Annotated in this window: 92 protein-coding genes, 1 tRNA gene and 1 pseudogene; 64 read left to right on the forward strand and 30 right to left on the reverse strand. The window is 68.4% G+C overall.

All coding sequences use genetic code 11. The features are described from left to right. On the reverse strand, nucleotides 1-496 hold a 496-nt coding region (locus Y710_RS14050), incomplete at its 3' end, for a DUF222 domain-containing protein (protein WP_156479454.1). A gap of 426 nt (nucleotides 497-922) precedes the next feature. On the opposite strand from Y710_RS14050, the gene Y710_RS14055 reads away from it, so the two are divergent. From Y710_RS14055 to Y710_RS14150, 20 genes are all read left to right on the forward strand, one after another. Further along, entirely contained in the window at nucleotides 923-1,423 is a 501-nt protein-coding gene (locus Y710_RS14055; protein WP_045538837.1) for a GNAT family N-acetyltransferase, read from the forward strand. A gap of 115 nt (nucleotides 1,424-1,538) precedes the next feature. Then, the gene (gene hisD / locus Y710_RS14060) at nucleotides 1,539-2,861 is read left to right on the forward strand and encodes a histidinol dehydrogenase (protein WP_006895374.1); all 1,323 of its coding nucleotides are present in this window, start codon (nucleotides 1,539-1,541) and stop codon (nucleotides 2,859-2,861) included. After that, a complete protein-coding gene (locus Y710_RS14065) occupies nucleotides 2,858-3,982 on the forward strand; it encodes a histidinol-phosphate transaminase (protein ID WP_062367731.1) in 1,125 nt (374 codons plus the stop codon). Before hisD ends, Y710_RS14065 begins: the two co-directional genes overlap by 4 nt. Before the next feature lie 5 nt (nucleotides 3,983-3,987). Further along, entirely contained in the window at nucleotides 3,988-4,632 is a 645-nt protein-coding gene (gene hisB / locus Y710_RS14070) for an imidazoleglycerol-phosphate dehydratase HisB (RefSeq protein WP_006895376.1), read from the forward strand. Continuing rightward, a complete protein-coding gene (gene hisH / locus Y710_RS14075; protein WP_006895377.1) occupies nucleotides 4,629-5,270 on the forward strand; it encodes an imidazole glycerol phosphate synthase subunit HisH in 642 nt (213 codons plus the stop codon). Before hisB ends, hisH begins: the two co-directional genes overlap by 4 nt. Further along, nucleotides 5,271-5,546: a hypothetical protein gene (locus Y710_RS14080; protein WP_006895378.1), complete on the forward strand. Its 276-nt coding sequence runs from the start codon at nucleotides 5,271-5,273 to the stop codon at nucleotides 5,544-5,546. 144 nt (nucleotides 5,547-5,690) lie between these two features. Next, nucleotides 5,691-6,440 carry a bifunctional 1-(5-phosphoribosyl)-5-((5-phosphoribosylamino)methylideneamino)imidazole-4-carboxamide isomerase/phosphoribosylanthranilate isomerase PriA gene (priA, locus tag Y710_RS14085; protein ID WP_006895379.1) on the forward strand — a complete coding sequence of 250 codons (750 nt, stop codon included), beginning with the start codon at nucleotides 5,691-5,693 and terminating at the stop codon, nucleotides 6,438-6,440. A 7-nt stretch (nucleotides 6,441-6,447) separates the two neighbouring features. Beyond that, nucleotides 6,448-7,320, forward strand: coding sequence for an inositol monophosphatase family protein (locus tag Y710_RS14090; protein ID WP_062367732.1), 873 nt, complete (start codon nucleotides 6,448-6,450; stop codon nucleotides 7,318-7,320). Further along, a complete protein-coding gene (hisF, locus tag Y710_RS14095) occupies nucleotides 7,317-8,090 on the forward strand; it encodes an imidazole glycerol phosphate synthase subunit HisF (protein WP_006895381.1) in 774 nt (257 codons plus the stop codon). Before Y710_RS14090 ends, hisF begins: the two co-directional genes overlap by 4 nt. Nucleotides 8,091-8,130: 40 nt before the next feature. Next, nucleotides 8,131-8,511: a phosphoribosyl-AMP cyclohydrolase gene (hisI, locus tag Y710_RS14100; protein ID WP_006895382.1), complete on the forward strand. Its 381-nt coding sequence runs from the start codon at nucleotides 8,131-8,133 to the stop codon at nucleotides 8,509-8,511. 4 nt (nucleotides 8,512-8,515) lie between these two features. Next, nucleotides 8,516-8,695 (forward strand): tautomerase family protein, encoded by a 180-nt coding sequence (locus Y710_RS14105; RefSeq protein ID WP_006895384.1) that lies wholly within the window; start codon nucleotides 8,516-8,518, stop codon nucleotides 8,693-8,695. 8 nt (nucleotides 8,696-8,703) lie between these two features. Beyond that, nucleotides 8,704-10,266, forward strand: a complete 1,563-nt coding sequence (locus Y710_RS14110; RefSeq protein WP_156479452.1) for an anthranilate synthase component I — start codon at nucleotides 8,704-8,706, stop codon at nucleotides 10,264-10,266. Beyond that, nucleotides 10,263-10,994 (forward strand): TIGR02234 family membrane protein, encoded by a 732-nt coding sequence (locus Y710_RS14115; protein ID WP_062367734.1) that lies wholly within the window; start codon nucleotides 10,263-10,265, stop codon nucleotides 10,992-10,994. Before Y710_RS14110 ends, Y710_RS14115 begins: the two co-directional genes overlap by 4 nt. 116 nt (nucleotides 10,995-11,110) lie before the next feature. Further along, the gene (gene trpC / locus Y710_RS14120; RefSeq protein WP_006895389.1) at nucleotides 11,111-11,929 is read left to right on the forward strand and encodes an indole-3-glycerol phosphate synthase TrpC; all 819 of its coding nucleotides are present in this window, start codon (nucleotides 11,111-11,113) and stop codon (nucleotides 11,927-11,929) included. Between the two features lie 108 nt (nucleotides 11,930-12,037). Continuing rightward, nucleotides 12,038-13,375 (forward strand): tryptophan synthase subunit beta, encoded by a 1,338-nt coding sequence (trpB, locus tag Y710_RS14125; protein WP_006895390.1) that lies wholly within the window; start codon nucleotides 12,038-12,040, stop codon nucleotides 13,373-13,375. Further along, nucleotides 13,372-14,175, forward strand: coding sequence for a tryptophan synthase subunit alpha (trpA, locus tag Y710_RS14130; RefSeq protein WP_006895391.1), 804 nt, complete (start codon nucleotides 13,372-13,374; stop codon nucleotides 14,173-14,175). Before trpB ends, trpA begins: the two co-directional genes overlap by 4 nt. Nucleotides 14,176-14,253: 78 nt before the next feature. Beyond that, nucleotides 14,254-15,879: a prolipoprotein diacylglyceryl transferase gene (lgt, locus tag Y710_RS14135; RefSeq protein ID WP_062367735.1), complete on the forward strand. Its 1,626-nt coding sequence runs from the start codon at nucleotides 14,254-14,256 to the stop codon at nucleotides 15,877-15,879. 68 nt (nucleotides 15,880-15,947) lie between these two features. Next, nucleotides 15,948-17,381, forward strand: a complete 1,434-nt coding sequence (pyk, locus tag Y710_RS14140; protein WP_045538806.1) for a pyruvate kinase — start codon at nucleotides 15,948-15,950, stop codon at nucleotides 17,379-17,381. Nucleotides 17,382-17,460: 79 nt separating this feature from the next. Then, nucleotides 17,461-18,360 (forward strand): acyl-CoA thioesterase, encoded by a 900-nt coding sequence (locus Y710_RS14145; protein ID WP_045538805.1) that lies wholly within the window; start codon nucleotides 17,461-17,463, stop codon nucleotides 18,358-18,360. 9 nt (nucleotides 18,361-18,369) lie between these two features. Further along, complete coding sequence (locus Y710_RS14150) at nucleotides 18,370-18,873, forward strand: hypothetical protein (RefSeq protein ID WP_045538804.1); 504 nt, start codon at nucleotides 18,370-18,372, stop codon at nucleotides 18,871-18,873. Here the strand turns inward: Y710_RS14150 and Y710_RS14155 are convergent. Together Y710_RS14155 and Y710_RS14160 are read right to left on the reverse strand one after the other, a co-directional pair. After that, on the reverse strand, nucleotides 18,848-19,588 hold the full coding sequence (locus tag Y710_RS14155) for a copper homeostasis protein CutC (RefSeq protein WP_062367736.1): 741 nt from the start codon (nucleotides 19,586-19,588) through the stop codon (nucleotides 18,848-18,850). The genes Y710_RS14150 and Y710_RS14155 overlap by 26 nt on opposite strands. A 7-nt stretch (nucleotides 19,589-19,595) precedes the next feature. Then, nucleotides 19,596-21,644: a CocE/NonD family hydrolase gene (locus Y710_RS14160; protein WP_045536777.1), complete on the reverse strand. Its 2,049-nt coding sequence runs from the start codon at nucleotides 21,642-21,644 to the stop codon at nucleotides 19,596-19,598. A 203-nt stretch (nucleotides 21,645-21,847) separates the two neighbouring features. Here Y710_RS14160 and Y710_RS14165 point away from each other — a divergent pair. The 7 genes from Y710_RS14165 (at nucleotide 21,848) to Y710_RS14195 (ending at nucleotide 29,369) form a co-directional block, all read left to right on the forward strand. Then, nucleotides 21,848-21,929 (forward strand) — tRNA-Leu (locus Y710_RS14165). 59 nt (nucleotides 21,930-21,988) lie between these two features. Beyond that, the gene (locus Y710_RS14170; protein ID WP_006895403.1) at nucleotides 21,989-22,600 is read left to right on the forward strand and encodes an ANTAR domain-containing response regulator; all 612 of its coding nucleotides are present in this window, start codon (nucleotides 21,989-21,991) and stop codon (nucleotides 22,598-22,600) included. A gap of 121 nt (nucleotides 22,601-22,721) precedes the next feature. Continuing rightward, entirely contained in the window at nucleotides 22,722-25,415 is a 2,694-nt protein-coding gene (gene polA, locus Y710_RS14175) for a DNA polymerase I (RefSeq protein WP_231875750.1), read from the forward strand. A gap of 154 nt (nucleotides 25,416-25,569) precedes the next feature. Then, on the forward strand, nucleotides 25,570-26,634 hold the full coding sequence (locus tag Y710_RS14180; protein ID WP_062367738.1) for an isocitrate/isopropylmalate dehydrogenase family protein: 1,065 nt from the start codon (nucleotides 25,570-25,572) through the stop codon (nucleotides 26,632-26,634). A 95-nt stretch (nucleotides 26,635-26,729) separates the two neighbouring features. Then, complete coding sequence (locus tag Y710_RS14185; protein ID WP_045536784.1) at nucleotides 26,730-27,632, forward strand: ABC transporter substrate-binding protein; 903 nt, start codon at nucleotides 26,730-26,732, stop codon at nucleotides 27,630-27,632. Nucleotides 27,633-27,636: 4 nt separating this feature from the next. Next, nucleotides 27,637-28,581: an amino acid ABC transporter permease gene (locus Y710_RS14190; protein WP_062367739.1), complete on the forward strand. Its 945-nt coding sequence runs from the start codon at nucleotides 27,637-27,639 to the stop codon at nucleotides 28,579-28,581. 35 nt (nucleotides 28,582-28,616) lie between these two features. Beyond that, entirely contained in the window at nucleotides 28,617-29,369 is a 753-nt protein-coding gene (locus tag Y710_RS14195; RefSeq protein WP_006895409.1) for an amino acid ABC transporter ATP-binding protein, read from the forward strand. A gap of 9 nt (nucleotides 29,370-29,378) precedes the next feature. On the opposite strand, the gene Y710_RS14200 is transcribed toward Y710_RS14195, so the two are convergent. After that, nucleotides 29,379-30,287, reverse strand: coding sequence for a VOC family protein (locus Y710_RS14200; protein WP_082781329.1), 909 nt, complete (start codon nucleotides 30,285-30,287; stop codon nucleotides 29,379-29,381). 128 nt (nucleotides 30,288-30,415) lie between these two features. Here Y710_RS14200 and Y710_RS14205 point away from each other — a divergent pair, with 128 nt between their 5' ends. Beyond that, entirely contained in the window at nucleotides 30,416-30,868 is a 453-nt protein-coding gene (locus Y710_RS14205) for a MarR family winged helix-turn-helix transcriptional regulator (protein ID WP_062367740.1), read from the forward strand. Here Y710_RS14205 and Y710_RS14210 read toward each other — a convergent pair. The 4 genes from Y710_RS14210 to Y710_RS14225 form a co-directional block, all read right to left on the reverse strand. After that, nucleotides 30,856-31,149: a DUF2277 domain-containing protein gene (locus Y710_RS14210; protein ID WP_006895412.1), complete on the reverse strand. Its 294-nt coding sequence runs from the start codon at nucleotides 31,147-31,149 to the stop codon at nucleotides 30,856-30,858. The genes Y710_RS14205 and Y710_RS14210 overlap by 13 nt on opposite strands. A gap of 9 nt (nucleotides 31,150-31,158) precedes the next feature. Beyond that, complete coding sequence (locus Y710_RS14215) at nucleotides 31,159-31,620, reverse strand: DnaJ family domain-containing protein (protein ID WP_062367741.1); 462 nt, start codon at nucleotides 31,618-31,620, stop codon at nucleotides 31,159-31,161. 165 nt (nucleotides 31,621-31,785) lie between these two features. After that, nucleotides 31,786-32,601: a class I SAM-dependent methyltransferase gene (locus tag Y710_RS14220; RefSeq protein ID WP_006895414.1), complete on the reverse strand. Its 816-nt coding sequence runs from the start codon at nucleotides 32,599-32,601 to the stop codon at nucleotides 31,786-31,788. Between the two features lie 83 nt (nucleotides 32,602-32,684). After that, nucleotides 32,685-33,215 carry a 2'-5' RNA ligase family protein gene (locus Y710_RS14225; RefSeq protein ID WP_006895415.1) on the reverse strand — a complete coding sequence of 177 codons (531 nt, stop codon included), beginning with the start codon at nucleotides 33,213-33,215 and terminating at the stop codon, nucleotides 32,685-32,687. A 216-nt stretch (nucleotides 33,216-33,431) separates the two neighbouring features. Here Y710_RS14225 and rpsA point away from each other — a divergent pair, with 216 nt between their 5' ends. The 3 genes from rpsA to Y710_RS14240 all read left to right on the forward strand — a co-directional run bounded on the left by rpsA (nucleotide 33,432) and on the right by Y710_RS14240 (nucleotide 36,274). After that, nucleotides 33,432-34,901 carry a 30S ribosomal protein S1 gene (gene rpsA, locus Y710_RS14230; protein WP_006895416.1) on the forward strand — a complete coding sequence of 490 codons (1,470 nt, stop codon included), beginning with the start codon at nucleotides 33,432-33,434 and terminating at the stop codon, nucleotides 34,899-34,901. Between the two features lie 151 nt (nucleotides 34,902-35,052). Continuing rightward, complete coding sequence (locus tag Y710_RS14235; protein WP_082781330.1) at nucleotides 35,053-35,700, forward strand: DUF1361 domain-containing protein; 648 nt, start codon at nucleotides 35,053-35,055, stop codon at nucleotides 35,698-35,700. A 202-nt stretch (nucleotides 35,701-35,902) separates the two neighbouring features. Continuing rightward, nucleotides 35,903-36,274, forward strand: coding sequence for a hypothetical protein (locus Y710_RS14240; RefSeq protein ID WP_062367743.1), 372 nt, complete (start codon nucleotides 35,903-35,905; stop codon nucleotides 36,272-36,274). Nucleotides 36,275-36,309: 35 nt separating this feature from the next. Here the strand turns inward: Y710_RS14240 and Y710_RS14245 are convergent, their stop codons facing one another. From Y710_RS14245 to Y710_RS14255, 3 genes are read right to left on the reverse strand one after another with little or no spacing between them, the layout of a single operon-like run. Next, a complete protein-coding gene (locus Y710_RS14245) occupies nucleotides 36,310-37,233 on the reverse strand; it encodes a LysR substrate-binding domain-containing protein (RefSeq protein ID WP_039867024.1) in 924 nt (307 codons plus the stop codon). Between the two features lie 20 nt (nucleotides 37,234-37,253). Beyond that, on the reverse strand, nucleotides 37,254-40,649 hold the full coding sequence (locus tag Y710_RS14250) for a pyruvate carboxylase (RefSeq protein WP_006895419.1): 3,396 nt from the start codon (nucleotides 40,647-40,649) through the stop codon (nucleotides 37,254-37,256). Nucleotides 40,650-40,660: 11 nt separating this feature from the next. Next, nucleotides 40,661-41,575: an alpha/beta hydrolase gene (locus Y710_RS14255; RefSeq protein WP_231649987.1), complete on the reverse strand. Its 915-nt coding sequence runs from the start codon at nucleotides 41,573-41,575 to the stop codon at nucleotides 40,661-40,663. A 168-nt stretch (nucleotides 41,576-41,743) separates the two neighbouring features. Between Y710_RS14255 and Y710_RS14260 the strand changes: the two genes are divergently transcribed. The 6 genes from Y710_RS14260 (at nucleotide 41,744) to Y710_RS14285 (ending at nucleotide 47,577) form a co-directional block, all read left to right on the forward strand. Then, nucleotides 41,744-43,219, forward strand: coding sequence for a 2-hydroxymuconic semialdehyde dehydrogenase (locus tag Y710_RS14260; RefSeq protein ID WP_062367744.1), 1,476 nt, complete (start codon nucleotides 41,744-41,746; stop codon nucleotides 43,217-43,219). 35 nt (nucleotides 43,220-43,254) lie between these two features. Next, the gene (locus tag Y710_RS14265) at nucleotides 43,255-44,067 is read left to right on the forward strand and encodes a 2-keto-4-pentenoate hydratase (RefSeq protein ID WP_062367745.1); all 813 of its coding nucleotides are present in this window, start codon (nucleotides 43,255-43,257) and stop codon (nucleotides 44,065-44,067) included. Next, nucleotides 44,064-44,492, forward strand: a complete 429-nt coding sequence (locus tag Y710_RS14270) for a RidA family protein (protein WP_006895424.1) — start codon at nucleotides 44,064-44,066, stop codon at nucleotides 44,490-44,492. The genes Y710_RS14265 and Y710_RS14270 overlap by 4 nt, the downstream gene beginning before the upstream one ends. Before the next feature lie 33 nt (nucleotides 44,493-44,525). Beyond that, nucleotides 44,526-45,047, forward strand: a complete 522-nt coding sequence (locus tag Y710_RS14275; protein WP_006895426.1) for a 3-hydroxyanthranilate 3,4-dioxygenase — start codon at nucleotides 44,526-44,528, stop codon at nucleotides 45,045-45,047. Nucleotide 45,048: 1 nt separating this feature from the next. Then, nucleotides 45,049-46,041 (forward strand): amidohydrolase family protein, encoded by a 993-nt coding sequence (locus Y710_RS14280; RefSeq protein ID WP_062367746.1) that lies wholly within the window; start codon nucleotides 45,049-45,051, stop codon nucleotides 46,039-46,041. Between the two features lie 201 nt (nucleotides 46,042-46,242). Beyond that, nucleotides 46,243-47,577 carry an MFS transporter gene (locus Y710_RS14285; protein ID WP_006895429.1) on the forward strand — a complete coding sequence of 445 codons (1,335 nt, stop codon included), beginning with the start codon at nucleotides 46,243-46,245 and terminating at the stop codon, nucleotides 47,575-47,577. Nucleotides 47,578-47,637: 60 nt separating this feature from the next. On the opposite strand, the gene Y710_RS14290 is transcribed toward Y710_RS14285, so the two are convergent. Beyond that, nucleotides 47,638-48,444 carry an IclR family transcriptional regulator gene (locus Y710_RS14290; protein WP_045536798.1) on the reverse strand — a complete coding sequence of 269 codons (807 nt, stop codon included), beginning with the start codon at nucleotides 48,442-48,444 and terminating at the stop codon, nucleotides 47,638-47,640. 81 nt (nucleotides 48,445-48,525) lie between these two features. Here Y710_RS14290 and Y710_RS14295 point away from each other — a divergent pair, with 81 nt between their 5' ends. The 3 genes from Y710_RS14295 to dmpG are packed head-to-tail and all read left to right on the forward strand — an operon-like array spanning nucleotide 48,526 to nucleotide 51,336. Next, complete coding sequence (locus Y710_RS14295; RefSeq protein WP_062367761.1) at nucleotides 48,526-49,356, forward strand: 2-keto-4-pentenoate hydratase; 831 nt, start codon at nucleotides 48,526-48,528, stop codon at nucleotides 49,354-49,356. Then, nucleotides 49,349-50,314, forward strand: a complete 966-nt coding sequence (locus tag Y710_RS14300; protein ID WP_006895433.1) for an acetaldehyde dehydrogenase (acetylating) — start codon at nucleotides 49,349-49,351, stop codon at nucleotides 50,312-50,314. The genes Y710_RS14295 and Y710_RS14300 overlap by 8 nt, the downstream gene beginning before the upstream one ends. After that, entirely contained in the window at nucleotides 50,311-51,336 is a 1,026-nt protein-coding gene (gene dmpG / locus Y710_RS14305; RefSeq protein WP_006895434.1) for a 4-hydroxy-2-oxovalerate aldolase, read from the forward strand. Before Y710_RS14300 ends, dmpG begins: the two co-directional genes overlap by 4 nt. Before the next feature lie 139 nt (nucleotides 51,337-51,475). On the opposite strand, the gene coaE is transcribed toward dmpG, so the two are convergent. Next, complete coding sequence (gene coaE / locus Y710_RS14310; RefSeq protein WP_197462943.1) at nucleotides 51,476-52,423, reverse strand: dephospho-CoA kinase; 948 nt, start codon at nucleotides 52,421-52,423, stop codon at nucleotides 51,476-51,478. Nucleotides 52,424-52,485: 62 nt separating this feature from the next. On the opposite strand from coaE, the gene Y710_RS14315 reads away from it, so the two are divergent. Further along, the gene (locus Y710_RS14315; RefSeq protein ID WP_062367748.1) at nucleotides 52,486-54,000 is read left to right on the forward strand and encodes an outer membrane protein assembly factor BamB family protein; all 1,515 of its coding nucleotides are present in this window, start codon (nucleotides 52,486-52,488) and stop codon (nucleotides 53,998-54,000) included. 53 nt (nucleotides 54,001-54,053) lie between these two features. Here Y710_RS14315 and Y710_RS14320 read toward each other — a convergent pair whose 3' ends face one another. After that, the gene (locus Y710_RS14320; RefSeq protein WP_006895437.1) at nucleotides 54,054-54,599 is read right to left on the reverse strand and encodes an SWIM zinc finger family protein; all 546 of its coding nucleotides are present in this window, start codon (nucleotides 54,597-54,599) and stop codon (nucleotides 54,054-54,056) included. Next, entirely contained in the window at nucleotides 54,596-56,287 is a 1,692-nt protein-coding gene (locus Y710_RS14325) for a DEAD/DEAH box helicase (RefSeq protein ID WP_062367749.1), read from the reverse strand. Before Y710_RS14325 ends, Y710_RS14320 begins: the two co-directional genes overlap by 4 nt. A 157-nt stretch (nucleotides 56,288-56,444) precedes the next feature. Between Y710_RS14325 and Y710_RS14330 the strand changes: the two genes are divergently transcribed. Next, nucleotides 56,445-57,203 (forward strand): TetR/AcrR family transcriptional regulator C-terminal domain-containing protein, encoded by a 759-nt coding sequence (locus tag Y710_RS14330; protein WP_062367750.1) that lies wholly within the window; start codon nucleotides 56,445-56,447, stop codon nucleotides 57,201-57,203. A gap of 44 nt (nucleotides 57,204-57,247) precedes the next feature. Here the strand turns inward: Y710_RS14330 and Y710_RS14335 are convergent, their stop codons facing one another. From Y710_RS14335 to Y710_RS14370, 8 genes are all read right to left on the reverse strand, one after another. Beyond that, nucleotides 57,248-58,009, reverse strand: coding sequence for an LppU/SCO3897 family protein (locus Y710_RS14335; protein WP_062367751.1), 762 nt, complete (start codon nucleotides 58,007-58,009; stop codon nucleotides 57,248-57,250). 72 nt (nucleotides 58,010-58,081) lie between these two features. Further along, the gene (locus Y710_RS14340; RefSeq protein ID WP_062367752.1) at nucleotides 58,082-58,603 is read right to left on the reverse strand and encodes a ribonuclease FAU-1 family protein; all 522 of its coding nucleotides are present in this window, start codon (nucleotides 58,601-58,603) and stop codon (nucleotides 58,082-58,084) included. Nucleotides 58,604-58,650: 47 nt separating this feature from the next. Beyond that, nucleotides 58,651-59,895, reverse strand: a complete 1,245-nt coding sequence (locus Y710_RS14345; protein ID WP_062367753.1) for a PucR family transcriptional regulator — start codon at nucleotides 59,893-59,895, stop codon at nucleotides 58,651-58,653. Next, a complete protein-coding gene (locus tag Y710_RS14350) occupies nucleotides 59,892-61,328 on the reverse strand; it encodes a phytoene desaturase family protein (protein ID WP_062367754.1) in 1,437 nt (478 codons plus the stop codon). The genes Y710_RS14345 and Y710_RS14350 overlap by 4 nt, the downstream gene beginning before the upstream one ends. Then, nucleotides 61,328-63,241, reverse strand: a complete 1,914-nt coding sequence (locus tag Y710_RS14355) for a DUF3556 domain-containing protein (protein WP_062367755.1) — start codon at nucleotides 63,239-63,241, stop codon at nucleotides 61,328-61,330. The genes Y710_RS14350 and Y710_RS14355 overlap by 1 nt, the downstream gene beginning before the upstream one ends. A gap of 108 nt (nucleotides 63,242-63,349) precedes the next feature. Then, nucleotides 63,350-64,804, reverse strand: a complete 1,455-nt coding sequence (locus tag Y710_RS14360; RefSeq protein ID WP_062367756.1) for a class I adenylate-forming enzyme family protein — start codon at nucleotides 64,802-64,804, stop codon at nucleotides 63,350-63,352. A gap of 122 nt (nucleotides 64,805-64,926) precedes the next feature. After that, entirely contained in the window at nucleotides 64,927-65,373 is a 447-nt protein-coding gene (locus Y710_RS14365) for a QcrA and Rieske domain-containing protein (RefSeq protein WP_062367757.1), read from the reverse strand. Nucleotides 65,374-65,441: 68 nt separating this feature from the next. Further along, a complete protein-coding gene (locus Y710_RS14370; RefSeq protein WP_062367758.1) occupies nucleotides 65,442-65,885 on the reverse strand; it encodes a VOC family protein in 444 nt (147 codons plus the stop codon). A gap of 124 nt (nucleotides 65,886-66,009) precedes the next feature. Between Y710_RS14370 and uvrB the strand changes: the two genes are divergently transcribed. Continuing rightward, nucleotides 66,010-68,163: an excinuclease ABC subunit UvrB gene (uvrB, locus tag Y710_RS14375; RefSeq protein ID WP_039867008.1), complete on the forward strand. Its 2,154-nt coding sequence runs from the start codon at nucleotides 66,010-66,012 to the stop codon at nucleotides 68,161-68,163. 112 nt (nucleotides 68,164-68,275) lie between these two features. Continuing rightward, nucleotides 68,276-68,719, forward strand: coding sequence for a universal stress protein (locus tag Y710_RS14380; protein ID WP_006895453.1), 444 nt, complete (start codon nucleotides 68,276-68,278; stop codon nucleotides 68,717-68,719). Between the two features lie 93 nt (nucleotides 68,720-68,812). Here Y710_RS14380 and Y710_RS14385 read toward each other — a convergent pair whose 3' ends face one another. From Y710_RS14385 to Y710_RS14395, 3 genes are all read right to left on the reverse strand, one after another. Beyond that, nucleotides 68,813-71,161: a HelD family protein gene (locus Y710_RS14385; protein ID WP_006895454.1), complete on the reverse strand. Its 2,349-nt coding sequence runs from the start codon at nucleotides 71,159-71,161 to the stop codon at nucleotides 68,813-68,815. A gap of 43 nt (nucleotides 71,162-71,204) precedes the next feature. Then, complete coding sequence (locus tag Y710_RS14390; RefSeq protein WP_006895455.1) at nucleotides 71,205-71,951, reverse strand: DoxX family protein; 747 nt, start codon at nucleotides 71,949-71,951, stop codon at nucleotides 71,205-71,207. 114 nt (nucleotides 71,952-72,065) lie between these two features. Continuing rightward, complete coding sequence (locus Y710_RS14395) at nucleotides 72,066-72,764, reverse strand: MBL fold metallo-hydrolase (protein ID WP_006895456.1); 699 nt, start codon at nucleotides 72,762-72,764, stop codon at nucleotides 72,066-72,068. A gap of 106 nt (nucleotides 72,765-72,870) precedes the next feature. Between Y710_RS14395 and uvrA the strand changes: the two genes are divergently transcribed. Both uvrA and Y710_RS14405 read left to right on the forward strand, forming a co-directional pair. Beyond that, complete coding sequence (gene uvrA, locus Y710_RS14400) at nucleotides 72,871-75,729, forward strand: excinuclease ABC subunit UvrA (RefSeq protein ID WP_006895457.1); 2,859 nt, start codon at nucleotides 72,871-72,873, stop codon at nucleotides 75,727-75,729. Continuing rightward, nucleotides 75,726-76,514: a class I SAM-dependent methyltransferase gene (locus Y710_RS14405; protein WP_006895458.1), complete on the forward strand. Its 789-nt coding sequence runs from the start codon at nucleotides 75,726-75,728 to the stop codon at nucleotides 76,512-76,514. The genes uvrA and Y710_RS14405 overlap by 4 nt, the downstream gene beginning before the upstream one ends. Here Y710_RS14405 and Y710_RS14410 read toward each other — a convergent pair. Continuing rightward, entirely contained in the window at nucleotides 76,511-76,801 is a 291-nt protein-coding gene (locus tag Y710_RS14410; RefSeq protein ID WP_006895459.1) for a hypothetical protein, read from the reverse strand. The two genes, Y710_RS14405 and Y710_RS14410, sit on opposite strands and share 4 nt — an antisense overlap. An 88-nt stretch (nucleotides 76,802-76,889) precedes the next feature. Next, nucleotides 76,890-77,306, reverse strand: coding sequence for a DUF1844 domain-containing protein (locus Y710_RS14415; protein WP_006895460.1), 417 nt, complete (start codon nucleotides 77,304-77,306; stop codon nucleotides 76,890-76,892). Between the two features lie 218 nt (nucleotides 77,307-77,524). Between Y710_RS14415 and infC the strand changes: the two genes are divergently transcribed. From infC to Y710_RS14445, 6 genes are all read left to right on the forward strand, one after another. Then, nucleotides 77,525-78,097, forward strand: coding sequence for a translation initiation factor IF-3 (infC, locus tag Y710_RS14420; protein WP_006895461.1), 573 nt, complete (start codon nucleotides 77,525-77,527; stop codon nucleotides 78,095-78,097). A gap of 84 nt (nucleotides 78,098-78,181) precedes the next feature. Next, the gene (gene rpmI / locus Y710_RS14425) at nucleotides 78,182-78,376 is read left to right on the forward strand and encodes a 50S ribosomal protein L35 (RefSeq protein ID WP_006895462.1); all 195 of its coding nucleotides are present in this window, start codon (nucleotides 78,182-78,184) and stop codon (nucleotides 78,374-78,376) included. Nucleotides 78,377-78,410: 34 nt separating this feature from the next. Continuing rightward, on the forward strand, nucleotides 78,411-78,791 hold the full coding sequence (gene rplT, locus Y710_RS14430) for a 50S ribosomal protein L20 (protein WP_006895463.1): 381 nt from the start codon (nucleotides 78,411-78,413) through the stop codon (nucleotides 78,789-78,791). A gap of 77 nt (nucleotides 78,792-78,868) precedes the next feature. Beyond that, nucleotides 78,869-79,630: a TrmH family RNA methyltransferase gene (locus tag Y710_RS14435; protein ID WP_006895464.1), complete on the forward strand. Its 762-nt coding sequence runs from the start codon at nucleotides 78,869-78,871 to the stop codon at nucleotides 79,628-79,630. A gap of 62 nt (nucleotides 79,631-79,692) precedes the next feature. Next, the gene (locus Y710_RS14440; protein WP_006895465.1) at nucleotides 79,693-80,046 is read left to right on the forward strand and encodes a gamma-glutamylcyclotransferase family protein; all 354 of its coding nucleotides are present in this window, start codon (nucleotides 79,693-79,695) and stop codon (nucleotides 80,044-80,046) included. A gap of 112 nt (nucleotides 80,047-80,158) precedes the next feature. Continuing rightward, nucleotides 80,159-80,974 (forward strand): ABC transporter ATP-binding protein, encoded by an 816-nt coding sequence (locus Y710_RS14445; RefSeq protein ID WP_039867032.1) that lies wholly within the window; start codon nucleotides 80,159-80,161, stop codon nucleotides 80,972-80,974. On the opposite strand, the gene Y710_RS19165 is transcribed toward Y710_RS14445, so the two are convergent. Both Y710_RS19165 and Y710_RS19170 read right to left on the reverse strand, forming a co-directional pair. Beyond that, entirely contained in the window at nucleotides 80,975-82,594 is a 1,620-nt protein-coding gene (locus Y710_RS19165; RefSeq protein WP_331709906.1) for a hypothetical protein, read from the reverse strand. Further along, nucleotides 82,583-83,434 (reverse strand): annotated as a pseudogene (locus tag Y710_RS19170) (serine/threonine-protein kinase); the annotation flags it as partial. The pseudogene Y710_RS19170 and the gene Y710_RS19165, both read right to left, overlap by 12 nt. A 145-nt stretch (nucleotides 83,435-83,579) precedes the next feature. Here Y710_RS19170 and pheS point away from each other — a divergent pair. From pheS to tyrS, 12 genes are all read left to right on the forward strand, one after another. After that, nucleotides 83,580-84,632 (forward strand): phenylalanine--tRNA ligase subunit alpha, encoded by a 1,053-nt coding sequence (pheS, locus tag Y710_RS14455; protein ID WP_006895468.1) that lies wholly within the window; start codon nucleotides 83,580-83,582, stop codon nucleotides 84,630-84,632. Nucleotides 84,633-84,674: 42 nt separating this feature from the next. Continuing rightward, the gene (pheT, locus tag Y710_RS14460) at nucleotides 84,675-87,152 is read left to right on the forward strand and encodes a phenylalanine--tRNA ligase subunit beta (RefSeq protein WP_062367759.1); all 2,478 of its coding nucleotides are present in this window, start codon (nucleotides 84,675-84,677) and stop codon (nucleotides 87,150-87,152) included. 51 nt (nucleotides 87,153-87,203) lie between these two features. Then, nucleotides 87,204-88,241 (forward strand): N-acetyl-gamma-glutamyl-phosphate reductase, encoded by a 1,038-nt coding sequence (argC, locus tag Y710_RS14465; RefSeq protein WP_006895470.1) that lies wholly within the window; start codon nucleotides 87,204-87,206, stop codon nucleotides 88,239-88,241. 98 nt (nucleotides 88,242-88,339) lie between these two features. After that, a complete protein-coding gene (gene argJ / locus Y710_RS14470; RefSeq protein WP_231875753.1) occupies nucleotides 88,340-89,527 on the forward strand; it encodes a bifunctional glutamate N-acetyltransferase/amino-acid acetyltransferase ArgJ in 1,188 nt (395 codons plus the stop codon). After that, nucleotides 89,524-90,444 (forward strand): acetylglutamate kinase, encoded by a 921-nt coding sequence (argB, locus tag Y710_RS14475; RefSeq protein ID WP_006895472.1) that lies wholly within the window; start codon nucleotides 89,524-89,526, stop codon nucleotides 90,442-90,444. The genes argJ and argB overlap by 4 nt, the downstream gene beginning before the upstream one ends. After that, nucleotides 90,441-91,631, forward strand: coding sequence for an acetylornithine transaminase (locus Y710_RS14480; protein WP_082781331.1), 1,191 nt, complete (start codon nucleotides 90,441-90,443; stop codon nucleotides 91,629-91,631). Before argB ends, Y710_RS14480 begins: the two co-directional genes overlap by 4 nt. A gap of 1 nt (nucleotide 91,632) precedes the next feature. Beyond that, the gene (argF, locus tag Y710_RS14485) at nucleotides 91,633-92,562 is read left to right on the forward strand and encodes an ornithine carbamoyltransferase (protein WP_006895474.1); all 930 of its coding nucleotides are present in this window, start codon (nucleotides 91,633-91,635) and stop codon (nucleotides 92,560-92,562) included. Further along, nucleotides 92,562-93,098: an arginine repressor gene (locus Y710_RS14490; protein WP_006895475.1), complete on the forward strand. Its 537-nt coding sequence runs from the start codon at nucleotides 92,562-92,564 to the stop codon at nucleotides 93,096-93,098. The genes argF and Y710_RS14490 overlap by 1 nt, the downstream gene beginning before the upstream one ends. Nucleotides 93,099-93,161: 63 nt before the next feature. Next, nucleotides 93,162-94,610, forward strand: coding sequence for an argininosuccinate lyase (gene argH / locus Y710_RS14495; RefSeq protein WP_006895476.1), 1,449 nt, complete (start codon nucleotides 93,162-93,164; stop codon nucleotides 94,608-94,610). 174 nt (nucleotides 94,611-94,784) lie between these two features. Further along, on the forward strand, nucleotides 94,785-97,775 hold the full coding sequence (locus tag Y710_RS14500; protein WP_006895477.1) for an AMP-binding protein: 2,991 nt from the start codon (nucleotides 94,785-94,787) through the stop codon (nucleotides 97,773-97,775). Nucleotides 97,776-97,844: 69 nt separating this feature from the next. Beyond that, nucleotides 97,845-98,063, forward strand: coding sequence for a Trm112 family protein (locus Y710_RS14505; protein WP_039867034.1), 219 nt, complete (start codon nucleotides 97,845-97,847; stop codon nucleotides 98,061-98,063). Next, the gene (gene tyrS, locus Y710_RS14510) at nucleotides 98,026-99,342 is read left to right on the forward strand and encodes a tyrosine--tRNA ligase (protein WP_045539027.1); all 1,317 of its coding nucleotides are present in this window, start codon (nucleotides 98,026-98,028) and stop codon (nucleotides 99,340-99,342) included. Before Y710_RS14505 ends, tyrS begins: the two co-directional genes overlap by 38 nt. The last annotated feature ends 212 nt before the right edge of the window (nucleotides 99,343-99,554 follow it).

The raw sequence follows: 99,554 nt of genomic DNA on the forward strand, positions 1-99,554 counted from the left end.
GGGCGACCCACGCCAACTGCGCCTCAGCCCGTGCCCGGGTCTGCGCGTCGATCGCGGTGGGAATCTTGTCCATGACGGCGTCGATCTCGCGGACGTGGTCGGCACCGATCGCACCCTCGCCCACCGCGACCGCAGTCGCCGGCAGTATCGGTTCGCGGGTCTGTCCTTGCAGTTCGGTGAATCGTCCGATGCCGGCGGCACTGACGCGTCGGCGTCGGGCGGCACCGTCACCGAGCCGCAACCCCTGCGCCAAATACTGATGCACCGACAGGTATCCGGCTTTGCGGTAGGCGCTGCGGTCGGAGACCTCCACCAGCACTGCGGCGTCGACACCGTCGAGACGACGATGCGTGCGCTCGAGGGTCTCGACGGTTTCCAACAGGGCGTCTTCGGTCACCGCGGACAGCGGTAGGGACGCGAACTTGGTCGCCGCAGCCTCCAACAGGCGGGCGAGGGCGGCCGGGTCGTCCGGCAGCAGCACCTCCGACGTGACCATCGAACCCACCCCCTCCACCTGAACAGTGTCCGAGAACACTCCTGCTGTGCTTCTATGTTCGAATCATACCGCCGACCTCCGACAAGAACTGTGAGAGAAGCCGCAGACCTGTCGGGCAGCCCATGGACGAGCGCTATCGGGGCGAACAGTGGCGCCTGTCGCCGGGCCGCGAGACCGACCGCGAAAGTCTCGTGCGACCGTCCGTCCGCGGTCTGATAGCGGTGGCGGCCGAAACCGACCATCGACCCCCACATCACCGGCTCGGTACCGGTCACCTCCCGAAACAGTCGGACCACGAGCCGGGCGTCGTCCCGCCGCCGCTGGTCCGTGACAGCAGCGAGATACGCATCCACCGAGTCGTCACCGGGGGCCGTCTTCGTCATGGGTCGAGCCTAGATGTCCGTACGTTCGGGCATCATCGGTGGAATGACGCCGACCGTGTACGCCTCGACCGCCTCCGAACTGGACCCGATCACGTTCTACGGTCTGCTGCGACTGCGCGAGGAGGTCTTCGTCGTCGAACAGGACTGCGCCTACCACGAGTTGGACGGCCGGGATGTGGAGCCCACCACTCTCCACCTCTGGTGCGCGGACCCCGTGGACGGAAGTCCGGTCGCCACTGTGCGCGTGCTGCTGGACCGACTTCCCGACGGCGAGACCCGGCACCGGATCGGCCGGGCCTGCGTGCGGCCCGAACTCCGAGGCACCGGGTTGATGCGGGCCCTCCTGGATCGGGCCGTCGCCTACATCGCCGACCGCCCGAGTGTTCTCGACGCTCAGGCCCACCTCGCGGGCCTGTATTCACGGTGGGGATACGTCCCCGACGGACCGGAGTTCGTCGAGGACGGGATTCCGCACGTGCCGATGCGGCGCGACCCCGCGCGGCGGCCGGGCCCGACGAGAAGGTCGACCGCCGAACGGGCCTGAATCGCATGCGGAGTGTTCAGTCGCCTTCGGCTCCGAGGCCGGTGCGCAAACGGTTTGCATCGACCGCATATCCTGGACAGTGCCCTCAAGTCCTCGAAAGCGGAGCGGAGAACACATGCTCACCCGAACCGACCTGCGAGGCAGCACCCCGACGCTGAGCCAACTGCGTCGTGCGCTGCCGCGCGGCGGAACCGACGTCAACGCCGTGCTGCCCACGGTCACTCCCGTCGTCGAAGCGGTCGCTGAGCATGGTGCCACCGCGGCCCTCGACTACACCGAGAAGTTCGACAGGGTCCGCCCGGCGTCAGTCCGCGTCCCGGCGGAGGTGATCGCCAAGGCGCGGGCCGACCTCGACGGCGCGGTCGCCGATGCCCTGGAGGAGTCGATCCGTCGCGCTCGCCTGGTGCACGCAGACCAGCGACGCCAGACCTCGGTCACCCAGGTGGTGCCCGGCGGAACCGTCGCCGAGAAGTGGATCCCGGTGCGTCGCGTGGGTCTGTACGTTCCCGGAGGCAACGCCGTCTACCCGTCCAGCGTGATCATGAACGTGGTCCCGGCTCAGGAGGCGGGTGTCGGCTCACTCGTCGTCGCGTCTCCCGCCCAGGCCGACTTCGGCGGATGGCCGCACCCGACCATCCTCGCCGCGTGCGCCCTGCTCGGGGTCGACGAGGTGTGGGCCGTCGGCGGTGCGCAGGGCATCGCGCTTCTGGCCTACGGCGGTGACGACACCGACGGCCGCGTCCTGGACCCGGTCGATCTCATCACCGGTCCCGGCAACATCTACGTCACCGCGGCCAAGCGCCTCGTGCGCGGCGTGGTCGGCATCGACTCCGAGGCCGGTCCCACCGAGATCGCGATTCTGGCCGACGACTCCGCCGATCCCGCGGTCGTCGCCTCCGATCTCATCAGCCAGGCCGAGCACGACGTCCTCGCGGCGGCGGTGCTCGTCACCGACAGCGAGGCGCTCGCCGATGCGGTCGACGAGGCCGTGGAACTCGCGGCGTCGGCCACGAAGCACTCCGAGCGCGTCAAGACCGCGCTGGCCGGTCCGCAATCCGGGGTGGTCCTGGTGGACGACATCGACGCCGGGCTGGCTGTCGTCGACGCGTACGCGGCCGAGCACCTGGAGATCCAGACGCGTGACGCGCAGGCCGTGGCCGACAGAGTGACCAGCGCCGGCGCGATCTTCGTCGGTACTTATTCGCCGGTGAGCCTCGGTGATTACAGCGCGGGCTCCAACCACGTTCTGCCGACGTCCGGCTCGGCCAAGTACGCCTCCGGCCTGTCGGTGCAGACGTTCCTGCGCGGAGTGCATGTGATCGACTACGACCGCGACGCGCTCGCGGAGATCGCCGACCGCGTCGTGACGCTGGCGAACGCCGAAGACCTTCCCGCGCACGGCGAGGCGGTCCAGGCCAGGTTCGGGGGAGCACGGTGACCGGTCCGGGCCGGTCCGTCGGTCTCGCCGACCTCCCGTTGCGCGACTCGCTGCGCGGGAAGTCGCCGTACGGAGCACCGCAGCTTCAGGTTCCGGTGGTGCTGAACACCAACGAGAACCCGCACCCGCCGAGTCGTGCGCTGATCGACGACGTCGCGAAGGCGGTCGCCGCCGCGGCCGAGGATCTGCACCGATACCCGGATCGGGATGCGGTGGGCCTGCGTTCGGACCTCGCCGCGTACCTCAGCGCGGCCACGGGCGTGGAACTGTCGGTCGACAACGTGTGGGCGGCCAACGGCTCCAACGAGATCCTCCAGCAGATCCTGCAGGCCTTCGGTGGGCCCGGGCGCACGGCGATGGGCTTCGTGCCGTCGTACTCGATGCACCCGATCATCGCCGACGGCACGCAGACGCAGTGGGTCCCCGCTCATCGCGCGGACGACTTCTCTCTGGACGTGGAGCAGGCCGTCGCAGCGATCGCCGAGCACCGGCCCGACATCGTCTTCGTGACCTCGCCGAACAATCCGACCGGCGGGAGCGTCGCGATCGCCGATCTGCGGCGTCTCCTCGACGCGGCCCCCGGCATCGTGATCGTCGACGAGGCCTACGGCGAGTTCTCGTCGCAGCCGAGCGCGGTCTCGCTGATCGACGAGTTCGGCAGCAAGCTGATCGTGTCGCGGACCATGAGCAAGGCGTTCGCCTTCGCGGGCGGCCGGCTCGGCTATCTGGCCGCGGCGCCGGCCATGATCGAGGCGCTGCTTCTGGTGCGCTTGCCGTACCACCTGTCGGTGCTGACGCAGGCCGCCGCGCGGGCGGCCCTGCAGCACTCGTCGGAAACGCTCGGTGCGGTCGCCGCGATCGCCGCCGAACGCGACCGCGTGGCCGCCGCGCTCACGGGTATGGGATACGCGGTGACGCCGTCGGATGCGAACTTCATCCTCTTCGGCGAGTTCGCGGACGCTCCCGCCACCTGGCAGCGCTACCTCGACCGCGGTGTCCTGATCAGGGATGTCGGCATCCCCGGGCACCTGCGTGCGACCATTGGACTACCAGCCGAGAACGACGCCTTCCTGGCCGTCAGCGCGGAACTGGTGGCCGATACCGACCGAAAGCAGCAGTAGCAGCAGTGACAACAGCGCAGCACGAACCCCGGATCGCCCGCGTCGAGCGCACCACGCGCGAGTCGTCGATCACCGTCGAGATCAACCTCGACGGCACCGGCAGGACCGACATCGACACCTCGGTGCCGTTCTTCGACCACATGCTCACCGCGTTCGGTGCGCATGGCAGCTTCGACCTCACCGTGCACGCGAAGGGCGACATCGAGATCGAGGCGCACCACACGGTGGAGGACACCTGCATCGTGCTGGGACAGGCCATCGGGCAGGCTCTCGGCGACAAGAGGGGCATCCGCCGGTTCGGCGACGCCTGGATCCCGATGGATGAGACGCTCGCCCAGGCCATCGTGGACGTCTCGGGCCGACCGTACTGCGTGCACACCGGCGAACCCGATCACATGCTGACCGCCGTGATCGGCGGCTATTCCGGCGGCGACAAGCCGGTCGTGTCGTACGCGACCGTCCTCAACCGTCATGCGTTCGAATCGATCGCGCTCAACGCCCGCATTGCCCTGCACGTCCGCGTGCTGTACGGCCGCGACCAGCACCACATCACCGAGGCCGAGTTCAAGGCCGTCGCGCGAGCACTGCGCGAGGCCGTCGAACCGGATCCGCGGACCTCGGGCATCCCGTCGACGAAGGGCGCCCTGTGAGTTCACCGCGCGTCGCGCTCCTCGACTACGGTTCGGGCAACCTGCGCTCGGCGCAGCGAGCGCTGGAGCGAGCCGGAGCGCAGGTCGAGATCACGTCCGACTTCGAGACCGCGATCGGTGCCGACGGACTGGTGGTGCCCGGCGTCGGTGCGTTCGCGGCCTGCATGGCCGGGTTGAAGGCGGTCCGGGGCGATCGGATCATCGGACGCCGGCTGGCGGGCGGGCGGCCGGTGCTCGGAATCTGCGTGGGGATGCAGATCCTGTTCAGTCACGGCGTCGAGTTCGGCGTCGACACGCAGGGCTGCGGCGAGTGGCCGGGTTCGGTGACCAGACTGCCGGCGGAGGTGCTCCCGCACATGGGCTGGAACACCGTCGACGCACCGGACGACTCGGTGCTCTTCGACGGTATCGACGACGACGCACGCTTCTACTTCGTTCACTCCTACGCCGCGCAGACGTGGGAGATGGATTCGGCGGGTTCGCCGATACAGACGCCGAAACTCACCTGGTCCGAGCACGGTGGACGGTTCCTGTCCGCGGTCGAGAACGGTCCGCTCTCGGCCACGCAGTTCCATCCCGAGAAGTCCGGTGACGTCGGCGCCGAGCTGCTGCGGAACTGGATCGGGGGGATCGCGTAAGTGAAAGAGACAAGCGAAGCGGCACAGCAGTTCTCGTTCGCGAGACTGGTGTTCTATTCGCTCGGTGCGGGCGTGCTGGTGCTCGCGGTGATGCTGCCGATCGTGCTGTCGCTGGCGCGACCGTACCCGACCGCCGCGCTGTGCGTCGCCCTCGCCGCCATCGTGCTGATGGTGGTCGCGATCGCCCTCGTCTCGCGCCGGATGCTGGCCGGCGTGCAGCGGGAGATCGATGCCCGCCGGGCGGAATTGGAACGCAGGCGAACACAGGAGAAGTGACCGGCTCCGGCGGCACCGGACGGTGGACGCTCGCGCCCGGACACCCGCGACACGGCGCCTCCACAGCACCCCCACAAACATGTCGACCCCGCGACACGACAACGTGCGGCCGGCACCGTACACACCGAAAGCGAAACTGAACTGATGGGCATCCTCGAACTCCTCCCGGCCGTCGACGTGGTCGACGGTCAGGCGGTTCGCCTGGTCAAGGGCGAGGCCGGATCGGAGACCTCCTACGGCTCACCGCGCGACGCTGCGCTGGCCTGGCAGCGGGACGGCGCCCAGTGGCTGCATCTCGTAGATCTCGACGCGGCGTTCGGCCGCGGCGACAACCGTGAGCTGCTCGCCCAGGTGGCCGCCGCAGTGGACGTGAAGGTGGAGCTGTCCGGCGGCATCCGCGACGACGCCTCGCTCGCCGCCGCGCTGGCGACCGGGTGCACGCGGGTCAATCTCGGCACCGCCGCCATCGAGAACCCCGCCTGGTGCGCACGCGCGATCGCCGAGTACGGAGACAAGATCGCCGTGGGACTCGACGTGACGCGCAACGGCTCCTCGTACACGGTGCGCGGCCGCGGCTGGGTCACCGAGGGCGGCGACCTGTGGGAGACCCTGGAGCGCCTGAACAACGACGGTTGTGCGCGGTACGTCGTCACCGACGTCAGCAAGGACGGCACGCTGAGCGGACCCAATCTGGAACTGCTGGAACAGGTGGCCCGCGCCACCGACTCGCCCGTCGTGGCCTCGGGCGGCATCTCGCAGATCGACGACCTGCTCGCGATCGCCGAGCTGACCGCGCTGGGCGTGGAGGGCGCCATCGTTGGCAAGGCCCTGTACGCGGGCCGCTTCACACTGCGCGAGGCGCTCGACGCCGTCGCGGGCGCCGGGAGCCGGTGAACCGGCCGTGACCGATGCCGTCGACGCACGCGACTACCCGCAGCTGCTGGCTGCCGGGGAATCGGTGCTCGACGAGGTCACCGGGCTGTTCGTCGACGGGCTGGGCTCGCCGGGCACGCACGCGAAGGGCCGTGGCGACTTCGCCACCGACGTCGATCTCGCGCTGGAGCGCAGCATCGCCGAGAAGCTCGAGCGACGGACGGGCATCGAGGTCCACGGCGAGGAGTTCGGCGGCCCGGCCCCCGACGACGGCGCGATGTGGATTCTCGATCCGATCGACGGGACCTTCAACTATTCGGTGGGGATGCCGATCGCCGCGATGCTGCTGGCGCTCGCCGTCGACGGTGTGCCGGTGCTCGGGCTCACCCGACTCCCGCTGGTCGGCCAGCGCTTCGCCGGTCATATCGGCGGTCCGCTGATCATCGACGGGGAGGCGGCCGAGCCCGTGCCCGACAGCCCGCTGGAATCGGCCGTCATCGGCTTCGGGTCGTTCAACGCGCGAGCGCGCGGCGAGGTCCCGGGCGCCGCGCGCGCTGAGTTGCAGCGCCGCCTCAGCTACCGTGCCGGCCGGCTGCGGATGACCGGCTCCACCGGCACCGACATCGCGTATGCGGCGGCCGGCGTGTTCGGCGGCGCGGTGTCGTTCAGCGCGAAGGCGTGGGACAACGCGGCCGGCGCGGCGCTGATGCGCGCCGCGGGAGGCGTCGTGACCGACCTCGCGGGCGACCCGTGGACCGTCCAGTCCACGTCGCTCGTCGCGGGCAATCGCCTGCTTCATGGACAATTGCTCGAGGTGATCGGCGAGGCGATGCCGGATCAGTTCGCCGACCGGGACCTCGGCAGTCGAGAACGAACCAACAGCAAGGAGACTCACCCGTGAGCGTGGCAGTCCGCGTCATCCCGTGTCTGGACGTCGACGACGGGCGAGTGGTGAAGGGCGTCAATTTCGAGAATCTGCGTGATGCCGGGGACCCGGTGGAACTCGCGGAGCGCTACGACGCCGAGGGCGCCGACGAGTTGACCTTCCTCGACGTCACGGCGTCCAGTGCGGGCCGCGGCACCATGCTCGACGTGGTGCGGCGCACCGCCGACGCGATCTTCATCCCGCTGACCGTCGGCGGCGGCATCCGCACCGTCGACGACGTCGACACCATGCTGCGCGCGGGCGCCGACAAGGTGAGCGTCAACACGGCCGCCATCGCACGGCCCGACGTGCTGAGCGAGATGAGCCGGAGGTTCGGTTCTCAGTGCATCGTGCTGTCGGTGGACGCGCGGACGGTGCCCGAGGGCGGCGAGGCGACGCCGTCTGGTTGGGAGGTCACCACTCACGGCGGTCGCCGGGGCACCGGCATCGACGCCGTCGAATGGGCTCGCCGCGGGCAGGAACTCGGCGTCGGTGAGATCCTGCTGAACTCGATGGACGCCGACGGCACCAAGGCCGGATTCGACATCGCGATGATCCGGGCCGTGCGCGACGCGGTCACCATCCCCATCATCGCCAGCGGCGGTGCGGGCGAGGTCGCCGACTTCGCACCGGCTGTCGAAGCCGGCGCGGACGCCGTTCTGGCCGCTTCGGTGTTCCATTTCGGCGACATGACGATCGGCGAAGTCAAGGACGCGATGCGCGCCGAGCACATCGTGGTGCGCTGAGACCGTCACCGGCCGCACACGTTCGAGAAGAGGGAGAATCATGGCGCTGCCCGCAGAGCTCGCAGCCACGTTGAAGCGAAACGACGACGGTCTGTTCGCCGCGATCGCGCAGGAACGGTCCACCGGCATCGTCTTGATGATGGCCTGGATGGACGACGAAGCCCTGGAGCGGACGCTCGCGACCCGCAAGGCCACCTACTACTCGCGGTCCCGCGGGGAGTACTGGGTCAAGGGCGAGACCAGCGGGCACACCCAGTACGTCCACGACATCCGGATCGACTGCGACGGCGACACCCTGCTGCTGACCGTCGACCAGACGGGGGCGGCCTGCCATACCGGCAACCACAGTTGCTTCGACACCGAGCCGCTGGAGTTCGGGGTGCCTGCCGAACCCGCGCGAACCGACGACCAGGAACGGTGACGCGATGCCGCTGATTCAGATATCCCAGACGCCGGGTCTCTCCGACCGCGTGAAGCGCGAGACGATCGCCGCGGTCACCGAGGCGTACGCAAAAGCGACGGGCAAGAATCCCGACTCGGTGTGGGTGACGATCACCGAAGTGCCGCGCCAGCACTGGGGCGTCGGCGGAGAGCCGCTGGGGTGACGGGCACGATGAGCACCGCAGACAACTCCGCGAGCACGACCCCGCTCGCCACCTTCCTCGATCTGGCCCGCGACCACCGAGTGGTCCCGGTGACCCGCAAGGTCCTCGCCGACTCAGAGACACCGCTGTCGGCGTTCCGGAAGCTGGCAGCCGAGCCGGGGGCCGGCGGCGGTCTCCGCGAAGGCACCTTCCTGCTCGAATCCGCGCCGAACGGCGCCTCGTGGTCGCGCTGGTCGTTCATCGGCGCGGGCACCCGTTCGGCCCTGACCGTCGCCGACGGGCAGGCGCACTGGTGGGGCGACGTCCCCGCGGGAGCTCCGGTGGGCGGCGATCCGGTTGCGGCGCTCGACGAGTCGTTGCGGCTGCTGCAGACCGATCCGCTCGACGGGATGCCCCCGCTGACCGGCGGCTTCGTCGGCTTCATGGCCTACGACTTCGTGCGCCGCCTGGAGCGGCTTCCGGAACAGACGGTCGACGACCTGCGGCTCCCCGACATGTTCTGGCTGCTGGTGGCCGATCTCGCCGCCTTCGACCACCACGAGGGCACGATCACCCTGATCGCGAACGCCGTGAACTGGGACGGCAGCGACGAGCGCGCCGAAGAGGCCTACCACGACGCCGTCGCGCGGCTGGATGCGATGACCCGGGCGCTGGCCGCCCCGGCTCCCTCCACCGTCTCGACCTTCGACAGGCCCGCGCCCGACTACCGCTCGCAGCGCTCGCTGGACGACTACCGCGAGATCGTCGAGGGTCTGGTCGGACAGATCGAGGCGGGTGAGGCGTTCCAGGTGGTGCCGTCGATGCGCTTCGAGATCGACACCGACGCCGATCCGCTCGACGTGTACCGCGTCCTGCGCGCGTCGAATCCGAGCCCGTACATGTACCTGCTTCGGATGCCGGGCGTCGACCGGGAGCCGTTCACGATCGTCGGATCCTCGCCCGAGGCACTGGTCACCGTCACCGATCGGGTGGCCACCACACACCCGATCGCGGGCACGCGCTGGCGCGGTGCCACCGAGGCGGAGGACCAGTTGCTCGCGAAGGGCCTGCTCGAGGACGAGAAGGAGAACTCCGAGCATCTGATGCTGGTCGACCTGGGCCGCAACGATCTGGGCCGGGTATGCGAGCCGGGCACCGTCCGCGTCACGGACTACCGCCGAGTGGAGCGCTACAGCCACGTGATGCACCTGGTGTCCACGGTCTCCGGAACTCTTCGCGACGACAAGCAGGCGCTCGATGCGGTGACCGCCTGCTTCCCGGCGGGAACCCTCACCGGGGCGCCGAAGGTCCGGGCGATGGAATTGATCGAGGCCAACGAGATCACCCGCCGCGGACTGTACGGGGGCGTCGTCGGATATCTCGATTTCGCAGGCAACGCCGACACCGCGATCGCGATCCGGACGGCACTGATGTCCGGCCGCACCGCCTACGTCCAGGCCGGCGGCGGAGTCGTCGCCGACAGCGACGCCGAGTACGAGTTCAACGAGGCGCGCAACAAGGCGTCGGCGGTGCTCGCCGCAGTAGCCGCCGCCGGCACCATGCGCCCGGTGGCGGGGGAGGAGACCCCATGAGCAATCCGCAGACCCCCGAGCAGCAGACCCCCGAGGAGCCGGCCACGGCTGCGCGGCCCGTCAACCGGCGGTGGCAGGCGATCGCCTCGGTGCTGATCCTGCTGGCCGCACTCGGCCTCTGGGCTGCGTCCCGGATGCAGTGGGCCACGATCCTCGTGGCACCGGATCTGGGACCGGCCCGCGAGTTCACGGTGCACGGCTCGGACTGGAGTCCGTGGCTCACACCGGTGGCGATCGCGATGGCCGCCGCCGTCATCGCGCAGTTCGCGTTGCGCGGCTGGGCCCTGCGCATCGTCGCGATCCTGGTGGCGATCGGCGGCGGTGTCGCCGTCATTCCGCCCATCTCCCTGCTCACCGAGGGCGAGGACAATCTCTACATCGTGCAGATGGTCGACGTCCCGGCGCGAGCCGTGGTGGACGGCATTCCCACCGAGTCCACCCCCGGATACCTGGTGATCGCCTCGGCGATCTGTGCGGTGCTCGGCGCGGTTGCGATGGCCCGAACGGCCAACCAGGGCGGCATGTCGTCGAAGTACTCGGCGCCCGCCGCCCGCCGCGACGAACTCGAACGGCAGATCTTCACCGAGCGCGAGCGGGCCGCGGCAGCGGGCGAACCAGCCGCTCCCGCGCCCAACGAGCGATTGCTGTGGGACTCGCTCGACGAGGGGATCGACCCCACCGACGACCCGGCGGATCACTCCGCCGACGACGCCGGTCCCACCCGCTGAGGACCGGCGGTCGCGGGCCTGTTCGCGACGTGGATCACGGGTGAAGCGACCCCAGCCTCCCGGTCTCCCGCGGTGGTGCTTACTCTTGATGCACGCAGTGAAAGGGGCCGATAGTCGTGAGCAACCAGTCAGTGCTCGATTCGATCATCGAGGGAGTCAAGGCTGACGTCGCCGCGCGCGAATCGGTCCTCGATCTCGCCGCAGTCAAGAAGGCCGCGGCAGCGGCGCCGGCGCCGCGAGATGCGATGGCGGCGCTGAGTCAGACCGATATCGCGGTCATCGCCGAAGTGAAGCGGTCGAGTCCCTCCAAGGGCCGGCTCGCGAACATCCCCGACCCGGCCGATCTGGCGAAGGCGTACGAGGACGGCGGCGCTCGCATCGTCAGCGTCCTCACCGAGGAACGCCGCTTCGGCGGGTCGCTCGCCGACCTCGACGCGGTGCGTGCGGCGATCGACATCCCGATCCTCCGCAAGGACTTCATCGTCGGGCCGTATCAGATCCACGAGGCGCGCGCACACGGAGCGGACGTCATCCTGCTGATCGTCGCCGCCTTGGAGCAGCAGGTCCTCGCCTCGCTCCTCGACCGCACGGAGTCGCTGGGCATGACGGCCCTCGTCGAGGTGCACACCGAGGAGGAGGCCGACCGCGCGCTGGAGGCCGGGGCCAAGGTCGTCGGCGTCAACGCCCGCAACCTGAAGACTCTGGAAGTGGACCGCGACTGCTTCGCGCGCATCGCCCCCGGGCTCCCGTCGAGCACCATCAAGGTGGCCGAGTCCGGCGTGCGCGGGCCCGCGGACCTGCTGGCTTACGCAGGGGCCGGCGCTGACGCGATCCTGGTCGGCGAAGGCGTCGTGACCAGTGGCGATCCGCGGCTCGCGGTGGCCGACCTGGTGACGGCGGGCTCGCACCCGTCGTGCCCCAAACCGTCGCGCTGACGGCCGGCGAACAGCACTGACGACCCCGCCCCCGCTGTTCTCGGCGGGGCTCGGGGCGAGCGGTAAATCCAGTTGCCGCCGGGATCGAACGATGAGGATACTGAAGACGTGACAGACAATCCCGAAGCCGCCCAGCGCATGTCGACTGGCACGGCGTTCCCCAAGGCCAGCGACGGCGTCTCCGACGTCCACCCGATCGGCCCCGACGATCGAGGCCACTGGGGCGACTTCGGCGGACGCCACGTCCCCGAGGCGCTGATGGCGGTGATCGAGGAGGTCACCGCGACCTACGAGAAGCTGCGCGTCGACACCGACTTCCTCAACGAACTCGACCGGCTGCAACGCGACTACACCGGTCGTCCGTCACCGCTGTACGAGGCCGAGCGGCTGCGTGAGGACGCGGGCGGCGCACGTCTGTTCCTCAAGCGGGAGGATCTGAACCACACCGGCTCGCACAAGATCAACAACGTCCTCGGCCAGGCGCTCCTGGCGAAGAAGATGGGCAAGACCCGCGTCATCGCCGAGACCGGCGCCGGCCAGCACGGAGTGGCGACAGCGACGGCCTGCGCCCTGCTCGGCCTGGAATGCCTGGTCTACATGGGACGCGTCGACACCGAGCGGCAGGGACTCAACGTCGCCCGCATGCGTCTTCTCGGCGCCACCGTGGTCGCCGTCGAGACCGGTTCGGCGACGCTGAAGGACGCGATCAACGAGGCCTTGCGCGACTGGGTGACCAATGCCGACACCACGTACTACTGCTTCGGCACGGCCGCCGGCCCGCATCCGTTCCCGATGATCGTCCGCGACCTCCAGCGGATCATCGGCCTGGAGTCGCGGGTGCAGATCCTTGAGAAGATCGGGCGCCTGCCCGACGCGGTCACCGCCTGCGTCGGCGGTGGATCGAACGCGATCGGCATGTTCCATCCGTTCATCGACGACGAGGGCGTCCGCATGGTCGGATTCGAGGCCGGCGGCGACGGCGTCGAGACCGGACGGCACGCCGCGACCTTCGCGGGCGGATCTCCCGGCGCCTTCCAGGGCGCCTACTCGTACCTCCTGCAGGACGAGGACGGGCAGACCATCGAGTCCCACTCCATCTCGGCGGGACTCGACTACCCCGGCGTCGGGCCGGAGCACGCGCATCTGCAGCAGATCGGACGGGCCGAGTACCGGCCGATCAACGACGATGAGGCCATGGAGGCGCTCGCACTGCTCTCGCGCAAAGAGGGCATCATCCCGGCCATCGAGTCTGCCCACGCCGTCGCCGGTGCTCTCCGCCTCGGCCGGGAACTCGGTGAAGGCGCGGTCATCATCGTGAGCCTCTCGGGCCGCGGCGACAAGGACGTGGAGACAGCGGCCCGCTGGTTCGATCTCTTCGAGAAGCCGCCGTCGGAGACCGAGTACGCCGCCCGCCTCGCCGCAGCCGCAAAGGAGAACGCTCGATGAGCAAGCCCGCCCCCGACTCCCGGCTGGGAGCCACGTTCGCGGCGTGCAAGGCGGACAACCGTCCGGCGCTGATCGGCTACACGCCGGTCGGCTACCCGACCGTGGCCGACTCGTTGACGACGTTGCGGACCATGGTCGAGGCCGGATGCGACATCGTGGAGATCGGCATCCCGTACTCCGACCCGGTCATGGACGGCCCGACCGTCGCGCAGGCGGCACAGAAGGCACTGGAGAACGGCTGCCGTGTCCGCGACGTCTTCGCCGCCGCCGAGACCGTCGCCTCGGCCGGCGCACAGCCCGTGGTCATGACCTACTGGAACCTGGTCCTCAAGTACGGCGTCGACGCCTTCGCCCGCGATCTCGCCGCTGCGGGCGGCGTCGGACTGATCACGCCGAACCTCATCCCCGACGAGGGGGCCGAATGGCACGCGGCGTCGGACGCACACGATCTCGACCGGATCTACCTGGTGGCGCCGTCGTCCACTCCCGAGCGTCTGGCGATGACGCTCGACAACTGCCGCGGCTTCGTCTACGCGGCCTCGACCATGGGCGTCACCGGCGCACGCGACACGGTCTCCAATGCGGCGCCCGAACTGTGCGCGCGGGTCCGCGAGTACTCCGACATCCCGATCGGTGTCGGACTCGGCGTCCGCGACGGCGATCAGGCAGCGGAGATCGGGGCCTACGCCGACGGCGTGATCGTCGGCTCGGCCATCGTCGCGGCCGTGGAGAAGGGCCAGGACGCCGTCGCCGCAGTGGTGTCGGATCTGGCCGCGGGCGTCCGCCGCGCCCGAAGCTGACCGACTCGGAGCGCGTCCACGGGCGTCGAGCCCAGGCGGTCACAGACGGTGAGACGGTTGCACGATACTGTGGCACCCGTGACTGACGGAACCGTCCTCGCTTACATTCCGAGCCCGCCGCAGGGGGTGTGGTACCTCGGCCCCGTGCCGATCCGCGCTTACGCCCTGTTCATCATCGTCGGCATCGTCGTCGCGGTCTGGTGGGGCAGTCGCCGCTGGCGGGCCCGCGGCGGTCAGCCCGGTGAGGTGGTCGACGTCGCACTGTGGGCGGTGCCCTTCGGGCTGATCGGCGGCCGGCTGTATCACGTGCTCACCGACTGGAGCACGTATTTCGGCGCCGGAGGAAAAGGCCTCGGTGCGGTCTTCCGCATCTGGGACGGCGGCCTCGGCATCTGGGGCGCGGTCGCGCTCGGCGCTGTCGGTGCATGGCTCGGAGCCCGGACCATGGGTATCAGGCTTCCGCCGTTCGGGGACGCGATCGCGCCGGCGATCCTGCTGGCGCAGGCCATCGGCCGGCTCGGCAACTACTTCAACCAGGAGCTGTTCGGTCGGCCCACCACCGTGCCGTGGGGCCTGGGGATCTACGACCGCTCCGACTCCAGCGGAGTGATCTCGTACAAGCTGATCGACGGCGTCTCCACCGGGAACGTGTACGCGGTGGTGCATCCGACCTTCCTGTACGAACTCCTGTGGAATGTCTTCTTCGTGGTCGTGCTGGTGCTCGTCGACCGGCGGTTCCGCATCGGGCACGGCCGGCTCTTCGCGCTGTACGTCGCGGGCTACTGCGTCGGCCGGTTCGTCGTCGAGCTGATGCGCGACGACTACGCCACGCACATCTTCGGCGTCCGCGTGAACGTCTTCACCGCGGCGATCGTGTTCCTGTGCGCGGCCCTCTACTTCGTCATGGCGCCCAAGGGCCGCGAGCAGGGTCTGTCGATGTACTGGCCGCGCAAGGCGGAGGAACTCGCGGCCGAGGGCGCCGTCGGATACGTGCCGCCCGAGATGGACGACGAGGCGGCCGACGAGGATCGGGCGGTCTACGATGACGAGACGCTCCATGACGAGGCCGTCGACGACGAGACGCTCTATGACGATCAGGCGGTCTACGAGGACGAGGTGGTCGACGAGGGCCCGGCGGACTATGACGCCGAGGCCGGGACTCACGACGAGGCCGCATCGGAGGTTCCGGAGGCCGCTGAACCGGAGTTCGAGGTGGCGGCCACCTCCGACGCTCTCTTCGCTCCGGAGGCGGACTCCGCGGAGGCTGCTGTCGGCGCGGACGAGACCGATGAGACCGAGACCGATGCCGCCGAGACCGGTGCCGCCGAGACCGATGCCGCCGAGACCGATGCCGCCGGGTCCCAGCCGGAGGGCACGGTGGTCCCGGGCGTCGAACCGTCGATCGCCGAATCGACTGTGGAGCAGGGGTACACGATCGTTCCCGCGGACGACGAGGAGCTCTCGGGCATCACGATCATCGAGCAGAATCCGGGCGGTTCGGCGGGGTCCATCGAGATCCGCCGCAGTGACGACGCACCCGAGCCCGACGCACCCGAGGCCCGCCGGGTCACTGAGGCCCCCGAGGCGCCCGAAGAGGTCGATCAGACCGCCGATGACACAGCCGACGAGACCGTCGAGACCGACGGGGAACGACCGGCCGAAGGCGACGAACGGAGCGGTCCCGACACCTCGAAGGACAAGTGAGTCGGTCGTCACCGGTGTCCGGCTGAGACCGAGGCGACACGCTGTGGCGCGACCGCTAGCCTTAAGGGGTGACTCGTCGAACAAAAATCGTCTGTACCCTCGGCCCCGCCACCAATACCCTCGAACGCATCACCGAACTCGTCGAGTGCGGCATGGATGTCGCCCGACTGAACTTCAGCCACGGCGCGCACGCCGACCACCGCAGCGTCTACGACAACGTTCGCGGAGCGAGCCTCGCCACCGGTAAGCCCGTCGGCATCCTGGCGGATCTGCAGGGCCCCAAGATCCGGCTCGGCAAGTTCGCCGACAACGGCCGGCCCAACGGCGCCGTGGACTGGAACGACGGCGAGCAGGTGCGGATCACCGTCGACGACGTGATCGGCGACCACGATCGGGTGTCGACCACGTACTCCCAGCTCGCCCAGGACGCCGAGCCGGGAGACCGTCTGCTGGTGGACGACGGGAAGGTCGGCCTGGTGGTCGACCGGGTCGACGGGAACGACGTCGTGTGCACCGTCACCGAGGGCGGCACCGTCAGTAACAACAAGGGCCTGTCGATGCCGGGCATGAAGATCTCGGTGCCCGCCCTGTCGGAGAAGGACATCGCCGATCTGGAGTTCGCCCTGGAACTCGGCGTCGACCTGATCGCCCTGTCCTTCGTGCGCAGCCCCGCTGACATCGAGTTGGTGCGCGAGGTCATGGACCGCGTCGGCCGTCGCGTTCCAGTGGTCGCCAAGCTGGAGAAGCCCGAAGCCATCGAGAACCTCGAGGCCGTGGTGCTGGCGTTCGACGCGATCATGGTCGCCCGCGGCGACCTGGGCGTCGAGATGCCGCTGGAGGAGGTGCCTCTGGTGCAGAAGCGGGCCATCCAGATGGCGCGTGAGAACGCGAAGCCGGTGATCGTCGCGACGCAGATGCTCGACTCGATGATCGAGAACTCCCGGCCCACGCGTGCCGAGGCCTCGGATGTGGCCAATGCCGTGTTGGACGGCGCGGACGCCGTGATGCTCTCCGGCGAGACCTCGGTCGGCAAGTACCCCTTCGAGACGGTGCGCACCATGAGCCGCATCGTGTCGGCGGTCGAGGGCGGCACGCGCGACGTCCCGCCGCTCAAGCACGTCCCGCGCACCCGCCGCGGCATCGTCACCTATGCGGCTCGCGACATCGCGGAGCGACTCAACGCCACCGCCATCATCGCTTTCACCGAGTCGGGTGACACCGTCCGCCGGGTGGCGCGACTGCACTCGCGGGTTCCGCTGATCGCGTTCACCGCGACCGAGGCCACGCACAATCAGATGGCGGTCAGCTGGGGCGTCGACTCGTACCTCGTGCCGCGGATGCAGCACACCGACGACATGATCGACCAGGTCGACGACGTCCTCACCGAGAACGGGCGGCTCAAGAAGGGCGACACGGTCGTCATCATCGCCGGAGCTCCGGCTTCGGTGATCGGGTCGACCAACTTCGTCCACGTCCATCGCATCGGCGAGCAGGACCACTGATCCGCGACCAGCGGTGCGGCGCCGCCCGTCGAGTCGACGGGGCGGCGGGCGGCCCGCATTGCTGGCATAGGGTTGTGGCATGACCAACCCGAACACCGACGCTGCGGCGACGACGTCCGCCGATCTGGCCGAGCTGCTCGAACTCCTCGATCTGGAGCGCGTCGACGACGACCTGTTCATCGGGCAGCACGGCGATCAAGTGATGGCCCGCACCTTCGGCGGGCAGTTGCTCGGGCAGGGCGTGGTGGCGGCCGGCCGGACCCTGGTGAAGGGTGCGCCGCCGGTCCACGCACTGCATGCGCACTTCATCCGCGGTGGCGACGTCACCGAGCCGATCGAGTATCACGTCGACCGTTACCGCGACGGACGGGCCTTCGCGAACCGGCAGGTGACTGCCAAGCAGGGTGACGAGGTGGTCTTCACGATGCTGGTGGCCTTCCAGGACAACTCCGCGGGTCTCGAGCACGCCGTGGAGATCCCCGAAGTGCCGTATCCGGAGGAGTTGCCGCCGCTCGACGAGCATTTCAAGGGGTACGAAGAGACCATCGAGGCGTTCGTGAACGCACTGCACCCGGTGGACATCCGGTTCGCCAACGATCCGGCCTGGGTGATGAAGGGGACCGGCGAGAAGCTGACCCACAACCGCGCCTGGATGAAGGCCGACGGTGTGCTGCCGGACGATCCGCTCATGCATGTCGCGACGATGGCGTACTCGTCGGACACCACGGTCCTCGACTCGATCATCACCACCCACGGACTGTCGTGGGGACACGACCGGCTGTTCGCGGCGACCGTCAACCATTCGATGTGGTTCCATCACGACTTCCGGTTCGACGAGTGGATGCTGTACGCGACGGAGTCCCCGGTCGCGGCCGGCTCGCGCGGGCTGGGCTCGGGCCGATTCTTCAAGCGCGACGGCACGCTCGCGACCTCTGTGGTGCAGGAGGCGCTCATCAAGTACTTCCCGCCGCGCGACTGAGGCCCGAGAATGACCGAGAGCATCCCGAATCCGGAGCCCGCCCTTCCGTCCGGCGGGCAGGCTCCGTCCGAATTGCGCTTCTTCCTGCCGCCGGGCCCGCCGCTGTCGCCCAAACGGTGGCAGCGCCGATGGAAGATCGGCATCCGCGTGGGCAGCGCCGTCGCCGCAGTGGTGCTGATCGCCTTCGCCGCACTCGCCATCGGCTCGGGCGTGGTGTCGAGTTCGCGCTACACCGCCACCGGTGCCGTCGAGGTGGACTGCACCACGCGGAACATGCCGCGGCTCCCCGCCGTGGGCTTCGGCTCCCTCGTGCAGATCTTCGATGCTCAGTCGGGCGAACGCTACGGCCAGTCGACGCTCGACCGATTCCGCGCACTCCCGAGCGGTATCTGCCTTGCCGGATTCGAGATCCGCGACGTCCGGGTCGCCTCGCTCTACACGGTCGAGATCGGGAGGCTGTACCGCACTCTCGTGTCGGAGGAGGCACTCAAGGACGGTGCGCTGCTCTCGTAGCCGCTCGCACCAGACCGGCGTCGGTCATCTCCAGATCCGACGCGGCACCTCCACCCGGGCCGGCGACGCCCCGATCCCGCACCGAGCGTTTCGCGGACAGGTGCACCGCGTGCACGCCGGTGCCCCGGATGGCAGGGAAGGCCTCCGCCGTGACGCCCCCGCCCGCCATCACTTCGACACCGGTGTCGGCGGCCACGAGCGCACGCAGCACATCGAGTCCGTCGCCGGCGCGAGCAGCACCTCCCGAGGTGAGGACGCGATCGACGCCGAGACCGGCGAGCACGGTGAGGGCCGCGATCGGATCGGCGGCGGCGTCGATGGCGCGGTGGAAAGTCACGTCGATGCGCCGGCCGGCCCGCTGCTCGGCGTCACGCGCCGCCGCGAGGAGTCGTCCGGTCGCGCCGGCGTCGACCGTCCCGTCGGCGTGCAGCGCGCCGATCACGACGCCTCGCGCACCGAGCCGGACGGCTGCGGCCACGCCGGCCGCGAGGACATCGACTTCGGCGTCCGAGTAGACGAATCCTCCCGGCCGGGTGCGGATCAGGGCGTGCACGTCGATCCCGACCGCACACACCGCGTCGAGAAGTCCCGCGGACGGCGTCAGTCCGCCGGTGACTCCCAGCGCCGTGCACAGTTCGACGCGATCGGCGCCGTTCGCCCGTGCCGTCGCGGCGCCCTCGGCATCCTGCACCGCGATCTCCACTGCCGGCCGCACGGCGAGCTCAGCCGAGGGGACGCGAGAGCGGGACGTTGACCCAGCTGGGCTTCGCCGGATCGATCTCGATGTACTGCGGCCGCAGCTGCGACGACCACAGACCCGGGCCGAGCGGCAGCGACTTCGGGAAGTTGAGCGAGTAGAGGTCCACCCGCAGTCGATCTCCGGGCTTCAGCGCGGCCTGCGTCGCCGACATCGGGATGTCGACGTCGAGGATCTGGCCCGGCCGGACCTTGGCGTAGTGGTCGAGCGAGAGGTACAGGACCGGGTCGGTGAGGTCTCCGTTCGGTGCGTATCCGCTTCGGCTCGGGTCCACCGCGCGCAACGACACCATCAGCTGTCCCATGGACACCACGCGTGACCGGCCGTCGGGGGAGACGACGTTGAGCGTCGCGTGCCAGTAGCCGTCGGGCGCGTTCAGCCGTTGCCGCAGATGGACGACGGGGGTGCCGCTGATCCGGGTCAGAGCGGTCGCGGGCCGGCCGGTGAAGGTCTGCGCCGCCGTCTCCGAGAGCCGGGTGTCGTTGCCGCAGAAGTCGAACAGTGCGGTCACGCCGGCGGTCGACTGAGCGGAGTCGCGGTCGCAGAGTGTCGAGAGTCCGGGCTTGACCTCGCGCGTGGCGCGCTTCGCGGGCCTGCTCGCACTGAGTGACCCGTCGCCTGCGACCGGTGTGTTCACCGAATGCGACGGTGTGCCGCGCAGGTATTGGCGCTGGTACGTGTGTCCGGGCAGCGGGAACGACGGGCCCTGCAGGAACCCGCCGTTCGGTTCCGACGCCAAGGTGGCCTGGGGGTACCGGTCGATGCCGTTGTCGATGCCCTTGAGCCACTTGTCGTACCAGGCTCGCGCGAGGACGTCGAGGCGCGGTGGGTATCCGGGCCGGCCGAAGTTCGAACTCGACGTCACGTGGTAGCCGTCGTCCATGATGAGCTTCTTCTTCGCATCCGGCAGTTGCGAGAGGCCCCGGAGCATCCGGGATTCGGAGTTGGTGAACAGGTCGTTCCACCCGCCGATCGTGAAGGAGGGCGTCGTGATCGCGCCGACATCCGTGTACAGCGAGTCGCGCCGAGCTGTACCGGCCGTCATCATGCTGCGCGTCTGGGGGCTGAAGCCGTTGACGTCACGCGTCACGAGCGCGTCGATCAGCAGGTCGAAGTACGTCAGCGGGTCCTTGACGCGGTCGGCGAGCCACTTCCAGTCGAAGGTTCCGTTCAGCATCGAGGCGATGTTGGGAATCATCTTGGTCCCGTTCACGATCGCCAGCCAGAAGCTCAGGAATCCGACGCCCAGACCGCCGCCGGGCGCGATGATGTCACGCACCAGATCCGCACCGGGGACGACGGGGAAGATCGCGCCCAGCTTGCCCGGCGCGTCGGCGGCGGCCTGCAACTGGTTGATCCCCGAGTACGAGACCCCGGCCATGCCGGTCTTCCCGTTCGACCATCGCTGCTTGGACGCCCAGTCCAGCACCTCGACGGTGTCGCGGCGCTCGCGATCGCCGAAGACCTGCCAGGTGCCCTGCGAGAAGCCGGTGCCGCGCACGTCTACGACGAGCATGTTGTAGCCGCTCTTGATGAGCTTGGGATCGTACGAGAAGGTCTGGATCAGGCCGCCGCGCAGCGCGCCGACCAGTTCGTTGTATCCCGACAGCACCGTGCCCTGGAGATTGATCCCGTTCAGCAGGTCGATCAGCTGCGGGGCCAGGACCGGATAGTTCATCACCTCGCTCGCGAGCGCCGACACCATCTTGGTGTAGGGCGTCATGTTGACGATGGTCGGCAGCTTCTCTCGCACCGGCGCGCCGGACCGGTCCGTGGGACGGATCAGGTTGCCCCGCAGCACCGTCCCGTCCGACATGCGGATCGGCACGTCCGGGGTCACTCGGTACCCCGAGTACTTCTGGGGGCCGTCCTGCGTGCGTGTCCATCGGGCGCCGAGCGTCCCGAAGACCGCGGCGTCCGACGGGCCGGTGCCTATCGGCAGCGCCACCAGCGGCAGGGCGATGAGCAGTGCGAGGGCAGCGGTCACGATCCGGCCGCGTAGTGATGACTTCACCTGGTGTTTCCTCCCCGAGCAAGCAGAGTCGAACCGGACACGCCTTCATCGTTCTGTGACCTGACTCTCAGGTAACAATAAGTCGGAGGTGAAGGAAAGGGAAGAGTCGTGTGGGGCGCGTCGCCCGCCACCGCGCCGCGGCATGGGGCGGATGCGCGATCCGGACCAGAGCATGAGTACACTTGCATCTCGCACCACCACCGGCCCCGGTGGCGAAATTGGCAGACGCGCCGCACTCAAAATGCGGTCTCTAACGAGGTGCCGGTTCGAGTCCGGCCCGGGGCACGTATGGATTCTGCGTTCGGCGCAGATGCGTGACCGCCGTCAGCGATCGGAGCGAAGCGATGAACGACCCCGACAAGCCGGCGAGCAGAGTCGTTGTCGCCGAGGATGATTCGCTGATCCGCATGGATCTGATCGAGATGCTGCGCGACGAGGGATACGACGTCGTCGGGGAGGCCCCGAACGGTCAGGTCGCCGTCGATCTGGCCGAGCAGCTCCGTCCCGACGTCGTCATCATGGATGTGAAGATGCCGGTCCGCGACGGCATCGACGCGGCCAGCGAGATCGCGCGCAAGAGGATCGCACCCGTCGTCATGCTGACGGCGTTCAGCCAGCGTGAGTTCGTCGAACGTGCCCGCGACGCCGGCGCGATGGCGTACCTGGTCAAGCCGTTCAACCAGGCCGACCTCGTCCCCGCGATCGAGGTGGCGCTCAGCCGGTATCGTGAGCTCAAGGTGCTCGAGGCTGAGATCGCCGACATGTCAGGCCGTTTCGAGGCCCGGAAACTCATCGAGCGGGCGAAGGGTCTGCTCATGGACAAGCAGGGAATGACCGAGCCGGAGGCCTTCCGCTGGATTCAGCGGAACGCGATGGACAAGCGCGCCACGATGAAAGCCGTCGCCGAGATCGTGGTCGACACGCTCGGCGACGGGACCGACCAGCCGCGGTCGTAGCGGGCTGCCGCGACTGTCCGACCCACGCCCTAGACTCGTCTGCGTGAGTGCAGCGCAGACAACGAACAAGTCGGGTGCGGGGACCAGAGCCGCGGGCAAGGCGGGCGGCAGGCCGACGCTGATGCTTCTGGACGGTCACTCGCTGGCCTACCGGGCGTTCTTCGCGTTGCCCGCCGAGAACTTCAAGACGAACACCGGCCAGAGCACCAACGCGGTCTACGGCTTCACGTCGATGCTGATCAATCTGCTGCGCGACGAGGAGCCGAGCCACATCGCCGCCGCGTTCGACGTCTCCCGGCAGACCTTCCGGTCGGAGATGTTCCCCGAGTACAAGGCGCAGCGGAGTTCGTCGCCCGACGAATTCCGGGGCCAGGTCGACCTCACCAAGGACGTCCTCGACGCGATGGGCATCCCGGTGATGGCGATCGAGGGGTACGAGGCCGACGACATCATCGCCACGCTCGCGACGGCCGCCGACCGCCAGGGGTACCGGGTCCTCGTCGTCACCGGCGACCGCGACTCACTGCAGCTGGTCAACGAGAACATCACCGTGCTGTATCCGAAGCGCGGGGTGTCGGAGCTCACCCGTTTCACCCCCGAAGAGGTGGAGAAGAAGTACGGCCTCACGCCGTCGCAGTATCCGGACTTCGCCGCGCTCCGAGGCGACCCCAGCGACAACCTCCCGGGCATCCCGGGGGTCGGGGAGAAGACGGCGGCCAAATGGATCCGCGAATACGGCTCGTTCGAGGAACTGGTGAACCGGGCCGATGAGGTGCGGGGCAAGGTGGGTGATTCACTGCGCGCCAATCTGGCCGGCGTCATCATGAACCGCAGGCTGACCGAACTGGTCCGCGACATGGAGTTGCCCGCCGGCCCCGACGACCTGGCCCTGCACGGCTGGGACCGGGACCGGATCCACCGGCTCTTCGACGATCTCGAGTTCAAGGTCTTGCGCGACCGGCTGTTCTCCACCCTGACCTCGGTTGAGCCCGAGGCGGAGTCGGGCTTCGACCTGCGGGGGACGCGACTGGGCTCGGGTGAGGTGGCCGGGTGGCTGGCCGAACACACCGCGTCGGGGCGCAGCGGACTCGCGGTGACCGGTCGGCGCGCGGTGGTCGGCAGCGACGTCGAGTCGCTCGCTATCGCCGGGTCCGACGGAGAGGCCGCGTTCATCGATCCCACCTCGCTGAGTGTGGACGACGATGCGGCGCTGGCGGATTGGCTGGCCGACGAGACCCGGCCCAAGGCCGTGCACGAGGTGAAGCGGGCCCTGCACGCGCTCCGCGGACGCGGGTGGACGCTGGCCGGAGTCACCTCCGACACCGCTCTCGCCGCGTATCTGGTGCGGCCGGGACAGCGGACCTTCAACCTCGACGACCTCGTGCTCCGGTACCTGCGACGCGAGCTCAAGGCGGACGACGCCCAGACCGACGACGGTCAGCTCTCGCTGCTCGACGACGACGCCGACGCGCAGCGCGCGGCAGATCAACTGATGCTGTCGGCCCAGGCTGTCGCCGAACTCGCCGACACGCTGGACACGGAACTGGAGCGGATCGAGGGCTCGGCGCTGCTGCGAGAGATGGAACTTCCGCTCGCGTTCGTTCTCGCCGAACTGGAGTGCGCGGGCATCGCCGTCGACGTCGAACACCTGGACGCGCTCGAGCGCGGGTTCGCGCAGCGGGTGCGCGACGCGGCCGAGGCGGCGTACGAGGTGATCGGCGAGCAGGTGAACCTCGGGTCGCCCAAACAGCTGCAGGCGATCCTCTTCGACAAGCTCGACATGCCGAAGACGAAGAAGACCAAGACCGGCTACACCACCGACGCGGACGCTCTCACGTCGTTGTACGAGAAGACCGAGCATCCGTTCCTGAAGCATCTGCTCGAGCATCGCGACGCCACCCGGCTGCGGGTGACGGTGGAGGGCCTCCAGAAGACCGTCGCGGACGATCAGCGCATCCACACCACGTTCAATCAGACCGTGGCGGCGACGGGTCGGCTGTCCTCGACGGACCCGAACCTGCAGAACATCCCGGTGCGCACCGATGCGGGCCGCCAGATCCGGCATGCCTTCGTGGTGGCGCCGGGCCCGGTGCCGATCGGGGCCGCGCCCGTGGAGTTCGAGAGCCTGATGACGGCCGATTACTCGCAGATCGAGATGCGGATCATGGCGCACCTCTCGGAGGACGAGGGACTGATCGAGGCCTTCAACACCGGTGAGGACCTGCACAACTTCGTCGGTTCGCGTGCCTTCGGGGTTCCGGTGGACCAGGTGGACCCGCAGATGCGTTCACGGGTCAAGGCGATGTCGTACGGCCTGGCCTACGGGTTGTCGGCATACGGTCTGGCCGCTCAGCTCGGGATCAGCCGCGAAGAGGCGAAGCAGCAGATGGAGCAGTACTTCGATCGCTTCGGCGGCGTCCGCGACTATCTTCACCGCGTCGTCGAGGAGGCGCGCCGGAACGAGTACACGGCCACCCTGTTCGGCCGGCGCCGGTATCTGCCCGACCTCAACTCCGACAACTTCCAGCGTCGTCAGGCCGCCGAGCGGATGGCGCTCAACGCCCCCATTCAGGGCACCGCCGCCGACATCATCAAGGTGGCGATGATCAACGTGCAGAACCGGTTGCGGGCCGAGAAGCTGTCGTCGCGGATGCTGCTGCAGGTGCACGACGAACTGGTGATCGAGGTAGCCCGGGGCGAGCGGGAGACGGTGGAGGCGGTGGTCCGCGCCGAGATGGGCGGAGCGATCAAGCTCTCGGTTCCACTGGAGGTCTCGGTCGGCTACGGCCGGAGTTGGGACGACGCCGCGCACTGACCCGAACAGGGTTGTCGAGTAAGCGCAGGAGCGAAGCGACGGAGCGCATCGAGACGAACACCAGCCGCGGTGACTCCGCGACAACGTGGCGACGGTCAGCCGAAGTATGGGACCTTCTCTTACAGAGACAGTCCCGATGAACAGGAACCCGCGAATGACAGACACGCTCCGCCTCGCAGTCCTCGAGGGCGACGGAATCGGACCCGAGGTGGTCCCGGTGGCCGTGGACGTCGCGACCCGGGCCCTCGCGGCACAGGGGCTGACGGTGGAGACCACCGCGCTGCCGTTCGGTGCCGCCGCCGTCGAGTCCGACGGCGCGCCCGTGCCCGCGAGCACGCTCGACGCGCTGGAGAAGTTCGATCTCTGGGTGGTCGGACCGCATGACAGCGCCTCGTACCCGGCCGAAGTGCGGTATCCGCCGCCGGGCGCGGTGTTGCGCAAGCAGTTCGGTCTGTACGCGAACCTGCGGCCCGCCCGGGCTGTCTCCGGTGTGACGGCGACCGCGCCCGACATCGATGTCCTGGTGGTCCGGGAGAACAGCGAGGGACTGTACGCGGACCGGAACATGACGATCGGCAGCGGCGAGTTCATGCCGACGCCGGACGTCGCGCTCGCGGTGGGCGTGGTCACCCGCGCGGCGTCCGAACGCATCGCGGTCGAGGCTTTCGAAGCGGCACGGCGGCGGCGCGGGCACGTCACCGTGGTGCACAAGGCCAACGTGCTGCGACTGACGACGGGACTGTTCCGGGACGAATGCCTCGCGGTCGCCGAGCGTTACCCGGACGTCCGGGTGGACGAGCAGCACGTCGACGCGATGGCGGCGCTGCTGGTGCGTCGCCCGGCTGACTTCGATGTGATCGTCACCGAGAACCTGTTCGGCGACATCCTGTCGGACCTGGCGGCTGAACTATCCGGTTCCCTCGGCCTGGCCCCGTCGATCAACGCCTCGGACACGCGCGCCATGGCGCAGGCGGTGCACGGCGCCGCACCGGACATCGCCGGCCGCGGCATCGCCGATCCGGTCGCCATGATCGGTTCGGGCGCCATGCTGCTGCGCTGGCATGCTGCGCGTTCGGGCGACAGCCGACTGTCGGCAGCGGCCGATGCGATCGACGGCGCGGTGGCCCATGTGCTCGGTGAGGGGATCGCCACGGCCGACCTGGGCGGCGGTGCGTCGACCTCGGAGTTCGGGGCGGCGGTCGCGGCGCAGGTCGGCTGAATCTCGCCCCGGTCGGCCGCGGCGGCCGGCGAACCCGTCATACTCATAGACTCCGGGGGATCACACCGATCCCCGGTCACGACGGAGAGGTGCCGATGCGAGTGCGATCGCTGCGCGTGCGGGTGCTGGCCGGTGTGGCGGCCGCGGCGCTCGCAGTTCCCGTGCTGTCGGGCTGCGTGGTCGACGAGTCGGCGCTCGACACCAAGCCGATAACGGTGAAGGTGGAGAAGCAGCCCGAGATCGCCGCGATGCTGCCCGCGAGCATTCGAGAATCCGGAGTGCTGCGTGTGGGTACCAACCCGCCGTACCAGCCGAACGAGTTCAAGGACCGAGAAGGTCACATCATCGGATTCGACGTCGACCTGATGAACGCCGTGGCCGGCGTCCTCGGGCTGCGGGCCGAGTACAGCGAGTCCGACTTCGACAAGATCATCCCCGCGATGCAGGGCGGCACGTTCGATCTGGGGATGTCGTCGTTCACCGACTCGCTGGAGAGGCAGAAGGAGGTCGACTTCGTCGACTACTTCAGCGCCGGAATCAAATGGGCGCAGAAGGTGGGCAGGGGGATCGACCCGGACAACGCCTGCGGCCTCCGCGTCGGAGTGCAGAGCACCACGGTCGAAGACACCGATGAGGTCCCCGCCAAGAGCGCCGCATGCGAGAAGGCGGGCAAGGACCCGATCATCAAAGTCAAGTTCGAAACCCAGGATCAGGTGGTGAACGCCTTGCTCCTGGGCCAGATCGACGCGTTCTCGGCCGATTCTCCGGTGACCGCGTACGCGATCAAGAAGACCGACGGTCAGCTCGAGGAAGTGGGGCCGCTGTACGACGCGGCGCCGTACGGGTGGCCGATCGTCAAGGGCTCTGCGCTCGGACCCGCTCTGCAGGCAGCCCTGCAGTACCTCATCGACAACGGTCAGTACGAGAAGATCGCCACACATTGGGGAGTGGAAGCAGGAATGATTCAGCGATCCGAGATCAACGGAGCGAAGGGCTGAACCGATGACGGCAAGTGACATCCGGGCCGGCGACACGGCGGAGACCCCCGCACCGATCAAGGCCGTCCCCCTCCGGCATCCCGGACAGTGGATCGCCGCTGTGATCATTCTCGGGCTGGTCGGGCTCTTCGTGTACGGCGCGGCCACCAATCCCGCCTACCACTGGTCCACCTACGGCAAGTACCTGTTCGAAGAACGCATCCTGTCGGGTGTCGGATACACGCTGGCGCTGACCGTCCTCGCGATGATCATCGGGGTGATCCTCGGCGTGATCCTGGCGGTGATGCGGATGTCGCAGAACAAGGTGCTCAGTTCCGTGGCCTGGGTGTACCTGTGGGTATTCCGTGGCACTCCGATCTTCGTTCAGCTGGTCCTGTGGGGGCTCGTCGGTTCGCTCTACAAGACCGTCCGGGTCGGCATACCCTTCGGCCCGACCGCGTTCGAAATCGACATCCAGGCCTTCAGCCTCAAGTACGTCTTCCTGATCGCCGTGATCGGGCTCGCCCTCAATGAGGCCGCGTATATGGCGGAGATCGTCCGCGCCGGCATCTCCTCCGTGGGCGAAGGACAGATGGAGGCGTCGGTGGCGCTGGGCATGTCGTGGTGGCAGACGATGCGGCGAATCGTGCTGCCACAGGCGATGCGGGTGATCATCCCGCCCACCGGCAACGAGGTCATCAGCATGCTCAAGACCACCAGCCTCGTGGCCGCGGTGCCTTTCAGCCTCGAACTGTACGGCCGCCAACGGGATATCTCGGGCGTCAACTTCCAGCCGATCCCGATGCTGCTCGTGGCGTCGACGTGGTATCTGGTCGTCACCTCGGTGCTGATGATCGGGCAGCACTTCGTCGAGAAGCACTACGAGAAGGGTGCCTCGCGCGAGCTGTCGGAGGGCCAGCTGCAGGCGCTCGCCGCCGCCAACAAGACGGTCGTGGAGGAGGGCAAGTGACGGACACCGGTGTTTCGTCCGACGGCGGCCGGCCGATGGTGCTGGCCGACCGCGTATGCAAGAACTTCGGTGCCCTTCAGGTGCTGAAGGGTGTGTCCATCGAGGTGCAACCCGGCGAGGTCGCATGTCTGATCGGCCCCTCGGGCTCGGGGAAGTCCACCTTTCTGCGGTGCGTCAATCACCTCGAGAAGGTCAACGCCGGACGTCTGGAGGTGGACGGCGAACTGATCGGTTATCGAGAGCGCGGCGGCCGACTCTACGAGCTCAGCCCGCGCGAGGCGGCCAGGCAGCGCCGCGACATCGGGATGGTGTTTCAGCATTTCAACTTGTTTCCGCACCGGACCGCGCTGGAGAACATCATCGAGGCTCCGGTCCTGGTCGGCGGGAAGTCCAAGAGCGAGGCCACCGAGCGTGCTCTGGACCTGCTGAGCCAGGTGGGCCTGCGGGCCAAGGCCGACGCCTACCCGGCCCAGCTCTCGGGCGGACAGCAGCAGCGCGTCGCCATCGCCCGCGCGCTCGCCATGGATCCGAAGCTGATGCTCTTCGACGAGCCGACTTCGGCTCTCGACCCGGAACTCGTCGGCGACGTGCTGGCGGTCATGCGGACCCTCGCCGCGGAGGGGATGACGATGGTGGTGGTCACCCACGAAATGGGCTTCGCCCGCGAGGTGGCCGACCAGTTGGTCTTCATGGACGGTGGAGTGGTGGTCGAACGCGGGGATCCCCGTGAGCTGCTGTCGAACCCGCAGCAGGCGCGAACCCAGGAGTTCCTCTCCAAGCTGCTGTAGCGGGCCCGCTCACACGGTGGCGATCGGCGTGAGGATCCCGGGCGGATCGGTCCGGGCCGCCTCGGTGAAGCGGTGGCCCCAGAAGCTCGGCTTGCGGTAGGTGCGGGCGATCCAGCTCAGGTCGTCGACCACCAGACCCCCGTAGCCGAGCTCCAGCTGAAACCCCGACGGCGTCCCGACATAGGTCGATGTCATGAGGTCGTTCGAGTGCCGGCCGAGCGTCTGCATCACCGGGACGCGATGCTTCTCGACCAGGTCGATCGCGCGGCCGAGATCGTCCATGTGCTGGTATTCCAGCATCAGGTGGTTCACGCCGATGTGGCCGGGCGCCTCCGCGAGCGCCAGCGAGTGGTGGCGGCCGTTGACGTGGTAGAACCGCACGTCGAAGTGATCCGACACGATTCGGTCGGAGAGCCGGAATCCGAGTACCCCGGAATAGAACTCGTCGGCTTCCGCGAGGTCCGGTACCTGGTAGACGATGTGTCCCAGCCCCTGATCGCCCGTCACGAACCCGCCGCGCATGGTCCGTCCCGCGCGGAACGAGTTGGGGGTGGCGCCCTTGCCCCAGGACAGTTCGTGGCGAAGTCCCCACGGGTCGGTGAACCAGGCCAGTTCGGCGACGCCGCGGTCGCGCACGACCGGTGCGTCGGCCCACTCCAGGCTCAATCCGCGGCGCGCGAGATGCTCGGCGAACGCGTGCAGATCGGTCTCGTTGGCCAAGCCCCAGCCGGTGTATCGGAGTTCGTCGGTCGCGCCGGGGTGGATGCAGATGCGGAAGTCGACGTCGTCGACAGCGAGCCGGACCGTACCGTCGGACGTTCGGCTGTGAATCATCGCGCCGACGATCTCGGGTCCGTAGGTCGCCCAGTCCGACGAGCGCGGTGAGCCGAAGCCGACGTACGAGAGTTCTTGAATCATTCGAGAGTCCTTCGCTTGGGGAACGTGTTCTCGCGTCTGAAGGTAGACCGCAATAATGAATGGGTCAACCAACAATTATGATTCATAACGAAATCGGTGAGAGTTGCCGCACTCGATAGGCTGACGGGATGACAGGTAAGGCGCCGTCAGAAGATCTTCTCGGCGATTCACTGAGCGCACGGCTCGGCTTCCAGTTGGTGAAGGCGGCGATCGGGGTGCGCCGGGCGTATGCGGCGGAGCTGAGACGGCACGGGCTCCTGCCGCATCAACACGCGATCCTCGCGGTGCTCGTCGACGGCGAGGGGCTCTATCAGCGGCAGCTCGCCGAGGCGGTGCGCGTCGACCCGCCCGATCTCGTTCCGTACATCGACGGCTTGGTGAAGGAGGGGCTGGCCGCGCGTTCCCCGGACCCGAAGGATCGGCGTCGGCAGATCGTCACGATCACCCCTGCCGGCACCGAGCGGCTCGGTGAGGCCGACAGGGGCCTGGACGTGGTCGAGTCGGCGTTGTTCCGTCGGCTCTCGTCCTCCGATCGGAGTCGATTGCGCAAGGTATTGGCGGAGATCGATCAGGAGGACTGAATCGGTCGGCGCGCCTCGCGCGCCGCGATTCGTGCTCGTACTTCGGGACGCCGCAGCGGCGGGACGGTTCGCGGAGGCTGCCTGCGGGCCGGAAGTGCGTCGAGGAGTTCGACGGTCGCCGCGGTCACGGCGTCTACCGCCGTCTCGATCGCGTCGTGGTTGGCGTCGGTGACTTTGCGGATTCCGGAGACCTTCCGCACGTACTGCAGCGCGGCTGCCCGGATCTCTTCGTCAGTCGCTGCCGGCTCAAGGCCGCGCAGTTCGGTGATGTTGCGGCACATGAGCCCAGGCTACGCCGCGCCGCCACGTCTCGTGCCCGGAGCGGAGTCGGTCGCGATCTCAGCGTGCGTGCGAGCCTGCTCGGCTCGAGCCGCCCGGCGGGCGGCCCACGCGCCGATTGTCGCCTCGACGTCGCGCGGCATCGTGATCAGTGGCGGCCCTTCCGGGGTCTGATACCGGGCGTTGACCGCCCGGGTGTTGAAATCCTCCACCTCGCGGCGCGCGGCCCGCTCGCTGGACATCGCATCGAGTTCGGCGTCGAGTTCGGCGTCGTCCTTCCGCAATTGGAGGGACGGCGGCAGTGAGACGAGCCGCTCTCGCTTCAAGTAGCGCTTGATCCACCAATCCGGGTCGTCGTGGTCTGACAGATCGAGAGGTTCGCCGGCTCCGGGCAGATCGTCGAAGTCGCCGCGTCGAGCTTGACGCTGGGTGACCGTCAGCGGGTTGCGTGCGCGCAGTGAGTCGAAATCCATTGGTGCACGCGGGAGGGTGGTCTGGGTGGTTTCGACTCGCTCCGCTCGCTCAACCAGCGGGAGGGCCGGGTTCGCTCGTCGGCGGGAGGGTTGGGTTCGCTCGGTCGGCGGGAGACCCGAGACGGCGGACGGTCGCGCCGTCGAGACTCGACGGCTCTGCGCGCCTCATTCGGGCTTGCGGCAGACGAAGATGGCGGTGCCCGGGAAGTAGGAGCCCCGCAGCGGCGACCACTGGCCCCACTCGTCCTCGAGGTCGTCGGGCCACTCCGGCTCGACGATGTCCTCCAGCAGTAAACCCGCGGCGACGATCTCGCGAACGCGATCACCGATCGTCCGGTGGTGTTCGACGTACGTGACTTCGCCGTCGTCGCCGGTCTCCGAGTATGGGGTTCGCGAGAAGTACGACATACGAACCACGAGACCTTCGGGTCCGGGGTCGTCGAGGAACATCCAGCGAATCGGATGGTTGGTGGCGAACACCCATCGGCCGCCGGGGCGCAGCACCCGCGCGACCTCGCGCATCATGCGGGCCGAGTCGGCGACGAACGGGACGGCGCCGAACGACGAGCAGGCTTTGTCGAACGACTCGTCGGCGAAGGGGAGGTGCTCGGCGCCGGCCTGGACGAGGGGAACCGGTGCGTCGTCGCGCTGCATCGACTCCAGGCCGTGCCGCAGCATGCCGATCGACACGTCGAGACCGATCACGTTGGCGCCCTGGGTTTTCAGCCATCTCGCGCACGGCGCCGAGCCGCATCCGACCTCGAGCACGTCGCGGCCGGCGACGTCGCCGAGAAGCCGGGCCTCCGACTCCCGGTAGCGCTCGGGGCCCCAGACGAACTCGCCTCCCGGTGTGTCGCCGCCGATGAAGTGGCCGTGCTCCTCGTGGTACTCGTCGGCTTCGCCGTCCCACCATGTCCGGTTCGCTCGTTCGCTGACGGCCGAGTCGATCTCACCGAGGACGCGAGGCGGTCGGGAAGTCATGGAGATGGTCCTCTCGTGGCATGGCGTTGGCTCCGAGCCTAGTGACCGCATGCCGGTCACTGAACGCGGAGCACACGTCGACCTCAGCAGCCTCGGCCGGGAATCACCACGTCGACCTTCGCGTCGCCGTCCCACCTGCGGATGGCCGACGCCCGTCCTACGACGGTCGGCCACGACAGCAGTTGCAGCGCGGCCGCGAGCTCGTCGGCAGTCAGTCGCAGCCCGAGCGTCACGTGCGGCGTCCACTGTCCGGGCAGGCTGTGCTGCGCGAGCTCGGTGACCCGTTCGCGGGTGAGCCGGACGATCGTCGCATGGACGGTGAGCAGTTCCGACGACGGCACCACCGCGCGGGCCAGTGTGTACTTGCGGCCGGCGGCGAACACGACCGCGCCGCCGACTCGGAACTCGAAGGGCAGTCGCTGGGCCGTGGAGGCCAGGGCGGAATCGGCGGCGGGCGAGATCGCAGTGCCGGCGAGCAGGGTGCAGTGCGGCCGATTGGTCCGGGCCCGCACCCGGCCCGCGCTCGGCAATCCGGCGGCTTCGAGCGCGTCCCACTGCGCACGAACGGCGGCCTCGGTCTCGGGATCGGGCAGGATCTCGATCGAATGTGCCATCCTCGGCTCCTTCTGTGCGCGCGTCCCGGAGACTGTATTTGTGCAGGTAGGCCCGCAGTAGTACGCTTACACACGTGTATGCGCGAAGCATGCACTCTGCGCCGACCGGAACGTCACGTCGAGGCGGTGCGCACAATCGAAGGAAACCGGGCGCAGCCTGCGAAGACTGTCCCGTTTACCGTACCTACTAGATACCTGTCCGGAGCAACTCAACATATGTCGTCCCCCACGATTTCCTCGCCGCAAGTAGCCGTCAACGACATCGGCTCGGCCGAGGACTTCCTCGCCGCTGTCGACTCGACGATCAAGTACTTCAATGACGGCGACATCGTCGAAGGCACCATTGTCAAGGTCGATCGCGACGAGGTCCTGCTCGACATCGGCTACAAGACCGAGGGCGTCATTCCCTCGCGCGAGCTGTCGATCAAGCACGACGTCGACCCCAACGAAGTCGTCACCGTCGGCGACGAGGTCGAGGCCCTCGTTCTCACCAAGGAGGACAAGGAAGGCCGCCTGATCCTGTCGAAGAAGCGTGCGCAGTACGAGCGCGCTTGGGGCACGATCGAGGAGCTCAAGGAGAAGGACGAGGCCGTCAAGGGCACCGTCATCGAGGTCGTCAAGGGCGGCCTGATCCTCGACATCGGCCTGCGCGGCTTCCTCCCGGCTTCGCTGGTGGAGATGCGTCGCGTCCGCGACCTGCAGCCGTACATCGGCAAGGAGGTCGAGGCCAAGATCATCGAGCTCGACAAGAACCGCAACAACGTCGTTCTGTCGCGCCGCGCTTGGCTGGAGCAGACCCAGTCGGAGGTCCGCAGCGAGTTCCTCAACCAGCTGCAGAAGGGCCAGGTCCGCAAGGGCGTCGTGTCCTCGATCGTCAACTTCGGTGCGTTCGTCGACCTCGGCGGCGTCGACGGTCTGGTTCACGTCTCCGAACTGTCGTGGAAGCACATCGATCACCCGTCCGAGGTCGTCACCGTCGGCGACGAGGTCACCGTCGAGGTCCTCGACGTCGACATGGACCGCGAGCGCGTGTCGCTGTCGCTGAAGGCCACCCAGGAAGACCCGTGGCGCCAGTTCGCCCGTACCCACGCGATCGGTCAGATCGTTCCGGGCAAGGTCACCAAGCTCGTGCCGTTCGGCGCCTTCGTGCGCGTCGAAGAGGGCATCGAGGGTCTGGTCCACATCTCCGAGCTGGCGGAGCGCCACGTCGAGGTTCCGGACCAGGTCGTCTCCGTCGGCGACGACGCGATGGTCAAGGTCATCGACATCGACCTGGATCGCCGCCGCATCTCGCTGTCGCTGAAGCAGGCCAACGAGGACTACACCGAGGAGTTCGACCCCTCGAAGTACGGTATGGCCGACAGCTACGACGACCAGGGGAACTACATCTTCCCCGAGGGCTTCGACGCCGAGACCAACGAGTGGCTCGAGGGCTACGACAAGCAGCGTGAGGAGTGGGAGGCCCGCTACGCGGAGGCCGAGCGCCGTCACAAGCTGCACACCGCTCAGATCGAGAAGTTCGCCGCGGCTGCCGCCGAGGCGGAGAACGCTCCGAGCGACTACTCGTCGTCGAGCTCGGCTTCGCAGTCGACCTCGTCGAGCAGCGGCCCGGCCCAGACCGGCGGATCGCTCGCCAGCGACGAGCAGCTCGCCGCACTGCGCGAGAAGCTGTCGGGCAACGCCTGATTCACGCGCGGTCGGTCGGAGTGACTGACTGAACAACACCCCGGAACCTCGGTTCCGGGGTGTTGTCGTCTGTCCGGACGAGTCGGGGCGAGCTCGGGCTCGGCCGCTCGCGTACCGTGTGGCCATGCGAGAAGAGCCGACTTCGGACACGATGTCTTTCACCTGGCGCCGGCTCGCCCTGATCGGCGCCCTGGCCGCGACGACGGCGTTGACGATCGTCGTCGGTGTGACCGATCCCCATGCGCCGCTGGTGTATCCGACCCGTTTCCTGATCTGGAACCTATTCCTCGCCTGGCTTCCGCTGCTGATCGCGTGCGCCTTCGTCATCGTGCGAAACAAGCTTGCGCTGATTCCGCTCGGACTCGCGTGGCTGGCCTTCCTGCCCAACGCGCCCTACCTGATCACCGACCTCGTGCATCTGGGCGAAGGCTACGAACTCTGGCGGCACATTCTCCAGTACGGATTCGCGGCATGGACCGGCGTGATGCTCGGCGTGGTCTCGATGCGGCTGGTGCACCGACGCATCGAAGCGGACTGGGGACGGGCCGCGGGCTGGGCCGCCGTCGCCGCATCGGTGATCCTCTGCGCCGTAGGAGTGGTCATCGGCCGATTCCAGCGCTGGAACTCCTGGGATCTCGTGACCCGGCCGGACGCCGTCGTCGCCCAGACGATGGGATGGGTGAGATCACCCTTCGCGCACGTGCAGTCGTCCGGCGTCGCCGTCGCGGTCGCTGTCTTCCTGGCCGCCGCATACCTGACGATGTGGGCCTACGAGTCGATCGGCGCCGCCGGCCACTGACGGCGGCGCCCAACCGCGGTCCGCGGACCGGCGCAACGTCGGATACACCGGTTTTGTCGTAGTCGGTTGATAACTTCCGCCCATGACTGGAATGAACCGTCCCCCGCAGCAGCCGCTCCCCACTCCGCATCCTTCGGTCCCGCATTCTCCGGTGCCGTCAGCACCGGTACCGCCCGCCGGGAGGGGGAGGAGACGCGGCATCGTGCCGTGGATCGCGGCCGGGACGGTGGTTCTCGGCGTCATCGTCGCGGTGATCGTCCTCGTCGTCGTCGACAGCGGGCCGTCACGAGTTACGGCGAGTTCCGTCGTCGCCGAATGCGATTCCAGCTCTTCGACGCTCACTCTTGCCGAAGACGGGAAGACGATCGAATTCACCTATCACCCCGACCGGTCCACCTCCCAGGCCGTGTACGACTGCCTCCTAGAGCAGACGAAGGCACCGTCCAGCGTGGACGCGCGTGTGCTCGGCACGCGCGCCATCGACGGAACGCAGCAGGCCGACTGGGAGGGCTGGGAGATGTTCTGGAACTACCACCCTGATTCGGGAGCTTCGATCACCCTGTCCGAACACTGACGGCGGCGCCGCCGACCTGTCCGTTTCCTGCAGTCTCAACCGAGCCGTACTTCGGCGACCGTCCGCAGGTGCGCGACGAGAGCCTGGCCCGACGGGCTGAGCGGACGGTCGGCGGCGACGGTGAGTCCGACGCTGTGCCCGATGGATCCGAGGTCCACGTCGAGCGGGGTGAGGCGGGCGTCGCCGCGTCCGATGAGGCTGGGCAGCACAGCGAGCGTCTCCGTATGGTGCAGCAGCTCCCGTACCGTGAGGAAGCTCGTCGCTTCCACACGGTTCTCCGGCAACGCGGTTCCGCTGCGGGCGAACACCGCTTCGAGTTCCCCGCGCAGGGCGGTCTCGACGCCGGGGAGTACCCACGGGTAACCGCGGGTGTCGGCGAGAGAGAAGGGTCCGGCCCCCGCGAGGGGGTGGGTGGAGCCGGCGAAGACCTCCACCGACTCCTCGTACAACGGGAGACGCGTGATGGTCGATGTGCTCGGCGATGTCAGACGACCGACGATCATGTCGATGCGACCCGCCTCGAGCTCGGCGAGCAGCGCTTCCGGCGAGCCCTCTCGTACCACGACGGTGAGTCGCGGATGCTTCGCTTTCAACTGCACAATCGCCTGCGGCAGAAGCACATTCGATCCCGCGAGATGCGTCCCGACGATCACGGTTCCGCGATCGGCGTCCGCCAGCTCCACCACATGGCGACCCGCCTGGTTCAGTTGTGCGAGGATCGCCCGCGCGTGCTCGGTGAACGCCGCCCCGAAGATCGTGGGCGTGATTCCCCGCGGGCCGCGCTCATACAGCTCCACTCCCACGATCGCCTCGATGTCGCGCAGGCTTCGCGTGGCGACCGGCTGAGTGACGTGGAGTTCCGCGGCTGCGCCGATCACGCTGCCCTGCCGCGACAGCGCGTCGATCAAGACCAGGTGCCGGATCTTCAGCCGGCCGTCGAGCAGTTTCGGCAGATCGATCGACGGCCGGTCCGCCGCACTCATACCCCGGAGGTGATCGTGATCAGCAGGTCGCCGTTCTCCACCTGCGCCACCCCCGGCACCGCGATCCTGCCGACCACGCCGCCCACCGGCGTGGTGATCGCCGCCTCCATCTTCATCGCCTCGATATGGGCGATCGTGTCGCCCGCGGCCACCTCGTCGCCTTCGGACACCTCCAGGGTGACCACGCCGGCGAACGGGGCGGGCACCTGACCGGGAACCGACGGATCGGCCTTCTCGGCCCGCGGCCGTGCGTCTTCGATCGAGCGGTCGCGCACCTGGACCGGCCGCAGCTGGCCGTTGATCCAGCACATCACCGTGCGCATCCCGCGTTCGTCGGCTTCGGAGATCGACTCGAGGCCGAGAAGGAGCGTGACACCGGGTCCGAGTTCCACGACGTGTTCGGTGCCGGGAACCAGACCGTAGAAGAACTCGCGGGTGCCGATCACCGAGGTGTCGCCGAAGGTCTCGCGGTGCTCGATGAATTCCCTGGACGGACCGGGGAACAGCAGCCGTGACAGTGTGGTCCGGCGCGTCTGCGAGTCGGCTGCGAGCCCGGCGCGGTCGTCGTCGGTCAGTTCGGCGAGCGGCGGTGCCACGGCCGGCGTGTTGCCGAGCGCCCGGGTGCGGAGCGGTTCGGGCCAACCCGCGGCCGGAGTGCCCAGCTCGCCGCGGAAGAACCCGGTGACCGACTCGGGGAGGTCGACCACCGTCGGATCGGCGGCGAACTGTTCGGCACTGACGCCCGAACCGACGAGAGCGAGGGCGAGGTCGCCGACGACCTTCGACGACGGCGTCACCTTGATGAGGCGGCCGAAGGCCCGGTCGACACCGGCGTAGGCGCGTTCGATCTCCTCGAACCGGTCCGCGAGCCCCAGAGCGGTGGCCTGCGCACGCAGATTCGACAGCTGACCGCCCGGGATCTCATGGGTGTACACACGGCCGGTCGGAGCGGGGATGCCGGCCTCGAACGGGTGGTAGAGCCCGCGCATCGACTCCCAGTAGGGCTCGAGCTCGCAGACCGCGTCGAGGTCGATGCCGGTGTCGCGGTCGGTGTGGGCGGTCGCCGCGACCACCGCCGACATCGACGGTTGACTGGTACCGCCCGACATCGGGGCCGCGGCCACATCGACCGCGTCCGCGCCGGCGTTCCACGCCGCGAGGTACGTCGCCAGCTGGCCGCCCGCGGTGTCGTGCGTGTGGACGTGAACGGGAAGGTCGAAACGCGACCGGAGGGCCGTCACGAGCGTGGTGGCGGCCGGGGCGCGCAGCAGCCCGGCCATGTCTTTGACGGCGATGATGTGCGCGCCGGCGTCGACGACGCGCTCGGCCAGCCGGAGATAGTAGTCGAGGGTGTAGAGATCCTCCGCCGGGTCCGTCAGGTCACCGGTGTAACAGAGGGCGACCTCCGCGACCGCAGTGCCGGTCGCGCGCACGGCGTCGATCGCCGGACGCATCTGGTCGACGTCGTTCAGCGCGTCGAAGATGCGGAAGATGTCGACGCCGGTGGCGGCGGCCTCGGCCACGAAGGCATCGGTCACCTCGGTGGGATAAGGGGTGTAGCCGACGGTGTTGCGTCCCCGCAACAGCATCTGCAGGCAGATGTTCGGCACCGCCTCGCGCAGTCGTGCCAGGCGGTCCCACGGATCCTCGTGCAGGAAACGCAGGGCGACGTCGTAGGTCGCACCGCCCCAGGCCTCGATCGACAGCAGTTCCGGGATACTCGAGGAGACGTGGCCGGCGACCGCGGTCAGGTCCTTGGTGCGGACGCGTGTGGCGAGCAGCGACTGGTGCGCGTCGCGGAAGGTGGTGTCGGTGATCGCCAGCGCCTTCTGCGCACGGAGATCGGCGGCGAAGCGTTCGGGGCCGAGGGTGGCGAGCCGCTGGCGGGAGCCCTCCGGCACGGATCGCTCGGATGCCGGCCGCGGCAGCTTGGAGGCCGGGTCCACGCCCGCCGGAGCCTTGCCGTTGGGGGAGTTGACCGTGATGTCGGCCAGGTAGTTCAGCATGCGTGTGCCGCGGTCGGCCGGAGCGTTGCCGTGCAGCAGCTCCGGATGCGCGGCGATGAAGCCGGTGTCGACGGCGCCGGACTGGAACGTCGGATCGTCGAGCACTGCGCGGAGGAACGGGATGTTCGTCGTCACCCCTCGGATCCGGAACTCCATCAGCGCGCGGCGGGCGCGGGCGAGCGCGATGTCGCGAGTGGACCCGCGGCAGGTGAGCTTGACCAGCATGGAGTCGAAGTAGGCGCCGACCTCCGCGCCGACCGTGGTCCCGCCGTCCAGGCGGACGCCGGCGCCGCCGGGCGACCGGTACGCCGTGATGCGTCCGGTGTCGGGCCGGAATTCGTTCGCGGGGTCCTCGGTGGTGATCCGGTACTGCATGGCGGCACCGTGCAGCGCGATCGTGTCCTGCGACAGTCCGAGACCGGCGAGGGTGGCTCCGGCGGCGAGCTGCAACTGGGTCTGGACGAGATCGACGTCGGTCACCTCTTCGGTGACGGTGTGCTCCACCTGGATGCGGGGATTCATCTCGATGAACACGTAGTCGCCGCTGGTGTCCAGGAGGAACTCGACCGTCCCGGCACAGGTGTAGCCGATGTGGCGTGCGTAGCGCACGGCGTCGGCGCACATGCGCTCGCGCAGGTCCGCGGGCAGGTCCGGAGCGGGTGCCTGCTCGATGACCTTCTGATGGCGACGCTGGACGGAGCAGTCGCGCTCATAGAGATGGACGACATCGCCGGTGGCGTCGCCGAGGACCTGGACCTCGATGTGCCGCGGCCCGCTCACCGCCTGCTCGATGTACACCGCACCGTCGCCGAACGCCGACTCCGCTTCGCGGGAGGCCTCTTCGAGCGCCGCGCGCAGGAGCGCGGGATCGTCGACGAGGCGCATGCCGCGACCACCGCCGCCCGAGACGGCCTTGACGAAGACCGGGAAGGTCATCGACTCGCCGGCGTCCAGCAGCGTCTGCACATCGGTGGAGGGTTCGGTCGACGCCAGGACCGGGAGCCCGGCGGCGCGGGCTTCGGCGATCGCTCGAGACTTGTTGCCCGTCAGCTGAAGGACTTCGGCAGTCGGACCCACGAAGGTGATCCCGGCCGCGGCGCACGCCCGTGCGAGTTCGGGGTTCTCGGAGAGGAATCCGTATCCGGGGTAGACGGCGTCGGCACCGGATTCCTTCGCGACACGGATGATCTCGTCCACATCGAGGTAGGCTCGAACGGGATGCCCGGGCTCGCCGATCCGGTACGCCTCGTCTGCCTTGAACCGGTGGGGAGAGTTCCGGTCCTCGTGCGGGTACACCGCGACGGTGGTGATGCCCAGCTCGACGGCCGCGCGGAGGGCGCGGATCGCGATCTCGCCTCGGTTGGCGACAAGGATCTTGCGGAACATGACGGGGGTCCTCATTTCGGGGTGTGGGTCGGTGCGGTCAGGGCGAAGAGACGATGCACGGCCGACGACAGTTCGGTGTCGCGATCGGCCAGGTCGACGAAGACGTCGAAGTGGTTCCGTCCGGGAACGGTCAGGAGCGGGCCGGCACTTCCGCGGGCCCAGTGCCGGTGGAAGTCCCGACTCTGCCGGCGGAAGCCGTCGGCCTCGTGCTCGGCCATGGCGATCACCGCCGGAGCGGGATCGTCGGGCAGCGGTGCGAGGGCCGGGCTGAGGTCGGCAGCGGACTGCTCGGTCAGGAAGAGCCACTCGTTCGCCTCGGCGTGGATCAGCGGCCGCAGATCATAGAGTCCGCTGATCAGCAGGCCGGCGTGCACTGCGCGATCGGGCAGCCCGAGGTCAGCCTGCCAACCGCCGATCATGGTGGTCGCGGCGAGGTGAGCACCCGCCGAACTGCCGCAGACCACGATCCTGTTGCGATCGAGGCCGTGCGCGGGTCCGTCGCGATGCACCCATGCGACGGCCGCCCTGACTTGACGGACCATTTCGGGCAGGGAGGTCGCCGGAGCCAGTCCGTAGTCGACAGCGACAGTGGCGATACCGTGGTCGGCCAGCGTGCGCGCCATGAACGCGGTGTCCAGGCGTGACAGCGAGCGCCAGTATCCGCCGTGGATCACCAGGAATACCGGACGGGGAGCGTCGGCGATCCCCCACACGTCGAGCACCTCGTCGCTGTGCTCGTCGTAGGCGACGCCGCGGGCGCCGGGCAGATCCCGGACTGCGCGCTCGGACCGCGTTCGGTAATCGTCCATCACCCTGGCGAAGGTTTCCGGGGACACGGTTCCGCGGGCGCTGTATGCGGCGGCGATCTCGGGGTCGAACAACGGGGCTCCTTCGAACGGCAACGAATCGTCTTCAGGGTCTGGCACGCAACTCATACCCGTCTAATACCGAACACGTACCCGACTATGCCATTTTTGCTATGACGACCGGCACTCCGGTCGGCGGTTGTGACCATCTCCGTTATGACTATTTCGGTATGTGAGTGATTCCGCTAGGTATTTGAACCACATGGCGATGCGGATCACAGTGGATTCATGACCGCACCCCACCCCGAATGGATTCGCAACTACGTCGACGGCGCATTCCTCGACCCCGATCCGGCGTCGGCGTTCGACGCGGTCGACCCCGCCACCGGCACCGCGTACGCCAGGGTTCACGAGGCCGGAGCCGAGATCGTCGACCGTGCCGTCGGTTCGGCGCGACGTGCGCTGGCCGCCGGCTGGGCCGACCGGCCGGTCGCAGATCGGGCCCGGATCCTCCGTCGTGCCGCCGACCTGATCGAACAGCGCTTCGACGACTTCGTCGCCGCAGAGCTCGCCGACACCGGCAAGCCGGTGACACAGGCGCGTGCCCTCGACGTCGCCCGCGCTCCGATGAACTTCCGCGCGTACGCCGACCTGGTGTCGAGCGCCGGCGAGCAGTCGTACCTGACCGACACCGCCGACGGTCGCCGAGCCCTGAACTACACGGTCCGCAAACCGCTCGGCGTGATCGCGATCATCGTCCCCTGGAACCTCCCGCTCCTGCTCCTCACCTGGAAAGTCGCACCGGCGCTCGCCTGCGGGAACGCGGTGGTGGTGAAGCCGAGCGAGGACACTCCCGCCACCGCCTCGCTGCTGGCCGAAGTGCTCGCGGAAGCCGGTCTGCCGCGCGGTGTGTACAACGTGGTCCACGGTTTCGGCGCCGATTCGGCCGGGGCGTTCCTGACCGAGCATCCCGGAATCGACGGTGTCACCTTCACCGGATCGTCGGCCACCGGCAGTCACGTCATGCGGACGGTGGCGCCGCGGGTGCGGCCGGTCTCGCTGGAGCTCGGCGGCAAGAACGCGGCGATCGTCTTCGATGACGCGGACGTCGACGAGGCGGTCAAGGGACTGAGCCGGTCGATCTTCACCAACACCGGCCAGGTGTGTCTGTGCACCGAGCGCGTATACGTTCAGCGGCGGATCTTCGACGAGGTGGTGGCCGGCCTGGCGACCGAGGCCGGCTCGCTGCGGCTGGGAGATCCGTTCGACGAGGCGACGACGACCGGCCCGCTCATCTCAGAGAAGCACCGAAGGAAGGTCCTGAGCTACTTCGACCTCGCCCGCGCGGAAGGCGCCGATGTGGTGTGCGGGGGCCGGGTCCCGGACGTGGGAGAGCACCTCGACGGGGGTTCGTGGATCGCGCCGACGCTGTGGACGGGCGTCGACAACAGCAGTCGCGTGATGCGCGAGGAGATCTTCGGCCCGGTGGCCGGTCTGGTCCCGTTCGACACCGAGGAGGAGGCGATCGCACTCGCCAACGACACCGAGTACGGGCTCGCGTCGGTTGTCTGGACCGACGATCTGCGTCGCGGTCACCGCGTCGCCGCGCGGATGAACGTCGGGCTCTCGTGGGTCAACACCTGGTACCTGCGTGATCTGCGAGCCCCGTTCGGCGGCGTCGGGCTCTCCGGCATCGGCCGCGAGGGCGGAGAATCCTCGCTGCACTTCTACACCGAACCGACCAACGTCTGCCTGCAACTGTGACCACCACACCTCCGTCCGAAGCGAAAGGACCGCATATGCACACCACCGACGACGAGGCGGCCGCGCTGGCCGGCCGTCTCGACCACGCCCAGACCGGATGTCGAGAGACCCCGAGCATCGAACGTGATCCCGCGGTCGGTACCGCCTTCGACGTCGACCTCGCATATCGGGTGCAGGAAGAACTGATCGGGCTGCGAACGGCGCGCGGCGAGAGCGTGGTCGGAGTGAAACTCGGGTTCACCAGCAAGGCCAAGATGGCGCAGATGGGCGTCTCCGACGTCATCGTGGGCCGGCTCACCGACGCGATGACCGTCGCGAACGGCGGCACGGTGGACCTCGGGAAGTTCATCCACCCGAAGGCGGAGCCGGAGGTGGCGTATCTGCTCTCGCGCGATGTGCGCCTCGACGACCCGAACGAGGACATCCTCGACGCGGTCTCGGCGATCGCTCCGGCGGTGGAGGTCATCGACTCGCGTTATCTGGACTTCGCCTTCACCTACGCCGACGTGGTGGCCGACAACACCTCGGCGGCCGGATATGCGATCGGGGAGTGGTCGCCGCTGTGCGACGCGGCGGACCTCGACGTGACCCTGCGCGTCGGCGCCGACTCGGTGCACGGTTCCACCGCCGCGATCCTCGGCGATCCGGCTCAGGCCCTGCTCGCGCTCCTCGACATGTGCCGGCGGCGGCGCATTCCGCTCGAGGCCGGCCACGTGATACTCGCCGGCGCAGCGACCGCCGCGCTGCCGCTCACCGCCTCCACGCCCGACGGCACGGACGTGCAGTGCACCGTCGAAGGACTCGGAACGGTGTCCTTCACGGCAGTCGGAGAGGCGGCCCGCCGATGAGCGCCGCCGGCGCCGAGGCGCTCGTCGTCAGCGGAAAAGCCACCCCTCGAGGACGATTCCCGCACGTGAAGACGGTCGGCGATCTGATCTTCGTCTCCGGCACCAGCTCGCGCCGTCCGGACAACACGTTCGTCGGCGTCGAGGTTGACGAGATGGGCACCGCCTCCCTCGACATCGAGGCGCAGACGCGAGCGGTGATCGAGAACATCCGCGACATCCTCGCCGAGGTCGGCGCCGGACTCGACGACCTCTGTCAGGTCACGGCCTACCTCGTGTCGATGAACGATTTCGGCGCCTACAACCGCGTCTACGGCGAGTACTTCGACGAGAACGGTCCCACGCGGACCACCGTCGCGGTGCACCAGCTCCCGCATCCGCACCTGCTCATCGAGATCCAGGCGATCGCACATCGCCGGCGGCCGTGACTCGGCCACCCACTCACAACCCCAGGAGTTCCCATGACGACCATTCCGCCCGTCATCGATTTCCAGCGCTGGATCGACGACAACCGCCATCTGCTCAAGCCGCCGGTGAACAACCAGATGATGGCGCTCGGAGACGACTTCATCATTCAGGTGGTCGGCGGCCCCAACGAGCGCTACGACTACCACTACGAGCCGTACGAGGAGTGGTTCTACCAACTCCGCGGCGACATCCACGTCAACCTGATGACCGAGGACGGGCCGCGACGGGTCGATGTCCGGGAAGGGGAGACGTGGCTGATGCCTGCGAACATTCCGCATTCGCCGCAGCGGCCAGACCCCGATTCGATCGGTCTGGTGATCGAGCGGGTCCGCAAGGAGGGCACGCTGGAGAAATTCCAGTGGTATTGCCTGGAATGCCACACCAAGCTGCACGAGGTGGAGTTGCAGGTGCGCGACCTCGTCGAGGACATGCCTCCGGTCTTCGACTCCTTCGGTTCCGATGAGCAGGCCAGGACCTGCCGTGAATGCGGCGCCCTCCATCCGGGGAAGGGCTGAAGTGAGCGACATCATCGACGTCCACACCCACTATGTGCCGAAGGGATGGCCCGACCTGCGCGACGTCGCCGGTCCCGAAGCGCCGTGGCTGCGTGTGGAGTCCGAACGCGAGGCGATGATGATGACCGGCGACGTCGAGTTCCGCCGGATCCAGTCCGACGCGTGGGATCCGGAGGTGCGCCTGCGCGATATGGACGCGGACGGGGTGGCGACCCAGGTGGTCTCGCCGACGCCGGTGTTCTTCAATTACGCGAGGACCGGTGAACAGGCCGCGCGGATCTCCGCGGTGTTCAACGATCTGGCACTCGAGATCGTCGACGCGGCCGGCGAACGGATGATCCCGTTCTGTCAGGTGCCGCTGCAGGATCCCGATCTCGCATGCGAGGAACTCGACCGGTGCCTCGCCAACGGGCACCGCGGCGTCGAGATCGGCAACCACGTCGGCGATCGTGATCTGGACGACGAAGGCGTCGTCACCTTTCTGCAGCACTGCGCCGACCGCGACGTCCCCGTCTTCGTTCACCCGTGGGACATGGCGGGATCGCCGCGACTGGACCGCTGGATGGCGCAATGGCTGGTGGGGATGCCCGCCGAGTCGCATCTGTCGATTCTGGCGATGATCCTCGGCGGCACCTTCGACCGAGTGGACGAGCGACTCAAGATCGCCTTCGCGCACGGCGGCGGCTCGTTCGCCTTCTGGCTCGGTCGGATGGAGAACGCCTGGCATCGGCGCCACGATGTCATCGGCACCTCCGAATATCCGCCGTCGCACTATCTCGGACGGTTCTACGTCGATTCGGTGGTCTTCGACGAACGCGCGTTGCGGCTGCTGGTCGACACGATCGGGCGCGACCGGGTGCTGGTGGGCAGCGACTACCCCTATCCGCTCGGAGAGCGGCCGGTCGGCGAAGTGGTGCGAAAGAGCGAATTCCTGGATTCGACCACCCGATCGCTGATCACACACGGGAACGCCGAGCGTTTCCTGGGACTCTGAGTCTCCCCGCACCGGAGCCGGGCGGTGTCCGGCCGCCAGGTGGTGCGCCGACGGCCCGCTCCATCCCTATGCCCGCCGGGGCATCGGTACCGCGGGGAAAGGCATTTCTCACGCGCCGCCGTATGCCGTCTTCTGAATGTGACCCCGATTACTGATCGTTCGTCGGCGTCGTCACCTCACACCCATGAAAGGCCGATATCGATGTTCACCCGATCCTCCGACAAGGCACTGAGCGATCAGCAGGCGCGACGCCGGGTCGCCTCGGCGATGCTCGTCGGCACCACTCTCGAGTGGTACGACTTCTTCCTCTACGGCACAGCTGCCGCATTGATCTTCAACAAACAGTTCTTCCCGTCGTTGAGTCCCGCCGCAGGCACGCTCGCGGCCTTCAGCACGTTCGCCGTCGGCTTCGTCGCGCGTCCGCTCGGTGGCCTCGTCTTCGGTCACTTCGGCGACCGGGTCGGACGGCGGAACACGCTCATCGTCTCGCTCCTGATGATGGGTGCGGCCTCGACGCTGATCGGCGTGGTGCCCAACTACGGGTCCATCGGAGTGTGGGCGCCGGTACTGCTGGTGCTGCTTCGCGTGGTCCAGGGACTCGGTCTCGGCGGCGAGGGTGCCGGCGCCACGCTGATGTCGATGGAGCACGCGCCCGCAGGCAAGCGGAACCTCTACGCGGGTTTCCCGCAGATGGGCACTCCCGCCGGACTGGTCCTGGCGAACGTCGTCTTCCTGACCACCAATGCGGTGATGCCGTCCGGAGCCTTCGACGCGTGGGGCTGGCGGATCCCGTTCCTGCTCAGCGCGGTGCTTGTGGTGATCGGTCTGGTGATCCGCCTGCACGTCGAGGAGTCGCCCTCGTTCAGCCGGGTCGTCAGTCACCGGGCCGTCGAGCGGTTCCCGCTGCGAGAGGCGATGCGCGTGGGTGTCGGGCGGATGGCACTGACGCTCGGCGTGATGATCGCGAACTCGGCGGTGGCCTACGTGTTCATGGTCTTCACCCTCTCGTACGGCACCGAGCACCTCGATTACAGCCGTTCCTTCCTCATCGTCTGCGTCTCGGTCGCGGCCGTGATCTGGTTCGCGACCATCCCGTTCTGGACTCGGATCGCCGACCGCAGCGGCCGGCGCTCCATGTTCGTCGGAGGGTCGGTCGCGCTGCTGATCTGGTGTCTGGTCTTCCTGCCGATGCTCGGCACGGGCAGTGCGGTGATCACCGCCGCGGCGTTCCTCGGGATGGGCGTCATCGTGCCGATCACGCACAGCGTCCAGGGCGCGATCATCGCCGACACCTTCCCGGCCGCCGTCCGCTACTCGGGAACTTCGCTGATCCTGCAGGTCGGCGCGATTCTGGGCGGGGGACTGGCACCGATCATCTCTTCGGCGCTGGTCGGGGAGTCCGGTGGCGCCGCCGGCGTCACCGCGTATCTCGCCGTTGTCTGCCTGCTCAGCCTGGTGTGCGCGGTGGTTCTGTTCGCTCGGGTGCCGGAGCCGGAACCCGCTGCGGCGGCCGCCGCCGAAGGTGCGACCGTGTGACGACTCGCGACACTCCGGCGACGAGGCGGGGCGGCCGATTCGATCGGCCGCCCCGCCTCGTCAACGCAGCGTGCGTCGACGGTCGAGGGTGGACGCGATCCCGGTCGCTGCGGCGCGGACCGCGTCGGTGTGCGCCTCGGGCCGGTACCGCGTGAGCGGGCCGGTCACGCTGACCGCGGCCACCACGGTGTTGTTCGCGACGTCCAGGATCGGCGCCGCAACGCACGCAATTCCGGGAGCCGACTCCTCGTACTCGAAGGCCGCTCCGGATTCGCGGATGGCATCGAGTTGGCGCGCCAGGATGCCCGGCGCGACGATCGTTCGCGGGGTGCGGCGGGGGAGCGGTCCGGCGAGGACGCTCTGCTGCAGAGCGGGATCCGAGTGCGCCAAGAGTGCCTTGCCGATCCCCGTGCAGTGCAACGGCATCCGGCCGCCTGTGCGCGAGGGCGCGCTGGCCTGACGGTGACCGCCGATCTTCGCCACGTAGACCACCTCGTGGCCGTCGAGGACACCCAGGTGCACGGTCTCCCGGGTTCGCCCGTAGAGGTCCTGGAGGAAGGGCATCGCGATCTCCAGCAGACTGCGTTCCACCGACGCGAGCATCCCGAGTTCGAACAGGCCGCCGGACAGTCGGTACCCGTCGTCGGTCCGGTCGAGGAGCCGGACCCCGACGAGTTCACCGGCCAGCCGATGCACCGTCGCCTTGTGCAGACCGGTGCGGCGCACCAGTTCGGCGAGGCTCAGTTCGTTGTCGTCGACAGTGAAGGCCCGGAGGATGGTCACCACTTTGCCGACGACGGTGGCGCGGTCCACGGCGTGCTCGCCGTCGCCCGGATCCGACGGTTTCGAGGGCGTCGTTCTGGCCATGCGGACGACACTACCGCCTCCGTCTCGCTCAGCGAGACGACGCTCTTCTCTTCGGGCGGCACAGCGGTGAGCATGGTCACCATGACCGAGACCACCGAACGCGAGCCGGCGCAGAATCCGGTCGCCGAAGACCAGGCCGCGCAGCGGCTGCTCACCGCCCTCCAGACCAGACAGGCGTGCACTCCGGTGCGCGACCTGATCGGACCCACGGATCTGGCCGCGGCCTACCGCGTCCAGGAACGGCTGACCGCGGGCCGGGTGTCCGGCGGTGCGACGATCGTCGGCCGCAAGATCGGCCTCACCTCTGCGGCCGTTCAAGACCAGATGGGCGTCGACCAGCCCGACTTCGGCGTCCTCTTCGACGACATGGCGTACGGCGACGGCGAGGTGGTTCCGATCGACCGGCTGCTGCAGCCCAAGGCCGAGGCGGAGGTCGCTTTCGTCTTGAAGAAGGATCTCGCCGACGGTCCGCTCGACATCGAACAGATCCGCGATGCGATCGACTACGGCGTCGCCGCACTGGAGGTCTGCGACAGCCGCATCGACGGCTGGGACATCGCATTCGCCGACACGGTCGCCGACAACGCCTCCTCGGGGGTCTACGTCCTCGGCACCGACCGCAGGACGCTCGACGAGTTCCGTCCCGTCGACGTCGGCATGTCGATGCTCGTCAACGGCGAGGAGGTCTCGACCGGTGAGGGCGCGGCCTGCCTCGGAGACCCGCTCAACGCCGTCGCCTGGTTGGCCCGGGCCGCCCGCGACTTCGGCGAACCCCTGCGCGCGGGTCAGGTGATCCTGTCCGGAGCGCTCGGCCCCATGCGCCCGATTCAACCCGGAGACGAGGTGACCGTCGTGATCGACGGCCTCGGATCGGTGAAAGCCCGTTTCAGTGAAGGGAACTCCCATGAGTAAGACGTCAGGCGGCAAGACGAAGGTCGCCATCATCGGCTCCGGCAACATCGGGACCGATCTGATGATCAAGGTGCTGCGGACCGCCAAGCACCTCGAGATGGGTGCGATGGTCGGCATCGATCCCGACTCCGACGGCCTGGCCCGCGCCCAGCGCCTCGGCGTGCCCACCACGCACGAAGGCGTCGAGGGTCTCGTCGCGATGCCGAACTTCGACGAGATCGAGATCGTCTTCGACGCCACCTCGGCCAAAGCCCACGAGCACAATGCGTCGATCCTGCAGCCGCTGGGCAAGCGGTTGATCGACCTGACGCCGGCGGCCATCGGACCGTACGTGGTGCCGGCGGTGAACATCGGCGACCATCTCGATGCGCAGAACGTCAACATGGTGACCTGCGGCGGGCAGGCGACCATCCCGATCGTCGCCGCGGTGTCCCGCGTGGCGCCGGTCGCCTACGCCGAGATCGTCGCGTCCATCGCGTCCAAGTCGGCCGGACCCGGCACCCGCGCCAACATCGACGAGTTCACCGAGACCACGTCGGCGGCCATCGAGCAGGTCGGCGGGGCCCGCAACGGCAAGGCCATCATCATCCTGAACCCGGCCGAGCCGCCGCTGATCATGCGCGACACCGTGTATGCGCTGGTCGATGCGCCGGACCTGGACACTCAGGAGCGGATCCGCAATTCTGTCGAGAAGATGGTCGCGGACGTCTCCGCATACGTCCCGGGGTACCGACTGAAGCAGAAGGTGCAGATCAACCCGATCGCCGAGGGGTCGCCGGTTCAGACGCTGATGACCCAGGAGCCGGAGTCGGCTCCCACCCACCAGGTGTCGGTCTTCCTCGAAGTCGAGGGTGCCGCGCACTATCTGCCGGCCTATGCCGGGAACCTCGACATCATGACGTCCGCGGGCCTGCAGTACGCGGAGCGGATCGCAGCGCTGAAGGAGTCCAACGCATGAGCACCCCCATCTTCGTCCAGGACGTCACGCTGCGTGACGGCATGCATGCCATCCGCCATCAGATCAGCACCGACGACGTCAAGCGCATCGTCTCTGCGCTCGACGAGGCCGGCGTCGACGCCATCGAGGTGGCGCACGGCGACGGTCTGGCGGGCGGCTCGGTGAACTACGGGCCCGGTTCCAACACCGACTGGGAGTGGATCGAGGCCGCGGCGAGTGTTCTGAAGAACGCACGGCTCACCACTCTGCTGCTGCCGGGCGTGGGCACTGTCGAGGAACTGAAGCACGCATGGGATCTCGGCGTCCGGTCGGTCCGCATCGCGACGCACTGCACCGAGGCCGACGTCTCCGCACAGCACATCGCCGCGGCGCGGGAGATCGGCATGGACGTCTCGGGCTTCCTGATGCTCTCGCACATGTCGACCCCCGAGAAGCTGGCGGAGCAGGCCAAGCTGATGGAGAGCTACGGCGCGCACTGCGTGTACATCACCGATTCGGGCGGACGCCTGACGATGAACGACGTGGTCGCGCGAGTGAAGGCCTACCGGGCCGTGCTGAATCCGGAGACCGAGATCGGCATCCACGCTCACGAGAACCTCTCGCTGTCGGTCGCCAACTCGGTGGTCGCGGTCGAGAACGGCGTCTACCGCGTCGACGCCTCGCTGGCCGGCCACGGTGCCGGAGCGGGCAACTGCCCGATCGAGCCCTTCGTCGCCGTCGCGAATCTGTCGGGCTTCGAGCACCGCTGCGACCTGAACAAGCTGGAGGACGCGGCCGACGACATCGTCCGGCCACTGCAGGACCGCCCGGTCCGCGTCGACCGCGAGACGCTGACGCTCGGTTACGCCGGCGTGTACTCGTCGTTCCTGCGTCACGCCGAGGCCGCGGCCAAACGGTACGACCTCGACGTGCGCGACATCCTCACCGTGTGCGGTGAACGGCGTCTGGTCGGTGGCCAGGAGGACATGATCGTCGACATCGCCCTCACTCTGGTGGCGGAGCGCGACGGCGAGGTCGCCTAGCATCTCGCTCAATTCGACGAAGCCCGCGCGGTCACCGACTGCGCGGGCTTCGTCGTGCCGAGCGGATACCGGCCCCTGTCTGGCGTCGTCGGCGCTGATTCGACGGGCGATCGGAGTCTGACGTCCGCCACGCGAACCGCTACGCCGACGGCGCTACCGGACACACGTGCACGCGGACCGGACGCGCCGGATCGGCGCTGGCGTGCAGGCGTTCGTCCTCGGACGACGACAGCCGCGGGAACCCGCCGTCGGCGAGTGCGTCCGCGAGCGAATCCGCGGATCCGAGGTCGGCGACCGTCACCCGGATATCGATCACCGGTGGCGCCGACTGCCCGACGACGGCGGTCGGGCCGACGTGCTCGACCGCCGTCGCTCCGGCCCCGACCAGCGCCCATACGCGGTTCACGACGCGGCGTCCCAATACGGCCCACCAAGGGTCGTACTCCTGTGGCCGTGTCGGCAGCTCGGCACAGACGCGGCCGGCAACGTTGTCGCGCAACGGAATCAATCGCTCGTTCCAGACGCGCAGAGCCTGAGCCGCGAGCTCGTCCGGGGTCCCCGAGTTATCGAGCCAGATGTCGGCGACGTCTCGACGCTGGTCGTCCGTCGCCTGCGCCGCGATTCGGGACCGCGCGTCTTCGGGATCCATGCCGCGCAGGTTCACCAGGCGGTCCAGCCGGACGTCCGCATCCGCGTGCACCACGGCGACCACGTGATAGAACGGCGCCATGTTCCCTTCGACGAGGAGCGGGACGTCGTGAAGGATGATCGCGTCGGCGGGCGCCGCGTCGGTGAGCTCCTGGGTCCGCGCGCCGATCAATGGATGCGTGATCGAGTTCAGGAGCTTGCGACTGTCGTCGTCGACGAATGCACGCGCCGCGAGGGCCGGACGGTCGAGAGCGCCGTCGGCGTCGAGGATCTCCGGTCCGAAGGCGTCGACGAGCTGAGCCAGACCCGGCGTGCCGGGCTCCACCACCTCGCGGGCGATGCGGTCGGCGTCGACGTGATACGCGCCGTGTTCGATGAAGGTCTTGGCAACCGTCGATTTGCCGGCGCCGATGCCGCCGGTGAGTCCCACTCTGATCACGAGTCCCAGTGTGTCAGACCATCGGTCACCGCAACGTACGGCGTGATGGTTGAATCGGCGATATGCCGCCACTGTCGCATCGGAGTGTTCTGCCCGTCGTCGTAGTTCTCCTGATGATCGTCGAGGTGGTCGTGGTCGGCGTCGTGTTGTGGCCGCGCGGAGACGACGATCTCGAGTACGGGCCGGGACCGATTGCGCTGCAGTCCATGCCGTCGGCGCCGGGTGAACGGTGGAAGCTGACTGCGGAAGACGTCCTGGGAGCTGACGAACCCGCCGATGAACGTGCGTCGATCTCGATCAAGGCGCAGTCGGATGATGTGGTGGTGGTCGTCGGCGCTGCCGAGCCGCACGCGCGTACGACGACGTTGGCGGCGGTCGACGTGCAGTCGGGGAAGGTGCTGTGGAGTCGACGCGAGGCGGGTCACTGGGCCGACTGCGCCGTCGGAGACGGCCCGACGCTGGCATGTACGAAGAACGTCCGATTGAGCGGCGACGTCGTGGCTCGCGTCTCCTTCTTCGACCTGGCCTCGGGTGCCGAGCGCGTCGTGCAGACCGTCCGCGTCCACGGGACGCCCAGCATCGTGTCGGTCGATGACGGATTCGTCGTTGCGGTGCCCAGGGATTCAGGCGTCGGACTCCGCGAGGAGGGCCCGGTCCCCGACAGGGGTGCTGCCACCGTGGACCGGAGACCGTTGATCACGCGATTCGAGCCGACGGGGCAGCGTTCGTGGTCGGTCAACGGGTCGACCGGAGAGCGCACCGTGCGGTCGGTGATCGGCTCCAGGGTGATCGTGATGGAGTCCGACGACGGTGCCGTCTCCTTCTACCGGGCCGACACCGGCACCCTGGTCCACCGTGAACCGACGTCGATGGCCCCGAGCTGTGGCGCGCCGGACGAGGTCACCGGAATGATGGTGTGCACGTCGATCGTCGGGCAGCCGTCGAGACCGAACTACTTGCTCTATGAAGGTGGATTCGCGGTCGACCCGGCGGGCGGGAGTCCGGTGACCGTGACGTACGACGAGACCGGGCGGCGGACCGGTCGATTAATCGGGTGGCGGCTGGCCGAGGGCGCAGATTTTCCGCGCGAGCGACCGCTCGTCGACCCCGAGTCGATCCCCGTCGTCTCCGGGCGCAAGGTCGGCGTCGTCACCGCTGACACTGGCGCGCTGCGCTGGACCCGAGCGGTCACAGGCGACGGCATCGCAAAGGTCCGCGCCCTCGACGAACGACACGTGGCGGTCGGAACGAGCGAGTTCGGGCCCGGCGATGCGTACTCGGAGACCTGGCGGCTCATCGATGCCGCCACCGGCGAGTCCGGTGGAACCGTCACGTCGAACTTCGGGGCATGGCTGTTCGGGTTCGACGGTCGGCGACTGCTGTTCGCCGGCGACCCGGCTGAGCACCAGCGGCCCAATGCTCCACGACTGACGGCGTTCGACGGCGAGAACGGAAGCAGGCGGTGGACCATCGACCCGGCAGACCGGGATGCCGGTTGGCAGCAAGTCGGGCGCGTTCTCTACTCGGTCGGCTCGACCGGCTACGGACCCGGCTGGATCGCCCGCTACGCCTCCTGACCGGTGTCGCGCAATCGTGAACCGATCCGCCACGCGACCGGCGGGGCCGCGCCTCACCCGTAGAACGTCGCCGGATCCAGTGCGGACAGCGGCGTCCACGGGCCGATGCGGTCGTCCGCAGGCACCTCGCCGTCGAGAGCGTCGCCGAAGCCTCGCAGCGACAACGCCAGCCGGGGATCCTCGTCGACCAGGCGAATCGTCTCGTAGAGCAGCGCGAGGACGTGCACGCAGCGCGGTGACCGCGCGCGACACGAGCAGTCGACCACTGCGAGTTCCGGCGGTCGCGGGCCGAGTGCGGCGTGGACCTCGTCGGTCAACGCGGATGGGCCGGGTGTGGCACCGACCAGGTCAGCGACCGCACGCGCCGCGTCCCGTCCCATCGGAGCGAACTCGAGATACGCGACGGACGCCGCATCGCCTGCGACGACGGTGCCGCGGATCAGACGTCCCTCCACGTGCACGTCGTTCATCGCATTGCGCGCCATGCGCCTCGCTCTCGGCAGGGCGGGCTCCGGCCTGGTGACGTGGGTCGGCTCCGCGATCCGGAGGAAGTCCCGGCCCCAGACGGTGAATCCGAACTCTGTGCTACTGGTACTCATGCGGTCTCCTCTCGGTTCCGGCGCAGGACTTCGATCAGCCGTTCGTCGGAGAGCTCGGTGAGAACCGCGAGCGCGCCGGCGTCGGCGTCGAGGTCCAGCGCGGCCTTCTTCCGGTGCATCGTGGCAATGTGCTCCTCCAGCGTTCCGGCCGTGGTCAGCGTGGTGACGGTGACGATGCGATCCTGGCCGATCCGGTGCACCCGGTCGGTCGCCTGAGCTTCGACCGCGGGGTTCCACCATCGATCGAAGTGAACGACGTCGGCCGCGCGGGTGAGGGTGAGACCGGTGCCGGCGGCCTTGAGGCTCGCGACGAGAACGCCGCAACCCGCGCCCGACTGATACTCGTCGACGATCCGGTCGCGTTCAGTCCGCGTGAGCCCGCCGTGCAGGAAGGGAACCCGCGTTCCGAGGAGGTCGCCGAAATGAGCGGCGAGCAGTTCACCGGTCTGGCGGTACTGCGTGAACACGACGGTTGGCGAACCGTTCTCGACGTTGGTACCGACGATCTCCGCGGCGACGTCGAGCTTTCCCGAACGACCCTCCACACGACCGGTGACCGGTCCGGAAGCGATCAGACCCGGATGATTGCAGACCTGCTTGAGCCGGGTCAGGGCCGCCAGGATCGCGCCGCGTCGCGCCATCCCGGCTCCGAATCCCTCTGCCTCGGCGCGGTCGAGGATCGCGTCGTAGATCCTGCCCTGTTCCTCGGTGAGGTCGCACTGCACGTCCGTCTCGATCTTGGGTCCGAGGTTAGCGGCGACCTCGCTCTTGGTGCGTCGCAGAATGTGTCCCGAGATCGCATCGTGCAGACGGTGCTTGGCCGTGGCCGAGCCGTTCTGGATCGGCAGCGTGTAGCGGCGGCGGAAGAGCGCGCGGTTGCCGAAGGCGCTGGGCGCGACCAGGTTCAGCACCGACCAGAGTTCGTCGAGATTGTTCTCGATCGGCGTCCCGGTGAGCGCGATCCGTGCGTCGGCGGTGATCGCCCGCGCGGCGCGCGAGACCTGGGTCCGGCTGTTCTTGAGCGCCTGCGCTTCGTCGAATACGGCGGTGGCCCATCTCACTGCGGCGAGTGCGCCGGTGTGACGGCGAAGGGTGGGATACCCGGTCACGACAACGGTGCGGTCGCCGGGCGGTGGCAGTTCGCCACCGCGGAAGTCGGTGGCCTCCAGACCGGGAGTCCAGCGGCGTATCTCGCGAATCCAGTTCGTCACGAGGCCGGTGGGACACACCACCAGCGCCGGCCCGTGGCCGGCGCGGGCCAGGTGAGCGATGGTCTGCAACGTCTTGCCCAGCCCCATCTCGTCGGCGAGGATGCCGCAGCCCTCCGCGCATACCTCGGCGAGCCAGGTGACGCCGCGCAGCTGGTAGGCGCGCAGGTCCGCGGTGAGCAGGGGCCGGAGCGACTCGGCCGCGGCGAGGGTGTCGACGAAGACCGCACGAGCGTAGGCGGCCGAGGTCGCGGCGTCACCGGTCGCGTTCAGGACCGCGTGCGCGGCGGGAGGCAACTCGACGTCCGCGTCCGGGTCGGCAGCGATGCGCGACCAGGCCTGCGCCGACGGGGTCTGGCAGGCGGGCAGGCGGTCGGCGTCGACGATCCGGCAGGCGACGTTCGAGGGGACGAGGCCTGCCGTGGGCCCGTGCCCGGAGGGCAGCGGAATGCGAAGGGTATGCGTTCGCCCTGCGGACACCGAAGGCGCCCACAGTGCGAACGCATGCCGGTCGGTCAGATAGGTGGCGTGCAGGGGTACGTTCTGCCTGGTCAGAATGTCTCCTCCGAGAACCTGTGGGGATGGCGTACGATGTACGGAACTGATACCGTACGCCTTACGGAGAGGATTGTCGAGGATGGCGGACGAGACCGAGAACGTGCGGCGCACCGTCGAACTGCTGTGGCGGGCACCGAGTGATGTTCAGGTCCGGCCGGGACCGCGGCAGCGCACCACCGTTGAGGCGGTGGTGCGGGCGGCGGTGGCGATCGCCGATGCGAACGGGCTGGCGCAGCTGTCGATGCGGGTGCTCGCCGCGGACGTCGGACTCAAGCCGATGGGGCTCTACACGTATGTGCCGAACCGGGAGATTCTGCTGGCTCTGATGGTCGACGCGGTGGCGGTCGAAGACACCGCGATCGACACGAGCGCGACTATCGACGCAGTGCTGCGGGCGGTTGCCGATCAGTACCGTGACGAGATCCTCCGGCATCCGTGGCTGCTCGACGTCCCTGCGTGGCGCCCGGTCCCGGGACCGGGCTCCTCGCATAGATACGAGGTCCAGCTCTCCGCCGTCGCGGCGGCCGGGGCCAGGTCGGGGAAGCACTTCGGCGATGTGGAGCTGGACGCGGTGATCGCTTCGCTGCGAGCCTTCGCCATCGGCAATGCCCGCTCGCGGATCGACCAGATGGTGACGTACGCGAACTCGGGAATGACCGACGAACAGTGGTGGGAGACGGCCGGGCCATTGCTCGCCGATGCGATGCCCGAGGGGCGGTATCCGATCTCGTCCCGGGTCGGCACCGCCGTGGGCGAGGAGTTCGCCGGCCCGGGAAACGCCGACCACGCATACGAGTTCGGCCTCACCCGACTGATCGCCGGCATCATCCGCGGATGAGTGCGGGTGCGCGATCGGTCGGATGAGGCCGGTGCCGGGACGGGCTACTTCCAGCCGTACCCGTCGCCCTGAATCTCGGCGCAGAAGCCGATCCGGCGCGCCGGATCGGTCTGCACCTCGTAGGTGAACGCCTTCTGCTTCTCGGAATCGGTGCAGTTCGGCACGTTCGCGGACTCGGCCCGCTCGGTGATCTTGTATCGGGCGGTCAGGCTCGACGAGGGCGTCGAACAGGCGACGGTCTTGAGGTCGGCGCCGATCGAGATGGTCGATTCCTCGTAGCACGTGCCCACCCGGTAGTTCGGGATCAGGCACATCACCTTGTCTGCTGCGCCGGTGCCGTATTCGTACACGTAGTAGTTGTAGTGGCCGGCTTCGCATGCCGCCTGGGAGTCCAGTTTGGCGCCGACGATGTACGAGACCGAGCTCGTGTCGGCGCAGTCGATGGCGGCGGTCGTCACATCGGTGGTCGATCCGTCCACCGTGATGCACGAACCGATGGGGCTCGAGTCGACGCTCGTCCCGCTGTCCTTGTCCTTCAGGATCGTCGCAGCTACGGCTCCGGCGATCACCACTGCGAGGAGGATGACGGCGACGATGACGACGCGTCGGATCCCGTTCTTCTTCGGCGGCGGCGGCGGATAGCCCGGCGTGCCGGGGACGGGAGCGAACCCGCCGACGGGCGCTTGCGGCTGCGGGTAAGGCTGTCCGTACTGAGGATACGGTTGAGGCTGAGGTTCGGGCTGCGGATACGGCGCAGGTTGTCGGCCGGCCGGCTCGGGCTGGTGGGGCGGGGTGGGAGGCGTCATCGACGGCGGACTTCCTGTGAGGCAGATGAGAACCGTAGGGGAGTCTGTCACACGTTCGCCCGATACCGGCGATCAGGCTCGATCGAGCCATTCGAGTGGTGTACCCGCCTGCGCGTCGAGCCACGACTGCACATCTCCCGAGGTCGTCGCGCCGATCAGCGCCGTCGTCGCGATCCGCACGGCGTCTTCGGCCTGTGCGGTGGTCAGGAACCCGGCGGCATGCGCGTCGAACAATTCGTCCACGTCGATCAGCGCGAGCGGTTCGCCCGGAACGTCTACGAGATCCAGATACCAGTCGACCGCGTGCCAGCGGCTCGCCTCGTCGGGACCGGAGAACTCGCCGATATCGAGATACAGGCGTTGCCCCGGGCGGTGGCCGGCCACGAAGTGGAAGATGTTGGCGCGCAGTCCGAGAGACGGCAGCAGCCAGCTCTCCAGATGAGTGAAGCGCGGATGGTCGGCGGTGCGCGACATGTACAGCCCGAAGTCGGTGACGCGGTAGTCGAGCACCTCGCGCACGACGCCCTTGTTATCGGTGTTCGTCATCGCGGGGACGTCGAAGACCTCGCGCTTGGGCGGATGCAGATCGGCCATGCGCCCAGCTTGTCACAGCGACGGACGGCCGGCGGTGCGGAACGGCGTCATCGTGCGATGAGCACCATCGGGCCGAGGAACTCGCACGCGGTCAGCGCCAACCCCACGTCTAGCCGGTCGTGGTCCGGCCCGACGGTCGCCAGCGCCTTGTCGATGCGGTACTTGACGCTGTTCCGGTGGAGGCTGAGCCGTTCGGCGGTCCGCACGTGACTGTCGCCCGTCGCGAGAAAGACGGCCAGGGTTTCCCGCAGCGACGCGGCCGACGGGCTGTCTTCCGCTAGGTCGCCGAGGACTTCGCGGACCCACGGCCGCGTGTGCTCGATGTCGCGTTCCAGCATCGCCGCCAGCGCGATCCCGCGATCCCCGAAGCCGGTCACCTGGCCGGTCGGGCTGTCCGGCAGATGCGCGACGGTGAATGCGGCGCGCGACTGCTCGTGACTCCGGCAGAATCCGGCGGTCCCCGGCGCAGCGTCGCCGAACGCCATCCGCACACCCTCCGGCAGTGAGGCGGTCCGCAGGGCGGCGACGGCGTCCACGCCGCGCGCACGGTCCGCCAGGGGCACCCACGCCCAGAGGGTGGAGGCGTCGACCGGAGCGATGAGCGCCGGTGCCGCCGACCCGATTCCGGCGAAGACTCGGCGCGCCACCCGATCGAGGTCCGCCAGTTCCAGGGACGCGCGTTCGGTGAGCCACAGGATGATCGCGCGATGCACCCGATCGAGGCGGTAACCGGTCTCGCGTTCGAATGTGGCCGCGCCGGCTTCGGGAGCCGCGAGGAGATTGTGCACCGTCGAGGACAGAACGGTGCCCTGCGTCCCGATCCACCTGCGCCGTTCGTCCTCGTACACTTCGAACACCGCGGCGGTGATCCAGTCGATGTAGCGATACAGCACGGTCGAGACGTACTCGGTCAGCTCGACGGTCTCGGCCGCACCCAGGTGCTGGTCGGCGATGAGTCGGTAGCAGCGCTGCTGAACCAGGTTCTGGCCCATGTGGTAGGCCCGGACCAGCGCGTTCGACGGAATGTCGCGCTGAGCCAGACGCAGCGCGTATTCGACGGCCGCGGTCGGCGGCTGCAGATGAGCCAGCGGAATGTCGTTGGTCAGGATGTGGACGATGTTGGTCACGTTGGCGTGGACACTGGCCTCGAGCATCTCGACCAGCACCGGATCGGTGTCGAGCGGTGCGATCCCGCGCGCCAGTGCCTCGGCGACGACGTCCGAGAGTGCCAGGTGTCCGGCGCCGAGCGCTCGGCCGACCTCCGCGGCCCGGGCACGGACGATCTCGGTCACCGTCGTCGCCCGTCGCCCGCCCGTCGCAGATGCCGCAACGCCGACCCGGCCGCGTGATAGCCGCACAGACCGTGGACGCCGGGGCCGGGCGGTGTGGACTGCGAGCACAGGAACACCCCGTCCACACCGGTCGAGTACGGATCCAACGCTGCCCTGGGACGAAACAGGAGCTGCAGGCCGTCATTGGCCCCGCCCATGATGTCGCCTTCGGCGTAATTACGGTTGTACGCGGCCATCTGGGGGACCGTCGTGGTCTTCATGTCCACAATGGTGTCGCGGAATCCGGGCGCGAACCGCTCGATCTGCGAGATCACTTGCTGCGTCGCGTCGCCGGAGTAACCGGCCGGAACGTGCGCGTACGACCAGATCGGATTGATCCCCGCCGAACTGCGCGTCGGATCGGCGATGTATTGCTGTCCGACCAGGACGAACGGCCGGTCGGGCAGGACTCCCCGGTCACGGAGCTTCTCGGCGCGCCTGATCTCCTCGAAGGTCCCGCCCAGATGGACCGTGCCCGCACGTCCGCAGTCCTTATCGCGCCACGGGATGTCGCCGCGAATCGCGAAATCGACCTTGAACGCGGCGGCACCGACCCGGTACCTGCGGTAAGCGCGCCGGATACGCGGCGGCATCCGGTCTCCGTAGAGCCGTTCGGCCTGTGCGGGAGAGAGGTCTAGCAGCACGACATCGGCGGCGGGGATCTGATCGCGGGACGTGATGGTGACACCGGTCTCGATCGTGCCGCCGTGATCGGCCAGGGCGGCCGCGACCGCGGCGATGATGGAGCCGGAGCCGCCTTCGGCCACCGGCCAGCCGTATCGGTGCCCGCTCGCAGCGATCATCAAGCCCAGCGAGGCGGTCAGCGGTCGGTCGAAGTCGGTGTACACGTGGGCGGCGATGCCGCCGTAGAGTGCACGCCCGGCGGGGGTGCGAAACAGCCTGGCCATCACTGACACCGGGAGCAGCGCCCGCGGGCCGAAGGCCGCGAGTTCGAACGGGTGGACGGGTGCATGGGCGATCGGCCGCAGCAGATCGTGTCCGAGATCGTCGAAGTTCCTGGCGAGATCCCCGAGGGCGGCGCGCCAACGGCGCCCGTCGGCGCCCAGCCCGTCCGCGGTCTCGGTGATCGACCGGAACAGCAGCGCGGTCTCACCGGAGTCGAGGGGATGGGCGCAGTCGATCTCGGGCCGGCGCCATCGTAAGCCGTAGCGGCCGAGATCGATCTCCCTCCAGAACGGCGAACCCACCCCCATCGGATGAAACGCCGAGCACAGGTCGTGGATCACACCCGGCACCAGCGACTCCGCCGAGCGAGCACCCCCGCCGACGGTGTCCGCGGCTTCGAGAACCTGGACCTTCACGCCGTTGCGTGCGAGCTGCAGCCCGGCGGCGAGCCCGTTGGGCCCGCCGCCGACGATGACCGCGGTGGACATCAGACGGTCTCCGCCGCAGGCGTATCCGTCTCCGCCGGCGTGTCCGTCTTCGCGACTGTCTCCGTCTCCGTCGAAGTGCGGGGTCCGGCTTGATGATTCACGGTCTCAGCCTGGTCGACGCTGGTATAGGCGTCAATGCCCGGATGCGGGCTCGCGAACTCGCGACGCCAGGTCACCTCCACCGGGATCGGGCCGTGCGGCAGCCACGGCTGTTCGTTCACCGCGTCGCGGACCCGCCACCGGCCGCGCTCCACGACACCGAGTGCGGCGTCGATGATCAGATAGTCCTGGGTTCCACGGTGGATGGGCTGGGACTCGGCCCACACCACGGTGAACTCGCCCGGTGCGAATCCACAGCGACGTTGCAGGGCGGCGATCATCTTGGTGTCGTGGAGATGGCCGTCACCGAAGTTGAACGCGACCAGCGAGTTGCAGGAGAACTCGGCTTCGCGCAGGTCGTAGGTGTTCATCCGGTCGTCGCCGAGATGCCGCTGCATCAGCGACAGCAGGCCGCGGCCCTGGCTGTGCATCGATCGCCAGGCGAGCATCTGGTGCATCACCACGTCGGCGACCTCGTCCGGGAACGTCGCCGTGAGCTGCGTCTTCGTGTTGAGCGAGGAGCGCACCACGTGGCGGTTGAGCTTCTCCTCGGCGCCGGGCGCGAAGGCCCAGGTGGCCGCCGCCCAGTTGCCTGCGTACTGCCGCATCGACGGGAGGAAGGAGACGAGGTCGGGGCGCAGATTGCCGAGGACCGGGAATACCAGCAGCGCCACCGCGATCAGCACGATCAGCCAGGGTGAGCCGGTGTCGGACAGGGCGTAGCCGTCCCATGCCGGAAAGCCGAGGAACAGGAAGACCGCGCTGTAGGCGAAGAGGATGTTCCACTCGAGCGGGACCGCCAGCGGGAACGTCGAGAAGATGAACAGATGGAAGCAGACCATCAGGACCACGGCCGCCGCGGTGAGTGTCCGATCGGCTGAGAACAGCAGGACCAGGGGAGTGGCGATCTCGACGACGGTGCCGAGTACGTGGCCGAGCAACCCGGCGATCTTCGACGGACGCAGGTCGTCGGGGAACGAGCGATAGTTGAGGCGTTTGACCGACTTCAGGGCGAGCCACGGCGTGTTCGACATCATCGGCCCGATCACCATGGAGAAGTGCTTGCCCATCTTCGAGACGCCGGCACCGACCCACACCACCACGATGAGCAGTTTGAGCGCGAGGATCATGTCGACGAAGGGCAGGAAGGCGAAGAAGGCCACCGCAGGCAGATACTGCTCTGATCGCGCCGCGATGAACGGCACCTTGTCCCGCAGCCCCAGGATCACCATCATCGCGAGGTAGGGATAGAGCACGGCCGGATCCACGAGACCGTGATTGCCCGGCACCAGAGCGTCGAGCCGGCTCCCGTGCACGGTGGGCAGGAACAGTGCCACGACGAGGTTCACGACGATCGCCGCGTAGAGCGCGACGTCGAAGAGGGTTCGGGAGTCACCCTTGGTGAAGGGAACTCTGTCCGGCCACGGTGGCAGCCGGATGGTCCGGGGCCGGAGCCAGAACAGCGCGCCGCCGGTCATCGGCTTGAAGTGCCCGGCCAGCGGTCCCCACGAGCCGCCGACGCCCAGCGTCTCGACGAGGAGTGTCCAGAGGACCAGCTTCTGATACACCACCGGCTGGTTCCACCACTCCGAGACGGCCAGCGGCGAGTGGCCCGAGCTCAGCGTGGCGATCGTGACGCCGACACCGATGTAGAGGATGAGGACTTTGGCGAGGTAGATGAGGTGAACCGCCTTCTGCGTACCGAAGCCGTACTCGGCCCAGTGCGTGCTGAGCACGCGCAGGCGGTCCAGCAGCGGTCGCCGGCGGAAGGTCGCCGGATCGACCGGCGGGAAGTCGGGTTGCGTGAGACCCATGGTTGGTCACTCCAATCGTGTAGGGAGAGAGCGGAGAGCAGGTGTCGCCGGACAGGGGGTATCGCGCCGCGGCGTGCGCGGCGTGCGGGAAGTCGGGGTGCGAGAGCGTCAGCCGGAGACGAGCCCGCGACGGAGGGCGGGCTTGTCGATCTTGCCGACCGGGTTGCGGGGGAGTTCGGTGACGATGTGGACGGCGTCGGGGAGTTTGACCCGCGCCAGCCGCCGGGCGAGGTGCGCGGTGATCTCATGGGAGTCCACGGTGGCGCCGGGATGGCGGACGACGTAGGCGACAGGCACTTCTCCGTACAGGCTGTCCGGTGCGCCGACGACGGCGCACTCGAGGACGTCCGGGTGCGTCGCGAGCGCCGCCTCGATCTCCTTCGGATACAGGTTCTCGCCGCCGCGGATGATCATGTCCTTGATGCGGTCGACCACGGTGAGGTAGCCGTCGGCGTCGAGGCGTCCGACGTCACCGGTGTGCAGCCGCCCGTCGACGAGGACGTCAGCGGTCGCGCCGGGCCGGCCGAGGTAGCCGAGCATCACCGCCGGACCGCTGATCACGATCTCGCCCGTCTCGCCTGCGGGCAGCTCGCGGCCCTCGGCGTCCACGACGGCGATCGTCTGGCCCGGCAGGGCGGGTCCCACCGTGCCGAGCCGGCGTTCGCCGCGCAGCGGATTGCAGGCGCTGGCGCATGTGGCTTCGGTGAGTCCGTAGCCCTCGAGGATCGGGAACGCGAACCGCGACTGGACCAGCGTGAGGAGCTCTCGCGAGATCGGAGCCGCACCGCAGATCGCGACTCGGATCGAGGACATGTCGGCGTCGGCGGAGTCGGAGGAGGACGCGAGGAGCGCGTAGACGGTGGGGACACCGGAGAAGTACGTGGGCCGCAGGCGACGCACGTCGTCGAAGAACCTGCTCACGGAGAACCGTCCGGTGATGCTGACCTGAGCGCCTGCGAGGAACGGTGAGAGGACGGACACGCAGATCGCGTTCACGTGGAAGAGCGGCAGGATGAGGAGGGCGTGATCGGCGGCCGTCAGTTCCAGCAACCGCACCATCGACGTCGCTATGAAGTGCAGGTTGGCGTGGGTCAGCTGCACGCCCTTGGGGCGCCCGGTGGACCCGGATGTGTAGATCAGCAGGGCCACCGCATCACGCGGCGGGGCCGCAGGCGCGATCCACCCGGAACTCGGTTCGAGGGCGAGGTCCTCCACGTCGAGGACGGGCCGGTCGCCGACGGCACGGTCGGCGACCACGACTCTCGCGCCGGCATCGTCGAGCTGATGGGTGGACTCCTCGTCGGTGAACGCCGGATTGACCGGCGTCGCGGTCGCGCCGAGCCGCCACGCGGCGGCCATCACCACGATCAGTTCCGCACGATTCGGCAGCATCGCGGCCACGACGTCGCCCGCGACGACGCCGCGTGCGGCGAGTTGTTCTGCGCAAGCGTCGACCCGAGTCGCGAACGCCGCATACGAGTATTCGTGGCGGTCGTCTCGAATGCACGGTGCCTCGCCTCGAACGGCATTGTCCCAGGGGAAGTACGACGCGGTCGGAGTCACGGTGGGTCACCTTTCATTGATGTTGTGAGAGACAACACTAGAAAGGTGTTCGTGGGCGGGCTACGGCCTGCGAAGCCAGAATTCGCGGCGGTGATTGTGCACTGAGCACAAGGCCCGCGGCGTCACTCCCGGATGATGTTGGAACCGTCGACTCGCACCGAGACCTTGCTGAGCGGCCGGTCGGCGGGACCGTTCGCGACGGTGCCGTCGAGGTGGAACTTACTGCCGTGGCACGGGCAGTCGATGGTGCCGTCGCTGACTCCGGAGAGGGTGCAGCCCGCATGCGTGCACGTAGCGGTGAACGCTTGGTAGTCGCCCGCTCTCGGCTGGGTGATCACCACGTCACCGGCGATCACCCCACCGCCGACGGGGACGTCGGAGACGGTGGCCAGCGTGCCGGCCGGGGCTCCGGACGGCGGGGTCACGCCCGCGGGAGCGGACTCGCGCGAACCGCACGCGCTCAGCGCGACGCCGAGAGTCAGGGCTCCGGCGGTGGCACCCGCGCCCGCGACAAAGGTCCGGCGCGAGACGCCCGCGGGGCTGGTTGAGGTCGGGGTGTCGGAAGACATGGCTGGTCGGTCCCTTCGGTAGCGAGTCGATGCGGATTCATCATCGCGCAGCCCGAGTGCCGGTGCGGTCAGACGCCGCGGATGGTTCCGTCGTCGTCGACGGAGAAGGCCGGGTTCCATACGAAGTCCCACCGGAAGCCGTCCGGGTCGGCGACGCATGCGCTGGTGCCGCCCCACTCCTGAGCCGTCGGCGGGTTGATCGCTGACGCGCCGGCGGCGACGGCCGCGTCGAACATGCGCCGCACGGTGGCGGCGTCGCCGACGTTGTGTCCGAGCGACATCGGCGGGGCGAGCTCGCCGTGACCCACAGCGCCGTACTCGCCGGGCATGGAGGAGACGTTCCACAGTGCGAGCATCAAGCCGGGGCCGATCTGCAGGAACGTGATCTCGCCGGGGATCGAGTTCAGGACGCGGAAGCCGAGTCCATCGGCATAGAACGTCGTCGACCGCTCGACGTCGCGGACGCCGAGAGTGATCGCGCTGACGGGAGGTGGAACGGCGGGAACTGTCATGGCGACCTCCGAGGACCGATTGGCTGTACGGCGATTCTGCACCAGGGGTCGGACATCGACTACCCCTCCAGGGCGCCCTCGTTTCGATCCGGCCCATGTCAGACCACGCGTCTACCCTGGTGTCATGGCATTCCCAGCGGAGAAACCGGTGATCGCGCACTCGGAGTTCCGGCCGATCGGAGAGATCGAGCGTACCGACGCGAAGTTCGAGGTCGTCAGCGAATACGAGCCGGCGGGCGACCAGCCGACCGCGATCGCAGACCTGGAGCGACGGCTCAAGGCCGGTGAACGCGACATCGTCCTGCTCGGTGCCACCGGCACGGGCAAGTCGGCGACCACCGCGTGGCTCATCGAGCGCGTGCAGCGGCCCACCCTGGTAATGGCGCCCAACAAGACGCTTGCCGCTCAGCTCGCGAACGAGTTGCGAGAGATGTTGCCGCACAACGCCGTCGAGTACTTCGTCTCGTACTACGACTACTACCAGCCCGAGGCGTACATCGCGCAGACGGACACCTACATCGAGAAGGACAGCTCGATCAACGACGACGTGGAGCGGCTCCGGCACGCGGCCACGTCGAGTCTGCTGTCGCGCCGAGACGTGGTGGTGGTCGCGTCCGTGTCCTGCATCTACGGCCTGGGGACGCCGCAGTCGTACCTCGACCGCTCGGTGGAACTGTCTGTCGGCGACTCGATCGACCGCGACGCGCTGCTGCGGCTGCTGGTCGACGTCCAGTACACGCGGAACGACGTCGCGTTCACCCGTGGCGGGTTCCGCGTACGGGGCGATACCGTCGAGATCATCCCCTCGTATGAGGAACTCGCGGTCCGGATCGAGTTCTTCGGCGACGAGGTCGACGCGCTCTATTATCTGCATCCGCTGACCGGTGAGGTGGTGCGCAAGGTCGACTCGCTGAGGATCTTTCCCGCGACCCACTACGTCGCCGGTCCGGAACGGATGGCGGTCGCGATGGCGAGCATCGAGAAGGAACTCGAGGAGCGGCTCGCCGACCTCGAGGCCAAGGGCAAGCTGCTCGAAGCGCAACGACTGCGGATGCGGACCACGTACGACCTCGAGATGATGCGTCAGGTCGGCTTCTGCTCGGGTATCGAGAACTACTCGCGCCATATCGACGGCCGCGGACCGGGGACCGCCCCGGCGACCCTGCTCGACTACTTCCCGGACGACTTCCTCCTGGTGATCGACGAGTCTCATGTGACTGTCCCGCAGATCGGCGCGATGTATGAGGGCGACATGTCCCGCAAGCGCAATCTGGTCGAATACGGGTTCCGTCTGCCGTCCGCCGTCGACAACCGTCCGCTCACGTGGGACGAGTTCGTCGACCGAGTCGGACAGACCGTGTATCTGTCCGCCACGCCGGGACCCTACGAGCTCGGCCAGTCCGGAGGCGAGTTCGTCGAGCAGGTCATCCGACCGACCGGCCTGCTCGATCCGCAGATCGTGGTGAAGCCGACCAAGGGACAGATCGACGATCTGGTGCACGAGATCCGCGAACGCACCGACCGCCAGGAACGGGTGCTGGTCACCACCCTCACCAAGAAGATGGCCGAAGACCTCACCGACTACCTGCTCGAACTCGGCATCCGGGTGCGCTACCTGCATTCGGAGGTCGACACCCTCAGGCGCGTGGAGTTGCTCAGACAGCTGCGCACCGGTGAATACGACGTGCTCGTCGGCATCAACCTGCTCCGTGAGGGCCTCGACCTTCCGGAGGTCTCGTTGGTCGCGATTCTCGACGCGGACAAGGAGGGCTTCCTACGCAGCACCACATCGCTGATCCAGACCATCGGTCGCGCCGCCCGAAACGTCTCGGGCGAGGTCCACATGTACGCCGACAAGATCACCGATTCGATGGCGAATGCGATCGAGGAGACCGACCGGCGTCGTGCCAAGCAGATCGCCTACAACGAGGAGAAGGGGGTCGACCCGCAGCCGCTGCGGAAGAAGATCGCCGACATCCTCGACCAGGTGTACGCGGAGGCCGAGGACGCGGTGGAGATCGGCGGCTCAGGACGCAACGCCAGTCGAGGGCGACGCGCGCAGGGCGAAGTGTCGAAGGTCGCAACCTCGGGGGTCATCGAGAATCGGGACACATCGGCCATGCCCCGCGCGGAACTGGCCGATCTGGTGCAACAACTCACCGAGCAGATGATGAATGCGGCCCGTGATCTGCAGTTCGAGTTGGCGGCACGCCTGCGTGACGAGATCGCAGATCTCAAGAAGGAACTGCGCGGAATGGACGCCGCAGGGATCAAGTGACGCAGATCCGCGGTGAGTCAAGGTATGTTCATGACCGGTAAGGCATTCCGAGGCCGGATGCGGAGATCGTTCACATATCGGCCCCACGTCGCTTCTGGAGGGAAAGACAGGCATGAGCGGTTACACCACAGTCGTGGTCGGCACGGACGGCTCGGAGTCGTCGATGAAGGCAGTCGAGCGTGCTGGAGCGATCGCCGGGGACGCAACCGTCGTCATCGCGTGCGCGTACTTCCCGAACGACGGGAAGGCGGCCGCCGCCGCGTCGGACACGCTGCGTGACGAGGCGTACCAGGTGATGGGATCGTCGCCGACCGAGGAGATCCTCCGCACCGCGAAGGAGCGGGCCGTCAAGGCCGGTGCCACCAAGGTGGTCCAGCGTGCGGTGCAGGGCGCCCCGGTCGACGCGCTTCTGCAGCTCGTCGTCGACGTGCAGGCGGATCTGCTGGTGGTCGGCAACAAGGGCCTGAACTCGATCGCCGGCCGCCTGCTGGGTTCGGTCCCGGCCGACGTCGCGCGCAAGGCCGCCTGCGATGTCCTGATCGTCCACACCACGTAGACCGGCACGACGCGGGGCGATTCGTATCGACCGCCACGGTCAACCGGAGCCCGGCCGAACCGCCTCACGCGGCTCGGCCGGGCTCCGTTCTCGTCATTCGTGCGGGAGGTCGTCCGGGAGGTCGGCGAGGTCGGGCGGCAGGGCGCGCGCGTGTACCACCACCAGACGCTGGGTGGCTCGGGTGAGCGCCACGTACAGGTCGTTGTATCCGCGCGGCGACTCCGCGATCAGGTCGGCGGGCTCGAGCAGGATCACGTTGTCGAACTCCAGACCCTTCGCCGCGGTGATCGCGTGCACCGTGGCCCGATCGCCGGGCGACGCGAGTGCGCGGACGTCCTCGGCGGTGCCGTCCGAGGCGATGATCGTGGTGAGGCCGGGCCAGCGGGAGCCCTCCGCGAGCGCGACTGCCGCGGCGGCGGCATCGTCGGATCGGATCGCGTATGGCTCGATCCCGTTGGAGCGCAACGACTCCGGCGGTGCTTGATCCGGATTGATCCAGTTCAGAACACGGTTGGCGTACCGCGTGATCTCCGACGGAGTGCGATAGTTGACGGTCAGTTCGTGCAATCGCCAGCGGTCGGCGACGTAGGGTTCGAAGACCTCGCGCCACGAATCGGCGCCCGCGGCATCGCCCGTCTGGGCGGTGTCGCCGATGACGGTCATCCAGCGATTGGGGATCCGCCGCATCACCATTCGCCACGCCATCGAGGAGAGTTCCTGCGCCTCGTCGACGATGACGTGCCCGAAGGTCCAGGTCCGGTCGTCGTGGGCCCGCTCGGCGGTGGTCCGGCTCGTGGTGTGCACCTGCCGTTCGGCCAGTTGCTCGGCGTCGATCAGGTCGTACGCCATCAGGATCTCGGGGTCGAGGTCGTCCTCCAGATCCTGCGGTGCCGAACCGGTCAGGATGTCGAGGGCGTCCTGGGCTTCGGCGAGCCGTTGCCGCCACTGCGCGCGTTGGACCTGTTCGGCCTCGTCGGTACGGTATCCGATCAGTTCCGCGAGTTCGTCGAGCAGCGGGACGTCGGCGGGAGAGAAGTCGGCGCCGTCGCGCAGGGGATGCGCATCGCGACGGAGTGCGTCGCGTTCCTCGTCGGTCCAACCGCGCGTCGACTTCCGCAGGAGTGCGGGGTCGTCGTAGAGCTCGCGGAGAACCCCTTGCGGTGTCAAGGCAGGCCAGAACTCGCCGAGCGCCTGGACGACGTGGGGATCGGACTCCAGCTCCCGGCGGATGTCCTCCAGATCGGCGCTGGTGAGCAGTTGGCTGCCGTCCAGCGGGTCCGCTCCCACCTGGCGGGCGTGCACCTCTGCGAGTTCGTCGAGCGCCGCCCGCAGGAATGCGCGCTGCGCGAGATTGTGGGCCCGTCGCGTGGACCGCGCGTGCGCCCGCGCAGCCTTGACCACCTCGGCGTCGATCGGCAGCTCATAGCCGTCGAACGGGACGGTGACACCGCGGCCGGGGAGCGCCTGTTTGGCGCGGACCGCGGCGCGGAGCACGTTCAGCATCCGCTGGTCGCCTTTCAGCGCGGTTGCGGTGCGGGAGTCTCTGGCCCGCGCGCGCACATCGGGGAACAGGTCTCCGATGGTGGAGAGCAGGACTCCCGTCTCGCCGAGCGAGGGAAGAACCTGGCCGATGTACTGAAGGAAATCGGCGTTCGGCCCGATGATGAGCACACCGCTGCGCGAGAGCATATCGCGGTAGGTGTACAGCAGGTATGCGGCGCGGTGCAGCGCTACCGCGGTCTTACCGGTGCCCGGCCCGCCCTGGACCACCGTGACGCCGCGATGCGTGGAGCGGATGATCTCGTCCTGCTCGCGCTGGATCGTCTCGACGATGTCGGTCATCTCGCCCGTGCGAGCGGCGTTGAGAGCGTCCACCAGGGCCGCCTCGTTGACGACGTTGCCGCCGAGCTCGGCGCCGTCGGAGCTCGTCTCGATGCGGCCGGATGCGAGGTACTCGTCGGACACGGATCGGACCGCACGCGACCGCGTCCGGATGTGCCTGCGGCGTTCCACGTCTTCCGGTGACGCGGGGGTCGCGAGATAGAAGGGCCGGGCCAGTGGGGCGCGCCAGTCGAGGAGCAGCGTCGTGTCCTGCTCGTCGTCGTCGAGGATTCCGATCCGGCCGATGCGCCGGACGGTGTCGGTGTCGGTGCCGTCGGTCATGTCGAGCCGACCGAAGTACAGGTTGTGTTCGGCGGCGTCGATCTTGACCAGGTCCTCCTGGTACATCCGTTCGTACGACTCGCGTTCGGAGAGCGCCTGCGGTGTGCCCGCCGACTCGCGGAGAGTCTCGCTCAGCCTGCGCTTGGCGTTGGCACGCATGCGGTCGAGCCGGCCGTACACCGCATCCAGATGGACTTGCTCCTGCGCGAGTCGCGGATCGGATGCGGTGTCGGCCGGCGTGGGGTCGGAGGGCACGGAACGGGGGTGTGGCGCTGTCACAGTCGTTCCATGTTACCGGGATCTGCCCAGAAGGGGCCGGGAGTCAGCTCGCGAGCTGGCGGCGCCACCGGCGGGCGCGGACAGCGGTCTCCTCGCCGACCCTCGTCGCGACGTCGCGTGCGTGTTCGGCGAACTCGGGTGCGCGATCGACGATCTCCTGGGTGGTGTCGGCGAGCTGCGCGCGGGCGGTGCCCGCGAGCTGTGAGGCGCGGTCCCGGATCTCGTCCACGGGCACGCGGTCTACCACTTCCTGTGCGCGTTCGGCCGCATCGTGCGCGAGCGCACTCGCGCGGTCGGTGAACCGTTCCGGTTCCACCTCGGCCGCGGCGTGCAGCGGCTTCGCAGCCCGGTCCGCCAGCTGGTGTGCCTGCACCTGCGCCTGCTCGAGCGTCCGCCGGGCGCGCCAGCCCAGGGACGGGCGTCCCTCGGTGTCGGCGGCGGCGATCAGGACTCCGCCGAGCAGTCCCACATCCTTCACGAACAACGACTGCTTCAGCGCACGCCGGGCCGGGTCCGTCTCGTTCCAGAAGTCGCTGGCCAGGACCATGGTCGGAACGATGGTTCCGGCGAGGACGGACGACGCCAGCCGCGGTGCGCGGCCGGTGGCGAGGGCGACGCCCGCGGCGATCTGTACGGCTCCGGCGACCTGAACGACGGTCTCGGCGCGAACCGTGGAATCGACCAGCGGCTCGGATGCCTGGGCGCGGCGCGACGGTGAGGTGAGCGCGTCGGCGCCGGAGGCGATGAACGCGGTGCCGAGCAGAGGTCGTGCGATCTTGCGTAACAGCATGGTCGTCCTTTCATCGGGGGACTGTGATCCGGACGCCCGGCCGGCCCGATCCTCGATGCGGTCGGCAGTGGCCGAGCGACGTCCCTCCTCCGAGGCTACCGATCCGGGCCCGGCTCACCAGCCGCGTTCGCGCCACTCGCTCAGATGCGGACGCTCGGCGCCGAGAGTGGTGTCCTTGCCGTGCCCGGGGTAGACGACGGTGTCGTCCCCGAATCGGTCGAAGAGTTTCTCGGTGACGCCGTCGAGCAGGATCTCGAAGTCGCCCGGCTGCCAGGTCTTGCCCACGCCGCCCGGGAACAGGGTGTCGCCGGTGAACAGGTGCACGCGTCCGGAGCGTTCGGTGAGGACCAGCGTGACGGATCCGGCGGTGTGGCCGCTGATGGCGATCACCTCGAGCGACAGGTCTCCGACCTCGATGGTCTCGCCGCCGGTGAGCGTGCGGTCGGGGTCGAGCGGGAGCTCGTCGGCGTCGGCCTCCCCGACGACGATCGGCACCTGAAGCACCCGATGGACCTCCTCGAGGCCCTGCCAGTGGTCGAAGTGTCCGTGCGTGGTGAGGATCTGCGTCACCTCGCCGGGGAGCGCGTCGAGCAGCGCGAGGATGGTCTCCGGATCGTTCGCCGCATCGATCAGCAGGCTCTTCCCGGTCGCGGAGTCGGTGACGATGTAGACGTTGTTGTCCATCGGTCCCACCGACATCTTGACGATCGTCGCGTTGTCGAGCGCCCGGCGCTGCGCATGCGCGCCGTGGTGATCGGGATCGGGGGACACGTTGCCCGTGTAGTCGTCGGTCAGTTCTACCTCGATGCTCATATTCCCAGGTTAACGTCCTCGGCCGTGATGCCCAGCCGGAATTGTCGGAGGGTCCGCGTACGCTTGCAGCCGGATAATTCTGCGACGTGAACGTAAGGAACTTTCTGTGGTTGATCGCCTGATCGTCCGGGGTGCACGGGAGCACAATCTGCGCGGGATCGATGTCGACCTGCCGCGCGATTCGCTGATCGTGTTCACCGGCCTGTCCGGTTCCGGGAAGTCGTCGCTTGCGTTCGACACGATCTTCGCCGAGGGGCAGCGACGCTATGTCGAGTCCCTGTCGGCGTATGCGCGGCAGTTCCTCGGGCAGATGGACAAGCCCGACGTCGACTTCATCGAGGGGCTCTCGCCCGCGGTGTCGATCGATCAGAAGTCGACCAACCGGAACCCGCGCTCGACGGTCGGCACCATCACCGAGGTCTACGACTACCTGCGCTTGCTCTACGCGCGCGCCGGTACCGCGCACTGTCCGGTGTGCGGCGAGAAGATCGCCCGCCAGACGCCGCAGCAGATCGTCGATCAGGTGCTGGCGATGGCCGAGGGCGTGCGCTTTCAGGTCCTCGCCCCCGTGGTGCGCAGCCGCAAGGGCGAGTTCGTGGATCTGTTCGCCGAACTGCAGGTCCAGGGTTTCGCGCGCGCGATGGTCGACGGAGCCGTTCACCAGCTGTCGGATCCGCCGAAGCTCAAGAAGCAGGAGAAGCACGACATCGACGTGGTGGTCGACCGCCTGGTCGTGAAGCCGTCGGCCCGCCAGCGTCTGACCGACTCGGTGGAGACGGCGCTGCGGCTGGCGGACGGCATCGTGGTGCTGGACTTCGTGGACGTCGACGAATCCGACCCGAACCGGCAGCGGCGCTTCTCGGAGCGGATGGCCTGCCCGAACTCCCACCCGATCGCGATCGACGATCTCGAGCCGCGCGCGTTCTCGTTCAACTCGCCGTTCGGCGCCTGTCCCGAGTGCGACGGTCTGGGCGTCCGCAAGGAGGTCGACGAATCGCTCGTGGTGCCGGATCCCGACCTCACCCTGCGGGAGGGTGCGATCGCCCCCTGGTCGACCGGTCATAACGCCGACTACTTCCTCCGGCTGATCGAGGGTCTGGGCGACCAGATGGGGTTCGACGTCGACACCCCGTGGGAGTCGTTGCCGCGTACCGCGCGCAGAGCACTGCTGAACGGCTCCGATCATCAGGTCCATGTGAAGTTCCGCAACCGGTATGGACGGACGCGGTCGTACTACACCGAGTTCGAGGGCGTCATGGCGTTCCTGTCGCGGCGTGCGGAGACCACCGAGTCCGAGCAGATGAAGGACCGCTACGAGGGCTATATGCGCGACGTGCCGTGCCCGGCCTGCAACGGCGCCCGGCTGCGGCCGGAGATCCTGGCGGTCACGCTCGACCACCCGGTGTACGGTCCCAAGTCGATCGCCGACGTCACGTCGCTGTCGGTCGCCGAGTGCGCCGACTACCTGAACGGTCTGGAACTCGGCGAGCGCGAGGCCGCCATCGCCGGACGGGTCCTCAAGGAGGTGCAGGCGCGCATCACATTCCTGCTCGATGTCGGCCTCGAGTACCTCTCGCTCTCGCGGGCGGCGGGTTCGCTCTCCGGCGGCGAGGCTCAGCGCATCCGCCTCGCGACGCAGATCGGAGCCGGGCTCGCGGGAGTGCTGTACGTGCTCGACGAACCGTCCATCGGTCTGCACCAGCGGGACAACCGGCGGCTGATCGACACTCTCGTCCGGCTGCGCGACCTGGGCAACACGCTGATCGTCGTCGAGCACGACGAGGACACCATCCGGGCCGCCGACTGGATCGTCGACATCGGCCCGCGTGCGGGCGAGCACGGTGGGCGAGTGGTGCACAGCGGCAGCTACCCGGACCTGCTGGCGAATCCGGAGTCGATCACCGGCGCGTATCTGTCCGGCCGCGAAGTGCTGCCGGTTCCGTCGATCCGGCGTCCGATCGACAAGAAGCGCATGCTGACCGTCGTCGGTGCCAGCGAGAACAACCTCAAGAACATCGACGTGTCGTTCCCGCTGGGGGTCCTGACCGCGGTCACCGGCGTCTCGGGGTCGGGCAAGTCGACCCTCGTGAACGACATCCTCGCCACGGTGCTCGCGAACAAGCTGAACGGCGCGCGGCAGGTGCCCGGCCATCACAAGCGGATCAAGGGCCTCGACCACCTCGACAAACTGGTCCAGGTGGACCAGTCGCCGATCGGCCGCACACCGCGATCGAATCCGGCCACGTACACGGGCGTCTTCGACAAGATCCGGACGCTGTTCGCGGCGACCACCGAGGCGAAGGTGCGCGGCTACCAGCCCGGTCGGTTCTCGTTCAACGTGAAGGGCGGCCGGTGCGAGGCGTGCATGGGCGAGGGCACCATCAAGATCGAAATGAACTTCCTGCCCGACGTCTATGTGCCCTGCGAGGTGTGCCACGGCGCGCGGTACAACCGCGAGACGCTCGAGGTGCACTACAAGGGCAAGACGATCGCCGAGGTCCTCGATATGCCGATCGAGGAGGCCGCAGACTTCTTCGAGCCGGTCACCTCGATCCACCGGTATCTCAAGACGCTGGTCGACGTGGGTCTCGGGTACGTGAGGCTCGGTCAGCCCGCACCCACCCTGTCCGGAGGCGAGGCGCAGCGGGTGAAGCTGGCGGCCGAACTCCAGAAGCGGTCGACCGGCCGCACGGTGTACATCCTCGACGAGCCGACCACCGGCCTGCACTTCGAGGACATCCGCAAGCTGCTGCTGGTGATCAACGGGCTCGTCGACAAGGGCAACACGGTCATCGTCATCGAGCACAACCTCGACGTGATCAAGACCGCCGACTGGATCATCGACATGGGACCCGAGGGCGGCAGCGGCGGCGGCACCGTGGTCGCCGAGGGCACACCCGAGCAGGTGGCAGAGGTTGCCCGGAGCCACACCGGCGCCTTCATCAGGGAGTTGCTCGCGCCGTGACCTCGGCCGGCGGAGACGACTGGCTGACCACGCGATTGCGTGCGGCGGGCTGCGTGTTCGCTGAAGAGGAGGCCGCGATTCTCCGCCGCTGGGCGGACGGCGAGGCACAACTCGGCCAGTGGGCGCGGCAGCGGGCCGCAGGTGAGCCGCTGGAGCACGTCGTCGGACACGTCGATTTCGCCGGTCTGGAACTGGCCGTCGGGCCGGGAGCCTTCGTGCCACGACAGCGGTCGCGGCTGCTGGCGCGGGTAGCTGTCGACCTGCTCGGAGCCCGGCCCGCGCCGGTGTTCGTCGAGGCGTTCTGCGGAGTCGCGCCGATCGCGTCGTACGTCGCGGCCCGGTGCCGGTCCGCGCAGGTGGCCGCGACCGACGCGGATCCGGTTGCGGTCGGGTTCGCTTCCCGCAATCTCATCTCGGGCGCGGTGTACCGGGGCGCGGGGCTGTCGGGACTGCCTGCGGAGCTGCGCCGGGAGATCGACGTGATCGCGGCGGTCCCGCCGTACGTGCCGGCCCAGGCGCTGGAGCTGCTTCCGCATGAGGCCACCGATCACGAGCCGCGCTCGGCGCTGATCGGCGGGGGCGACGACGGTCTGGGGCACGCGTCGGATCTGCTGCGCGAGGCGACCGAGTGGCTGGCGCCGGGGGGCGCTGTCGCGATCGAGATGAACGCCCGACAGGCGCCCGCGGCCAATGAGACCGCTCGCGCTGTCGGCCTGCGCCCGCGGGTGGTGTCCGGCGAGGACGGGCAGACGGTGGTCGTGGTGGCGGCCGCGCCGCGGCGTTAGAGCCCCATCGACCGCCGGAGCTCCTCGAGCTTCTTCTTGGCGGCTTCTTCACGTTTCGCCATCGCGTCGTCGAGCGCTTCGGCCTCCGCCGACATCTCCGACAGCTCTTGGCTCCCGATGGCCGTCGCAGTGCGTTGCTCGATCTTGTCGCGGACATGATCGAAGGTCGGCACACCCGCCGGCGTGTATCCGGTGACGTCTTCGTACGAGGGTGCTTGTACCGGCGGCGCGGAGTCGGGCGGCACGATTTCGGCGTCGAGGGGTTCGTCGTCGCCGGAGTGAGTCATCGCTCCAGCCTACGCCGGACGCCTGCGACCCGGACGTCTGCGACCCGGACGCCTCCGACTCGGACGTCTACGACCCCGGGCGGCGTGATCAGCCCTTGACCGGTCCGGTGTACTTCTCGCCGGGCCCCTCGCCGGGAGCGTCGGGGTACGACGACGCCTCGCGGAATGCGAGTTGCAGCGCCTTGAGCCCGTCCTGGATCGGCTTGCGATGCAGGCCGAGATCAGGGGCGGCGGCGGAGACGAGGCCGGCCAGTGCGTTGATCAGCGCGCGGGCGTCGGGCAGATCCTTGAACTCCTCGTCTCCGCCCGCATCGGGGCCGATCTTCTCGGCCGCGGCGCTCATCAGCATGATCGCCGCGCGGGTGGTGACCTCGACTGCGGGAATAGTGGCGAGCTCGCGAACGTTGTCCTGGTTCGCGTCGTCTCCGCCGACACCTCCCGGGGCGACGTGGACGTTCGCGTCGTCGGAGGAGGTGTCGCCGGTCGAATAGGAGTTATCGTTCACGCCTGTTAGACTGTCACAGCATGACCGCCTCGGTTCGCGCCGGGGTAGCAAGAGGATTCTTCGAGTCCCACCGTGCGACGCTGTCCCAGACACGCAGTTTCACGGTTCCGGTCACACCATCGCCAGTCGATGAACCGAGGTCACTCGGCTCTCGGCGGGCATTATGGTGTTCTCGGCCTCGAATCTCCTCACGCTTGCCAGTCGTATTGGCCGGCCACATGGAAAACATTGATCGAGGAGGCCACATCAGCACTGAAACCCGCATCAACGAGCGCATCCGCGTCCCCGAGGTCCGTCTCGTCGGACCCGGCGGTGAGCAGGTGGGCATTGTGCGTGTTGAAGATGCGCTTCGCCTGGCTTACGAAGCCGACTTGGACCTGGTGGAGGTTGCGCCCGACGCGCGCCCGCCGGTGTGCAAGATCATGGACTACGGCAAGTTCAAGTACGAGGCGGCGCAGAAGAAGCGCGAGTCCCGCCGTAACCAGCAGATGACCGTCATCAAGGAGCAGAAGCTCCGCCCGAAGATCGACGACCACGATTACGAGACCAAGAAGGGTCACGTCATCCGGTTCCTCGAAGCGGGTTCGAAGGTGAAGGTGACGATCATGTTCCGCGGTCGCGAGCAGTCCCGCCCCGAGTTGGGCTACCGCCTGCTGCAGCGCTTGGGAGACGACGTCGCGGAGTACGGCTTCGTCGAGACCTCGGCCAAGCAGGACGGACGCAATATGACCATGGTCCTCGCCCCGCATAAGGGCGCGAAGACCAGGGCCAAGGCCCAGCAGGGATCCTGAACCCACCACACTGAAGTAGCAGTGGACCCGAACCGCCCGGATCGCTCCGGGCGGGACTCGGGTCCGCCCGAATGAAGGAAACCAATGCCGAAGAGCAAGACGCACAAGGGCACCGCGAAGCGATTCAAGGTGACCGGCAGCGGCAAGATCGTCCGTCAGAAGGCAGGCAAGCGCCACCTCCTGGAGCACAAGTCCTCGCGCGTCACGCGTCGCCTGGACGGCATCACCGTGGTGAGCGAGAACGATGCCCCGCGGATCAAGCGCCTGCTGAACCGCTGACTTTCCGCTTAAGACTTTAGAAGGACACTGACTAATGGCACGTGTGAAAAGGGCTGTCAACGCCCAGAAGAAGCGCCGCTCCGTTCTCGAGGCGTCGAAGGGCTACCGCGGACAGCGGTCGCGCCTGTACCGCAAGGCCAAGGAGCAGCAGCTCCACTCGCTGACCTACGCGTACCGGGACCGCAAGGCGCGGAAGGGTGATTTCCGCAAGCTCTGGATCACCCGCATCAACGCGGCGGCTCGTGCGAACGACATCACCTACAACCGCTTCATCCAGGGCCTCAAGCTCGCCGGCGTCGAGGTGGACCGCAAGGTGCTCGCCGACATCGCCGTCACCGACCCGGCCGCGTTCACCGGTCTGGTCGAGGTGGCTCGTGCCGCGCTGCCCGCGGACGTCAACGCTCCCGCTGCCTGATCTCCGCTGAGATCGCAGTGACGCGTTCTGGACCCGCGACGGATGTTCTCACCGAACGTTCGTCGCGGGTCGTTTCGTTGGCGAAGCTGCATCGCGCGTCGGTGCGCCGGAGCGAGGGCCGATTCCTCGTCGAGGGATTCAATGCCGTCGATGCGGCGCTGAGCACCGGCCGTGCGTTGCAGGTACTGGTGCGCGACGACGACGCCGATCGGCACGCCGATCTGGTCCACCGTGCGCTCGACGCGGGCGTTCGTGTGCAGCGCCTCTCACACCGCGCGGCGGACAAACTGTCCGAGACGTCGACGGCGCCCGGGATCTTCGCGGTGTGCGAGTTGCTGACGGCGGCGCTCGGCGACGTCCTCGCGCGCTCACCGAAGCTTCTGGTCATCGCGGTCGAGCCGCGCGAGCCGGGAAACCTCGGCACCCTGACTCGGTGTGCGGACGCCATGGGGGCCGACGCGGTGGTCCTGCTGGGGGAGTCCGTCGACCCGCACAACGGCAAGAGCGTCCGGGCGGGTGCGGGGAGTCTCTTCCACATCCCGACCGTCCGCGAACCGGATGTCGCGGGTGCACTGGCCGCCGTCGCCGCGGCGGGCATCACGACGCTGGCGACGGAGATGGACGGCGAGCTGAGCCTCGACGACGCCGACGAGGTCCTCGCCCGGCCGCACGCGTGGTTGTTCGGGAACGAGGCCCACGGACTGCCCGGGCAGGTGCTCGACGGCGCCGACCACCGCGTCCGGATTCCGCTGCGCGGGCGCGCGGAGAGCCTCAACCTCGCCGCCGCGAGCGCGATCTGCCTGTACGCCAGCTCCCGCGTGCAGAACCGCGGACGCTGATCTCCGAGGGGTCCTGGCCGGGTGAGGTTCTCCGGAAATCCTTGCGGCAGTACGATTCCGGAATGCACGTCCTCTTCAGCTACGGCACCTTGACGGATCCCGCGGTGCAGGAGGGCGTCTTCGGCGCCCGGATGCCGACGGAGCCCGACACCCTGCCGGGCTTCGAGATCGGCACGGTGACGATCACCGATCCCGAGGTCATCGCATTGAGCGGTACCGCGACCCACCTGATTCTGCGGCCGGGGGCACCCGAGGCGGAAGTGCCCGGCGCCCGGCTGGAACTCGACGACGCCGGTCTGCGTGCGGCGGACGAGTACGAGGTCGACGACTATCGTCGCGTCGAGGTGACGCTGAGCTCCGGCATCCGTGCGTGGGTGTATCTGGCACACGAGGACGCGGCAGTCTTGGAGGGATAGGCTTCACTCACCTAAGTTAGGTGAGGCTACTATCGGAGTCGATGGTGCGGAAACCTAATCGAAGGGGTGTGAGGTGTCAGTTTCTCCGGAGGTCGCCGACCGAACCGACGCCGTGATCGCAGGCTCCGCCGAACCGCGGCTGTCGGCCGAGCGGCTGTCGGTCGGATACGACGGCACGACGATCATCGACGGCCTCGACGTGACGATCCCGACCGGCCGGGTCACCACCATCGTCGGTCCCAACGGCTGTGGCAAATCGACTCTGCTGCGCACGCTCTCGCGGCTGCTGTCGCCGTCGGCGGGAGTGGTGATCCTCGACGGAAAGGACATCGCGACGCAGAAGCCGAAGCAGGTGGCGCGCACCCTCGGTCTGCTCCCGCAGAACCCGATCGCGCCCGACGGCCTCACCGTCGCCGATCTCGTCTCCCGCGGCAGGCACCCGCATCAGTCCTGGTATCGGCAGTGGTCGCGGGAGGACGAGGTCGCCGTCGCCGAGGCGATGGAACTGACCTCGACCACCGAACTGGCCGACCGCGCCGTCGACTCCCTGTCCGGCGGTCAGCGCCAGCGCGTGTGGATCGCCATGACGCTGGCGCAGCAGACCGATCTGGTGCTGCTGGACGAGCCGACCACCTACCTGGATCTGGCGCACGCCGTGGACGTCCTCGATCTGGTCGACGAACTGCGCACCGAGCACGGCAAGACGGTGGTCATGGTGCTGCACGATCTGAATCTCGCGGCCCGCTACAGCGATTCGCTCGTGGTCATGCGCTCGGGCGAGATCGTCGCCGAGGGATCGCCGAACGACGTGCTGACCCCGGAACTGCTCGCGGCGGCCTTCGGTCTCGAATCACAGATCGTCACCGATCCGATCGGCGGCACACCGATGGTGGTGCCGATCGGCCGGCGCGGCAGGCACGCCGGCTGATCATGCAGCGAGCTTCACCTCGTGCGGCGTGGTGATCTGATCCTCCGTACGCGTCGCGTCGCCCTGCTGTCCGGTCTTGTTGAGACCCCAGCAGTACTGACTCGAACCCGTGACCGCACACGTCACGCTGTAGGAGGTGACGACCTGGCGGACGTCGCTCACGCCTGACACGTGCTGGGGGCTGTACTGCTGTGAGGTGGACCCGTCACCGACCTGACCGTAGAGGTTGTTGCCCCAGCAGCTGACGTCGCCGTCCGCCACCGCGCAGAACGTTCCGATGTCGACGGAGATCCCGCTGACGCCCGTGAGACCCTCCACCTTCGCCGGTGAGCTCTTCTTGGCCTCGGAGTCCTTGCCGAGCTGCTGATTCTTGTTGCTGCCCCAGCAGTACGGAGCGCCCTCGGCGATGGCGCAGGTGTTCCAGAACGGGGTGTTGTCGATGGTGCCGCCACCGACGGACACCGCGGACACGTCTTTGAGAGAGGTGACCTTGGTGGGGGTGCTGTGATCGTCGGTGCTTCCGTCGCCCAGCTGGCCGTCCCAGTTGCGCCCCCAGCAGTACAGCTCGTCGGATGCGACGGCGCAGACCGACCCGGCCCGTGAGGACACCGCCGTGACGTTCGAGAGCCCGGCCACCTTCGTGGGAGTCTTCAGACTGTCGGTGGTCGACCCACTGCCCAGCTGCCCTCCCGAGTAGAAGCCCCAGCAGTACAGGTCGCCGTCGGAGACCGCGCACGTCGAGGAGTTGGACGTCGAGACCGTGGTCACCTTGCCCAGCCCGGGCACCTTGAAGGGGGTGGTCTTCTTGCTCATCGTTCCGGCGTCGCCGGCCTGCCAGAAGAGGTTGTCTCCCCAGCAGTACAGCGATTCGTCCGCGACCGCGCAGGTGGTGACCGCGGAGTTCGATCCCGTGGAGTCGAAGGCGCCCATCGAGACCGCGGTGACGTTCGAGAGCCCGGCCACCTTGGTCGGCGTCTTGCGTTCGGATGTGGTGCCGTCTCCCAGCTGGCCGCTGGAGTTGTCGCCCCAGCAGTAGAGGCTGCCGGAGCCGATCATGCACTCGCTGCCGTACGCCCCGGCGATCTGCGGGGTCGCGTATACCTCGGCGGCGGGCTCGTCGGACGACGGCCACCACAGAGGCGAGGTCGCGGCCACCGCGACGACGGCGACCGCGGCGACGGCGGCCACGATCCAGCCGATACGCCGCCGCTTCTTCGGCGGCTGCGGCGGTGGTCCCGCGAATCCGTAGGGGCCGGGTCCCGCCTGCTGTCCGCCGGGGAAGGGGCCGGGTCCCGAGAACTGCTGTCCCGGGTAGGGCTGGCCCGGGTAGTGCGGTGCCGCCTGGTAGGGCGCCTGTCCGGAGTACTGTGGGGCTGGCTGGGGGCCGCTGTCGCCGTACGGCACCGGCGCCTGGCCGTGATGCTGCGGTCCCGGCCACGGGGTCGGCGCGGGCGTGGGAGCCGGTGTCGGTGCGGGTGCCGGGGTGGGTCCGCTCGGACCGGGCGGCGCCACCGGCGCCACCATCGTGTGCTGTCCGGCTGCGGTCTGGCGCAGAGCCGCGTCGAGCGCGGCGGCGAAGCCGCGGCAGTCGGGGAATCGCGCTGCGGGATCCTTCGCCATCGCGCGGATCAGGACGGGGGTGAGCGCGTCGAGGTCGGGACGCACCGCGCCGAGCGGAGGAGGCGGCTGCTGCACGTGGGCCATCATCAGCGCGGTCGGGTTCTCGGCGGCGAAGGGCGGCCGCCCGGCCAGGAGCTCATACGCGGTGCACGCGAGTGAGTACTGGTCCGACGCAGGTCCGGCGTGGGCGCCGCCGATCACCTCGGGAGCCGTGTAGGCGACAGTGCCGATGATCGAGTTCACCGCCGTCAGCTGCGGCGAATCGGCGAGCTTGGCGATGCCGAAGTCGAGAAGGACCACCCGGTGCAGGGAGCCGTCCGACGACCGGGTGACCACGATGTTCGCGGGCTTGATGTCCCGGTGCACCACTGACCGCGAATGGGCGTAGTCGAGTCCGTCTGCCACCTACACGATCGCCTGGACCACCTCGGCGGGAGTCAGCCGCGCCGAGGCGAGATTGGGTCCGTCGATGAAACTCATCGTGAACCACGGCTGGTCGTCGGCGATCCCGTAATTGTGAATCGTGACGATCGACGGATGATCGAGTGCCGCCATCGTCCGCGCCTCATTGCTGAAACGTTGCTGGAAATCGGGGTTCGACGCCCCTCCGACGGAGATCACCTTCATCGCCTCGCGGCGGCTGAGTTGTTCGTTCTCGACGACGTAGACGTCGCCCATGCCACCCGAACCCAGCAGTTCGACCACGCGATAACCGGCGATGGTCGTTCCCGGCGCTTTCGACAACTGGCTGCCTTCCTCTGCTCGGCCCCCAACAGTGCGACCTGCTGAAATCGATGTTTTGATGACGGTAGACCATAAGCGGGCCGATACGCGCGACACCGTCTCCCGAGCGAACGACGACGTCGACGCCGGGGCGGGCCCGCGACGGCGGCCGACGGCGGCCTGAGGGGAGGGGCGCGGGTCGTTTCGACTACCCTTGACCCGAGTTCTTTCAGGCCTCTACGCAATAGGAGATGCGAGCCCGGTGGCTGACGATTCTGCTGTCAACGAATTCCCCACCAGCGCCGAGCTGGACGCGGCCGTCGCGGACGCCGTCGCCGCGTTCGACGCCGCCGGCGATCTGGAGGCGTTGGCCAAGGCCAAAGCCGCGTACTTCGGTGACCGGTCGCCCATCGCTCTCGCGCGACGGGCACTGGCCACGCTGCCGAAGGATCAGCGGTCGACGGCGGGCAAGCTCGTCAACGAGGTCCGCGGCAGGGTTCAGGCGGCACTCGACGCCCGCACCGAGACGTTGACCGCCGAACGCGACGCCGCGGTACTGGTCGCCGAGACCATCGACGTCACGCTTCCATCGGGCCGCCGCAGCCGCGGTGCCCGTCATCCGATCACGGTGATCGGCGACCAGATCGCCGACGTCTTCGTCGGCATGGGCTGGGAGATCGCCGAGGGCCCCGAGGTGGAGACCGAGCACCACAACTTCGACGCTCTCAACTTCCTGCCCGACCACCCGGCGCGCTCGATGCAGGACACGTTCTACATCGCGCCCGAGGGATCGCGGCAGGTGCTGCGCACCCACACCTCGCCGGTGCAGGTCCGCTCGATGCTCAGCCGCGAAGTGCCGATCTACGTCGCCTGCCCCGGCCGCACCTTCCGGACCGACGAACTCGATGCGACCCACACCCCGGTCTTCCACCAGATCGAAGGGCTGGCCGTCGACAAGGGCCTGACGATGGCCAACCTGCGCGGCACGCTCGAGGTGCTGGCGAAGGCGCTCTTCGGTCCCGAGACCACCACTCGGATGCGCGCCAGCTACTTCCCCTTCACCGAACCCTCCGCCGAGGTCGACGTGTGGTTCCCGGGAAAGAAGGGCGGCGCCGGATGGGTGGAGTGGGGCGGTTGCGGCATGGTGAACCCGAACGTCCTCCGGTCCAGCGGCATCGACCCGGACGTGTACACCGGTTTCGCCTTCGGAATGGGACTCGAGCGGACCCTCCAGTTCCGAAACGACCTGCCCGACATGCGCGACATGGTCGAAGGCGACGTGCGCTTCACCCTCCCGTTCGGTCCGGCCCTCTAGCAGAATCTTCGCAGCGATCACACGAAAGTAGTTGGTGAACAAGTGCGTCTCCCAAAGTCCTGGCTGACCGAGGTCCTCCGCGAAGGCTCCCCGGATTGGACCGCCTCGACCGAGGAGATCGACGCGGGTTTCGTACGCGTCGGTTTCGAGATCGAGGACATCGAGCCCTTCCCGGAGATCACCGGTCCGCTCGTCATCGGCCGTGTCGAGGCCATCGAGGAGCTCACCGAGTTCAAGAAGCCGATCCGCTTCTGCCAGGTGGCGGTCGGGGAGGAGGCGCCTCGCGACATCGTCTGCGGTGCACGCAATTTCACTGTCGGCGACCTGGTGGTCGTGGCGTTGCCCGGCGTAGTGCTGCCGGGCGACTTCGCGATCGCCACGCGCAAGACGTACGGCAAGACCTCCGACGGGATGATCTGTTCGGTCACCGAACTCGGGATCGGGAACGACCACTCCGGCATCCTGGTGCTCGCACCGGGGACCGCGGAGCCCGGTGCCGACGCCCGCGAGGTCCTCGGCCTGGCCGACACGGCGATCGAGGTCAACGTCACGCCCGACCGCGGCTACGCCTTCTCCATGCGCGGACTCGGCCGCGAGTTGGCCAGTGCTTTCGAAGTGCCCTACGTCGATCACGGTCTGGCCGGGGAGCCGCTGGCGGCCGATGTCGATCGGGAGTCATGCCCGGTCGCGATCGACGCCGACAGTGACGCCACCCGCTACACCGCCCGCGTCGTCACCGGTGTCGACGCTACGGCGTCGTCGCCGTGGTGGATCGCCAAACGACTGATGGTGGCGGGTATCCGGCCGATCTCCGCGATCGTCGATGTCACGAACTACGTGATGATCGAACTGGGTCAGCCACTGCACGCCTTCGACGCGGACAAGATCCGCGGCACGGTCAGCGTCCGCTCCGCACGAGCGGGGGAGACCCTCGAGACTCTCGACGGCGTCACGCGCAAGCTGGACCCTGAGGATGTGGTGATCGCCGACGACTCCGGCCCGATCGCCCTCGCGGGGGTGATGGGTGGAGCCGCGACCGAGGTCTCCGACGAGACCACGAACATCCTTCTGGAGTCGGCCAACTTCGACCAGGTGCGGGTGTTCCGTACGGGCAAGCGCCACAAGCTGTCGTCGGAGGCGGCGAAGCGCTACGAACGGCTCGTGGATCCGGAGATCACCGCGGTGGCCTCCGACCGGGCCGCCGCGCTGATCGCCGAACTGGCGGGCGGCCGCGTCGCCGGTCCGCTGTCGGACGTCCGTACCGCGACCGTTCCCTCCGCCGCCATCCAGATCGACCCGGGACTTCCCGATGCGACCGCCGGTGTCGAGTACCCGGCTGGGACCACCGCCGCGCGTCTGCGCGAGGTGGGATGCGTCGTCGACGGTGACTCGCCGTTGCTGGTGACCCCGCCGTCGTGGCGACCCGACCTGCGCCAGCGTGCCGACCTCGTCGAGGAGGTGCTGCGACTCGAGGGTCTCGAGGACATCCCGGCCGTGGTGCCGCGAGCCACCGGTGGTCGCGGGCTGAGCCCCGCTCAGCGCCGTCGCCGTGCCATCGGCGTCGGCCTGGCCACCGATGGGTACGTCGAAGTCCTGCCTTACCCGTTCCTTCCCGCAGACGTCTTCGATACATGGGATCTGCCCGCCGACGACGTCCGCCGCCGGACCGTCTCCGTGCTCAATCCGCTCGAGTCCGACCGGCCGGAGCTGAACACCACTCTGCTGCCCGGACTGATGGAGATGGCGGCGCGCAACATCGCCCGCGGCCGCCGTGATCTCGCGCTGTACACGATCGGTCAGGTCGTCATCGGCGGTCAGCAGGGTCCGACCGTGCCCCCGCTGGATGTGACGCGCCGGCCCACCGAGGCCGAGCAGACGGCGCTCGACGCATCCCTGCCCGACCAGCCCTTGCACGTGGCCGTCCTGCTCACCGGATTGCGCGAGCCGGCGGGTCCGCTCGGGCCGGGCCGCACCGCGGACGCCTACGACGCGTTCGAGGCGGCTCGGCAGATCGGCCGGGCCGCGGGGGTGGAGCTCGAACTCGTGGCCGACGACCATCGGCCTTGGCACCCCGGCCGCTGCGCTCGGCTCGAGGTCGACGGCGTCGTCGTCGGTCATGCCGGGGAACTGCATCCGGCGGTGCTGGAACGCACCGGTCTGCCCGCGCGGCTGTGCGCGGTGGAGATCGACGTGGACGCGCTGCCGCTGCGCCAGAACCTGCCGTCGCCGAAGGTGTCGCCGTTCCCCGCCGTGCTGCAGGATGTGAACGTCGTGGTGGCCGCGGACGTGGCCGCCCAGGACGTGCAGGATGCGCTGGTTGCCGGCGCGGGAGAACTGCTCGAATCCATCTCGCTCTTCGACGTCTACGTCGGTGCTCAAGTCGGCGAAGGCAACAAGTCCCTGACCTTCGCGCTCACCTTCCGCGCCGCCGACCGCACGCTCACCGAGGATGAGGGGACCGAGGCCAAGATGGCTGCGGTAGCGCATGCGGGCGAGGTCGTGGGCGCCCGCTTGCGCTGACGCGGAGCACGACTAGGTGAATTATTTTGCGCTGTAGTGCATAATGATTTCATGACTATCAAGGTTGCTGTCGCCGGTGCGAGCGGCTATGCGGGCGGTGAGATCCTCCGACTGCTGTGCGGGCATCCGCGCCTGGGTTCGGGTGAACTGGAGATCGGCGCACTGACGGCGGGCGGAAACGCCGGCACGCGGCTGGGTGAGCATCACCGCCACCTGTTCCCGCTCGCCGACCGCGTGCTCGAGGAGACGACGCCGGAGGTTCTGGCGGGTCACGACGTGGTCTTCCTCGGGCTGCCGCACGGACAGTCGGCTGCGATCGCCGATGCCCTGCCTCCCAGCACCCTGATCGTCGACTGCGGCGCCGACTTCCGGCTCGAGGACCCCTCGGAGTGGACGGCCTATTACGGCGGTGACCACGCGGGCACCTGGCCGTACGGCATGCCGGAACTGCCGGGCAACCGGGACGTGATCGCCGGAGCGAGCCGGATCGCGGTGCCCGGGTGCTATCCGACGGTGTCGATTCTGACTCTGCTGCCCGCGTTGGCCGCGGGCCTGGTGGAACCGGCGGTCACCATCGTCGCGATGTCGGGCACCTCGGGTGCCGGCCGGGCGCCGAAGGTGAATCTGCTGGCGTCCGAGGTGATCGGATCGGTCCGCGCTTACGGTGTCGGCGGTGTGCACCGGCACACTCCGGAGATCACGCAGGCTCTTTCGCGGGCAGCATCGCTCCCGGTGTCGGTCTCCTTCACTCCGGTGCTGGTGCCCACGTCGCGAGGCATCCTCGCGACGTGCACCGCGCGCACCGACGCGTCGATCGATGATTTCCGGTCGGCCTATGAGAAGGCATACGAGAACGAGGCCTTCGTGCATCTCCTGCCGCAGGGAGAGTTCCCCGAGACCGGGTCCGTGGTCGGAACCAACATGGTCTCGATCGGTCTGTCCGTCGACGAGCGGTCCGGCACCTTCGTCGCCGTCGGCGCCGTCGACAACCTGACCAAGGGCACCGGCGGTGCGGCCGTCCAGTCGATGAACCTGGCCCTGGGTTGGGGCGAAGGCGAGGGCCTGGCGACCGTGGGAGTGGCACCGTGACCGAAGCAGAGACAGGCTCGAACAGCGTGAAGGACCCGACCGTGACAGACACCCAGACCGTCCCCGTGCCGGACATCGATCTCCTGGTCGGCTCGCGGATGACCCGCCGCCAGGGCGTCACGGCGCCGCTGGGCTTCCGGGCGGCGGGAATCGCGGCGGGGATCAAGGCCAACGGGAAGCCCGACCTCGCGCTGGTGTTCAACGAGGGCCCCGACCTGGCGGCGTCGGCGGTGTTCACTCGCAATCAGGTCAAGGCCGCACCGGTGCTGTGGTCGCAGAAGGTAATCGAGAACCGGTCTCTGCGCGCCGTGATCCTCAATTCCGGTGGAGCGAACGCATGTACCGGGCCCGAGGGCTTTCAGGACACGCACGCCACCGCGGAAGCGGTCGCGTCGACGCTGTCGAGCTGGGGTACCGAGACCGGGCCCGTCGAGGTGGCCGTCTGCTCGACCGGCCTGATCGGCGAGCGGCTGCCGATGGACAAGGTGCTCGCCGGAGTCACCGAGATCGTGCACGAGATGGGCGGCGGACTCGAAGGCGGGACCGACGCCGCCTACGCGATCATGACCACCGACACCGTCCCGAAGCAGGTGGCCTTGCACCACACCGGCGGCTGGAACGTCGGCGGCATGGCGAAGGGTGCGGGCATGCTCGCCCCGTCGCTCGCGACCATGCTGGTGGTGCTGACCACCGACGCCAAGGTGAGCGCGGAGTCGGTCGACCTCGCGCTGCGCCGCGCCACCGCGCGCACCTTCGACCGTCTCGACGTCGACGGCTCCATCTCCACCAACGACACAGTGCTGCTGCTCTCGTCCGGCGCCAGCCAGATCGAGGTCTCCCAGGCCGAGCTCGACGCCGCGGTCTTCGCCGTGTGCGACGATCTGGCCGGTCAGCTGCAGAACGACGCCGAGGGCGTCACCAAGCGGATCGCGATCACCGTGACCGGCGCGGCGACCGAGGACGACGCGCTGGTGATCGCGCGGTCGGTGGCGCGCGACTCGCTCGTCAAGACCGCGCTCTTCGGCTCCGATCCGAACTGGGGCCGCGTCCTCGCCGCCATCGGCGCCGCGCCTGTGACCATCGATCCCGATCGGATCACGGTGTCGTTCAACGGTTCTCCGATCTGCCGCAACGGCACCGGAGTGCCCGGGGCCCGCGATGTCGACCTCTCCGGCGATCGCATCGAGGTCGTCGCCGACCTCGGCCTCGGGGACGCCGAGGCGACCATCCGCACCACCGACCTGTCGCACGCCTACGTGGAAGAGAATTCGGCCTACTCGTCATGACGAACACTGACACCTCACCGCTGAGCACCGCCACACCGCTGCAGAAGGCCGGCGTCATCGCCGAATCGCTGCCCGCGCTGCAGGCGCTCCACGGCAAGCGCGTCGTCGTCAAGTACGGCGGAAACGCGATGGTCGACGCCGACCTGAAGACGGCGTTCGCCGCCGACATGGTCCTCCTGCGCGCGTGCGGCATCCATCCGGTGGTGGTGCACGGCGGAGGTCCGCAGATCTCCGCGATGCTCGCACGCCTCGGTCTCGAAGGCGAGTTCCGCGGCGGCTTCCGCGTCACCACGCCCGAGGTCATGGACGTCGTCCGGATGGTCCTGTTCGGCCAGGTGGGCCGTGAACTCGTCGGCCTGATCAACGCGCACGGACCGTACGCCGTCGGCATCACCGGCGAGGACGCCCACCTGTTCACGGCGACGCGCCGGACGGTGATGGTCGACGGAGAGCCCACCGACATCGGGCTGGTCGGCGACATCGCGGCGGTCAACACCTCCGCGGTCGACGACCTGATCGCGGCCGGCCGGATCCCGGTGATCTCGACCATCGCGCCGGATGCCGACGGCCAGGTGCACAACATCAACGCCGACACCGCCGCGGGCGCCGTCGCTGCAGCGCTCGGTGCCGAGCATCTGGTGATGTTGACCGATGTGGAGGGTCTCTACACCGACTGGCCGGACCGCTCGTCGCTGGTCTCGACGATCACCGCGGGTGAGGTCGCGACACTTCTGCCCTCCCTCGACTCCGGCATGGTGCCGAAGATGGAGGCCTGCATGCGCGCCGTTCAGGAGGGGATCGGTGCCGCACACGTCATCGACGGCCGTGAAGCGCATTCCGTGCTGGCCGCCCTGCTCACCGCGTCGACGTCGGGAACCACCGTCGTCGCCGACGATCCCGATGGAGGACGGCAGTGACCGCACCCCTGCAGCAGCGGTGGTCCGCTGCGCTGATGAACAACTACGGCACCCCGCCGGTCGCGCTGGTGCGCGGCGACGGCGCGGTCGTGTACGACGCCGACGGCCGGGAGTACCTCGACCTGCTCGGCGGCATCGCGGTGAACGCGCTCGGCCATGCGAACCCGGCCATCGTCGAGGCGGTGACCGCTCAACTCTCGACTCTCGGCCACGTGTCGAATCTGTACATCTCGCAGCCGGTCGTGGAACTGGGCGAGCGGCTCTGCGCGGCCGTCGGCCACGGGGCCCGCGCCTTCCTGTGCAATTCCGGCACGGAGGCCAACGAGGCGGCCTTCAAGCTCGCCCGCAGGACCGGCAGACCGCAGATCATCGCGGCCGAGGGGGGATTTCACGGCCGCACCATGGGTGCGCTCGCGATGACCGGGCAGCCGGCCAAGCGCGCCCCCTTCGAACCGATGCCCGCCGGCGTCGACTTCGTTCCCTACGGCGATGCGCAGGCGCTCCGCGCCGCCGTGTCCGAGCGGACCGCAGCGGTGATCCTGGAGCCGATCCAAGGCGAGAACGGCGTGGTGGTCCCGCCCCCGGACTACCTCGCTCAGGCACGGGCGATCACCGCCGAGCACGGTGCGCTGCTGATGCTCGACGAGGTACAGACCGGTATCGGCCGCACGGGCTGGATGTTCGCGCACCAGCGCGCGGGAATCGTGCCCGACGTCATGACCCTCGCCAAGGGCCTGGGCGGCGGCATGCCGATCGGTGCCGTGGTGGCGACGGGGCCGGCGGCGGCGCTGTTCGAGCCCGGCCAGCACGGCACCACCTTCGGAGGCAATCCCGCGTGCGCCGCCGCCGCGCTCGCCGTCCTGCGTTACATCGACGACCACGACCTCCTCTCGCACGTCGAGCGCGTCGGGAAATCGCTCGCCGACGGCATCGAGGAGCTCGGCCATCCGCAGATCGCGGGTGTGCGCGGCGACGGTCTGCTTCTCGGCGTCGTGCTGAACTCCGGCATCTCGGCGAGCGTCGAGAAGTCCGCGCGGGCGGCCGGGTACCTGATCAACGCACCCGCGCCCGACGTGCTGCGGCTGGCGCCTCCGCTCATCCTCACCGACGAGCAGGCGGCCGGATTCGTCGCCGACCTGCCGGACATCCTCGACGCTGCGATCGACGCACAGAATGGGAATGCGTGACATGACAGAGAACACTCGGCACTTCTTGCGCGACGACGATCTGACACCCGCCGAACAGGCGGAGGTGCTCGAGCTGGCGGCGCGGATGAAGCGCGACCGCTTCGGGTTCCGCCCGCTGGATGGCCCTCGCGCTGTCGGAGTCATCTTCGACAAGAACTCCACGCGGACCCGGTTCTCCTTCGAAGTCGGCATCAGCCAGCTCGGCGGGCACGCCGTCGTGGTCGACGGCGCGAACACGCAGATGGGCCGTGACGAGTCGTTCGCAGACACCGGCCGGGTGCTGTCGCGGTTCGTCGACGCGATCGTGTGGCGCACCTTCGGTCAGGACCGCCTCGAGGCGGTGGCGGAGTACGCGACCGTTCCCGTCGTCAACGCTCTGTCCGACAGCTTCCACCCGTGCCAGGTGCTCGCCGATCTGCAGACGATCATCGAGCGGAAGGGTCGGGCCGCGGGCCTGACGCTGACCTACTTCGGAGACGCCGCCAACAACATGGCCCATTCCCTGATGCTCGGCGGCGTCACCGCGGGCATGCATGTCCGGGTCAGCGGACCGACGGCCTTCCAACCGGATCCGGCCGTGGTCGAAGCGGCGCGGCGGCGCGCGGCCGAGACCGGCGGCAGCGTCGAACTGATCGGCGACCCGATCGCTGCGGCGACCGGCGCCGACGTCCTCGTCACCGACACGTGGGTCTCGATGGGGCATGAGGGCGACGGGCTCGACCGGGTCGGTCCCTTCCGTCCATACCAGATCAACTCGGAGCTGCTCGGGTACGCCGCGGACGAGGCGATCGTGCTGCACTGCCTGCCCGCGCACCGGGGCGAGGAGATCACCGACGAGGTGATCGACGGTCCGGCGAGCGTCGTCTTCGACGAGGCGGAGAATCGCCTGCACGCCCAGAAGGCGTTGCTGGCCTGGTTGATGGACCGCTAGTGGACCGCGCGGACCCCGACCGAACCGCTGCCCGCCGGGCCGAGTCGGCGAGGCTCGCCGCCACGCGGGCCGGCCGGCACGCCCGGATCGTCGAGATCCTGGCGACCGAACAGATCCGGAGCCAGGGCGAACTGCAGCAGAAGCTGGCCGAGCTGGGGATCGAGGCCACCCAGGCGACGCTGTCGCGCGATCTCGACGAACTCGGCGCGGTGAAGCTGCGCGCCGCCGACGGCGGCGCGGGGGTCTATACCGTCCCCGAGGACGGCAGTCCGGTCCGCGGCGTGTCCGGCGGAACCGACCGGGTCTCGCGACTGGTGTCCGAACTGCTGGTGTCGACCGACTCGTCCGGCGACGTCGCGGTGCTCCGCACACCGCCCGGCGCCGCCGGTTATCTCGCCAGCGCGCTCGACCGCGCGCGACTGCCCGGAGTCGTCGGCACCATCGCCGGCGACGACACCATCTTCGTCCTGGCCCGACGGCCGCTCACGGGCGCCGATCTGGCCGCGCGGATCGAGGGACTGGTCTCCAGATCGTAGGCTGAGCGAACGCGCTCACCGACCACCGAACCGAAACACACCCACGCGAGGAGTACTGCCCTCATGTCGACATCCGACACCACATCGTCCGAGAACAGCCACGAGGGCACCAACGAGGGGGCTCTGTGGGGCGGCCGGTTCGCCGACGGCCCGGCCGCGGCGATGGCCGCGCTGAGCAAGTCGACGCATTTCGACTGGGCGTTGGCCCCGTACGACATCCAGGCGTCGAAGGCGCACGCCCGCGTCCTCGCGACGGCGGGTCTACTGACGGACTCGGACGCCGAGGCCATGCAGGCCGGACTCGATCGTCTGGCCGCGGACGTCGCCGCGGGCGTGTTCGTGCCCGCGGAGTCGGACGAAGACGTACACGGCGCGCTCGAACGCGGGCTGATCGAACGGGTCGGCCCCGAACTCGGTGGCAGGCTGCGCGCGGGCCGGTCCCGCAACGACCAAGTCGCGACCCTGTTCCGGATGTGGCTGCGGGCAGCGATGCGGCGGGTGGGCGCGGGCGTGCTCGACCTCGCGCAGGCGCTCGTCGACCAGGCCGCCGCCAACCCGGGTGTGGTGATGCCGGGTAAGACGCACCTGCAGGCGGCCCAGCCGGTGCTCCTCGGCCATACTCTCCTCGCGCACGCCCAGCCCCTGCTGCGCGACGTCGCGCGTCTGGTGGACGCCGATCGGCGCGTCGCCGTCTCGCCCTACGGGTCGGGTGCGCTCGCCGGCTCGTCGCTCGGGCTGAACCCGGAGGCTATCGCCGCCGACCTCGGCTTCGCCAGTGCGGCCGAGAACTCCATCGACGCGACCAGCTCCCGCGACTTCGCCGCCGAGGCGGCCTTCGTCTTCGCGATGGTCGCGGTCGACATGTCCCGCCTGGGGGAGGACGTGATCCTCTGGAGCACCCCGGAGTTCGGCTATGTGACGTTGGCCGACGCGTGGTCGACGGGCAGCTCGATCATGCCGCAGAAGAAGAATCCCGACGTCGCCGAGTTGGCACGCGGCAAGGCCGGTCGAGTGATCGGCAACCTCACCGGTCTGCTCTCCACGCTGAAGGCCCAGCCGTTGGCGTACAACCGCGACTTGCAGGAGGACAAGGAACCGGTCTTCGACTCCGTCGCGCAGCTGGAACTGCTGCTGCCGGCGATGGCGGGACTCGTCGGCACCCTGACCTTCCATCCGGACCGGATGGCCGAACTCGCGCCGGCCGGTTTCACCCTCGCGACCGATATCGCGGAATGGCTTGTCCGCCAAGGTGTTCCCTTCCGGGTCGCGCATGAGGTGGCGGGCGCCTGCGTCCGTGAGGCCGAGAGCCGCGGGGTCGGACTCGACGAACTCGACGATGAGACGATGGCCCGCATCAATCCGGCGCTGACGCCGCAGGTGCGCGAGGTGCTGACGGTCTCGGGCTCGATCGAGTCACGCAATGCCTTCGGCGGTACCGCCTCGTCGCAGGTGGAGCGCCAGATCTCGGTGGCCAACGCCACGATCGCCGACCTCCGGACGGCGCTCGCCTGACTCCGGCGCGGCGTGTCCGGGCAGGTAACCGGCATCACCGTACGCGCCGACTCGCGGGTACTTCACAGTCGGTGACGGCCGTGACGGATTCGGCGACTAGTACACTGCACGTGCTCGCACACGCCGAATCAGTCGGCGGCCGCGGCATCGGAAGTGGTGAGGGGAGTTACCGCGGTGAAGGGTCTGCCAAATGTCGCCGGCACGGTCGGACGGATCGTCGCGACCGCACAGAACGGTCTCGAAGTCATTCGGATGGGGGGCCTGGATACCGGCACCGAGCCGACACCCTACAAGGTGGTCGAGACCGAGAAGATGTACCGCCTCCGCCGGTACTTTCCAGACGACGCCGGCGACGGCTTCGCCCACATCATCCTGATCCCGCCGATGATGGTGTCGGCCAACGTCTACGACGTGACGCAGGAGAACGGCGCAGTCTCGGTTCTGTACCGGCACAAGGTGATTCCCTGGGTGGTCGACTTCGGTTCGCCCGACCACGAAGAGGGCGGGATGGAGCGCACGCTCACCGACCACGTGGTGGCGATCAGCCGGGTGATCGATCTGGTCCGGCGGGTCGTCGGCCAGGACGTTCACCTCGGCGGATACTCGCAGGGCGGCATGTTCGCCTATCAGACGGCGGCCTACCGGCGCTCAGAGGGACTTGCCAGCGTGGTCACCTTCGGCAGTCCGGTCGACGTACTGGCGGCCCTTCCGCTGGGCCTGCCCGCACAGCTCGTGGTTCCCGGTGCGGAGTTCGTCGCCGACAATGTCTTCAACCGACTGTGGATCCCGAGTTGGTTGGCACGCACCGGGTTCCAGCTGGCCGATCCGGTCAAGACGGCCCGCAGCCGGATCGACTTCCTGCGCAAACTCCACGATCGCGACGCCCTGCTGCCGCGCGAGGACCAGCGACGATTCATCGAGCAGGAGGGCTGGGTCGCGTGGTCGGGTCCGGCCGTGGCCGAACTGCTCCGCCAGTTCGTGGTTCACAACCGCATGATGTCGGGTGGCTTCGTCATCGACGGCGAAGTGGTGTCGATGACCGAGATCACCTGCCCGGTCCTCGCCTTCGTCGGTGAGACCGACGACATCGGTCAGCCACTGGCCGTGCGCGGCATCGTCCGCGCCGCGCCCGACGCCGAGGTGTACGAGACCGCCGCGCCGGTCGGGCACTTCGGTCTCGTCGTCGGATCGAACGCCGGACGTCTCACCTGGCCGACGGTCGGCGAGTGGATCCAATGGCGCGAGGGCAACGGAGAGCAGCCGGCGGCGGTGACGCCGATGAGCAGGACTCGCAGCGAGTCCGGAAGCGGGATCAGTTGGAGCAACCGGCTGACCTACGGTGTCGGACAGGTCGCCGGTGCGGGCACCGCGGTCTCCAAGGAGCTTCTCGAGGCGGTCAATTCGCTCCAGCGCACCACCCGGGCCGTGGCGACCGAGTCGGTGCGCACCGTTCCGCGGCTGTTCCGGCTCGGCCAGATCCAGCCGTCGACCCGCGTCTCGCTCGGCAAGCTGATGAGCGAGAACGCGAAGCGCACGCCCCACGACGAGGTCTTTCTGTTCGAGGACCGGGTGCTGACGCACACTCAGGTCAACGCGCGGATCGACAACGTGGTCGCCGGCCTCATCGAGTGCGGCATCCGGCCGGGGGTGCACGTCGGCCTCATGATGGACCCGCGCCCGTCCGCCCTGGTGACGATCGCCGCGCTGTCGCGACTGGGCGCCGTGGCGGTGCTGCTCTCGTCGAGCGACGCGCTGCCGGAGATGCTCACCCTGGCGGAGACGCGGATCATCGTCTCCGATCCGGTTCACCTCGACCGTGCGGCCGCCGTGTGCGACCGGGTGCTGGTGCTGGGTGGAGGCAGCAGCGACGCCCGTGCCATCGAGCGCGCTGACGGTGAGCACATCGTCGACATGGAGAAGATCGACCCGGAACGCGTCCGTATGCCGGTCTGGTACCGCCCGGACCCCGGACTGGCGGGCGACCTCGCGTTCATCCTGTTCACCGAGACGCAGGGCCGGCTCAATCGGTGGTCGGTCACCAACCATCGCTTCGCCATGTCCGCATTCGGTGCTGCCGCCGCGGCCGGACTGTCGAACCGGGACACGGTCTACTGCCTGCCGCCACTTCACCATGCCTCGGGTCTGCTGACCACGCTGGGAGCCACCGCCGCCGGGCGGTCGCGCATCGCGCTGTCCACGGGGATCGATCCCGAGCGATTCACCCGTGAAGTGCGCCGTTACGGCGTCACCGTGGTCTCGTACACCTGGAACATGCTGGCCGACATCGTCGACGCGCCGGAGTTCGATCCCGGTCAGCTCGGCAGCGTCCGCCTGTTCATGGGTTCCGGACTGTCGGCGGGGGTGTGGACTCGGTTGCGCGAGACGTTGCCGAATGCGCGGGTGCTCGAGTTCTTCGCCACCGCGGACGGATCCGCGATCCTGGCGAATGTCGACGACAGCAAGATCGGAGCGATGGGCCGTGCCCTGCCCGAGACCAACCCGGTGCGCGTCGCCGCCTACGACCCGGTGGCCGAGCGCATGGAGATCGACCGCGACACCGGCTTCGTCCGGGAAGCGGGGCCGGGCGAGGTCGGCATGCTGGTCGCGCACGCCGGCCAGCGCTTCGAGGCGGCGGGTCTGGTCCTGCGCGACGTGTTCCGCCCGCACGATCGCTGGGAGGTCGGGGGGAGTCTGTTCCAATCCGACGCCGACGGCGACCTCTGGTACATGGGATCGGCGCAGGCGGTGATCCGGAGCCGGTCGGGCCCGATCTATCCGGTGCCCATCCAACATGCGCTCTCGTTGATCCCGGACATCAAACTCGCCGCGGTGTACGCGGTCGGCGAGCCGGGCGAGCAGCTCGCCGTCGCCGCCGTCACGCTGCGCGGCGGCGCGACGTCGCTCACTCCGACCCAGATCCGCGTCGGCCTGGGCGAGCTTCCCGCGGCCGAGCGCCCGCACCTGGTGTGGGTCGCCGACTCCATCCCGCTGTCGGAGTCGTTCCGGGCCATGACCAGCCGGATCGCGGCGCGCGGTCTGCCGAAGCCCGGACCGCGGGTCTGGTATCGGGACCAGGACGGTCGCTATCGCCGCTACACGGCGTCCGCGGCCGCGACCATCGACTGGACGGCGCTCCCCGCCGGAGACGATGGTGGCGCCGAGTAGCCTGAAGGCGGTAGGCGCCGCTCGCGACAGGCGATGAGCGGCGCGATCGACGAGACGAAGTGGGAGCTGATGGCAACACGTGCCGAGGGCATCGATCCGGTGGTTCGCGACCGACTGGTGTGCCCCCAGGATCTGGGTGAATTGATCGATGCGGGCGACGAACTCTACAACCCGCGTCTGCGCGTCGCCTATGCCATCGACGCCCACGGGATCCCCGACATGCTGATCGACGACGCGCGTGCGGTCTCAGATGAGGAGCACGCCCGCTTCACCGGAAAGGAAGCGTGAACCGCCGGTGGCCGAGAACATCCTCGACGACCTGATCTGGCGCGGACTCATCGGGCAGAGTACCGACGAGGGAGCGTTGCGCGAGACCTTGGAGAAGCCGATCTCGCTGTACGCCGGCTTCGATCCGACCGCGTCCAGCCTGCACGCCGGACACCTGGTCCCGCTGCTGACTCTGCGCCGGTTCCAGCTCGCCGGTCACCGTCCCGTGGTGCTGGCGGGCGGCGCCACCGGACTCATCGGTGATCCGCGCGACGTCGGCGAGCGGACGATGAACTCCGTGGACACGGTCGCGGGGTGGGCGGACAAGATCGTCGGCCAGCTCCAGCGGTTCGTGACCATCGACGACTCCGACACAGGTGCCGTTCTGGTCAACAACAACGACTGGACCGCCCCGATGTCGACCATCGAGTTCCTGCGCGACATCGGCAAGCACTTCTCCGTCAACGTCATGCTCGCGCGTGACACGGTGAAGCGGCGCCTCGAATCCGACGGAATCAGCTACACCGAATTCAGCTACCTGCTTCTGCAGTCCAACGACTACCTGCAGCTGTACCGCAAGTACGGCTGCGTGCTCCAGATCGGCGGATCCGACCAGTGGGGCAACATCATCGGCGGCGTCGACCTGATCCGGAAGGTCGACGGTGGTACGGCCCATGCGCTGACGGTGCCGCTGGTGACCTCGGCCGACGGGAAGAAGTTCGGCAAGTCGACCGGGGGCGGCAGCGTGTGGCTCGATCCTGAGCTCACCAGTCCGTACGCCTGGTACCAGTACTTCGTGAACACGGCTGACGCCGATGTCGTGAAGTTCCTCAAGTGGTTCACCTTCCTGAGCCGGGAGGAGATCGAGGAGCTCGAGAAGCTCACGGCCGAGAAGCCATTCCTCCGCGAGGCGCAGAAGCGCCTCGCTCGAGAGCTGACGACCCTCATCCACGGTGCAGACCAGACGGCCGCCGCGGAGCTGGCGAGTCGCGCACTGTTCGGGCGCGCCGAACTCAACGAGCTCGATGAGCCCACCCTCGCCGCCGCGCTGGGGGAGACGGGCCTCGCCGAGTTCGACGCCGGTGCCACGCCCTCTATCGTCGAGCTCCTCGTCGCGTCCGGACTCGCCGACAGCAACAAGGCCGCTCGCCGGGCCGTCGACGAGGGCGGTGCCTACGTGAACAACGTCAAGGTTACCGACGCGGACTGGACGCCGGGTTCGAATGACCTGTTGTTCGGCAAGTGGCTCGTCCTGCGCCGCGGTAAGAAGACCTTCGCCGGCGCCAAGATCGGCGCTTGACCGCACAGTCGGACCGCTGACCTGGCGATTTGGGACTCAGCCTCAACGGTGTGTAACTTATTGCAGGTCAGCGCGTCGGTGCTGGCGAGCGAAATGCCCTTCCGGTCGGTGAGTTGATCTTGCCGGGGTGGTGGGGGTAGAGTAGCGGTCCTGCGCCTGGCGGACTTCCTGTTCTTCTTCGGAGTTGGAGAATGTCGCGGTTGCAGGGAAGA

This window comes from Gordonia sp. QH-12, assembly GCF_001578675.1.
GTDB classification, from domain to species: domain Bacteria; phylum Actinomycetota; class Actinomycetes; order Mycobacteriales; family Mycobacteriaceae; genus Gordonia; species Gordonia sihwensis.

Coding starts and splice junctions, on each gene's coding strand:
- Y710_RS14285 (WP_006895429.1), top strand. CDS start 46,243: ATGTTCACCCGATCCTCCGACAAGGCACTGAGCGATCAGCAGGCGCGA.
- rpsA (WP_006895416.1), top strand. CDS start 33,432: ATGTCGTCCCCCACGATTTCCTCGCCGCAAGTAGCCGTCAACGACATC.
- Y710_RS14115 (WP_062367734.1), top strand. CDS start 10,263: ATGAGCAATCCGCAGACCCCCGAGCAGCAGACCCCCGAGGAGCCGGCC.
- Y710_RS14300 (WP_006895433.1), top strand. CDS start 49,349: ATGAGTAAGACGTCAGGCGGCAAGACGAAGGTCGCCATCATCGGCTCC.
- Y710_RS14320 (WP_006895437.1), bottom strand. CDS start 54,599: ATGAGTACCAGTAGCACAGAGTTCGGATTCACCGTCTGGGGCCGGGAC.
- Y710_RS14220 (WP_006895414.1), bottom strand. CDS start 32,601: ATGACTTCCCGACCGCCTCGCGTCCTCGGTGAGATCGACTCGGCCGTC.
- Y710_RS14210 (WP_006895412.1), bottom strand. CDS start 31,149: ATGTGCCGCAACATCACCGAACTGCGCGGCCTTGAGCCGGCAGCGACT.
- Y710_RS14440 (WP_006895465.1), top strand. CDS start 79,693: ATGCACGTCCTCTTCAGCTACGGCACCTTGACGGATCCCGCGGTGCAG.
- Y710_RS14270 (WP_006895424.1), top strand. CDS start 44,064: ATGAGCGCCGCCGGCGCCGAGGCGCTCGTCGTCAGCGGAAAAGCCACC.
- infC (WP_006895461.1), top strand. CDS start 77,525: ATGGAAAACATTGATCGAGGAGGCCACATCAGCACTGAAACCCGCATC.
- Y710_RS14195 (WP_006895409.1), top strand. CDS start 28,617: ATGGTGCTGGCCGACCGCGTATGCAAGAACTTCGGTGCCCTTCAGGTG.
- dmpG (WP_006895434.1), top strand. CDS start 50,311: ATGAGCACCCCCATCTTCGTCCAGGACGTCACGCTGCGTGACGGCATG.
- Y710_RS14335 (WP_062367751.1), bottom strand. CDS start 58,009: ATGACGCCTCCCACCCCGCCCCACCAGCCCGAGCCGGCCGGCCGACAA.
- Y710_RS14290 (WP_045536798.1), bottom strand. CDS start 48,444: ATGGCCAGAACGACGCCCTCGAAACCGTCGGATCCGGGCGACGGCGAG.
- trpA (WP_006895391.1), top strand. CDS start 13,372: ATGAGCAAGCCCGCCCCCGACTCCCGGCTGGGAGCCACGTTCGCGGCG.
- Y710_RS14110 (WP_156479452.1), top strand. CDS start 8,704: ATGAGCACCGCAGACAACTCCGCGAGCACGACCCCGCTCGCCACCTTC.
- Y710_RS14395 (WP_006895456.1), bottom strand. CDS start 72,764: ATGAGCATCGAGGTAGAACTGACCGACGACTACACGGGCAACGTGTCC.
- Y710_RS14055 (WP_045538837.1), top strand. CDS start 923: ATGACGCCGACCGTGTACGCCTCGACCGCCTCCGAACTGGACCCGATC.
- Y710_RS14390 (WP_006895455.1), bottom strand. CDS start 71,951: ATGCTGTTACGCAAGATCGCACGACCTCTGCTCGGCACCGCGTTCATC.
- argB (WP_006895472.1), top strand. CDS start 89,524: ATGACGAACACTGACACCTCACCGCTGAGCACCGCCACACCGCTGCAG.
- Y710_RS14365 (WP_062367757.1), bottom strand. CDS start 65,373: ATGTCTTCCGACACCCCGACCTCAACCAGCCCCGCGGGCGTCTCGCGC.
- Y710_RS14190 (WP_062367739.1), top strand. CDS start 27,637: ATGACGGCAAGTGACATCCGGGCCGGCGACACGGCGGAGACCCCCGCA.
- Y710_RS14260 (WP_062367744.1), top strand. CDS start 41,744: ATGACCGCACCCCACCCCGAATGGATTCGCAACTACGTCGACGGCGCA.
- Y710_RS14265 (WP_062367745.1), top strand. CDS start 43,255: ATGCACACCACCGACGACGAGGCGGCCGCGCTGGCCGGCCGTCTCGAC.
- Y710_RS19165 (WP_331709906.1), bottom strand. CDS start 82,594: ATGGCGAAGGATCCCGCAGCGCGATTCCCCGACTGCCGCGGCTTCGCC.
- Y710_RS14105 (WP_006895384.1), top strand. CDS start 8,516: ATGCCGCTGATTCAGATATCCCAGACGCCGGGTCTCTCCGACCGCGTG.
- tyrS (WP_045539027.1), top strand. CDS start 98,026: ATGAGGAGCACGCCCGCTTCACCGGAAAGGAAGCGTGAACCGCCGGTG.
- Y710_RS14215 (WP_062367741.1), bottom strand. CDS start 31,620: ATGGATTTCGACTCACTGCGCGCACGCAACCCGCTGACGGTCACCCAG.
- priA (WP_006895379.1), top strand. CDS start 5,691: ATGGGCATCCTCGAACTCCTCCCGGCCGTCGACGTGGTCGACGGTCAG.
- Y710_RS14225 (WP_006895415.1), bottom strand. CDS start 33,215: ATGGCACATTCGATCGAGATCCTGCCCGATCCCGAGACCGAGGCCGCC.
- Y710_RS14315 (WP_062367748.1), top strand. CDS start 52,486: ATGCCGCCACTGTCGCATCGGAGTGTTCTGCCCGTCGTCGTAGTTCTC.
- Y710_RS14170 (WP_006895403.1), top strand. CDS start 21,989: ATGAACGACCCCGACAAGCCGGCGAGCAGAGTCGTTGTCGCCGAGGAT.
- Y710_RS14205 (WP_062367740.1), top strand. CDS start 30,416: ATGACAGGTAAGGCGCCGTCAGAAGATCTTCTCGGCGATTCACTGAGC.
- Y710_RS14150 (WP_045538804.1), top strand. CDS start 18,370: ATGACCGAGAGCATCCCGAATCCGGAGCCCGCCCTTCCGTCCGGCGGG.
- hisI (WP_006895382.1), top strand. CDS start 8,131: ATGGCGCTGCCCGCAGAGCTCGCAGCCACGTTGAAGCGAAACGACGAC.
- argJ (WP_231875753.1), top strand. CDS start 88,340: ATGACCCGCCGCCAGGGCGTCACGGCGCCGCTGGGCTTCCGGGCGGCG.
- Y710_RS14145 (WP_045538805.1), top strand. CDS start 17,461: ATGACCAACCCGAACACCGACGCTGCGGCGACGACGTCCGCCGATCTG.
- Y710_RS14370 (WP_062367758.1), bottom strand. CDS start 65,885: ATGACAGTTCCCGCCGTTCCACCTCCCGTCAGCGCGATCACTCTCGGC.
- Y710_RS14200 (WP_082781329.1), bottom strand. CDS start 30,287: ATGATTCAAGAACTCTCGTACGTCGGCTTCGGCTCACCGCGCTCGTCG.
- rpmI (WP_006895462.1), top strand. CDS start 78,182: ATGCCGAAGAGCAAGACGCACAAGGGCACCGCGAAGCGATTCAAGGTG.
- Y710_RS14350 (WP_062367754.1), bottom strand. CDS start 61,328: ATGTCCACCGCGGTCATCGTCGGCGGCGGGCCCAACGGGCTCGCCGCC.
- argF (WP_006895474.1), top strand. CDS start 91,633: ATGACAGAGAACACTCGGCACTTCTTGCGCGACGACGATCTGACACCC.
- Y710_RS14340 (WP_062367752.1), bottom strand. CDS start 58,603: ATGGCCGATCTGCATCCGCCCAAGCGCGAGGTCTTCGACGTCCCCGCG.
- Y710_RS14330 (WP_062367750.1), top strand. CDS start 56,445: ATGGCGGACGAGACCGAGAACGTGCGGCGCACCGTCGAACTGCTGTGG.
- polA (WP_231875750.1), top strand. CDS start 22,722: ATGCTTCTGGACGGTCACTCGCTGGCCTACCGGGCGTTCTTCGCGTTG.
- argC (WP_006895470.1), top strand. CDS start 87,204: ATGACTATCAAGGTTGCTGTCGCCGGTGCGAGCGGCTATGCGGGCGGT.
- argH (WP_006895476.1), top strand. CDS start 93,162: ATGTCGACATCCGACACCACATCGTCCGAGAACAGCCACGAGGGCACC.
- Y710_RS14380 (WP_006895453.1), top strand. CDS start 68,276: ATGAGCGGTTACACCACAGTCGTGGTCGGCACGGACGGCTCGGAGTCG.
- rplT (WP_006895463.1), top strand. CDS start 78,411: ATGGCACGTGTGAAAAGGGCTGTCAACGCCCAGAAGAAGCGCCGCTCC.
- Y710_RS14235 (WP_082781330.1), top strand. CDS start 35,053: ATGTCTTTCACCTGGCGCCGGCTCGCCCTGATCGGCGCCCTGGCCGCG.
- hisD (WP_006895374.1), top strand. CDS start 1,539: ATGCTCACCCGAACCGACCTGCGAGGCAGCACCCCGACGCTGAGCCAA.
- Y710_RS14250 (WP_006895419.1), bottom strand. CDS start 40,649: ATGTTCCGCAAGATCCTTGTCGCCAACCGAGGCGAGATCGCGATCCGC.
- Y710_RS14275 (WP_006895426.1), top strand. CDS start 44,526: ATGACGACCATTCCGCCCGTCATCGATTTCCAGCGCTGGATCGACGAC.
- Y710_RS14355 (WP_062367755.1), bottom strand. CDS start 63,241: ATGGGTCTCACGCAACCCGACTTCCCGCCGGTCGATCCGGCGACCTTC.
- uvrB (WP_039867008.1), top strand. CDS start 66,010: ATGGCATTCCCAGCGGAGAAACCGGTGATCGCGCACTCGGAGTTCCGG.
- Y710_RS14185 (WP_045536784.1), top strand. CDS start 26,730: ATGCGAGTGCGATCGCTGCGCGTGCGGGTGCTGGCCGGTGTGGCGGCC.
- Y710_RS14180 (WP_062367738.1), top strand. CDS start 25,570: ATGACAGACACGCTCCGCCTCGCAGTCCTCGAGGGCGACGGAATCGGA.
- Y710_RS14410 (WP_006895459.1), bottom strand. CDS start 76,801: ATGACTCACTCCGGCGACGACGAACCCCTCGACGCCGAAATCGTGCCG.
- Y710_RS14505 (WP_039867034.1), top strand. CDS start 97,845: ATGGCAACACGTGCCGAGGGCATCGATCCGGTGGTTCGCGACCGACTG.
- Y710_RS14295 (WP_062367761.1), top strand. CDS start 48,526: ATGACCGAGACCACCGAACGCGAGCCGGCGCAGAATCCGGTCGCCGAA.